This window comes from Bradyrhizobium sp. GCM10028915 (assembly GCF_042666195.1).
GTDB classification, from domain to species: Bacteria; Pseudomonadota; Alphaproteobacteria; order Rhizobiales; family Xanthobacteraceae; genus Bradyrhizobium; species Bradyrhizobium canariense_D.
On sequence record NZ_JBHTFN010000071.1, the window covers coordinates 237,517 to 350,008 of the forward strand.

The 112,492-nt window shown below is 64.3% G+C and carries 109 protein-coding genes and 1 pseudogene (1 of these 110 cut by a window edge); 79 read left to right on the forward strand and 31 right to left on the reverse strand.

What is annotated here, in order from left to right; all coding sequences use genetic code 11:
- The 3 genes from ACFQX9_RS36765 to ACFQX9_RS36775 all read left to right on the forward strand — a co-directional run.
- Positions 1-328 (forward strand): SbmA/BacA-like family transporter (locus ACFQX9_RS36765; RefSeq protein ID WP_377791962.1); only part of this gene is annotated, 328 nt, incomplete at its 5' end.
- A gap of 954 nt (positions 329-1,282) precedes the next feature.
- Positions 1,283-1,537: a hypothetical protein gene (locus ACFQX9_RS36770; protein WP_377791963.1), complete on the forward strand. Its 255-nt coding sequence runs from the start codon at positions 1,283-1,285 to the stop codon at positions 1,535-1,537.
- A 967-nt stretch (positions 1,538-2,504) separates the two neighbouring features.
- Positions 2,505-2,660: a hypothetical protein gene (locus ACFQX9_RS36775; protein WP_377791964.1), complete on the forward strand. Its 156-nt coding sequence runs from the start codon at positions 2,505-2,507 to the stop codon at positions 2,658-2,660.
- Between the two features lie 215 nt (positions 2,661-2,875).
- Here ACFQX9_RS36775 and ACFQX9_RS36780 read toward each other — a convergent pair whose 3' ends face one another.
- Positions 2,876-3,616: an outer membrane protein gene (locus ACFQX9_RS36780; RefSeq protein WP_377791965.1), complete on the reverse strand. Its 741-nt coding sequence runs from the start codon at positions 3,614-3,616 to the stop codon at positions 2,876-2,878.
- A gap of 1,215 nt (positions 3,617-4,831) precedes the next feature.
- Between ACFQX9_RS36780 and ACFQX9_RS36785 the strand changes: the two genes are divergently transcribed.
- Positions 4,832-5,236, forward strand: coding sequence for a YbgC/FadM family acyl-CoA thioesterase (locus tag ACFQX9_RS36785; RefSeq protein WP_210350912.1), 405 nt, complete (start codon positions 4,832-4,834; stop codon positions 5,234-5,236).
- Between the two features lie 78 nt (positions 5,237-5,314).
- A complete protein-coding gene (locus ACFQX9_RS36790; protein ID WP_085348942.1) occupies positions 5,315-5,782 on the forward strand; it encodes a nuclear transport factor 2 family protein in 468 nt (155 codons plus the stop codon).
- Between the two features lie 120 nt (positions 5,783-5,902).
- Here ACFQX9_RS36790 and ACFQX9_RS36795 read toward each other — a convergent pair whose 3' ends face one another.
- A complete protein-coding gene (locus ACFQX9_RS36795; RefSeq protein WP_085359505.1) occupies positions 5,903-6,622 on the reverse strand; it encodes a type 1 glutamine amidotransferase in 720 nt (239 codons plus the stop codon).
- Positions 6,623-6,645: 23 nt separating this feature from the next.
- Positions 6,646-7,572 carry a LysR family transcriptional regulator gene (locus tag ACFQX9_RS36800; protein ID WP_018453740.1) on the reverse strand — a complete coding sequence of 309 codons (927 nt, stop codon included), beginning with the start codon at positions 7,570-7,572 and terminating at the stop codon, positions 6,646-6,648.
- A gap of 151 nt (positions 7,573-7,723) precedes the next feature.
- On the opposite strand from ACFQX9_RS36800, the gene ACFQX9_RS36805 reads away from it, so the two are divergent.
- The 9 genes from ACFQX9_RS36805 to ACFQX9_RS36845 are packed head-to-tail and all read left to right on the forward strand — an operon-like array spanning position 7,724 to position 16,491.
- On the forward strand, positions 7,724-8,680 hold the full coding sequence (locus tag ACFQX9_RS36805; protein ID WP_083926347.1) for an N-carbamoyl-D-amino-acid hydrolase: 957 nt from the start codon (positions 7,724-7,726) through the stop codon (positions 8,678-8,680).
- 35 nt (positions 8,681-8,715) lie between these two features.
- Complete coding sequence (locus tag ACFQX9_RS36810) at positions 8,716-9,540, forward strand: ABC transporter substrate-binding protein (RefSeq protein WP_085348939.1); 825 nt, start codon at positions 8,716-8,718, stop codon at positions 9,538-9,540.
- Positions 9,537-10,394, forward strand: a complete 858-nt coding sequence (locus ACFQX9_RS36815; protein ID WP_018453743.1) for an amino acid ABC transporter permease — start codon at positions 9,537-9,539, stop codon at positions 10,392-10,394. The genes ACFQX9_RS36810 and ACFQX9_RS36815 overlap by 4 nt, the downstream gene beginning before the upstream one ends.
- On the forward strand, positions 10,391-11,155 hold the full coding sequence (locus tag ACFQX9_RS36820; RefSeq protein WP_377791966.1) for an amino acid ABC transporter ATP-binding protein: 765 nt from the start codon (positions 10,391-10,393) through the stop codon (positions 11,153-11,155). Before ACFQX9_RS36815 ends, ACFQX9_RS36820 begins: the two co-directional genes overlap by 4 nt.
- 14 nt (positions 11,156-11,169) lie before the next feature.
- Positions 11,170-11,985: an ABC transporter substrate-binding protein gene (locus ACFQX9_RS36825; RefSeq protein WP_085348936.1), complete on the forward strand. Its 816-nt coding sequence runs from the start codon at positions 11,170-11,172 to the stop codon at positions 11,983-11,985.
- Positions 11,972-12,856 carry a polysaccharide deacetylase gene (locus tag ACFQX9_RS36830; protein WP_085348935.1) on the forward strand — a complete coding sequence of 295 codons (885 nt, stop codon included), beginning with the start codon at positions 11,972-11,974 and terminating at the stop codon, positions 12,854-12,856. The genes ACFQX9_RS36825 and ACFQX9_RS36830 overlap by 14 nt, the downstream gene beginning before the upstream one ends.
- An 8-nt stretch (positions 12,857-12,864) precedes the next feature.
- Positions 12,865-13,515 carry an aspartate/glutamate racemase family protein gene (locus tag ACFQX9_RS36835; protein WP_247294022.1) on the forward strand — a complete coding sequence of 217 codons (651 nt, stop codon included), beginning with the start codon at positions 12,865-12,867 and terminating at the stop codon, positions 13,513-13,515.
- Positions 13,516-13,537: 22 nt separating this feature from the next.
- Positions 13,538-15,121, forward strand: coding sequence for an ABC transporter substrate-binding protein (locus ACFQX9_RS36840; protein WP_085348933.1), 1,584 nt, complete (start codon positions 13,538-13,540; stop codon positions 15,119-15,121).
- Positions 15,118-16,491: an amidohydrolase family protein gene (locus ACFQX9_RS36845; RefSeq protein WP_377791967.1), complete on the forward strand. Its 1,374-nt coding sequence runs from the start codon at positions 15,118-15,120 to the stop codon at positions 16,489-16,491. Before ACFQX9_RS36840 ends, ACFQX9_RS36845 begins: the two co-directional genes overlap by 4 nt.
- On the opposite strand, the gene ACFQX9_RS36850 is transcribed toward ACFQX9_RS36845, so the two are convergent.
- Positions 16,481-17,398, reverse strand: coding sequence for a LysR substrate-binding domain-containing protein (locus tag ACFQX9_RS36850; protein ID WP_247820759.1), 918 nt, complete (start codon positions 17,396-17,398; stop codon positions 16,481-16,483). The genes ACFQX9_RS36845 and ACFQX9_RS36850 overlap by 11 nt on opposite strands.
- A 269-nt stretch (positions 17,399-17,667) precedes the next feature.
- On the opposite strand from ACFQX9_RS36850, the gene ACFQX9_RS36855 reads away from it, so the two are divergent.
- From ACFQX9_RS36855 to ACFQX9_RS36900, 10 genes are all read left to right on the forward strand, one after another.
- Entirely contained in the window at positions 17,668-18,702 is a 1,035-nt protein-coding gene (locus ACFQX9_RS36855; protein ID WP_377791970.1) for an ABC transporter substrate-binding protein, read from the forward strand.
- 23 nt (positions 18,703-18,725) lie between these two features.
- Positions 18,726-19,760: an ABC transporter ATP-binding protein gene (locus ACFQX9_RS36860; protein WP_377791971.1), complete on the forward strand. Its 1,035-nt coding sequence runs from the start codon at positions 18,726-18,728 to the stop codon at positions 19,758-19,760.
- Positions 19,757-20,632 (forward strand): ABC transporter permease, encoded by an 876-nt coding sequence (locus ACFQX9_RS36865; protein WP_018453753.1) that lies wholly within the window; start codon positions 19,757-19,759, stop codon positions 20,630-20,632. Before ACFQX9_RS36860 ends, ACFQX9_RS36865 begins: the two co-directional genes overlap by 4 nt.
- Positions 20,629-21,435, forward strand: a complete 807-nt coding sequence (locus ACFQX9_RS36870) for an ABC transporter permease (RefSeq protein ID WP_085348927.1) — start codon at positions 20,629-20,631, stop codon at positions 21,433-21,435. Before ACFQX9_RS36865 ends, ACFQX9_RS36870 begins: the two co-directional genes overlap by 4 nt.
- 8 nt (positions 21,436-21,443) lie before the next feature.
- Positions 21,444-22,580 carry an FAD-binding oxidoreductase gene (locus ACFQX9_RS36875; protein ID WP_085348926.1) on the forward strand — a complete coding sequence of 379 codons (1,137 nt, stop codon included), beginning with the start codon at positions 21,444-21,446 and terminating at the stop codon, positions 22,578-22,580.
- A 19-nt stretch (positions 22,581-22,599) separates the two neighbouring features.
- Positions 22,600-22,896 (forward strand): (2Fe-2S)-binding protein, encoded by a 297-nt coding sequence (locus ACFQX9_RS36880; RefSeq protein ID WP_018453756.1) that lies wholly within the window; start codon positions 22,600-22,602, stop codon positions 22,894-22,896.
- On the forward strand, positions 22,893-24,311 hold the full coding sequence (locus ACFQX9_RS36885; protein WP_085348925.1) for an NAD(P)/FAD-dependent oxidoreductase: 1,419 nt from the start codon (positions 22,893-22,895) through the stop codon (positions 24,309-24,311). Before ACFQX9_RS36880 ends, ACFQX9_RS36885 begins: the two co-directional genes overlap by 4 nt.
- The gene (locus ACFQX9_RS36890) at positions 24,308-25,429 is read left to right on the forward strand and encodes an FAD-binding oxidoreductase (RefSeq protein ID WP_018453758.1); all 1,122 of its coding nucleotides are present in this window, start codon (positions 24,308-24,310) and stop codon (positions 25,427-25,429) included. The genes ACFQX9_RS36885 and ACFQX9_RS36890 overlap by 4 nt, the downstream gene beginning before the upstream one ends.
- Positions 25,430-25,443: 14 nt before the next feature.
- Entirely contained in the window at positions 25,444-25,791 is a 348-nt protein-coding gene (locus tag ACFQX9_RS36895; protein ID WP_007596366.1) for a RidA family protein, read from the forward strand.
- Between the two features lie 171 nt (positions 25,792-25,962).
- Positions 25,963-27,576: an ABC-F family ATP-binding cassette domain-containing protein gene (locus ACFQX9_RS36900; protein WP_377791974.1), complete on the forward strand. Its 1,614-nt coding sequence runs from the start codon at positions 25,963-25,965 to the stop codon at positions 27,574-27,576.
- Between the two features lie 187 nt (positions 27,577-27,763).
- Here the strand turns inward: ACFQX9_RS36900 and ACFQX9_RS36905 are convergent, their stop codons facing one another.
- Complete coding sequence (locus ACFQX9_RS36905; protein WP_085359486.1) at positions 27,764-29,098, reverse strand: dicarboxylate/amino acid:cation symporter; 1,335 nt, start codon at positions 29,096-29,098, stop codon at positions 27,764-27,766.
- 124 nt (positions 29,099-29,222) lie between these two features.
- Between ACFQX9_RS36905 and ACFQX9_RS36910 the strand changes: the two genes are divergently transcribed.
- From ACFQX9_RS36910 to ACFQX9_RS36945, 8 genes are all read left to right on the forward strand, one after another.
- Positions 29,223-30,536 (forward strand): solute carrier family 23 protein, encoded by a 1,314-nt coding sequence (locus ACFQX9_RS36910; RefSeq protein ID WP_377791975.1) that lies wholly within the window; start codon positions 29,223-29,225, stop codon positions 30,534-30,536.
- Between the two features lie 80 nt (positions 30,537-30,616).
- A complete protein-coding gene (locus ACFQX9_RS36915) occupies positions 30,617-31,453 on the forward strand; it encodes an SDR family oxidoreductase (protein WP_377791976.1) in 837 nt (278 codons plus the stop codon).
- A 52-nt stretch (positions 31,454-31,505) separates the two neighbouring features.
- Positions 31,506-32,312 (forward strand): NAD-dependent protein deacetylase, encoded by an 807-nt coding sequence (locus tag ACFQX9_RS36920; protein WP_377791977.1) that lies wholly within the window; start codon positions 31,506-31,508, stop codon positions 32,310-32,312.
- 141 nt (positions 32,313-32,453) lie between these two features.
- Positions 32,454-34,538 carry a hydantoinase/oxoprolinase family protein gene (locus ACFQX9_RS36925; protein WP_204512226.1) on the forward strand — a complete coding sequence of 695 codons (2,085 nt, stop codon included), beginning with the start codon at positions 32,454-32,456 and terminating at the stop codon, positions 34,536-34,538.
- A gap of 2 nt (positions 34,539-34,540) precedes the next feature.
- Positions 34,541-36,199: a hydantoinase B/oxoprolinase family protein gene (locus ACFQX9_RS36930; RefSeq protein ID WP_085359478.1), complete on the forward strand. Its 1,659-nt coding sequence runs from the start codon at positions 34,541-34,543 to the stop codon at positions 36,197-36,199.
- 39 nt (positions 36,200-36,238) lie between these two features.
- Entirely contained in the window at positions 36,239-37,237 is a 999-nt protein-coding gene (locus ACFQX9_RS36935; RefSeq protein WP_018453766.1) for a TRAP transporter substrate-binding protein, read from the forward strand.
- A gap of 9 nt (positions 37,238-37,246) precedes the next feature.
- Positions 37,247-37,840 (forward strand): TRAP transporter small permease subunit, encoded by a 594-nt coding sequence (locus tag ACFQX9_RS36940; RefSeq protein WP_085394693.1) that lies wholly within the window; start codon positions 37,247-37,249, stop codon positions 37,838-37,840.
- A gap of 34 nt (positions 37,841-37,874) precedes the next feature.
- A complete protein-coding gene (locus ACFQX9_RS36945; RefSeq protein WP_085348915.1) occupies positions 37,875-39,179 on the forward strand; it encodes a TRAP transporter large permease in 1,305 nt (434 codons plus the stop codon).
- Between the two features lie 52 nt (positions 39,180-39,231).
- Here the strand turns inward: ACFQX9_RS36945 and ACFQX9_RS36950 are convergent, their stop codons facing one another.
- Positions 39,232-39,876: a glutathione binding-like protein gene (locus tag ACFQX9_RS36950; protein ID WP_085348914.1), complete on the reverse strand. Its 645-nt coding sequence runs from the start codon at positions 39,874-39,876 to the stop codon at positions 39,232-39,234.
- 116 nt (positions 39,877-39,992) lie between these two features.
- Between ACFQX9_RS36950 and ACFQX9_RS36955 the strand changes: the two genes are divergently transcribed.
- Positions 39,993-40,637 (forward strand): TetR/AcrR family transcriptional regulator, encoded by a 645-nt coding sequence (locus tag ACFQX9_RS36955; protein ID WP_018453770.1) that lies wholly within the window; start codon positions 39,993-39,995, stop codon positions 40,635-40,637.
- Between the two features lie 121 nt (positions 40,638-40,758).
- Here ACFQX9_RS36955 and ACFQX9_RS36960 read toward each other — a convergent pair whose 3' ends face one another.
- Positions 40,759-42,726, reverse strand: a complete 1,968-nt coding sequence (locus tag ACFQX9_RS36960; RefSeq protein WP_377791979.1) for a cache domain-containing protein — start codon at positions 42,724-42,726, stop codon at positions 40,759-40,761.
- A gap of 190 nt (positions 42,727-42,916) precedes the next feature.
- Positions 42,917-43,882, reverse strand: a complete 966-nt coding sequence (locus ACFQX9_RS36965; protein ID WP_018453772.1) for a glyoxylate/hydroxypyruvate reductase A — start codon at positions 43,880-43,882, stop codon at positions 42,917-42,919.
- 144 nt (positions 43,883-44,026) lie between these two features.
- On the opposite strand from ACFQX9_RS36965, the gene ACFQX9_RS36970 reads away from it, so the two are divergent.
- The 4 genes from ACFQX9_RS36970 to ACFQX9_RS36985 all read left to right on the forward strand — a co-directional run bounded on the left by ACFQX9_RS36970 (position 44,027) and on the right by ACFQX9_RS36985 (position 46,792).
- Positions 44,027-44,395 (forward strand): YciI family protein, encoded by a 369-nt coding sequence (locus ACFQX9_RS36970; protein ID WP_377791980.1) that lies wholly within the window; start codon positions 44,027-44,029, stop codon positions 44,393-44,395.
- Positions 44,392-45,708: an RNA polymerase sigma factor gene (locus ACFQX9_RS36975; protein ID WP_018453774.1), complete on the forward strand. Its 1,317-nt coding sequence runs from the start codon at positions 44,392-44,394 to the stop codon at positions 45,706-45,708. Before ACFQX9_RS36970 ends, ACFQX9_RS36975 begins: the two co-directional genes overlap by 4 nt.
- 95 nt (positions 45,709-45,803) lie before the next feature.
- Complete coding sequence (locus ACFQX9_RS36980; RefSeq protein ID WP_018453775.1) at positions 45,804-46,340, forward strand: SRPBCC family protein; 537 nt, start codon at positions 45,804-45,806, stop codon at positions 46,338-46,340.
- Positions 46,341-46,378: 38 nt separating this feature from the next.
- A complete protein-coding gene (locus tag ACFQX9_RS36985) occupies positions 46,379-46,792 on the forward strand; it encodes a VOC family protein (protein ID WP_377791981.1) in 414 nt (137 codons plus the stop codon).
- A gap of 96 nt (positions 46,793-46,888) precedes the next feature.
- Here ACFQX9_RS36985 and ACFQX9_RS36990 read toward each other — a convergent pair whose 3' ends face one another.
- The 3 genes from ACFQX9_RS36990 to ACFQX9_RS37000 all read right to left on the reverse strand — a co-directional run bounded on the left by ACFQX9_RS36990 (position 46,889) and on the right by ACFQX9_RS37000 (position 48,984).
- A complete protein-coding gene (locus tag ACFQX9_RS36990) occupies positions 46,889-47,242 on the reverse strand; it encodes a hypothetical protein (RefSeq protein WP_085348911.1) in 354 nt (117 codons plus the stop codon).
- A gap of 434 nt (positions 47,243-47,676) precedes the next feature.
- Positions 47,677-48,114, reverse strand: a complete 438-nt coding sequence (locus ACFQX9_RS36995) for a hypothetical protein (RefSeq protein ID WP_247475628.1) — start codon at positions 48,112-48,114, stop codon at positions 47,677-47,679.
- Between the two features lie 81 nt (positions 48,115-48,195).
- A complete protein-coding gene (locus ACFQX9_RS37000; protein WP_377791982.1) occupies positions 48,196-48,984 on the reverse strand; it encodes an SDR family NAD(P)-dependent oxidoreductase in 789 nt (262 codons plus the stop codon).
- A 156-nt stretch (positions 48,985-49,140) separates the two neighbouring features.
- On the opposite strand from ACFQX9_RS37000, the gene ACFQX9_RS37005 reads away from it, so the two are divergent.
- The 5 genes from ACFQX9_RS37005 (at position 49,141) to ACFQX9_RS37025 (ending at position 51,911) form a co-directional block, all read left to right on the forward strand.
- On the forward strand, positions 49,141-49,503 hold the full coding sequence (locus ACFQX9_RS37005; protein WP_018453781.1) for a nuclear transport factor 2 family protein: 363 nt from the start codon (positions 49,141-49,143) through the stop codon (positions 49,501-49,503).
- Positions 49,504-49,662: 159 nt separating this feature from the next.
- Positions 49,663-50,067 carry a YciI family protein gene (locus ACFQX9_RS37010; protein ID WP_204512221.1) on the forward strand — a complete coding sequence of 135 codons (405 nt, stop codon included), beginning with the start codon at positions 49,663-49,665 and terminating at the stop codon, positions 50,065-50,067.
- Between the two features lie 38 nt (positions 50,068-50,105).
- Positions 50,106-50,468, forward strand: coding sequence for a hypothetical protein (locus tag ACFQX9_RS37015; RefSeq protein WP_368507135.1), 363 nt, complete (start codon positions 50,106-50,108; stop codon positions 50,466-50,468).
- Positions 50,469-50,564: 96 nt separating this feature from the next.
- Complete coding sequence (locus tag ACFQX9_RS37020) at positions 50,565-51,305, forward strand: TetR/AcrR family transcriptional regulator (RefSeq protein ID WP_085348908.1); 741 nt, start codon at positions 50,565-50,567, stop codon at positions 51,303-51,305.
- 120 nt (positions 51,306-51,425) lie between these two features.
- A complete protein-coding gene (locus ACFQX9_RS37025) occupies positions 51,426-51,911 on the forward strand; it encodes a DUF2852 domain-containing protein (RefSeq protein ID WP_007596323.1) in 486 nt (161 codons plus the stop codon).
- A 188-nt stretch (positions 51,912-52,099) separates the two neighbouring features.
- On the opposite strand, the gene ACFQX9_RS37030 is transcribed toward ACFQX9_RS37025, so the two are convergent.
- A complete protein-coding gene (locus tag ACFQX9_RS37030; protein WP_377791983.1) occupies positions 52,100-53,263 on the reverse strand; it encodes an acyl-CoA desaturase in 1,164 nt (387 codons plus the stop codon).
- Positions 53,264-53,577: 314 nt separating this feature from the next.
- On the opposite strand from ACFQX9_RS37030, the gene ACFQX9_RS37035 reads away from it, so the two are divergent.
- Positions 53,578-54,345: a serine acetyltransferase gene (locus tag ACFQX9_RS37035; protein WP_247294056.1), complete on the forward strand. Its 768-nt coding sequence runs from the start codon at positions 53,578-53,580 to the stop codon at positions 54,343-54,345.
- A gap of 35 nt (positions 54,346-54,380) precedes the next feature.
- On the opposite strand, the gene ACFQX9_RS37040 is transcribed toward ACFQX9_RS37035, so the two are convergent.
- Complete coding sequence (locus tag ACFQX9_RS37040) at positions 54,381-54,899, reverse strand: DUF2231 domain-containing protein (protein WP_018453788.1); 519 nt, start codon at positions 54,897-54,899, stop codon at positions 54,381-54,383.
- A gap of 496 nt (positions 54,900-55,395) precedes the next feature.
- On the opposite strand from ACFQX9_RS37040, the gene tolQ reads away from it, so the two are divergent.
- The 10 genes from tolQ to ftsH all read left to right on the forward strand — a co-directional run bounded on the left by tolQ (position 55,396) and on the right by ftsH (position 67,757).
- The gene (gene tolQ, locus ACFQX9_RS37045) at positions 55,396-56,112 is read left to right on the forward strand and encodes a protein TolQ (RefSeq protein WP_007596319.1); all 717 of its coding nucleotides are present in this window, start codon (positions 55,396-55,398) and stop codon (positions 56,110-56,112) included.
- A 43-nt stretch (positions 56,113-56,155) separates the two neighbouring features.
- On the forward strand, positions 56,156-56,605 hold the full coding sequence (tolR, locus tag ACFQX9_RS37050; protein ID WP_018453789.1) for a protein TolR: 450 nt from the start codon (positions 56,156-56,158) through the stop codon (positions 56,603-56,605).
- 3 nt (positions 56,606-56,608) lie between these two features.
- Entirely contained in the window at positions 56,609-57,571 is a 963-nt protein-coding gene (locus ACFQX9_RS37055; protein WP_018453790.1) for a hypothetical protein, read from the forward strand.
- 41 nt (positions 57,572-57,612) lie between these two features.
- Entirely contained in the window at positions 57,613-58,959 is a 1,347-nt protein-coding gene (tolB, locus tag ACFQX9_RS37060) for a Tol-Pal system beta propeller repeat protein TolB (RefSeq protein ID WP_026232593.1), read from the forward strand.
- Between the two features lie 242 nt (positions 58,960-59,201).
- Positions 59,202-61,532: a bifunctional diguanylate cyclase/phosphodiesterase gene (locus ACFQX9_RS37065; protein ID WP_018453792.1), complete on the forward strand. Its 2,331-nt coding sequence runs from the start codon at positions 59,202-59,204 to the stop codon at positions 61,530-61,532.
- Positions 61,533-61,694: 162 nt separating this feature from the next.
- On the forward strand, positions 61,695-62,459 hold the full coding sequence (locus ACFQX9_RS37070) for a hypothetical protein (RefSeq protein ID WP_026232594.1): 765 nt from the start codon (positions 61,695-61,697) through the stop codon (positions 62,457-62,459).
- A gap of 236 nt (positions 62,460-62,695) precedes the next feature.
- Positions 62,696-63,184: a peptidoglycan-associated lipoprotein Pal gene (gene pal, locus ACFQX9_RS37075; RefSeq protein WP_026232595.1), complete on the forward strand. Its 489-nt coding sequence runs from the start codon at positions 62,696-62,698 to the stop codon at positions 63,182-63,184.
- 187 nt (positions 63,185-63,371) lie between these two features.
- On the forward strand, positions 63,372-64,430 hold the full coding sequence (gene ybgF / locus ACFQX9_RS37080; RefSeq protein WP_018453795.1) for a tol-pal system protein YbgF: 1,059 nt from the start codon (positions 63,372-63,374) through the stop codon (positions 64,428-64,430).
- A 74-nt stretch (positions 64,431-64,504) separates the two neighbouring features.
- On the forward strand, positions 64,505-65,620 hold the full coding sequence (gene tilS, locus ACFQX9_RS37085; RefSeq protein ID WP_377791984.1) for a tRNA lysidine(34) synthetase TilS: 1,116 nt from the start codon (positions 64,505-64,507) through the stop codon (positions 65,618-65,620).
- A gap of 214 nt (positions 65,621-65,834) precedes the next feature.
- Positions 65,835-67,757, forward strand: a complete 1,923-nt coding sequence (gene ftsH / locus ACFQX9_RS37090; protein ID WP_007596301.1) for an ATP-dependent zinc metalloprotease FtsH — start codon at positions 65,835-65,837, stop codon at positions 67,755-67,757.
- A gap of 330 nt (positions 67,758-68,087) precedes the next feature.
- On the opposite strand, the gene ACFQX9_RS37095 is transcribed toward ftsH, so the two are convergent.
- Together ACFQX9_RS37095 and ACFQX9_RS37100 are read right to left on the reverse strand one after the other, a co-directional pair.
- Complete coding sequence (locus ACFQX9_RS37095) at positions 68,088-69,272, reverse strand: glycosyltransferase family 87 protein (RefSeq protein ID WP_085359465.1); 1,185 nt, start codon at positions 69,270-69,272, stop codon at positions 68,088-68,090.
- 62 nt (positions 69,273-69,334) lie between these two features.
- On the reverse strand, positions 69,335-70,849 hold the full coding sequence (locus ACFQX9_RS37100) for a hypothetical protein (RefSeq protein WP_377791985.1): 1,515 nt from the start codon (positions 70,847-70,849) through the stop codon (positions 69,335-69,337).
- Between the two features lie 298 nt (positions 70,850-71,147).
- On the opposite strand from ACFQX9_RS37100, the gene ACFQX9_RS37105 reads away from it, so the two are divergent.
- Positions 71,148-71,312, forward strand: coding sequence for a Flp family type IVb pilin (locus ACFQX9_RS37105; protein WP_007614256.1), 165 nt, complete (start codon positions 71,148-71,150; stop codon positions 71,310-71,312).
- A 229-nt stretch (positions 71,313-71,541) separates the two neighbouring features.
- On the opposite strand, the gene ACFQX9_RS37110 is transcribed toward ACFQX9_RS37105, so the two are convergent.
- Positions 71,542-72,525, reverse strand: a complete 984-nt coding sequence (locus tag ACFQX9_RS37110) for a phosphatase PAP2 family protein (protein ID WP_247475620.1) — start codon at positions 72,523-72,525, stop codon at positions 71,542-71,544.
- 268 nt (positions 72,526-72,793) lie between these two features.
- On the opposite strand from ACFQX9_RS37110, the gene ACFQX9_RS37115 reads away from it, so the two are divergent.
- On the forward strand, positions 72,794-73,474 hold the full coding sequence (locus ACFQX9_RS37115; RefSeq protein ID WP_026232596.1) for a helix-turn-helix domain-containing protein: 681 nt from the start codon (positions 72,794-72,796) through the stop codon (positions 73,472-73,474).
- A 151-nt stretch (positions 73,475-73,625) separates the two neighbouring features.
- Here the strand turns inward: ACFQX9_RS37115 and pyk are convergent, their stop codons facing one another.
- Together pyk and ACFQX9_RS37125 are read right to left on the reverse strand one after the other, a co-directional pair.
- Positions 73,626-75,062 carry a pyruvate kinase gene (gene pyk / locus ACFQX9_RS37120; protein ID WP_027570348.1) on the reverse strand — a complete coding sequence of 479 codons (1,437 nt, stop codon included), beginning with the start codon at positions 75,060-75,062 and terminating at the stop codon, positions 73,626-73,628.
- Complete coding sequence (locus ACFQX9_RS37125) at positions 75,059-75,652, reverse strand: DUF1036 domain-containing protein (protein WP_377791986.1); 594 nt, start codon at positions 75,650-75,652, stop codon at positions 75,059-75,061. The genes pyk and ACFQX9_RS37125 overlap by 4 nt, the downstream gene beginning before the upstream one ends.
- A gap of 177 nt (positions 75,653-75,829) precedes the next feature.
- Between ACFQX9_RS37125 and ACFQX9_RS37130 the strand changes: the two genes are divergently transcribed.
- From ACFQX9_RS37130 to ACFQX9_RS37140, 3 genes are all read left to right on the forward strand, one after another.
- Positions 75,830-76,132: a DUF1244 domain-containing protein gene (locus ACFQX9_RS37130; protein ID WP_007596287.1), complete on the forward strand. Its 303-nt coding sequence runs from the start codon at positions 75,830-75,832 to the stop codon at positions 76,130-76,132.
- A gap of 209 nt (positions 76,133-76,341) precedes the next feature.
- Positions 76,342-76,614, forward strand: a complete 273-nt coding sequence (locus ACFQX9_RS37135; RefSeq protein WP_007596286.1) for a DUF2312 domain-containing protein — start codon at positions 76,342-76,344, stop codon at positions 76,612-76,614.
- A gap of 60 nt (positions 76,615-76,674) precedes the next feature.
- The gene (locus ACFQX9_RS37140) at positions 76,675-77,094 is read left to right on the forward strand and encodes a hypothetical protein (protein ID WP_085359457.1); all 420 of its coding nucleotides are present in this window, start codon (positions 76,675-76,677) and stop codon (positions 77,092-77,094) included.
- 15 nt (positions 77,095-77,109) lie between these two features.
- Here the strand turns inward: ACFQX9_RS37140 and ACFQX9_RS37145 are convergent, their stop codons facing one another.
- The 3 genes from ACFQX9_RS37145 to ACFQX9_RS37155 form a co-directional block, all read right to left on the reverse strand.
- Entirely contained in the window at positions 77,110-78,732 is a 1,623-nt protein-coding gene (locus ACFQX9_RS37145) for a DUF882 domain-containing protein (protein WP_377791987.1), read from the reverse strand.
- A gap of 287 nt (positions 78,733-79,019) precedes the next feature.
- Positions 79,020-81,200 (reverse strand): L,D-transpeptidase family protein, encoded by a 2,181-nt coding sequence (locus ACFQX9_RS37150; RefSeq protein WP_085349146.1) that lies wholly within the window; start codon positions 81,198-81,200, stop codon positions 79,020-79,022.
- Between the two features lie 362 nt (positions 81,201-81,562).
- On the reverse strand, positions 81,563-83,056 hold the full coding sequence (locus tag ACFQX9_RS37155; protein ID WP_018453808.1) for a sigma-54 dependent transcriptional regulator: 1,494 nt from the start codon (positions 83,054-83,056) through the stop codon (positions 81,563-81,565).
- A gap of 127 nt (positions 83,057-83,183) precedes the next feature.
- Between ACFQX9_RS37155 and ACFQX9_RS37160 the strand changes: the two genes are divergently transcribed.
- From ACFQX9_RS37160 to ACFQX9_RS37210, 11 genes and pseudogenes are all read left to right on the forward strand, one after another.
- Positions 83,184-85,091, forward strand: coding sequence for a M3 family oligoendopeptidase (locus ACFQX9_RS37160; protein ID WP_018453809.1), 1,908 nt, complete (start codon positions 83,184-83,186; stop codon positions 85,089-85,091).
- Between the two features lie 210 nt (positions 85,092-85,301).
- Complete coding sequence (locus ACFQX9_RS37165) at positions 85,302-88,187, forward strand: cell division protein (protein WP_026232600.1); 2,886 nt, start codon at positions 85,302-85,304, stop codon at positions 88,185-88,187.
- Positions 88,188-88,372: 185 nt separating this feature from the next.
- A complete protein-coding gene (locus tag ACFQX9_RS37170) occupies positions 88,373-88,525 on the forward strand; it encodes an aa3-type cytochrome c oxidase subunit IV (protein ID WP_007596280.1) in 153 nt (50 codons plus the stop codon).
- Between the two features lie 136 nt (positions 88,526-88,661).
- On the forward strand, positions 88,662-89,789 hold the full coding sequence (locus tag ACFQX9_RS37175) for a Re/Si-specific NAD(P)(+) transhydrogenase subunit alpha (protein WP_007596279.1): 1,128 nt from the start codon (positions 88,662-88,664) through the stop codon (positions 89,787-89,789).
- A gap of 11 nt (positions 89,790-89,800) precedes the next feature.
- The gene (locus tag ACFQX9_RS37180; protein WP_018453812.1) at positions 89,801-90,118 is read left to right on the forward strand and encodes a proton-translocating transhydrogenase family protein; all 318 of its coding nucleotides are present in this window, start codon (positions 89,801-89,803) and stop codon (positions 90,116-90,118) included.
- A gap of 42 nt (positions 90,119-90,160) precedes the next feature.
- Positions 90,161-91,558 (forward strand): NAD(P)(+) transhydrogenase (Re/Si-specific) subunit beta, encoded by a 1,398-nt coding sequence (locus tag ACFQX9_RS37185; RefSeq protein ID WP_085349147.1) that lies wholly within the window; start codon positions 90,161-90,163, stop codon positions 91,556-91,558.
- A gap of 170 nt (positions 91,559-91,728) precedes the next feature.
- Positions 91,729-92,526, forward strand: a complete 798-nt coding sequence (locus ACFQX9_RS37190; RefSeq protein ID WP_018453814.1) for an alpha/beta hydrolase — start codon at positions 91,729-91,731, stop codon at positions 92,524-92,526.
- Entirely contained in the window at positions 92,480-93,961 is a 1,482-nt protein-coding gene (locus ACFQX9_RS37195) for a sodium:proton antiporter (protein WP_204512213.1), read from the forward strand. Before ACFQX9_RS37190 ends, ACFQX9_RS37195 begins: the two co-directional genes overlap by 47 nt.
- Positions 93,962-94,071: 110 nt before the next feature.
- Positions 94,072-94,327, forward strand: a pseudogene (locus ACFQX9_RS37200) (ionic transporter y4hA); the annotation flags it as partial.
- 34 nt (positions 94,328-94,361) lie between these two features.
- Positions 94,362-94,646 (forward strand): cupin domain-containing protein, encoded by a 285-nt coding sequence (locus ACFQX9_RS37205; RefSeq protein WP_018453817.1) that lies wholly within the window; start codon positions 94,362-94,364, stop codon positions 94,644-94,646.
- Positions 94,647-94,738: 92 nt separating this feature from the next.
- The gene (locus ACFQX9_RS37210) at positions 94,739-95,701 is read left to right on the forward strand and encodes a hypothetical protein (RefSeq protein WP_377791990.1); all 963 of its coding nucleotides are present in this window, start codon (positions 94,739-94,741) and stop codon (positions 95,699-95,701) included.
- Between the two features lie 27 nt (positions 95,702-95,728).
- Here the strand turns inward: ACFQX9_RS37210 and ACFQX9_RS37215 are convergent, their stop codons facing one another.
- The gene (locus ACFQX9_RS37215) at positions 95,729-96,379 is read right to left on the reverse strand and encodes a tetratricopeptide repeat protein (RefSeq protein ID WP_085349151.1); all 651 of its coding nucleotides are present in this window, start codon (positions 96,377-96,379) and stop codon (positions 95,729-95,731) included.
- A 125-nt stretch (positions 96,380-96,504) separates the two neighbouring features.
- Complete coding sequence (gene rpsU / locus ACFQX9_RS37220; protein WP_007614218.1) at positions 96,505-96,819, reverse strand: 30S ribosomal protein S21; 315 nt, start codon at positions 96,817-96,819, stop codon at positions 96,505-96,507.
- Between the two features lie 260 nt (positions 96,820-97,079).
- Between rpsU and aqpZ the strand changes: the two genes are divergently transcribed.
- On the forward strand, positions 97,080-97,802 hold the full coding sequence (gene aqpZ / locus ACFQX9_RS37225) for an aquaporin Z (protein WP_018453820.1): 723 nt from the start codon (positions 97,080-97,082) through the stop codon (positions 97,800-97,802).
- 36 nt (positions 97,803-97,838) lie between these two features.
- Here aqpZ and ACFQX9_RS37230 read toward each other — a convergent pair whose 3' ends face one another.
- Together ACFQX9_RS37230 and purE are read right to left on the reverse strand one after the other, a co-directional pair.
- Positions 97,839-98,945 carry a 5-(carboxyamino)imidazole ribonucleotide synthase gene (locus ACFQX9_RS37230; RefSeq protein ID WP_377791991.1) on the reverse strand — a complete coding sequence of 369 codons (1,107 nt, stop codon included), beginning with the start codon at positions 98,943-98,945 and terminating at the stop codon, positions 97,839-97,841.
- A complete protein-coding gene (gene purE, locus ACFQX9_RS37235; protein ID WP_007614214.1) occupies positions 98,942-99,430 on the reverse strand; it encodes a 5-(carboxyamino)imidazole ribonucleotide mutase in 489 nt (162 codons plus the stop codon). Before purE ends, ACFQX9_RS37230 begins: the two co-directional genes overlap by 4 nt.
- Before the next feature lie 141 nt (positions 99,431-99,571).
- On the opposite strand from purE, the gene ACFQX9_RS37240 reads away from it, so the two are divergent.
- On the forward strand, positions 99,572-100,333 hold the full coding sequence (locus tag ACFQX9_RS37240; protein ID WP_085384897.1) for a GGDEF domain-containing protein: 762 nt from the start codon (positions 99,572-99,574) through the stop codon (positions 100,331-100,333).
- Here the strand turns inward: ACFQX9_RS37240 and ACFQX9_RS37245 are convergent, their stop codons facing one another.
- The 3 genes from ACFQX9_RS37245 to ACFQX9_RS37255 form a co-directional block, all read right to left on the reverse strand.
- A complete protein-coding gene (locus tag ACFQX9_RS37245) occupies positions 100,334-100,585 on the reverse strand; it encodes a hypothetical protein (RefSeq protein ID WP_007614211.1) in 252 nt (83 codons plus the stop codon).
- Positions 100,586-100,607: 22 nt separating this feature from the next.
- Positions 100,608-100,826, reverse strand: coding sequence for a hypothetical protein (locus ACFQX9_RS37250; protein WP_007614210.1), 219 nt, complete (start codon positions 100,824-100,826; stop codon positions 100,608-100,610).
- Positions 100,827-100,945: 119 nt separating this feature from the next.
- A complete protein-coding gene (locus ACFQX9_RS37255) occupies positions 100,946-101,152 on the reverse strand; it encodes a YdcH family protein (protein WP_007596255.1) in 207 nt (68 codons plus the stop codon).
- A gap of 69 nt (positions 101,153-101,221) precedes the next feature.
- Here ACFQX9_RS37255 and ACFQX9_RS37260 point away from each other — a divergent pair, with 69 nt between their 5' ends.
- Entirely contained in the window at positions 101,222-101,368 is a 147-nt protein-coding gene (locus ACFQX9_RS37260) for a hypothetical protein (RefSeq protein WP_240543946.1), read from the forward strand.
- Between the two features lie 111 nt (positions 101,369-101,479).
- Complete coding sequence (locus ACFQX9_RS37265; RefSeq protein ID WP_007596254.1) at positions 101,480-101,659, forward strand: YdcH family protein; 180 nt, start codon at positions 101,480-101,482, stop codon at positions 101,657-101,659.
- 167 nt (positions 101,660-101,826) lie between these two features.
- On the opposite strand, the gene ACFQX9_RS37270 is transcribed toward ACFQX9_RS37265, so the two are convergent.
- Positions 101,827-102,930 carry an NAD(P)/FAD-dependent oxidoreductase gene (locus ACFQX9_RS37270; protein WP_018453826.1) on the reverse strand — a complete coding sequence of 368 codons (1,104 nt, stop codon included), beginning with the start codon at positions 102,928-102,930 and terminating at the stop codon, positions 101,827-101,829.
- Positions 102,931-103,132: 202 nt separating this feature from the next.
- On the opposite strand from ACFQX9_RS37270, the gene ACFQX9_RS37275 reads away from it, so the two are divergent.
- The 6 genes from ACFQX9_RS37275 to ACFQX9_RS37300 all read left to right on the forward strand — a co-directional run bounded on the left by ACFQX9_RS37275 (position 103,133) and on the right by ACFQX9_RS37300 (position 110,920).
- Positions 103,133-105,820 carry an EAL domain-containing protein gene (locus ACFQX9_RS37275; RefSeq protein WP_018453827.1) on the forward strand — a complete coding sequence of 896 codons (2,688 nt, stop codon included), beginning with the start codon at positions 103,133-103,135 and terminating at the stop codon, positions 105,818-105,820.
- Between the two features lie 137 nt (positions 105,821-105,957).
- Complete coding sequence (locus ACFQX9_RS37280; RefSeq protein ID WP_377792040.1) at positions 105,958-107,415, forward strand: glycerol-3-phosphate dehydrogenase; 1,458 nt, start codon at positions 105,958-105,960, stop codon at positions 107,413-107,415.
- A gap of 73 nt (positions 107,416-107,488) precedes the next feature.
- Positions 107,489-108,658, forward strand: coding sequence for an ABC transporter ATP-binding protein (locus tag ACFQX9_RS37285; protein WP_377791993.1), 1,170 nt, complete (start codon positions 107,489-107,491; stop codon positions 108,656-108,658).
- Positions 108,655-109,569: an ABC transporter permease gene (locus ACFQX9_RS37290; protein ID WP_377791994.1), complete on the forward strand. Its 915-nt coding sequence runs from the start codon at positions 108,655-108,657 to the stop codon at positions 109,567-109,569. The genes ACFQX9_RS37285 and ACFQX9_RS37290 overlap by 4 nt, the downstream gene beginning before the upstream one ends.
- A gap of 4 nt (positions 109,570-109,573) precedes the next feature.
- Positions 109,574-110,386: an ABC transporter permease gene (locus ACFQX9_RS37295; RefSeq protein WP_085349158.1), complete on the forward strand. Its 813-nt coding sequence runs from the start codon at positions 109,574-109,576 to the stop codon at positions 110,384-110,386.
- Between the two features lie 12 nt (positions 110,387-110,398).
- Positions 110,399-110,920 (forward strand): DUF6622 family protein, encoded by a 522-nt coding sequence (locus ACFQX9_RS37300; protein WP_085349159.1) that lies wholly within the window; start codon positions 110,399-110,401, stop codon positions 110,918-110,920.
- On the opposite strand, the gene ACFQX9_RS37305 is transcribed toward ACFQX9_RS37300, so the two are convergent.
- Positions 110,895-111,746, reverse strand: coding sequence for a carbohydrate ABC transporter permease (locus tag ACFQX9_RS37305; protein WP_018453833.1), 852 nt, complete (start codon positions 111,744-111,746; stop codon positions 110,895-110,897). The two genes, ACFQX9_RS37300 and ACFQX9_RS37305, sit on opposite strands and share 26 nt — an antisense overlap.
- Positions 111,743-112,492, reverse strand: partial view of a carbohydrate ABC transporter permease gene (locus tag ACFQX9_RS37310; RefSeq protein WP_018453834.1) — the 3' portion only. The gene runs 123 nt beyond the window's last position; only the last 750 of its 873 coding nucleotides appear in the window; its start codon lies beyond the right edge, outside the window — the gene reads right to left on this strand; its stop codon occupies positions 111,743-111,745. The genes ACFQX9_RS37305 and ACFQX9_RS37310 overlap by 4 nt, the downstream gene beginning before the upstream one ends.

The window sequence follows — 112,492 nt, forward strand, 5'->3', positions numbered from 1 at the left end:
ACTGTTTAGAGACATTCGCAGGAATTACTTCCGGCTCTATGTGAACTTCATGTACTTCAATATCGGCCGGATCGTCTATCTGCAGACTGACGTCATCTTTCCTTATCTGCTGCTTGCGCCCACAATCATCGCGGGCAGGATCACCCTCGGCGCGATGAACCAGATCCTCAACGCGTTCAAGCAAGTGCGAACCTCGTTTCAGTATCTCGTCAACTCCTGGAGCACGATCGTCGAACTGATCTCGATTTATCAGCGCCTGCGGAGCTTTGAGGCAAAGATCCACGGTGGGCTACTGCCGTCGATCGAGATAAGGAAGCAAGCCACATGATTCCTATAGCTGTAGGGAGTTGACGGACACCTGACCTTCCGTTCCGCGTCAATCGGTCGCAACGCTGCTGAATTGCTTAAGTTGTGAGAAGGGCATTCGAGAGAATGGCGCTCGGCGTGGAGAAACTTAGCAGCTGCATATCGGAACCCCCGTGACGTGTTGTTGTGGATGACGGCTAGCGCTCTGTTGCAGCGCGCGGACTGAGGCAAAGGGGCGGCGGATGGCTGTAGGGGCCATTACAGCCGCCGCGGGTAAGCTACAAAGCAGCCGCGTCGCGTTCGACCTCCGGTCGAGCCAGGGGTTCATGACACCGAAGACTTGCTCCGAGAAAACAGCCATGAATCTGATTTTCTCCTTTTCTCCTGGAAATGGGTTCTCAGAGTCCACACCGCCAGCTCTACAAATAGGTACCACCGTGTCGTAAGTTCGACAGTGTGAGTCAGACACGCCTCAACGGTGTTGTCCCGGGAGCAATCATAATTGTGTCACACATGGCACCGGACAGTGACTGACTAGCCAGAACGACCATGCGGGATGTTTCAAACTTGATCCGCTCCATGGAATACGGTGCTAAACAGGGAGGTAGGCATTACGTGGGGCGGCGAGCCCTGGCGACCGCCGGATGTGTTGGTGTCCATTCTGGTTCTGGCGGAACGGTAATCGAGCCCAGTGGCACCCAAGCACGTTCTAGCGTCACTGGATCGCGCAGCTGGGCGAAAGTTTCGGTGCGAATATCGAGCCACTCGAACCAGCGATCCTGGACGGCGACTAGCTGGGCTGGCCGGAGCACGCCGAAATGATCTGGAAGAGAAATTCTTATCACCGTAAGCTCAACTGTGAACCGTGCCAGAAGAGTTCAAGATGATGTTGCGTCGTGTTTCAACTACCAGAACCGGGATTTGACAACTCTGAGCCTGCGGACCAATCCGTTTCCGCCGAGCCGGAGCTCTGGCCGTGAACATGACCGCCAGATTGAGCAGCGTGGATTCACAAGCGTGGCTCGCCGACTATAGCAACCGCGCCGTACATCCGGCTCAAAAGGCGCGACGAGCTCCTAAGCTGGAATTGGCGCGATCGGAACAGCAATCCACTAAGGCTGCCCAATCACGGCGCGGCGATCCTCACCAAATGCTTTACGAACTTTTATTGATAGCGTCAGCAAGCGTTGAACTGAAAACCAAAGGACCTATCCGCAGGATGCTTTCTTAAGCCGTTATGCATCCAGAATGAGCGGAGCACGAACTGTCACATTACCGAAACCTAGCTCTTGTACTTGTAGGCTCGGCCCTCCCTTATTCCCCCAGCTCCCTGGAGCGAAGAAGGTTTATTCCGCATGGCTTGCCGGTGGCCGCCGGCCAGGCGGGCCGGAGCCGAGGTCGGCCAGATCTCCGTTGGTTTTGGATTAGCGCCATGACACCGAAAATCAAACTATGCGCTTTGTTGCGAGGTGTTCTGGACGATGCGATCGGGATGGTGCCCGAAGCAAACCGGACGTCTTCGTTGAAGGCGTGCCTCGCCGAAAAGATATTAGCTCTGGCCGCAAAAGGTCACTTGGATCCAACTGTCTTGACGCGTCTCGCGCTACGGACTCTGCAGGAATCCTGTTGTGGTTGCTACGGGTGCGAACTGCAGAACCCCCTTCGAGGTGTGAAGGACCGAGAATGAACTCCAAACTATTCCCCGCGCTCCGGCGTGGCTGACCGCCTGGGTTTCGGCGGGTTGCAAGGCGACGCGAGATTAGAGGTCTGCCCGGCCATGGAGCTTGCGCCCGGCAGCGATGCCATCTGAGCGCGAGGGTTATGGCGTCCTGGCCGGAGAAACTCGGGTCAGTCCTGCTGTGGATGCCGCCTTGCTTCATCATGAGGTCGCCCGTGTCCGCGGCTGTCACTGACGTCATTGCGCCCCGCCCGCGGCACAGATGATTTCTCCTCGGTCCGCATCGGCGCTTGGCGCGCGATGTCGGCGATGTCGGAGGGCAGGGTGCTCGCCTGCTCGGTTGCCGCTAGTAGCCGAAGCAGGCGAGGCCGAGTGATCCGAAAGATCGGACGGGCCGGTGAGATGTTGGAAAGCCGAGCTGCCTATCGTCCGGGTTCGCGACAGATGCGGATGAGCCAATCTATTATGTCCTCAACGCTTGCAGGCGGATCTTGCCGTGGCCGCCTCAGCGGAGGCAGCTGTGTTCGACGATCTCGTCTGCCTCGATTGCGACGGCGATGCGCCGCTTACCCTGGCAAGGCGGCAGCCGCAAGCTAAGCAGTATCATTCCCGCGGCATCGACGCAGGTTCCGAGCTCGTCGCCCTTGCGACTACCCCTGTCCACGATTACGGCTGACTTTCGGTGTCGAGTGTGCTCAGCGCTGAGCCGGTGGTTCCCCGCGAAGTGCTGAGCTTGCCGTCCGGAGAAGGAGGGGTCGCAGGCCAGCGAAAGGGGCCGGGATCGCGCAGGCGGCGCTTGAATCTCACGTCGGAATTGCCTGAATGGCCGGGCTCTGAGCGGGCCATGCTTCCCTTCAAATGGCCCCGGCTAGGCCGGGGCCATCGACGCAACTAGGGATCAATATTCAGGAGAATCGGACCGCCGAACTTATAGTTGACCCGTACCGTGATAAGATCGAGATCCTCGCGGATGCGATCGGCCCCACCAATGTTCCCGCTGAATTTCACCGTGCGGGGCTGGAAGAACAGGTGGTCGTACTCGAAGCCCACCGTCCAGTTCGGTGCGATGCCGTGCTCGAATCCGACCCCCAACACACCGCCCCAAAGAACGTCACTTTTCCTAGCGGCTCCTGCCACGGTCGAGCTGATCTGATGGATGTTGCTCGTGACTGCGGCGCCGCCTTTGCCGTAAAGTACGTTATTCCCAAAGGCATAACCAATCTGCCCCGTCATGAGACCGAACGCGTCAATCTTAGTCTGGTTGGTAGTATCGGAAAACGGGATGCTGTGATTGGACCCGGTCAAATCAGCCCAGTTGCCCTGGCCCTCAACACCCAGCACGATCTGGCCCATCTGCCATCGATAGCCGATCTGGAGGCCCACGCTACCGCCTGTCGGATGATGACAGCCCTCGGGCTTGCTGCCAAGGTACTCCCAACAACTCTCGCCTGAGCTCAGACCACCGTTCACGCCGAAATAGTAAGCACTCCAATCGTAGATTGCAGCCGCGACAGGTCCCGGAGCGGTGGTGTAGAGAGGCCTGATGGGTTGCGCAGGCAGATCAGCACTGAATGCGGGGGCCACCGCAGCAAGCGCCACCGTACTGACTGTCATAAGCAACAAGTTCTTCATTTCTATTCCCATGTCTTGAGTGCCCCCGAGCCTGCTGCGTCTTAACAACGTGCACGCAAATTGCTGTAACTGCATCGCAACATTGGCGCTGGAAGAAATGCGTGAAACAAACGCCGCGTCAGGTTGCGGCGTTGCAGATATCTCCAACTCCTTGACATGCCCCTTCGCTTGCGAGCGTAGATCAGCGCGGTGTCCTGCCTCTCGCGCACCCGACAGCTTGACGGCATGCTCCACCTCGCGACGTAGTAGCGTGGTAGGTCGACGGGGCGCCCGGTAATTGCGTGTTCCAGCCGTTCGTGATCACGGAGTCCAAGCCATCGTGATCGCCCATTCCAGAGCATCGTGATCACCGTTTCCAGCCGATCGTGATCGCTATTTCAGCGATTGCGATCGGGGTAACGCAGGAGGCGCGCACCGCTGACAGTCTGCAACCCGGCTACCTTGGTCTTTTGCCTAACTCCGACTGCTTCAGCTATGCGAACGCTACAAGCAATGGGCCGGCCCCCTCAAGCCCATCCTGTCCCCAGGTCCATGTCGCCGGCGAGAAGCTGTTCGTCGACTATTCCGGCCAGACCATGGAGCTGGGTTGACGGAGTACGATACACGCCAGTCCTGCTCCGGCTCCGCGGATGAAACCGTCAATGCAGGAGCGATCGGTTGGGCTTTCGGTCAGGGGCGGCGCCGACGGAGCAACGAACCCGGAAACTCTCACGCAAATAACCGCACACGTTCTTAATGTGGGCCAGTGGTGTGAGGTCCGCGATAGGATCTCCCGAAATCAGGCTCATAAGTGCCGCGGTTTTCGCCCATGGCACAAGTACGGGTCCGATTAGGTTGTGGGCGCGTCCGCTCCGCGGACGGGGCTCTATGAGCCAGCTTGCCGAGCCATGCTGTCTCGGCCTTTCGGATCACGATGCCTCGCGCAAGCCATAAAGTGCTCCTCGCCGGGGGCACTCGGAAAACGGGCTCGCCTGTGGCGAGCGTTATTACGGCCCCGTTCCCGCGTGCCGCTCAAACACCGGTGTTGTCGCTGCACTCGTCCCGCATGCCCCTTCGGGCCGCTATGCTCGCGGCCGGGCTGACATTTCTCTCGAGGCGAGTTAGGTGAACACTGAAGCTGATCCCGAAGGCGCTGCGGCTCGCCATGAAAGGGACGTAGAAAAATCTGCGCTTGTTCACGCTACCGCCCTCCAGCGCCCCAACGAAATCAAGCAGTTGGTATTCTGTTGCGATATCGTCAAATCCGAGTTTTCCGGCATCGTCTATCACGCCAACTATCTGCGCTTCATGGAGCGCGGGCGGACCAATCATCTGCGGCTGATGGGCGCCGAGCAGCAGGCATTGTTCGAGCAGGCCGAGGCGGAAGACGCAAGCTTCGCCTTCGTGGTGCGCTCGATGCATCTCGATTTCCTCAAGCCTGCCCGGATGGATGACGTGCTCGATGTCGTGACCTGGCCGGTCGCCGTGAAGGGCGCCTCCATCATGCTGGCGCAGGAGGTGCGGCGCGGCGAAGTCGTGCTGGTCAAAGCCGAGGTGCGGGTCGCCTTCATCAGCGGCGGACGTGCCCAGCCGATCCCGAAATCGATCCGCGCCTTGATGAAGGCTGATCCGATTTCGTGATCGGGCGATAGCGGACGGCCCTCTCGACTCCCCCGCGCGCGGCGATAGATTGCACTCCCGCCAACCGATGAGGCCCTCATGTCGCGCCCGCCGCTCCCGCCCTTTACCCGTGAGACCGCAGCGCAAAAGGCCCGCATGGCCGAGGATGCCTGGAATTCGCGCGACCCGGTGCGCGTCTCGCTCGCCTATACCGAGGACAGCCGCTGGCGCAATCGCTCCGAGGTTTTTCAGGGGCGCGAGGCCATCGTCACGTTCCTCACCCGCAAATGGGAGAAGGAGCACGACTACCGCCTGATCAAGGACCTCTGGGCGTTCGACGAAAACCGCATCGCGGTTCGCTTCCAATACGAATGGCACGATGCGAGCGGCCAGTGGTATCGCTCCTACGGCAACGAGCAGTGGGAGTTCGACGAGCACGGCCTGATGCGGCGCCGCGAAGCCTCGATCAACGACATCGCGATTGCGGAGAAGGACCGGCGGTTTCACTGGCCGGCACCGGGGCCGAGGCCTGCGGATGTGGTGGGGCTGGGGACGGATCCGTTCTGAGGCTTGCAAACAACTCTCTCCCCTCATGGTGAGGAGCCGCGAAGCGGCGTCTCGAACCATGCAGGCCCGGTTGCTGCATTTGGGCCTCTATCCTTCGAGACGCGCGCGGGAGCGCGCTCGTCAGGATGAGGAGGTGGACCTGCGCGCTAGAAATCTCGTAATCGCGCCACCAAGCTTGGCGTGATCCATCGGCTGCGCCAGTGATTCCCTCGCGGTGGCAACGACATCCTCCGGCGCCTTGCCGATGCGCAGCTCGCAGCACACTTGCGCAAACTCCACGTCGAACTCCGGATGCGGCTGCAGGGTGAGCGTCGCGCCGTTGGCGTAGAGCAGGCCGGCATGCGGGGTGAAATCGGAGGAGAGGATCGTCAGCGCATCGTTGGGCGGCTCCATCACCTGGTCCTGATGCGAGCAGGCGATGGCGACCGCTTCGTCGTCGATGACGCCGTTGTCCGGCAGCACCTGATAGACGTGCCGGCCGATGCCCCAGCCCTTCTCCGACTTGCGCACAGTGCCGCCGAGCGCCTGCGCGATCAGCTGATGGCCGAAGCAGACGCCGACCATTGGTGTCCTGTTGGCGTAGGCGGTGCGCACGAAATCTTCCAGCGGCGCGATCCAGTCGAGCCCGTCATAGACGCCGGCGGCGGCGCCGGTGATCAGCACCGCCTCCAAATTGCGCGGGTCGGGAAGCGCATCGCCGTTCGGGATGCTGACGATGTCGACCGTAGCTGTCGGGTCCTCGGCGCGGACCATGCGCTCGAACATGTCGGGGAACGAACCGTGGCGCTCGCGATATTTTTGTGGGACCTGTCCGGTCTCGATGATGGTGATGCGTGCCATGTGCCCTCCGGTAAAGGTCAAGCTCAGTCGCTTCCTGCCCCATGTTGTTGGTGTGGCGCTGTGCGCTCCAGCAGCGCACTCTCTTTCCGGACCTCGTTGAGAAACGCCTTGGCCAGGCGCGACAGCGGCTCGGCTTCCGACCATAGCATATAGGCCACGGCGTGCGTCGTCGGCGCGAACGGCCGTACGGCGAGGCCGGTCCCGCCGTTCTGCCGTGGCGAGAAGGGATCGACCACCGCGGCGCCGACGCCAGCGGCGGCGAGCACGCAGGCCGTGTTGCAGTAGCGCACCTCGACGGTCGGCTGGAACGGCGCGCCGGCGCGTGCGAAACTGTCGCGCACGGCCTCGCCAAGCCGCGTGCCGCGCTCGAGCCCGATGAAGGGCAGGCCGGACAGGTCGGCTGCCGAGATCACCGGCCGGTCGGCGAGCGGGTGCTGCGGCGGCAGCACGCAGACCATCTCGCCGGTGTGCACCACCTCATGGGCGATGCCCGGATGATGTGTCAGCCCGAGCGCGAAGCCGAGCTCGGCGACGCGGTTGAGCACGCCTTCGATGATGCCCTCATAGCGCCGCACGTCGAAGAACACCCGCGTCTCCGGGCGGCGGCGCAGGAAGCCTGACAGCGCCGCGGGGATGATGCTGTAGGCGAGCGGCGGCGTCGCGACCAGCGCGAGATGCCCGGAGCGGTTCTCGCGCAGATCGCGCACGCGGTTCTCGAGCTTTGCGTGCAGCGCGAAGATCGCCTCGCTCTCCTTGTAGAGCGCCATCGCTTCCGTGGTCGGAAACAGCCGGTTGTTGACGCGCTCGAACAGCGCAAAACCCGCCTGCGCCTCCATCGTCTTCAGCGCATTGCTGACTGCAGGCTGCGACAGCGCTAGTTCGTCGGCGGCCGCAACCGTGGTGCGGTGGCGGATGACGGCGCGGAGAATCTCGAGCTGGCGCAGGTTCATATCACTGCCGATTATACTCTGGGCCAAAACATCATAGCAGAACGAATTGATTTTGCAGCCCCGCTTCCGCGTAATGGCCGCGGATTTGCACGTCGCATCAAAGGGTTCATCCGCCCATTGAGGCGCCACTGCGCACAGATTGGAGGCAATCTTGGTTCGTGTCCTTCGCGCTGCCGCCGCACAGATGGGGCCGACGCAAAAAGCCGATCCGCGCGAGCATACGCTGTCGCGGATGCTTGCGCTGCTGGAAGAGGCGGCCGGCCGCGGCGCCAGCCTCGTGGTGTTTCCCGAGCTTGCCTTCACCACATTCTTTCCGCGCTGGTTGCTCGAAGGCGACGCGCTCGACCATTATTTCGAACGCGGAATGCCGAACCCGAACGTCGCCGCCTTGTTTGACCGTGCGCGTGCGCTGCGCGTCGGCTTCTATGTTGGCTATGCCGAGCTGACGCCGGATGGACGCCGCTACAATTGCGCCATCCTGGTTGACCGCGACGGCGAGCTGCTCGGCCGCTATCGCAAGGTGCACCTGCCGGGCTCGGTCGAGCCGCGACAAGGTGCGCGCTACCAGCAGCTTGAGAAACGCTATTTCGACTATGGCGACCTCGGCTTTCCGGCCTTCCGCGCCGGCTCGGCCTGGGCCCACGCCATTATGGGCATGATGATCTGCAACGATCGCCGCTGGCCGGAATCCTGGCGCGTGCTTGGCCTGCAGGGCGTCGAGCTTGTCTGCATCGGCTACAATTCGGCGGCCTATGATCCCAATGGCGGTAGCACGGAAGATGCCTCCTTGCGCACCTTCCACTCCACGCTGGTGACGCAGGCCAACGCCTATATGAACGCGACCTGGGCGATCTCGGTGGCGAAGGCGGGCGAGGAGGACGGCTCCGGGCTGATCGGCGGCTCCTGCATCGTCGATCCCAATGGCCGCATCGTCGCGCAGGCCGCAACGCTGACCGACGAGGTGATCGTCGCCGATATCGATCTGGACCTCTGCCGCCAGGGCAAGGACAAGATGTTCAACTTCGCCGCGCACCGGCGGCCGGAGCAATACAGGGTGATCACCGAACGCGCCGGCGTCATCGAACCCGCGGTTCTCGACGCGGACTGACAGGACGTTCCAACAACGTTGGCAAAGGAGCCGATATGACGCGCCTCTCGTATTTCCTCGGCATCGCAGCGCTGACGGCCGCCACGTCCGCGCAGGCGGCGGAGCTTCCGGCCGAGATCAAGCAAGCGGGCGCGTTGAAGCTCACGGTCAACTCGACATACGCGCCGATGGAATATCGCGATCCCGCAACGAATGAGCTCGTCGGGCTCGACGTCGATCTGGCGAACGAGCTCGCCAAGCGCCTCGGCGTGAAGATCGTCTGGAGCGAGACGCCGTTCGCCGAATTGATCCCGTCGCTCCAGACCAGGCGCGCCGACTTCATCATCTCCGGCATCTCCGATCGCGCCTCGCGGCGCGAGACCGCAGATTTCGTCGATTATCTCGGGACCGGCCCGCAGTTCTTCGTGATGGCGGAGAACGAAGCCAAGGCTGCGACCGATCTCTGCGGCAAGAAGGTCGGGACCACCCGCAGCACCAGCTTCCCGGTCGAGATCGAGAAGTGGAGCAAGCAGAATTGCGAGGCGGCCGGCAAGCCGGCGATCCAGTACGTGCCGGGCGAGAACTCGATCGACGTCCGCAACCAGCTCAAGCAGGGCCGCATCGACGCCGCCGTACAGGGCAGCGAGACGCTGCCTTATGCGCAGACGCAGGAACCCGGCAAATACCGCGTGATCGGCGAGCCCTTTGCCAAAGGCTATCAGGGCATCATGTTCCGCAAGGACGATGCGGCGCTTCGTGAAGTGGTGACCGAGAAGCTCATCGCGATGATCGCCGACGGTTCCTACAAGGCTGTCCTCGACAAATGGAGCCTTGGCGGCAACGCGGTCGCCCAGCCCATGCTGAACGCGGCGCCGCAATGAAGCCGGCACCGGCACTCGCGGAGGGTTTTCCCGATCTGTCGGGAATGCGGGTCGCGCGCGAGCCGCACTGGTTTCGCTGGCTCAGCGCGGCGCTGATCGTCCTCGTGCTTGCATTGATCGGGCGCGCTTTTGCGGGCGGCCAGATCGAATGGTCTTATGTCGGCCGCTTCCTGACCGCAAAGGTGATCATAGAGGGCATCGTCAACACCATGGTGATGGCGGTGCTGGCGATGGCGCTCGGTATCTTCCTTGGCGTCGTCGTCGCGATCATGCGGCTGTCGCCCAACCCGGTACTGAAGACCGTTGCCGCCGGCTACACTTGGTTGTTCCGCGGTACGCCGCTGATCCTGCAACTGCTGCTGTGGTTCAATCTCGCGCTGGTGTTTCCGACCATCGGCATTCCCGGCCTGTGGAGTGCGCGCGCCGTCGACGTCATGACGCCGTTCCTTGCCGCGCTGCTCGGGCTCGGCATCAACCAGGGTGCCTATACCTCGGAAGTGATGCGCGCCGGCATGCTGTCAGTCGATATCGGGCAATATGAGGCCGCGCAGGCGATTGGCATGGGACGCCTGCGTGCGCTGCGCCGGATCGTGCTGCCGCAGGCGATGCGGGTGGTGATCCCGCCGCTCGGCAACGAGTTCATCGGCATGGTGAAGGCGACCTCGCTCGCCAGCGTCATCCAGTATCCGGAACTGCTGCACAACGCCGAAAACATCTACTACGCCAATTCGCGCGTGATCGAGCTCCTGATCGTGGCCGGGCTCTGGTACCTGCTCGTCGTCTCAATCCTGACGCCGCTCCAGATGCTGCTCGAACGCCGTTTTGCGCGCGGCACATTGCGGCTCGCGCGATGACAAGACCCCTCGTCGCGATTCGCTCCGTCGCCAAGAATTTCGGCGAGTTCCAGGCTCTCAAGAGCGTCACGCTCGACGTCTGGCCCGGCGAGGTGATGTGTCTGATCGGCGCCTCCGGCTCGGGCAAGACCACACTGCTCCGCTGCATCAACCAGCTCGCGGCGATCGACAGCGGCGGCATCTGGCTCGACGGCGAGCTCCTGGGCGTGCGCGAGCAGGGCGGACAACTGCATCGGCTCAGCGAGCGCGAAATCGGGCGGCAACGGCTGAAAACCGGCATGGTGTTCCAGCGCTTCAACCTGTTTCCGCACAAGACCGCGCTCGAAAACATCACCGAGGGTCCGCTCCAGGTTCAAGGCCGAAAATCCGACGAGGTGCGCGCTGAGGCGATCGAGCTGCTGCGGCGCGTCGGATTGTCGGCCAAAGCGGACGCGTATCCCGCCCAGCTCTCCGGCGGCCAGCAGCAGCGGGTCGCGATTGCCCGCGCGCTTGCCATGAAGCCGATGCTGATGCTGTTCGACGAGCCGACCAGCGCGCTCGATCCCGAGCTCGTCGGCGAGGTCTTGGCGGTCATGAAGGAGCTGGCGCGGAGCGGCATGAGCATGATGGTCGTGACGCACGAACTCGGCTTCGCGCGCGAGGTCGCCGACCGCGTCGTCTACATGGACCAGGGCGCGATCATCGAGCACGGGCGCGCATCCGATGTCTTGGGCGCGCCGCGCGAGGAGCGTACCAAGGCATTTCTTTCGGCAGTGATCTGAATGGGGGCGTATCGATGAAGAGACTTCTGGTTACGGCGGCACTCGTTGGCGCCATGAGCGCTCCGGTCATGGCAGTCGAGCTGCCGGCGGAGATCGCCAAGCGCGGCAGCATCAAGGTCGCGCTGGTGCCGAACTATCCGCCGATGGAGTTCCGCGATCCCGCCACCAACGCGTTGTCCGGCTTCGACATCGATCTCGGCGAGGCCATCGGCCGCAAGCTCGGCGTCAAGATCGAGTGGCAGGAGACCAGCTTTGCCGAGTTCATGCCGTCGATCTCGACCGGGCGGGTGGACGCCATCCTGTCCGGCTTCACGGACTATGCCAGCCGGCACGAGATCGCGTCCTTCGTCGATTATTTGCGCAGCGGCCCGCAGTTCTTCGTGCAGCAGTCGCGCAAGGCGGAGTTCAAGGACGCAGCCGCGCTCTGTGGCAAGAAGGTCGGCGCCAGCCGCCGCACCATGTTCCCGGCGCAGATCGCGGCCTGGAGCGAGAAGAATTGCGGCACCAATCCGATCCAGTTCGTCGGCACCGACGGCTCGGCCGACGCCCGCACCCAGCTCAGGCAGGGCCGCATCGATGCCGCCGCCCAGGGCAACGAGACGCTGCCCTACATCATGGACCTCGAGCCCGGCACCTATGCGACCGTGGGCGAGCCCATCGCGCAGCAATTCACCGGCATCGCTCTGCCGGTCAAGGAAAAGGCGCTGCAGCAAGCCATGCTGGAGGCGGTCGATGCGCTGATCACGGACGGCACCTATCGCACGCTGCTTGCCAAGTGGAAACTGACCGACAACGCACTCGAAAAGGCGACCCTCAATGCTGGACAGTAAGGCACTCCAGAGCATTCCGCTCACCCCAGCCAACACCGCGGATCCTGCGCCGGAATACCCCTGGCCGAAGCCGTACAATTCGGCGATGTTCCTGTCGTTCGACGTGGACGCGGAGAGCGCCTGGACCAGCAAGGACGCGGTGCATGCGCAGCGGCTCATCACCATGAGCTATGGCGGCTATGAGGCACGCGTCGGCACGCCGAAGCTCCTGGAGCTGCTCGAACAGCTCGATCTCAAGGCGACCTTCTTCGTCACGGGATGGTCGGTCGACGCGCATCCGGCGATGGCCGAGGCCATTCTCAAGGCCGGTCACGAGATCGGCCACCACGGCTATCACCATCTGTTGCCCGATCCCGGCGATCCCTGGATCGAGGAGGAGCTCGAGCGCGGGTTCGAGGCGCTCAAGCGCCGGCTTGGCGTCAGGCCGACCGGCTACCGCGCGCCCTACGGCGAGTTCACCGAGGAGCTGCGGGTGGCCTTGGTGCGCCACGGCATCGTCTACACCTCCTCGTTCCGCGACGACGTGCGGCCCTATCGGCATCGTCTCGCCGACGGCAAGCCGGGCACGATCGAGCTGCCGGTGACCGCCAGCTATGACGACTGGATGCACGGCCTGTCCGCGCGCTTCAGCCCCCGCTCGATCTTCCCCAAGGAGCATGTGCTCTCGATCTGGAAGGACGAGCTCGACGAAACCAGAGACTGGGGCGCGATGGTGACGACCGTGCTGCATCCACAATGCAGCGGTCGACCGATGCGGCTGCGCCTGCTGCGCGAATTCCTGACCTACGCAAAGTCGTGCCCGGATGTCTGGATCACGACCGGTGAGAAGATCGCGGCCAACTTCCTGCGCCACGAGGCCGGAAAAAGTTGAGCCACGCCATGACCCGTATCCTCGTCATCAACCCCAACTCCTCCGCATCGGTGACGGCGGCGATCGACGACGCCGTCGCGCCGCTACGCATCGCCGGCGGACCCGCAATCGAGGTCGTCGGCCTTGCCGGGGGGCCGCCGGGCATCAGCTCGCAACGCGACGCCGACAGCATGGTGATGCCGCTGGTCAACCGTGTGTCGCGCGCCGATGCGGATGCCTTCGTGCTCGCCTGCTTCAGTGATCCCGGCCTGCATGCGGTGCGCGAGGCGGCCGGCGGGCGCCCGGTGATGGGCATCGCCGAGTGCGGCATCTTTCGCGCAATGATGCTGGGCGAGCGATTTGGCGTCATCGCGCTGTCGCCGTCGAGCATTCGCCGCCAGCAGCGGATGGTGCGGCTGATGGGCATCGACAGCCGCTATGCCGGAAGCTGGTCGGTCGGCGCGAGCGCGGCGGAGACGGCAGGCGCGGACATCCGGGGACGGTTGATTGAAGCCGGCCGCGCGCTGGTCTCGCAATGCCGTGCCGATGTCGTGGTGATGGGCTGCGCCGGCATGGCCTCGCACCGCGCGGCGATTGCGGATGCCATCGGTGTGCCCGTGGTCGAGCCGGCGCAGCAGGCGGTGGCCGCTGCGATCGGCGCGGTCTTGTTGAACACGTAAGATCCTTCAGGAGCCTCTTGCAATGCCCGTCTCCCGCCGTTCGCTCCTCAAGGCCGTAGCCGCGGTGCCGGCGCTGTCATTTCCGGGCATCCTGCGCGCCGAATCCCAGACCACGCTACGCTTCATTCCGGTGATCGACCTCGCCTTCGTCGATCCCATCTATTCGACGGCACAAGTGTCGCGAAACCACGGCTTCATGGTCTACGACACGCTCTACGGCATGAGCTCTTCGCTCCAGGTCTCGCCTCAGATGCTGTCGGGCCATGTCGTCTCCGGCGACCGGCTGCAATGGGACCTCAGCTTGCGCGACGGTCTGTTCTGGCACGATGGCGAGCGCGTGCTCGCCCGCGACTGCGTCGCGAGCATCCGCCGCTGGGCCGCGCGCGACGGCTTTGGCGGCGAGCTGATGGAGGCGACTGACAAGCTGTCGGCCACTGACGACCGCACCATCCGCTTCCGCCTCAAACGTCCATTCCCGCTGTTGCCGCAAGCGCTGGGCAAGGCCGCGATCAACGCGTGCTTCATGATGCCGGAGCGGCTGGCGGGCCAGGATCCGTTCAAGCCGCTCACCGAAGTGATCGGCAGCGGCCCGTTCCGCTATCTCGCCGACGAGCGCGTGCAGGGTGCGCGCAACGCGTATGCCAGGTTCGAGCGCTATCAGCCGCGCACGGACGGCAAGCCGGATTGGACAGCGGGCCCGAAGATCGTGCACTACGATCGGGTGGTCTGGACCACCACGCCCGATGCCGGCACCGGCGTCGCCGCGCTGCAGACCGGGGAGCAGGACTGGCAAGAGACCACGCCACACGACCTGCTGCCGATCATCAAGGCGGCCGGCGACATCGAGACGCGGATCCTCGATCCCCGCGGTTACGCCTGCATGCTGCGCCTCAATCATCTTCAGCCACCGTTCGACAATCCTGCCGTTCGCCGCGCGCTCCTGGGGGCCATCGATCAATCCGCCTTCATGACCGCGGTGGCCGGTACCGATCCGAACTTCCAGGTCTCACCGATCGGCTATTTCGCGCCGAATACGCCGATGGCCAGCGATGTCGGCCTCGATGTCTTCCGCGGCCCGCGTGACTACGCCAAAGTGAAGGCCGATCTCAAGGCCGCGGGGTATAATGGCGAGAAGGTCGTGGTGCTCGTGCCCACCAATTCACTGGCGCAGAAGCCGCTTGGCGAGATCGCCGTCGACTCCTTGCGCAAGGCCGGCATGAACGTCGAATATGCCGGGCTCGATTTCGCCGTGGTGCTGCAACGCCAACTCAAGAAGGACCCGATCGGGCAGGGCGGCTGGAGCGCGGCGGTCGGCAACTGGCAGGGCATCGACTGGCTCAATCCGGCCGGCAACACCAATATCCGTGGTGAGGGCAAGGTCGCCGGCTGGTATGCGAGCGAGAAGATGGCCGGCCTGCGCAGCCAGTGGCTGGCGGCCTCCGAGCTCGCGGAGCAGCAGCGCATCTGCCGTGAGATCCAGGCGGTGGCTTTCCAGGAAATCCCCTATATTCCGATTGGCCTGTACAAGCAGCCGACTGCCTATCGCAAAGCCATCACCGGCATTCTCGACGGCACCGCCGTTTTCTGGAACGTACGCCCCGCATGAGCACGATCGCAATCTTCGGCAGCTATGTGCTGTCACGCAAGGACGGTGCGCAGGACGTGTTGCGCGACCATTGGGTTCTGGTCGAAGGCAAGAAGATTGCCGCGGTCACGCGCGACAAGCCGCGGGCGGACGAGGTGCATGACCGTCCCGGCCGCTTCGTTCTGCCGGGCCTCCTCAACCTGCATAATCACTGCTTCTCGGAAGCGGTGGCGCGCAGCCACACCGAGGACGGCAACGGCCGCAAGAACAACCAGAGCATCGTTTACACGGTGCTTTTGCCGCTGACCAAGCGCGGTGCAGATATCTTGTCGGCGGAAGAGCGCATGGCGGTCGCGCGGCTCGGCATCCTCCAACTCCTGAAGGGCGGCGCCACCACGGTGATGGAGCCGTTCCGCAATTCGATCCCGGAAATGTTCGACGCTGCGGAGGAGATGGGCATCCGCTTCTACGGTGCGCCCTATCTGTTCTCCACCTCTGACGCCAAGGCTGGCCCCGACGGCGTGGTCCATTATGCGGGCGATGACGGCACAGCCGACATGGCGACCTGGGATGCGCTCTACCAGCGCTGGAATAATCGCGGCGACGGCCGCATCGGCCTTGCGATGAGTCCGCATGCCACCGACACCTGCGGGCCTGATCTGTTGAGGGCCTGTGCCGCGCGGGCACGCGAGCTCGGCGTGCCCGTCACGACGCATATGGCGCAGAGCCGCGCCGAGGTCGAAACCATCGGCAAGCGCTATGGCGGCCGCACGCCGGCGCAATATCTCGACTGGCTCGGCCTGCTGGCGCCCGACCTGATGGCGGCGCACTGCATGTTCAGCACCGATGACGATCTCAAGCTGATGGCCGCGCGCGGTATGACGGTTCTCAACTGCCCGCGCGTGTTCGCGCGCGCCGGCGTCACCGCGGCCTTCAGCCAGTTCGCGGAGCACGGCGTGCGCACGGTGGTCGGCACCGACGGCTACAACATGGACCTGCTCGGCGAGCTCAATGCGGCGTCGCTGATCTCCAAGATCACCTCGGCGCGTGCCGATGTCGCGAACGCGCCCGAGTTGATCGAGGCGAACACGGCAATCGCGGCCGATGTCATCAAGCGGCCCGATCTCGGCCGTATCGAGCCGGGCGCGACCGCCGACCTCACGATCGTCGATCTCACCCATCCGCATCTTCAGCCGCTGTTCGACCCGCGCCGCGCGCTGATCGCGCTCGCCAATCGCGCCAATATCGATCAGGTCATGGTCGACGGCCGCATGCTGGTCGATGCCGGCCGCTATCTCGGCGCCGACGAGGCGGCGATCACGGCGGCAGGGACGGCCGCGATCGGCAAGATCTGGGACTTGCCGGAGGCACAGGCTGCATTCAACGGCTGAGCGTCGCTTCGTCTTCGAATTCGGCGAGCGATTTGCGCATGGTCTCGACGAGATCCAGCGCCACCGGCGAGGGGCTGCGCTGTGCGGGGAAAACGGCTGAGAACTCGAAGTCGATGCGCGGCAGGAAGCGGCGTGCGATGACGCCGCGGGTGGAAAATTCCTGGGCGGTGAAGGGATCGCAGATGGCGACGCCAAGTCCTGACGACACCATGCCGCACATGATCTCCGATAGCGTGGTCTCCACCCGCAGCACGCGGCGGACATCGTGGCGATGGAAGACCTGGTCGACGAGATGGCGGCTCGACGAGCCCGCCGACAGCGAGATGAAAGTCTCGCCCTCGAAATCCCACGGCTCCAGCACTTCCTTTTCCGCGAGGCGGTGACCGGTGGGCAGTACAGCCACGCGCGCGGGCGCCGGCAGCTTCTGGCTCGGCAAGCCTGAATGCGCGATCGGCACCTCGGCAAAGCCGACGTCGCATTGGTTGTTCAGCACCCAGTCGACCACGATCGGCGAGATCACACCGAAGAAAGCGAGGTTGAGGTTGGGCCGCTCCTTCAGGAAGTGCCCGGTGAGCCGCGGCAAATAGCCATTCGACAATGCTGGAAGTGCCGCGATGCGCAGTGAACCGGTGCGGCGGCCCCGGATTTCCTCGGCTGCCGCGGTGATGCGTTCGAGGCCGACGAAGGAGCGCTCCACCTCGGTGTAGAGTGCCATTGCCGCGGCGGTCGGCACCAGGCCGGTGCCGCGCCGCTCGAACAGCTCCATCTTCAGCAGCGCCTGGAGGTCGCGGAGCAACCGGCTGACCGCCGGCTGCGTCACTTTCATCAGCGCCGCCGCCTCCGTCACGCTGCCGGTCAGCATCGTCGCCCGGAAGGCTTCCACCTGCCGCGAATTGATGCGCGCCATCCGAATTCCATTCATAACATTTAGGCATGCAGAAGCTGCCATTATTCATTGGACGATGGAAGCCGGAGTTTGCGAGTTTTTCATCAGAGCTGGAGACGGCCCGCTTTTTCGGCAGATTGGAGGGGTTCGAACCTCCGGATCGCGCCAAAACCAGCCGCGTAGGGGCCGGAGCCCTGTCGGGGAGGGATTTGCGCGGAAGGAAATGCGGAAGGTTCAGCCAACGCGACTCGTCGGCACGTCACCTCATCCCGGTATGGAGATCGGACCACATGAAGACTTTTCGCCTTCTGACAGCGGTCAGCGTCGCGGCGCTCATTGCCGCCTCGTCGGTGGCCTCGGCCCAGCAGAAAACGCTCTATGTCGCCGGCTATGGCGGCTCGTTCGAGAAGACCATCCGCGACGAGGTGATCCCGGCCTTCGAGAAGCAGAACGGCGTCAAGGTCGAGTACGTCGCCGGCAACTCCACCGACACGCTGGCCAAGCTGCAGGCGCAGAAGGGCAACCAGCAGATCGACGTCGCCATCGTGGACGACGGCCCGATGTACCAGGCGATCCAGCTCGGCTTCTGCGGCAAGCTTGATGGCCTGCCGACCGATCTCTACGACACGGCGCGCTTCAAGGACGATCGTGCGGTCGCCATCGGCATCGTCGCGACCGGCCTGATGTACAACACCAAGGTGTTTGCGGAGAAGGGCTGGGCGCCGCCGACCTCCTGGAACGATTTGAAGGATACGAAATACGCCAAGCAGCTCGTGATCCCGCCGATCAACAACACCTATGGCCTCGAAGCGCTGGTGATGCTGTCGAAGATGAACGGTGGCGGCGAAACCAACGTCGATTCCGGCTTCAAGATCTTCAAGGAGCAGATCAACCCGAACGTACTCGCCTATGAGCCGTCGCCGGGCAAGATGACCGAGCTGTTCCAGTCCGGCCAGGCCGTTATCGCGGTGTGGGGCACCGGCCGCGTGCAGAGCTTTGCCAATACCGGCTTCCCCGTCGATTTCGTCTATCCGAAGGAGGGCGCCGCGACGTTGCTGACGACCGCCTGTCCGATCACCAAGCCGAACGCCTCGCCGCTTGCGTCCAGCTTCGTCAAGATGCTGCTCGAACCCAAGATCCAGCTCGTGATGCTGAAGGATTACGGCTACGGCCCGGTGCTGAAATCGCTGGTGATCCCGCCCGAGCTCGGCAAGATGGCGCCGATCGGTGAGCGCGCGGCAAAGCTCTATAATCCGGACTGGACCGTCATCAACGAGAAGCGCGAGGAATGGACCAAGCGCTGGAATCGCGAGGTCGAGCGCTGATCGGTCATCCCGGAGACAGTGCGATGGCCTATCTCGAGCTCGAAGGGGTCGCCAAGCAATTCGGAGCGCAGACTGTCGTCGACGACTTCAGTCTCGCGGTCGGGAAGGGGGAGTTCGTCTCCTTTCTCGGCCCCTCCGGCTGCGGCAAGACCACGACCCTGCAGATGATCGCGGGCTTCCTCGATCCCACCCGCGGCGCGATCCGGCTGCAAGGCAAGGATCTGACCGCGATCCATCCGGCCAAACGCGGGCTCGGGATCGTGTTCCAGAGCTACGCGCTGTTTCCGCACATGACCGCGGCCGAGAATGTCGCCTTCGGGCTCGAGATGCGCAATGTGCCGCGCGGCGAACGGACCGAGCGCGTTCGCGCAGCGCTCGCGATGGTCGGGCTTGCCGGCTACGAGGATCGCCATCCGCGTCGCATGTCCGGCGGCCAGCAGCAGCGCGTGGCGCTGGCGCGCGCGCTGGTGATCAAGCCGAGCGTGCTGTTGCTCGACGAGCCGCTATCGAATCTCGACGCCAAGCTGCGCGAGGAGATGCAGATCGAGCTGCGCCAGATCCAGCGTACCATCGGCACCACCACGATCCTCGTCACCCACGACCAGAACGAGGCGATGTCGTTGTCCGACCGCATCGTGGTGATGAGCCAGGGCCGGATCGAGCAGATCGGCACGCCGCAAGAGACTTATGAGAAGCCGGCCTCGGCCTTCGTCTCGCAGTTTTTGGGAAAGACCAACGACTTTGCCGCGACGATCGATCGGACCAGTGCGCCTGGGCGATTGATTGTCGGCTCGTGGAGCGCGCCTGCGCATGTCGGGCGCAGCGGTCCCGTCACCATTAGCATTCGCCCCGAGCGGATCGACTTTGTCGACGCGGGCCTCAGCGCAAAGATCGTCACACGCATCTTCCAGGGCAATCACTGGCTGTTCCAGTGCGAGAGCGAATGCGGCCCGGCGACCGTGATCCGCCAGAATGACGGCCGGTCGCAGCCGGTCGAAGGCGAGGCCGTTCACCTCACCTGGCGGCCCGAGGACATGAGCGTGAGGGGCGTCGCATGAGCGCTTCCGCCGAGGAACGAAACGCACGCACGCCCTGGGCGCTGACGGCGCCCGCTTTGATGCTGTTCGTCGGCGTGCTCCTGATTCCGCTGGCAATGACCGTGATGCTGTCCTTCCATGATTGGGGCCAGTACAAGGGCATCGAGCCGGTCTTCATCCTCAAGAACTGGCATGAGATCGTAACCGATCCCTATTACGCCGAGATGTTCGGGCGGACGTTTCGCATCGCGATCCTGACTACGCTGCTCACCGCCGTGCTCGGTGCACCCGAAGCCTACATCCTCAACCGCATGAGCGGACGCTGGAAGAGCGTTTTTCTCCTGGTCATCCTGGGGCCGTTGCTGATTTCCGTGGTGGCGCGGACGCTCGGCTGGGCGCTGCTGTTCGGCGGCAACAACGGCCTCGTCAATAAGCTGCTGATGTCGGCCGGGCTGATCCGCGCGCCTATCCCCTTCATGTTCACCGAAACCGGCATGGTGGTCGCACTCGCGCACGTGATGATGCCGTTCATGGTGCTGTCGGTGTGGGCGGCGCTGCAGCGGCTCGATCCGCAGATCGAGAATGCCGCGATGTCGCTCGGCGCCGGCCCTGCGACCATCATCCACCGCATCATCATGCCGCAGATCATGCCGGGCGTGCTGTCTGGGGCGATCATCGTGTTCTCGCTCTCGGCCAGCGCGTTTGCGACGCCCGCCATCATCGGCGGCCGTCGACTCAAGGTCGCGGCGACGCTGGCCTATGACGAGTTCCTCAACACGCTGAACTGGCCGCTGGGGGCGGCGGTCGCCACGCTGCTGCTGGCCGCGCTGGTCTTGATCGTCGTCGGCAGCAACGCACTGATCGAGCGCCGTTACGCGGAGGTGTTCCGATGAGCCGGAATGGCCCGCTCGCGCTGATCTTCCACACCATCTTTGTCATCGTCATGGTGGCGCCGATCCTCGTCGTCTGCCTCGTCGCGTTCACGCCTGAAGGCTTCCTGTCGTTGCCGACAAACGGCTTTTCGCTGCGCTGGTTCAGGGCGATCGCCAACTATCCCGAATTCGTCCACGCTTTCTGGGTCAGTCTTGGCCTTGGCGCACTGTCCTCCCTCGTGGCGCTGCTATTCGCGGTGCCTGCGGCGCTGGCGATCGCGCGCTATCGGTTCCGCGGTCGAGACGCACTGGCGGCGCTGTTTCTGTCGCCGCTGATGATCCCGCATGTCGTGCTCGGCATCGCGTTCCTGCGCTTCTTCACTTCGGCTGGCCTCGGCGGCAGCTTCGCCGCGCTGATCATCGCGCATGTCATCATCGTGTTTCCGTTCGCGCTACGGCTGACCCTGGCGGCGGCGACCGGCATGGACCTTTCGGTCGAGATGGCGGCGGTCTCGCTCGGTGCCGGCGGCTGGACGCTATTCCGCCGCGTGACGCTGCCGTTGATCCTGCCCGGCGTCATCAGCGGCTGGGCGCTCGCCTTCATCCAGTCCTTCGACGATCTCACCATGACCGTCTTCCTCGCGGCACCCGGCACCGAAACACTGCCGGTGCGCATGTTCCTCTACATCCAGGACAACATCGATCCGCTGGTGACGTCCGTCTCGGCCTGCGTGATCGCGATCACCATGACCGCCCTCATTCTGCTCGATCGCTTCTACGGGCTCGACCGCGTGCTCGCCGGCAAGGGCGATACAGGGCGATAGGAGAATCCATGCGAACAGATTACGATGTCGCCGTCGTCGGCGGCGGATTGCTCGGCTCCGCCATCGCCTGGGGCCTGGGAAGACTCGGCAAGAAGGTGGCCGTGCTCGACGAAGGCGACATCACCAAGCGCGCCTCACGCGCGAACTTTGCGCTGGTTTGGGTCCAGAGCAAGGGGCTCGGCATGCCAGCCTATACCGTCTGGACGGTGCAGGCGTCACAGGCGTGGAGCAGGCTCGCCTCGGAGCTGAAGCAGCAGACCGGCCTCGATGTCTCGCTTCAGCAGAACGGCGGTTTTCATCTGACGCTTGGCGAGGACGAGTTCGGTCAGCGCGCCGAGCTGGTCAAGCGCATGCACAACCAGACGGGTGCCGCCGATTACAAGATGGAGATGCTGCCGGCATCCGAGGTGAAGAAGGCACTGCCGCTGATCGGGCCCGAGGTCTCCGGCGGCAGTTATTGTCCACTCGACGGTCACGTCAATTCGCTGCGCACGTTTCGTGCGTTCCACACCGGCTTCAAGGCATTCGGCATCGACTATCTTCCGGAGCGCCCGGTTTCGGCGATCAGCAGGAGCAGCGGCGAATTCTGCCTGACGACGCCGCCGGGCGAGCTCCGTGCCGCCAAGATCGTGCTCGCCGCCGGCAATGCTAACCAGACCCTGGCGCCGATGGTCGGTCTCCACGCCCCGATGGGCCCGACCCGCGGCCAGATCGTGGTGACCGAGCGCACCATGCCCTTTCTGCCGCATCCGCTGACCACGATCCGCCAGACCGACGAGGGCACGGTGATGATCGGCGACAGCAAGGAAGACGAGCTCGACGATCGCGCGCTGAAGCACTCGATCAGCGCCGTGATGACGGATCGCGCCCAGCGCATGTTTCCGCATCTCGCGCGGCTCAACGTGGTCCGGAGCTGGGCCGGCATCCGCGTCATGCCGCAGGACGGCTTTCCGATCTACGACCAGTCGGAGACGCATCCCGGTGCCTTCGTCGCCTGCTGCCACTCCGGGGTGACACTCGCCTCCAACCACGCCTTCGAGATCGCGCGGATGGTTGCGCAAGGCGCGCTCGAGCCCGAGCTGGTCGGCGCGTTCTCGGCCAGCCGTTTTGGCGCCGCCGGTGCCGCGAACAACAGCGGCTACTAGGGACATTGAAGGAGCCAGGATGTTCAAACGATCCGAGCAGGACAAGCGGCCAGCGGTGCAAATCTTCGTCGATGGCGTTGCCGTCGCGGCGCGGCAGGGCGACACCGTCTCCGCCGCGCTGCTGGCCTCGAGCTGCGATGCACGCCGTTCGACCGCAGTCAGCGGGGCGCTGCGTTTGCCCTATTGCATGATGGGCGTGTGCTTCGATTGCCTCGTCACCATCGATGGCGTCGGCAACCGACAGGGCTGCCTGGTGCCGGTCACCGACGGCATGCAGATTGAGATTCAGAAGGGCAAGCGGGAGATCGGGAAATGACTGTGGCTCCCAAGCGCGAAGAATATGACGTCGTGGTGATCGGGGCCGGGCCTGCCGGCCTTGCCGCCGCCGCGACGGCCGCCGAAGCCGGCCTGTCCACGCTGCTGCTCGACGAGAATATCGGCCCCGGAGGCCAGGTGTTTCGTGCCATCGCCTCGACGCCGGTGACCGACCGCAGCCAGCTCGGTGAGGACTATTGGGTCGGTACCGATCTCGTGCAGGCGCTACGCGCAGGCAACGCGGAGGTCATTCAGCGCGCAACGGTCTGGAGCCTCGATCGCAATCTCGATATCGCCGTCTCGGTCGGCGGCGCGTCCGCCTTCGTCAAGGCCAGGCGCGTGATCCTCGCGACCGGCGCGCTGGAGCGGCCGTTTCCGATTCCCGGGTGGACGCTTCCGGGCGTGATGACCGCGGGCGCCGCGCAGACCATGTTGAAATCATCGGCCCTGGTGCCGGATGGCCGCACGGTGATCGCGGGGCAGGGGCCGCTGCTCTGGCTGCTCGCCGCGCAGATCTTGCGTCTCGGCGGTCGCATCGATCGCATTCTCGACACCACCGAGCGCGGAAACTATTTCGCCGCACTCCCCCACGCTTTCGCTTTCCTGACCTCGCCGTATTTCGCCAAGGGCTTGTCGATGATGCGCGAGGTGAAGGCGAAGGTGCAGGTCGTCTCAGGTGTCAGCGAGCTTGCTGCCGCTGGTGACGGCCAACTCGCGAACGTCAGCTATGTCGCCGGCGGCAAACGCGAGACCGTCCTTGCGGATCTCTTGCTGCTGCACCAGGGCGTCGTGCCCAACGTCAATCTGGCGATGGCGGCCGGAATCGAGCATCGCTGGGATGATTTGCAATTGTGCTGGTCTCCGGTGCTGGATGCCAGCGGCAATTCGTCGGTCGCCGGCATTGCGATTGCTGGCGACGGCGCCGGCATCGGCGGGGCGAACGCAGCCGTAGTGCGCGGCCGCATCGCGGCACGCGCGGCAGTGGAGGCGTTGGCGCCTGCGGCTGCAAAAAAATTTGCGCCGATGGCGAGCCTCCGCGCCGATCTCGCCAAGGCCGAACGTGGTCGCGTTTTTCTCGACACGCTGTTCCGGCCGGCGCCGCAGTTTCGCATTCCCGCAGGCGACACCATCGTCTGTCGCTGTGAGGAGGTCACCGCAAAGGATATTCTCGACGCCGTCGCGATCGGCGCGACCGGGCCGAACCAGCTCAAGGCCTACCGCCGCACCGGCATGGGGCCGTGCCAGGGCCGGCTCTGCGGCCTCACCGTCACCGAGCTGATGGCGCAGGCACGGGGCAAGAGCCCGCAGGACATCGGCTATTACCGGCTGCGCGCGCCGGTCAAGCCGATCACGCTCGCCGAGCTCGCCGCCGTTCCGAAGAGCGCAGACGACATCAAGGCGGTGGTGCGCGGATGACGAAAAACGTGGATGCGATCGTCGTCGGCGGCGGCATCCACGGGTGCTCGACCGCGCTATATCTGTGTCTCGCCGGCCTCAAGCCGGTGCTGATCGAGAAGGACTATGCCGGCCGGCACGCTTCCGGTGTCAACGCCGGCGGCGTGCGCCAGCTTGCGCGGCACATCCCCGAAATCCCGCTTTCGATCCGCTCGATGGGTATCTGGGAGAAGATCACCGATCTCCTCGACGACGATTGCAGCTTTGAGAGCTATGGCCAGGTCCTCGTCGCCGAGAACGAAGAGGAACTCGCGGTCTGCCGCGCACGTGTGGCCGAGCTCAACGCGCTCGGCTTCACCCACGAAGAGCTGATCGATGCCGCAGAGCTGCGGCGCCTCGTGCCGGCGGTGGCCGAGACCTGTCCCGGCGGCGTGGTCTCGCGCCGCGACGGTGCGGCCAATCCCGCGCAGGCGACGACGGCGTTCCGTCGCAAGGCGGAGCAACTAGGTGCGACCGTGCGCGAGGGCATTGCCGCCACGAATATCCGGCACACCGATGGTCTCTGGCATGTCGATGTCGGCGCCGAGAGTTTTGCCGCGCCGGTGCTCGTCAATGCCGCCGGCGCCTGGGCCGGGACCATCGCAGCCGCGCTCGGTGAGCCCGTTCCGGTCGAGACGGTGGCGCCGATGTTGATGATCACCTCGCGCGTGCCGCATTTCATCGATCCGGTCGTGATCCTGCGCGGCCGCAAGCTGTCCTTCAAGCAATTCAAGAACGGCACGGTGCTGATCGGCGGCGGCCATTTGGCTACGCCCCATCAGGATCGTAACGAGACGGTGTTGGACTGGAAAAGCCTCGCGACCAGCGCCCGCACCGTGTTCGAGCTGTTCCCGGTCATGCGCGACGCGACGATCATGCGGGCCTGGGCCGGCATCGAGGCCAAGACCAAGGACGATCTGCCCGTGTTTGGACCGAGCAGCCGGCACAAGGGCCTCTATCACCAATTCGGTTTTTCGCTGCACGGTTTCCAGCTCGGCCCCGGCGCGGGCGCCGTCATGGCGGAGCTGATCGTCAACGGCGGCACCCAGACCCGCATCGGCGATCTCGGCATCGACCGTTTCCACCCCTCCACGCTCTAGCAAAAGAGGACATCATGAGCATTACCCGCAGCATCCGCACGCCCATCATGCACCGCGCCGTCGAAGCCAACGGCTTCGTCTTCATTGGCGGCACCATCGCCGACGACACCTCTGTGTCGATGGGCGAGCAGACCCGCAACATCCTCGGCAAGATCGCCGGCTATCTGAAGGAAGCGGGCACCGACAAGTCGCGCGTCGTGAGCACCTCGATCTTCGTCACGGACCTTTCCAAGAAGAAGGAGATGGACGCGGTCTGGACCGAGTTCTTCGGCGACAATCTGCCGACCCGCGCCACCGTCGGCGTCGCCGATCTCGGCGGCAGCGCGCTGATCGAGGTCGTGGTCACCGCGCTCAAGGGTTGATCGCGCGGGCCTGCGGCGGACGTCGGCGCTCCGCGCGCCGTCGTTCCTCAGAGCCTCGCCTTGATCTCGCCCTTCGATGGGATTAGTTAGAGAGCCCTCAAACAGGATATTCGAGATCCATGGATTTGACCCCGACCGCAAAGCCGACCTGCCTTGCTCACGGGGAATTCCATGCCTGCTTCCATCATCCTGTCCAACCTGTCGCTGTCCTCGCCTGACGGCCGCTCTCTTTTTTCCAATATCGATCTGACGTTCGGCGCCGAGCGGACCGGCCTCGTCGGCCGCAACGGCGTCGGGAAGACGACGCTGCTTGCGTCGATTTCGCGAGAGCACATTCCTCAATCGGGGCGCGTTGCTATCAACGGAACCGTTGGTCTGTTGCGCCAGGACGTCCAGCCCCTTGCGGGCGCGAAGGTGATCGACCTGTTCGGTGCGCGAGCCGCGCTCGATCTGCTTCGCCGTGCCGAGCGCGGGGATGCCTTGGCCGAGGAGGTTTCCGAGGTCGATTGGACCCTCGAAACACGGCTTACGTCCGCCCTTGCGCGTGTCGGGTTCGACGTCGCTCCGGAGATCGAGCTCGACCGCCTGTCGGGCGGGCAGGTCACGCGGGTTCGTCTGGCCGCGCTGATCTTTGCGGAGCCAGACTTCCTGCTGCTCGACGAGCCCACCAACAATCTCGATCGGGAGGGGCGCAAGGCGGTGATCGATTTCCTTGCGTCTTGGCGCGGTGGGGCGATCGTCGTCAGCCACGATCGGAGCCTGCTCGAAACCATGGATGCGATCGTCGAGCTGACGTCGCTCGGAGCTACGCGATACGGCGGCAATTGGAGCAGTTATTGCGAGCAGAAAGCCGTTGCGCTCGCGGCTGTCAGGCACGACCTCGCGCATGCCCAGAGGCGCCTGTCCGAGATCGACGGGAAAGCGCAGGAGGCCGCGGAGAGGAAAGCGCGCAAGGACGGCGGGGGTAAGAAGAAGCGCGCCAAGGGCGACATGCCGCGCATCCTGGCCGGCGCACGCAAGGACCGTAGCGAAGACACCGGCGGCAAGACCGCGCAGATCGCCGAGCGGCGGCGTGCGGATGCGCTTGAGGCCCTTGATACGGCGCGCCGGCGCATCGAGATTCTTCAGCCGCTGTCGGTGAAGCTGCCCTCGACCCGGCTGCCAGCGGGCAGGGAGGTGGTTTGGCTCGATTGCGTCAGCGCCGGCTATCGGCCGGACCGGGAAGTCTTGCGCGATCTATCGCTCGCGATCGTTGGTCCGGAGCGCCTGGCAATTGTCGGACCCAACGGTTCCGGCAAGACGACGCTGCTGAAACTCGTCGCCGGCGAACTACGTCCGCTCTCCGGCACCATGCGGGTCAGGCCGGATCTTGCGCTGTTCGATCAGAAGGCCAGCCTGCTCGATCCCGCGGTCTCCATCCTGGATAACTTCAGGCGCTTCCATCCGAAGGCGGGTGCAAATGAATGCCATGCGGCGCTGGCCCGGTTCATGTTTCGAGCCGATGCCGCCTTGCAGATTGCGGGACATTTGAGCGGCGGGCAGATGTTTCGTGCAGGCCTTGCCTGCGTGCTGGGCGGAGCGATGCCGCCGTCGCTGCTGATCCTCGACGAGCCGACCAATCATCTGGACATCGAATCCATCGAAGCCGTCGAAGCGGGCTTGAGGGCCTATGACGGCGCGCTGCTCGTCGTCAGTCATGATGAGGCGTTTTTGCAGGCGATCGGGATTACCCGACGGCTCGATCTTGCTGCCCCGAGGCAGCGCGCCGGTTGCAGGATCATTTGATCCCGCTTTGCGGTTCGGCACGACGACAATTTTCAAAAAACCCGACGCCCTGCCCCCAGCGCGTCGGGTGGAAAAAGATGAGTATCAATCCGTGATCCCAACGCAGCAGTTGTGACTCGCGTCGCTCCAATTTACCACTCCGGGAAACTACCGCGTTGGAACCGGACGCCGCCCAACCTGCGCCCGCCTAGGAGGCGGCGCTGCCGCCCGGTTCGAGCGCCTCACCCATCTCCAGCGGATGGGCCATGGTCTCGTGCAGCGCATCGCGGTCGAGCTCGCCTTCGGAGATGCTGATGACGACACAGGCGACGCCGTTGCCGATCAGATTGGTCAGCGCGCGGCACTCGCTCATGAACTTGTCGATGCCGACCAGGATCGCAATCGACTGGATCGGGATGTCGGGCACGATCGAGAGCGTCGCCGCCAGCGTGATGAAGCCCGCCCCCGTCACGCCAGAGGCGCCCTTCGAGGTGATCATGGCGATGCCGAGAATGCCGAGCTCCTGCCAGATGGTCAGATGGGTATTGGTCGCCTGCGCCAGGAACAGCGTTGCCAGCGTCATGTAGATGTTGGTGCCGTCGAGGTTGAAGCTGTAACCGGTCGGAATGACGAGGCCGACCACCGAACGCGAGGCGCCGAGATGCTCCATCTTCTGGATCATCTGCGGCAGCACCGTTTCTGATGACGAGGTGCCGAGCACGATCAGCAGCTCGTCCTTGATGTAGGCGATGAAACGCAAGATCGAGAAGCCGGCGAGCCGCGCGATTGCGCCGAGCACGACCACCACGAACAGGATGCTGGTGAGATAGAACGTGCCGATCAGGGCCGCGAGGTTGAGCAGCGAACCGAGGCCGTAGGCACCGACGGTGAACGCCATCGCGCCGAACGCTCCGATCGGGGCGACGCGCACGATGATGCGGATGATGCCGAAGAACATCTTTGCGGCCTTGTCGATCGCCTCCGCAATGGGCTCGCCGGCCTTGCCGAGGAACGCGATGGCGAAGCCCGACAGGATCGAGATCAGCAGCACCTGCAACAGATCGCCGCGTGCGATGGCGCCCAGATAGCTGTCGGGGATGATCGCCATCAGATGGGCGACGATGCCTTCTTCCTTGGCCTTGGTGACGTAGGTCGCCACCGATTTCGGGTCGATCGTGGCGGGATCGATGTTGAAGCCGTGCCCGGGCTGGAGCACCTCGCCGACCAGCAGGCCGACCGCGAGCGCCACGGTCGAGACCGTCTCGAAATAGATCAGCGACTTCAGCCCGACCCGACCGACGCGCTTGAGGTCGCCCATCGAGGAGATGCCGTGCACCACGGTGCAGAAGATCACCGGCGCGATCATCATCTTGATCAGCGCGATGAAACCGTCGCCGAGCGGCTTCAGGGCCTTGCCGAGATCGGGATAGAAATAGCCGACGAGCACCCCGAGTGCGATCGCGATCAGCACCTGAATGTAGAGGATCTTGTACCAGGGCTGGTGCCGGCGGTGGACGGCTGGCTGGATCGCAATCTGTGTCATAGAATAGGCCCCGGACGTATTGATCTTGTTTGATTTGCATCATGTGATGGCCGCTGCAGAAGCGACAATCACATTTTTGTCTGTTCGCACGAAGATCGGTCGCTGCACCGCAACTGGGGGGAACATGCCGATTGCAACGGGCTCCGATGGGCGAGCGCAAGGCTATTTTCCGCGTTGGATTCTGAAGTCCTCCGGCGTGATCATGCCCGAGCAGCGGCTGCCGCTTGGCCAGACCGTCGTCTCCGGTCTCCAGCATTGCGTCGCAATGTCGGGCTCGACGATCATCGCGCCGCTGCTGATGGGGTTCGATCCCAATGTTGCGGTGCTGTTTTCCGGCATCGGCACGCTGATCTTCTTCGTCATCGTCGCGGGGCGCGTGCCGAGCTATCTCGGCTCGAGCTTCGCGTTCATCGCGGTCGTGATCGCCGCCACAGGCTATGCCGGGCACGGGCCGAACCCGAACCTGTCGGTTGCGCTTGGCGGCATCGTAGGAGCCGGCGTCCTCTACGGCCTGATCGCGCTGGTCGTGATGTGGTCGGGGGTTGGCTGGATCGAGAAGCTGTTGCCGCCGGTCGTCACCGGCGCTGTGGTCGCCGCGATCGGCCTCAACCTCGCGCCGGTGGCGGTCAAGGCAGTGAGCGCCAATGCGTTCGACACAGGAATCGGGCTCGCGACCGTTCTGATCATCGGCGTGGTTGCCGTTGGCGCGCCTGGCCTGTGGCGCCGCCTGCCGATCATTCTCGGCGCGATCGGCGGATATCTTTTGTACCTGCTGTTCGCGAACGGCCTCGGCTTCGGCAGGCCGATCGACTTCACGCAAGTTTCGGCTGCGTCGTGGATCGGCCTGCCGAGTTTTACCACGCCGACCTTCCAGGCCGATGCAATCGTCCTGATCGCGCCGGTCGCGATCATTCTCGTCGCCGAGAACCTCGGTCACATCAAGGCCGTCGGCGCCATGACGGGCCGGAGCCTCGATGACTATCTCGGCCGCGCCTTGCTTGCCGACAGCCTCGCGACCATCGTGGCCGCCTGCGGCGGCGGCACCGGCGTCACCACCTATGCCGAAAACATCGGCGTCATGGCGGCGACGAAGGTCTATTCGACCTTGCTGTTTGCCTTCGCGGCGATGGTGTCGATCGTGCTCGGCTTCTCGCCGAAATTCGGCGCGCTGGTCCTGTCGATCCCGGGTCCCGTCATCGGTGGGCTCTCGATCGTGCTGTTCGGGTTGATCGCCGCAATGGCCGGCCGGATCTGGGTCGAGAACAAGGTCGACTTCTCAAGTCCGGCAAACCTGATCACCGTCGCGGTCGCGCTCACCGCAGGCGCCGGCGACCTCACGCTCAAATTCGGCGCCTTCACGATCGGCGGGATCGGCACCGCAACCTTTGGCGCCATCATTCTGTACCAGATCCTGACTTCGCGACTGGCTCGCCGCTAGGAGTGAATCCCAGCGGTGCGCCGACGGATGGAACAAAACGCCGGTTCCCTCCATGTTGATGTGTCCCCCGGAGAAGAACGATGCCACATATCGACCGCTCGACCACCTTTTCTTCGCGCCTCGTCGGCCAATACGCGCTGGTGACGGGCGCCTCGCAAGGCATCGGCCGCGCCGTCGCCATTCGGCTTGCCCAGGAAGGCGCGACCGTTGCCATCAACTATGTCGATCATCCGGAAAAGGCAGAGGAGGTGCTCGCGTACGCGCGTACGGCATCGAGCGATCGCGGCCACGGCAAGCTCGACCATGTCGTCGTCAGGGCCGACGTCAGCAACGAGCAGGGCGTAGCCGCGATGTTCGAGACGATCCTGGCGCGCTGGAAGCGTCTCGACTGCCTGGTCAACAATGCGGGCTTCCAGCGGGAATCGCCGAGCGAGGCGCTCGACATCGACACCTATCGCCGCATCATCGACGTCAATCTCAACGGCGCCGTGCTCTGCGCCCAGAAGGCGCTCGCGCATTTCGTTGCGCGCGGCGCAGGCGGCAGCATCATCAATTGCTCCAGCGTCCACCAGATCATCCCGAAACCCGGCTACCTCGCCTATTCCATCAGCAAGGGCGGCATGGCCAATCTGACACGCACGCTGGCACTCGAATTCGCCGGCCGCGGCATTCGCGTCAATGCGGTCGGTCCAGGCGCGATCGACACCCCAATCAACGCGGCCTGGACCGGCGATCCGGAAAAGCGCGGTGTGGTCACCAGCCACATTCCGCTCGGCCGTGTCGGCACGCCGGAGGAGATCGCCGGCGTGTTCGCCTTCCTCGCCTCGGATGAGGCCAGCTACATCACGGGGCAGACCATCTATGCGTGCGGAGGTCTGACGCTGTTTCCCGAATTCCGCGAGAACTGGGCAAGCTAGCGGGCTTCCTCGCCATCTGGCAAAACCGGCCTGCGCAGACTACATCTGCGTCATGGCAAATCATCCGCTCCGCGATTTCGTCGGCCGGCACGAAAATCTGTTCGTGCTGACCGGCGCTGGCTGCAGCACCAATTCGGGCATCCCCGATTATCGCGACAGTCACGGCGACTGGAAGCGGACCCAGCCGGTGAACTTCCAGGCTTTCATGTCGGAAGAGCATACGCGTCGGCGCTATTGGGCGCGCAGCCTGATCGGCTGGCGGCGGTTCGGCCAGGCGAGGCCGAACGATGCGCATCACGCGCTCGCCCGGCTCGAGGCGAGCGGGCGTTGCGGAATGCTGCTGACCCAGAACGTCGACCGGCTGCATCAATCCGCCGGCCACCGCCAGGTGATCGACCTGCACGGCCGGCTCGATCTGGTCCGCTGCATGGGCTGCGGTCAAAAGACCCCGCGGAGCGAATTCCAGGAGACGCTCGGCCACGCCAATGCGGAATGGTTGACGCTCGACGCGGCCGATGCGCCCGACGGCGATGCGGACCTGGAGCATGCGGATTTTTCGTCGTTCAAGGTGCCGGCCTGCGAATCCTGCGGCGGCATCCTCAAGCCCGACGTCGTGTTCTTCGGCGAGACCGTCCCGCGCGACGTGGTCGTGACCGCGCAGGATCATCTGGCGCAGGCGGACGCCATGCTCATCGTCGGCTCGTCACTGATGGTCTATTCCGGTTTCCGCTTCGTGCAGGCGGCCGCGCAACGGCAAATCCCGATCGCTGCGGTCAATCTCGGACGCACCCGCGCCGATGATCTCCTCACGCTGAAGGTCGAGGAGCGCTGCGAAGCGGCGCTTGCATTCCTGCTCTGATCGCGCGGCCTGCGAACACGCCTTGCCTATTGCATGGGTGCCAAGCAGAATAGCTGGACGGCAGCATGTTCCTGTCATCCATGGCATGGAAATTGCTGCGCTTTTGTCCTCGGTCTTGACGATCAGCACGGAGAGTTTGGAATGCTTGAGGGAGCCGAGGTGCGGCTTGCCGTCGATATCGGTGGCACGTTCACCGACATCGTGCTGGACGTGGGCGAGGTGCGCAAGACGCGCAAATTGCTGACGACGCCGCAGCGGCCGGAAGAGGCGGTGCTGGACGGCATGCGGCTCATTCTCGCTGATGCGCGCGCCTATATCAGCGACATCGACGTCTTCATTCACGGCACGACGCTCGCGACCAACGCCATCATCGAGCGTCGCGGCGCCAAGACGGCGTTGATCGCGACCGAGGGCTTTCGCGACGTGCTCGATATCGGCACCGAGAGCCGCTACGACCAGTATGACCTCTCCATCGACAAGCCGAAGCCGCTGGCGCCGCGATCTTTGCGCTTCACCGTGCCCGAGCGCATCGACGCGCATGGCGCCGTCCGCCTCCCGTTGGACGAAGCGGCGGTGCGCGCGCTCGCGCCAAGATTGCGCGCGCTGAACGTCGAGAGCGTCGCAATCGCGTTCCTGCACTCCTACGCCAATCCCGAGCACGAGCGCCGCACGGCCGCGATCATCAGTGAGGAGATGCCCGGCATTTCCGTGACCGTATCGTCCGCGGTGTGCCCGGAGATCCGCGAATATGAGCGCACATCGACTGCAGTGGCCAACGCCTATGTGCAGCCGCTAATCGATGGTTATCTCGCTCGCATGTCCGACGCCTTGCAGGTCGAGCAGTACCGCGGCGCGATCTATCTCGTCACCTCCGGCGGCGGTGTCACCTCGATCGAGACGGCGCGGCGCTTTCCGGTGCGCCTCGTCGAATCCGGTCCTGCCGGCGGCGCCATTTTCGCGGCGCAGATCGCGGCGCGTCTCGGCGAGAGCAAGGTGCTGTCCTTCGATATGGGCGGTACCACGGCAAAGATCTGTCTGATCGAAAAATACCAGCCCGAGACCTCGCGCGTGTTCGAGGTCGATCGCGCAGCGCGCTTCCTGAAAGGTTCGGGTCTGCCGGTGCGGATTCCCGTGATCGAGATGGTCGAGATCGGCGCCGGCGGCGGCTCGATCGCCCATGTCGATGCGATGAAGCGCGTCACGGTCGGTCCTGAGAGTGCCTCGTCGGAGCCCGGGCCCGCCTGCTACGGCCGCGGCGGCCTGCGCCCGGCCGTGACGGATGCCGACGTCGCGCTCGGCATGATCGATCCGGACGACTTCGCGGGTGGCACGATCAAGCTCGACCCTGAACTCTCGAAGCAGGCGCTGCTGCGCAGCGTCGGCGAGCCGCTGGGTCTGTCGGCAGAGACTGCGGCCTATGCCGTGCACGAGGTCGTCTGCGAGAACATGGCGAGCGCGGCGCGCGTGCATGCGGTCGAGCGCGGTGAGATTGTCGGTCAGCACACGCTGATCGCCTTCGGCGGCGCGGCGCCTCTGCATGCGGCGCGCGTCGCCGAGAAGATCGGTGTCTCCCGCGTGATCGTTCCTTCCAATGCCGGCGTCGGCTCGGCCGTTGGCTTCCTCGCGGCTCCGATCGCCTACGAGCTGGTGCGCAGCCGTCATGTGCGGCTCGACGATTTCGACACCGAAGGGGTCTCCGATCTGCTCCAGGAGATGGTGACCGAAGCGCGTGCGCTGGTCGAGACGGGTGCGGCAGGCGCGCCGGTCCGCGAGCGCCGCGCGGCCTTCATGCGCTATGTCGGTCAAGGCCATGAGATCTCGATCGAACTGCCGAACCGGCGGCTGGCGACGGCCGATCTGGCCGGCCTGCGTCAGAAGTTCGAGGCGGATTATGCGGTGATGTTCGAGCGGCCGATCCCGGGTGCGGCGATCGAGGTCTTGAGCTGGTCGGTGCTTGCGACGACCGAGGCGCGCAATCCGCCTATTGTCGCAACCGTTACGCGCAAGCCCGCCGGGAAGGCGACCGGCAGCCGCAAGTTCTTCGATGGCCGGGTCGGGGAGGTGATCGAGATCCCGCTCTATCGCCGCGAGGACATGGCGCCAGGCGCGACGATTGCAGGTCCCGCCGTGATCGCGGAGGACGAGACCTCGACGTTCGTCTCCAACAGTTTTGATGCCCATATCGACGGTGCCGGCAGCATCGTCATGGAACGGAAGGCGGCCTGATCATGAGCAAGGCAAGCGGCGCGAGCCTGATCGACCTTCAGATCATGTGGCACCGGCTGATCGCCGTGGTCGAGGAGCAGGCGCAGGTGCTGCTCCGCACGGCCTTCAGCCCGATCGTGCGCGAATGCGGCGACCTCTCGGCCGGCGTGTTCGACCTCAAGGGACGGATGCTGGCGCAGGCGGTGACCGGCACGCCCGGCCACGTCAACTCGATGGCGGAATCGGTCAAGCACTTCATCGCCCACTTTCCGATCGAGACGATGAAGGAGGGCGACGCCTACATCACCAACGATCCCTGGATGGGCACCGGCCATCTCAACGATTTCGTCGTCACCACGCCCTGCTTCAAGGACGGCAAGCCGGTCGCGCTGTTTTCCTGCACCAGCCATCTCATGGACATCGGCGGCATCGGCTTCGGACCCGACGCCACCGACGTGTTCATGGAGGGGCTCTACATCCCCATGCTGAAGCTGATCGACCAGGGCGTCGTCAACGAGACGCTGATGGCGATGATCCGCACCAACACGCGGCTGCCGATCGACACCGAGGGCGATACCTATTCGCTCGCCGGCTGCAACGACGTCGGCTGCGAGCGCCTGGTCGAGATGATGACCGAGTTCGGCATCGACTCGCTCGATGCGCTCGGCGACTACATCTGCGACCGCTCGCGCGAGGCCGTGCTGGCCGAGATCGCCAAACTGCCGAAAGGCAGCTGGCGCAACACCATGGTGGTCGACGGCTATGATGAGCCGGTCACGCTGGCCGCCGTGCTGACGATCTCGGACGAAGGCATCCACGTCGACTTCGACGGCACCTCGGCCGCGTCCAGGTTCGGCATCAACGTGCCTCTGTCCTACACCATCGCTTACACCGTGTTCGGTCTCGGCTGCGTCGTCGCCTCCCAGATTCCGAACAATGCCGGTTCGCTCTCGCCACTGACGGTGTCGGCTCCCAAAGGCGCGATCCTCAATGCGCCAAAGCCGGCGCCGGTCGCCTCGCGCCACATCATCGGCCAGATGCTGCCCGATGTCGTGTTCGGCTGCCTGCGCCAGATCATTCCCGAGCGCGTGCCCGCGGAAGGCACCTCGTGCCTGTGGAATCTCAACGTGCGTGGCCAGACCCGCTCGGGCGCCGGCGGCAATTACGGATTTTCGATGGCGGTGACCTCCAATGGCGGGACCGGCGCGCGCTTCGCGAAGGACGGGCTGTCGGCGACCGCCTATCCCAGCGGCGTGCGCGGCACGCCGGTTGAGATCGCCGAGACGCAGACGCCGCTGATCTTCTGGCGCAAGGAACTGCGTCCGGATTCCGGCGGGGCAGGGCGAACCCGCGGGGGCCTCGGCCAGATCATCGAGGTCGGCAGCGGTGTCGATGCGCCGTTCGACATCCTGGCGGCATTCGATCGCATCGATCATCCGCCACGCGGACGTGATGGCGGCAAGAACGGCGAGGCCGGCTATGTCGGCCTGAAGTCCGGCAAGAAGCTGCGTGGAAAAGGCTTTCAGCAGGTGCCGCCGGACGACCGGCTGGTGGTGCTGACACCAGGCGGCGCCGGCATCGGCGATCCCCGGGAGCGCGCGCCGACAGCCGTCAACGACGACATCGAAAGCGGCCTCGTGTCTGCCGACAATGCGGTTGAAATTTATGGGCACACGCGATGACGCTTCAGGCGTCGTGCGCGTAGCAAACGGAGGGGCTCAATGATCACGCGACGGACTTTTACCGCGGGCGCAGCGACGCTGCTCGCAGCCGGCCACATCTCGACCCGCGCGCGAGCGGCGACGGTAAGCTGGGACATGTCGACGGTATGGCCCGACGGCAATTTCCACACCCAGAACGCGTTTGCCTTCGCGGAAGAGGTGAAGAAGCAGACTGCTGGCTCGGTCGCGATCACCGTGAAGGCCGGTGGACAGCTCGGCTTCAAGGGCCCCGAGCATCTGCGCGCCGTCCGCGACGGTCTGGTGCCGCTCGCCGACGTCCTCAATATTCAGCAGGTCGGCGACGAACCCTTCATGGGCGTCGAAAGCATTCCCTTTCTCTGCGGCTCCATGGACGAATTGAAGGTGCTGCACAAATACGTGCGGCCCGAATACGAGAAGGTCGCCGCGCGCAACAACCAGAAGATCCTCTACATCGTGCCCTGGCCGACGCAATATCTGCATCTCAAGGTCAAGGTCGCCGATGTCGACGGCTTGAAGAACATCAAGATCCGCGTGCCCGACAAGAACGCCGTCGACATGCTGGCCGTGGTCGGCATGGCGCCGGTGATGATTCCGTGGGGCGAGACCATCCCGGCGCTGGCGTCGGGCGCGGTCTCCGGCGTATCCACCTCGTCGGTGTCGGGCGTCGACGGAAAATTCTGGGAATTCCTGAAATACATCTACCCGACCAACCACGTCTGGTCGTCGCAGATGCTCACCGTCAACCTCGATTCCTGGAAGGCGCTGAGTGCCGATCAGCAGCAGCTCGTCGCCGGCATTGCCGCGAAGATGGAGCCGGGCTTCTGGGCGAACTCGCTCAAGGCGGATGTCGACAGCCTCAACCGGCTCAAGGAAGGCGGCATGGAGGTGGTGCCGGTCTCGGATGCCATGATCACGGACATTCGCGCCAAGACGGCGCCGCAGCTCGACGCTTTCGTCAAGCGCGTGCCGGCGGCCGACAAGCCGGTGCGGGCCTATCTCGCGGAAATGAAGCGCTGAGGACTTGCAGTGGCAGATGTTTTGCCTGCGTCGTCCCATAGTCTCAACGCGGCGGCGCCGGCGCCGCTGCGCATCCTGCTCGACGGCATCGACCGTCTTGGCCGGCTGGACGGCTGGATCGGTGGCGGCTGCCTCTTGATGCTGACGCTGCTGATGCTGTGCGAGGTCGCAACGCGCTTCCTCTCGAACTTCCTGCCGTTCTTTCCGCCCACAATCTCGATCGCGTGGGAGTATTCCTCCTATCTGATGGCGGCGTCCTTCACCTTCGGCGCCGCCATGACCCTGCGCGTCGGCGGCCATATCCGTGTCGTGCTGCTGCTGAAGAACGTCTCCGCTCCGTTTCAGCGCGCGATCGAAATCCTGTCGGCCGCCGCCGGCTTCGCCTTCATGGCCTTCCTGACATCATCGATGGCGAAGTTCGCCTTCGGCGCCTATGTGCGCGGCCAGGTCTCGACCTCGAGCGACACCCCGCTGTGGTTTCCACAGGCCGTCGTCACCTTCGGCATGCTGCTGCTGACGCTGCAGTTCCTGGCGCGCGTGATCCAGGCCGTGCTCGGCCTGCCGCTGGAGGACCACCGCATGAAGGCCTCGCCCGTCGAATGATCGCCCACGCGCCAGCCAGCAGACACCGGATACCATGACCATCGAAGTCGTTGCTCTCTTCGGGATCCTGTTTGCGCTTCTGGCATGCGGCGTATGGATCGGCCTGACGCTTGCGCTCACCGCAACGCTGCTGCTGGCGATGTTCCGCTCAATCCCGCTCGACAAGCTGCTGCCGCAATACGCCTGGAACATCTTGACGACGCAGGAACTGCTGGCGCTGCCGCTGTTCATCCTGATGGGCGAGTTGCTGTTTCGCACCCGTCTGTCACGTTCTCTGTTCCAGGGGCTCGCGCCCTGGGCGGGGCTTTTGCCGGGTCGTCTTCTGCATGTGAACGTGATCGGCTGCACCATCTTCGCCGCAATCTCCGGCTCGTCGGCGGCGACGACGCAGGTGATCGGCCGCATGTCCCTGAACGAACTGCTGCGCCGCGGCTATTCCCGCGACATCGCGATCGGCTCGCTCGCCGGCGCCGGCACGCTCGGCTTTTTGATCCCGCCATCCAACATCATGATCATCTACGGCGTGCTCGGCGACGTCTCGATCCTGAAACTGTTCACGGCCGGGGTGCTGCCCGGACTGCTGCTGGCCGCCACCTTCATGGGGTGGGTGATGCTGCACACGACCCTTAACCCCGGCATGGTGCCGGAGGCGGAAGCCAAGCTCTCGCAAGTGCCATGGCGCGAACGGTTTGCGGCGCTCAAGGACCTCGCGCCGGCGCTGTTCCTGATCGCCTGCGTGCTCGGCTCGATGTATGGCGGGCTGGCGACGCCGTCGGAGGCCGCCGCGGTCGGCGTGTTCGGCGCGGCGCTGGTCGCCTGGGCGCAGGGCTCGATGTCGCAGCAGGTGATGCGTGACGTGCTGATCGGCTCGGTCGTGACCTGTTCGATGATCGCGCTGATCGTGCTCGGCGCCTCGATCCTCGGCAACGCCGCGGCCTTCCTCGGCATCCCGCAGGCAGTCGCCGCCTTCGTGAAGGGCTTGGGGCTATCGCCGTTCATGCTGATCGTGGTGCTGATTATCTTTTATCTGATCCTCGGCTGTTTCCTCGATGGCTTCTCGATGATCGTGATGACGCTGCCGATCGTGCTGCCGATCGTGAAGGGCGCGGGCTTCGACGAGATCTGGTTCGGCATCTTCCTCGTGCTTGCGGTCGAGATGGCCCAGATCACGCCGCCGGTCGGCTTCAACCTGTTCGTGATCCAAGGCCTGACCGACGACGGCCTCGGCTACATCGCGCGCGTCACGATGCCCTATCTCCTCATCATGGTCGGATTCGTGCTGCTGCTGACGCTCTGGCCCGGCATCGTCACGATCCTGCCGAGGGTGTTGTACGGATAGATTGCGCCGTCCCGGCCGCTCAGCCGGGACGGCGCGCCTCAATCGTCAAAGCTTACGCCGCGGCCTTCTTCCGCGCCTGCTCGGCCTTGTACAGCTCGAACTCTTCCGCGATCGCCTTGGCGATCGAGGGCCGTTGACGCAGGCGTTCGTAATAGGCCTTCACGTTCGGCCATTTGGCGAGCTCGATCAGCGGCGTCGCCATGGTCCAGTTGATGACCGTGACGAGATAGGCGTCGGCGACGCTGAATTGGTCGAGCAGGAAGTCGCGCCCCTTCAGGTAATTGTCGAGATAGTCCAGCCGCGACAGGTTCTTCTCCAGCGCGTAGGCTTTCGTCTCCTGCGGCGCCTTGCGGTCGAGCACCGGGATGAACAGGCCCTTGTGCAGCTCGGTGCCGATGAAGCAGAGCCATTGATGCAGTCGCGTGCGCTCGATGCCCGCTGCGGCTCCGAGACCCGATTGCGGGAAGCGGTCGGCGATATATTGCAGGATCGCGGCGTTCTCGGTCAGCACCACGCCGTCGTCCGTCCGCAGTGTCGGCACCAGGCCGATCGGGTTCACGGTTCGAAAGTCGGTGCCGTCGCTCAGCACCGTCTTGGTCGGCGGATCGACTTCGAGATAATTGGCTTCGGCGCCGGCTTCATACAGCGCGACGCGGCTCGCCATCGAACAGGCGAGCGGCGAGAAATAAAGATCCATCTTGAGCCTCCTTGGGCAATTCTTCGATGTGACTTTTGGAGTGGCGCTCAACCTGGCCAGATTGATTTTTGTACTGTCCTGCATATTATGGCATTGGTCAAGGATTAAATTGCGAAATGGTACAAAAATCGAAGCCGCCAGCTGCTGCCACTGAGCCCAAGCGCCGCGGCCGTCCGCGCGCCTACGAACCCGAGGTCGCGCTCGGCAAGGCGCTCGACCTGTTCCGCACGCAGGGTTTCGCCGCGACCTCGCTCGACGATCTCAGCGAAGCCACCGGCATGAATCGCCCGAGCCTCTATGGCGCCTTCGGCGACAAGCGCGAGCTCTACATCAAGAGCTATCAGCGCTACCGTGAGGACGCGCGCGCATCCATGGTGGAGATCTTTCGACAGGAGATGCCCGTGCGCCAGCGGCTGGAGCGTATCTTCGCCTCCGCGCTGAACATCTATCTGTCCGGCGCAACCGGCCCGCGCGGCTGCTTCACCGTGGTCACGGCGGCCTCCGAAGCGGTCGGCGATCCCGACATCCGCGCCATGGTGCTCGATGGCCTTAACGAACTCGACAAGGCGTTTGCGAGTTGCTTCCGCCGCGCCAAGGAGAAAGGCGAATTGCCCGAAAGCGCCGATCCCGCCGTGCTGGCGCAGCTCGCTTCAGCGACCGTGCACTCAATTGCCATTCGTTCGCGCGCGCGCGTGTCGCGGAAGGATCTCGAGGCGATCGTGAAGGGAGCGATCGACGTGATGGTGGGACGAAAGAGCTAGGCGGTTGCGTGGCGCGAGCTAACGTCGTCCTGGCGAAAGCCAGGACCCCTAGCCACCGAATCTGGTTTGGCGAAGATTCGGAGTTGCCGCCGTCGCGCCGCAGCTCCTCCCTGTAGCCCGCCTACGCCGCGCGAATATGCGCGAGGAAGCGGTCCACCTCGTCCCGCAGCCGCTGCGATTGCTTTGACAGCTCGATCGCGGAGCCCAGCACCTCCTCCGCTGCTGTTCCCGTCGCGGCGATGCCGGCGGTGACGCCTGCGATGTTTTGCGAGACCTCGCCGGTGCGGGCGGCTGCCTGCTGCACGTTCTGGGCGATCTCCTGCGTTGCGGTGCCCTGCTGGCCGACGGCGGCGGCGATCGCGGCGGAGATCTCGTCGACCTCCTGGATCGTTGCGCAGATCGACTGGATGCCGTCCACTGCGCCGGTGGTCTCGCCTTGTACCGCCGTGACCTGGGCGCCGATCTCCTCGGTCGCTTTGGCGGTCTGGGTTGCCAGCGCCTTCACCTCGGAGGCGACCACCGCAAAGCCGCGGCCGGCTTCGCCCGCGCGCGCCGCCTCGATCGTCGCGTTGAGTGCCAGCAGATTGGTCTGCTCGGCGATGCCGCTGATGAAGGAGACGACGTCGCCGATTTTTTGCGCGGCGTCGGCCAGACTTTGCACGCGCTCGTTCGACCGTCGTCCGTCGCTCGCGGCTTTGCCGACCACCGCGGTCGCGTGCGCAAGGCGCCGGCTGATCTCGGTCATGGACGACGACAGCTCTTCCGCGGCGGCAGCGACCGTCTGCACATTTTCCGAGGCGAGCGCCGAGGCCGACGACACCGTGCCGGTCTGCTGCCGCGACCGCTCGACGATATCAGACATCGAGCGCGCCGTGTTCTCCATCTCGACCGCGGCCGAGGAGACCGTGGTGACGACCTCGCGGATGCTGGCTTCGAAATTGTCGGCGAGCGCGGCGAACGCGCGTCGCTTCTCCGCTTCGGATTGCGCCTTAGTGTCGGCCTGTTCGGCCTGGAGCCGGTTGAAGTTGACGGCGTTGTCGCGGAACACCGCGACAGCCTTGACCATCGCGCCGACCTCGTCATTCGCCTTGCTGACGGGGACGGTGACATCGAGGTGTCCGTCGGCCAGCTCGCGCATCACGCTGGTGATGGAAATGATCGGGCGCGAGATGCTGCGGGCGATGAGATAGCCGACGATGGCGGCGAGCACGAGCCCGAGCGCGGCGATGCCGAATGCCAGCAGCCAGGCACGGTCGGCGGAGGCCACATAGTCGGCATTGTCCATCACCAGTTCGACGGCGCCGAGCGGCTTGCCGGAAAAATCCCTGATCGGTCCGAGCAGCGCCGCTACCGGCGTCGTGTCGAGCTTGGCCTGCCGTACCGTGAAGTCGCCGCCGGCGGCGCGGCCGTAATCGGCCGCATCGAAGAAGCTCTTCCCCTTCAGCGTGCCGCCGAACAGCTTGAAGCCGCCGCCGTCCGCGAGATGGAAGGCGATGTCGACATGGCGGTCGGTCTTGAAATCGTCGAGGAAGGACTGGCCGAAGGTCAGGCCAAACTCCACTGAGCCGAGATGCTTGCCGCCTTGCGCGATCGGCACGACGCCGCGGATGCCGAGCCCAGCCAAGCCGCCCTCGAGGCCGACCACGACCTTGCGCTCCTGGTTGGCCATGATCACGGTTTTGCGGAAGCCCGAGAGGTCGTCGCCAAATTTAGCAGGCTGGTGCACGCGCAGGAACGAGGTCGCGGGCGCCACGTGGAACTGGAACTGTTCGACGCCGTACTCCGATTTGGTCGCAGCAAACACCGGCCCGAACAGGCTGATCAGGGCATTGCGATCCTGTTTGGCCATCGCGTCCTGCGTTGCCGGCATCGCGGCGACGACGGCGCTCATGGCGGCGGCGCGCTGGGATTCCTCGGCAATTCGCGACTGGAGCGCGTCGTAATGACTGCGAAGCTCGCGCTGGTCGGCCCGGTCGATGATGCCGGAAATGATCCACATCGCCCCGAGCACGGCGAACAGGGCGGTCGCCGCCGCCGTCACCGCCAGCGCAACCGTGATCCGCATCCTGAGGCCGAGCGTGAAGCGCATGTCCGACTCGTTCGTTGAGCGTTGATTAAGGAGACCTATCAACTTCTCGCTAAGAGAGGGTGAACGGGATGCCGGCCGAGCGGGTGCCTTCGGGGGTGACGGAGTGACCAAAGAAGTCTGGTGTCGTCCTGGCTTTCGCCAGGACGACACGGAGGGTAGGGAGCGGTCGTGCCTTTTTCAGGCGTGCGGCCTAATACCCCCGCGTCCGGTCCACCACGTTCTCCAGCACACCACACGCCTCGAACCGCGCGATCTGCTCGGCGACATAGGCCGAGATCGCGTCGGCGTCGGTGTCGGCGGCGTTGTGCGGGGTCAGCAAAACCTTGGGATGGGTCCAGAACCGGCTGTCCGCCGGCTGCGGCTCCTGTACGAAGACGTCGAGCGAGGCGGCGCCCAGCGTGCCGTCGTCGAGGCAGGCCAGGATGTCGGCTTCATTCTGGAGGCCGCCGCGGCCGGCGTTGATCAGCACGGGCGCACCGAGCGGGCTCTTGCGGTTGAGCTTGGTGAAGACGTCGCGGTTGAGGATGCCGTGTGTATCAGGCGTCAGCGGCAATAGGCTGACGAGAATATCGGTCGTGCGCAGGAACGCGTCGATTTGCCCGGCGCCATGGAAACATTCGACACCCGCGATGATACGCGGGCTGCGGCTCCAGCCGGCGACGCGGAAACCAAGCCGCCGCAGCACATCGGCCGCATCAGTACCGAGCGTGCCCAGGCCCATGATACCCACCGTGACGGCGCTCGCTGGCCATTGATAGGTCGGCTCCCAGCGCTTTTCGCGCTGCGACTGGCGCAGATAAAGCTCCTGGCGGTGGTGCATCAGCACGTGCTGCACGACGTATTCGGTCATGCGGCCGGTCAGATCAGGCACGGCCACGCGCACCAGCGGCACGTTCGGAAGGCTCTTGTCCGCCATCAGCGCGTCGACGCCGGCGCCCAGATTGAAGATCGCACGCAGATTGGGGAAAGAGCCGAGGTCGCCCGGCACCGGCTTCCACACCGCGGCATAATGCACCTCGGCCGGATCGAGCCCGGCATCGGGCAGCAGCACCACGCGGCGGCCGCCGCAGACGGCGTCGAACCGGGCCTTCCAGCGCTCAGGCAGCCAGTTCTGCTGCGTGCTGTTGATCAGGACGGCCAGGGTGCCAACGGTCATTCGAAGTGCCTCTTTAAGTTCCGCTTTTGAAGGCCCTCCTTGGCACGATCTGCCGGATTTTTCTTGCAATTTTTTTCCGCAGCCATGTCGGGGCAAGGCATACTGGATCGTCTTCAAAACAAGCGCTCAGAGAAGGTACTGCCCATGCTTTATGCGATCCTTTGCTATCACGACGAGGACTTCGTCGGCTCATGGAGCAAGGACCAGGACGAGACCGTGATGAAGAAGCTCGCCGTGGTGCAGGAAGGTCTCGCGAAGCAGGGCAGGCTCGGCCCGGTGGCGCGGCTGCTGCCGACCACTGCGGCAGCGACGCTGCGCAAGGTGGACCCGCCACTGGTGCTCGACGGCCCCTACGCTGAGACCAAGGAGCAGTTGCTCGGCTTCTATATCGTGGATTGCAAGAATCTCGATGACGCACTCGATGTCGCCCGCGACCTCGGTGCCGCCAATCCCGGCGGCGCCTACGAGGTGCGCCCCGTCGGCGTGTTCAGTCCCGGAGGGAATCTGAAATGAGCGAAGCCGATACCGCCTGGATCGAGACCGCGCTGACCTCGGCGCGCCCCCAGGCGGTCGGCGCGCTGCTGCGCTATTTCCGCGATCTCGACACCGCCGAGGAGGCCTTCCAGAACGCCTGCCTGCGCGCGCTGAAGACCTGGCCGCAGAACGGACCGCCGCGCGATCCCGCCGCCTGGCTGATCATGGTCGGCCGCAACGTTGCCATCGACGAGGTGCGCCGCACCCGCAAGCAGCAGCCGCTGCCGGAGGACGACCAGGCGATCTCCGATCTCGACGACGCCGAGGGCGCGCTCGCCGAGCGGCTCGACGGCTCGCACTACCGCGACGACATCTTGCGGCTGATGTTCATCTGCTGCCATCCAGGGCTGCCGGCAACGCAGCAGATCGCGCTGGCGCTCCGCATCGTCTGCGGCCTGACGGTGAAGCAGATCGCGCGCGCCTTCCTGGTGTCGGAAGCGGCGATGGAGCAGCGCATCACGCGTGCCAAGGCCAAGGTCGCGGAGGCCGGGACGCCGTTTGAAACGCCGGGCGCGGTCGAGCGCTCGGAGCGGCTCGCCGTTGTCGCGGCGATGATCTATTTGATCTTCAACGAGGGCTATTCGGCGAGCGGCGACACCGCCGAAATCAGAAAGCCGCTGTGCGAGGAAGCGATCCGGCTGGCGCGGCTGCTGCTGCGGCTGTTCCAGAGCGAGCCGGAGATCATGGGACTCACGGCGCTCATCTTGTTGCAGCATGCGCGCAGTGCCTCGCGCTTTGCCGCGGATGGCTCGCTGATCCTGCTGGACGACCAGGATCGTTCGCTGTGGAACGGCACGATGATCGCGGAAGGCCTCGCGCTGATCGACAAGGCGATACGCCATCGCCGCAGCGGGCCCTACCAGATCCAGGCCGCGATTGCTGCGCTGCATGCCCGCGCCTCCACGCCTGAGGAGACCGACTGGGCGCAGATCGACCTGCTCTATGGTGCGCTGGAGGTGGTGCAGCCCTCGCCGGTGGTGACGCTCAACCGCGCGGTCGCGGTTTCCAAGGTGCGCGGACCGCAAGCCGCGCTCGACCTGATCGAGCCGCTGGCGCCAAAGCTTGCCAACTACTTCCATTTCTATGGCGTGCGCGGCGCCTTCCTGATGCAGCTCGGCCGCAACGACGAAGCCCGCATCGCCTTCGACCGCGCCATCGCCCTCGCCAACACGTCCGCAGAAGCCGCTCACATCCGCATGCATCTCGATCGCCTGATCCGGGACAGCCAGCCCAAGGGCGCCAATGGCGGCGCCAGGCAAGACGCTAAGGTCGAAGGCGCAAAGGTGAAGTAGGGAGCGCCTGCCTGGGGCATAACAAATTTTTCCGCTTCGCCTTGTCGGGCCCGGTCCCCTCCCTTCGTCCTAGGAGCGTATCCAGGGAGCCATTCATGCTGAAAGCCATTGCCGTCATCGCCATCCTGCTCGCGGTCGGAATCGTGGGCGTGCTCGGCTTTGCCCTGACGAAGCCCGACACATTCCGCGTCGAGCGCAGCCTCGCCGTGAAAGCGCCGGCCAATGCAGTCTATCCCTTGGTTGCCGATTTCCATCGCTGGACGGCCTGGTCCCCCTACGAGAACCGCGATCCTGCGATGAAGCGGGCGTTTGGCGGCACCGCGCAAGGCAAGGGCGCGACCTATGCCTGGGACGGCAACAACAATGTCGGCGCCGGCCATATGGAGATCCTCGAGGCGAGTGCGTCGTCAAAACTACGCATCAAGCTCGATTTCGAGCGGCCTTTCGAAGGCCACAACACCGCCGAGTTCACCTTTGTGCCGCAAGGCGATGCCACACTGGTCACGTGGGCGATGTCCGGTCCGGCCCCGTTCCTGTCCAAAGTCATGCAGGTGTTCGTCAACATGGACAACATGATCGGCAAGGATTTCGAGGCGGGCTTGGCCAGCCTGAAGAAGCTCACCGAGAAGTAGCGCCGTCACCCCGAACCAAAGCAAAAAGGAGAGAAACGATGCTCAATGCCTATCTATTCTATCAGGACACCTGCGAAGCGGCGTTCAATTATTACGCCAAGGTTCTCGGCGGCAAGATCGACGCCATGATGCGTTCTTCGGACGCACCGCCGGACATGGCTGCGGCGCCCGGCCGCGAGAAGACGATCATGCATGCGCGGATGTCGCTGCCCGACGGCAGCGTGCTGATGGCCTCCGACGCACCAAGCGAACATTTTCACAAGCCGCAGGGCTTTTCGATCTCGCTCACGGTCGCGGACCCGGCGGAGGGCGAGCGCAAGTTCAACGCGCTCGCCGATGGGGGCAACGTCACCATGCCCTTCAGCAAGACGTTCTGGGCCAAGGGTTTTGGCATGTGCGTCGACAAGTTCGGCATTCCCTGGATGGTGAACTGCCCGGCCGAGGGAATGTGACAGGCGCGATCGCCTGACGCGCTGAACGGCGATCCCCTCTCCCCTACGATGCGGGAGAGGGGCGCCCATGAGGACGTCGCGTCGACCGCGTGCCCCTCAGCGGATCGATCCGGTCACGTCATTGCTCGGTGGCTGGGAGGAGGGAACGCAGCGCGGACAGATCACGAGCTTTGTCCCGAGCTGCCTGTCATTCTCCGCTTCGATTTCGTCGTGGATTGCCCACCAAGCCGCGGAGTACGGGCGCAAGGTGCCGAGGACTCTCTCCCGCTCCTGATTCGGATCACTCGCCGCGGGAGCTTGGGTCGCCACGCGACGCTTGATGACGGAGGGACGGTTCGGATCCTGACCGAGGCCGTCCCATGCGATCGGACGGCGATCCTGCGCAGGCGCGACCACGCATCCCATGAGCGTTGCGCAAAAAGTGAGCAAGACGAAGCCGTGTCGCATCATGCCGGACCCTTGGGTGTTGTATGCGACGCGCCAAGTCCGCTTACCGAAGCTTGCGTCGCACCGCTCAAATGGAACCTAAGGGAAACGCGTGGCCGACATGGCCGAATATGAATTCTGCTGTCGCACCACATTGCGAGAGCAGTGAGGCCGCTTCGTGAAATGATGCGGACCGCATCGCACAACAACTGGCGCAAGATTAGGCTGTGAACTCCGGGACAGAATCGTTATTTATTTCGTCATAAATTCTAAAAACTGGGGCGGGCGGACTTGGAAGGGGAGCGACCGATGGCGGCGGCGCTGCAGATCAACTTTGCACTTTGGGGTATGCTCATCTGCGCGAGCATGGAATTGACCGAGTTGATCCAGAGTTTTTACTAGACCTCTCGAAGCAGGTGACCGGCGCAATTTTGGCGGGCGATTGCGTCCGCCGATCATCACCGGCAACGCGGATAGATCGCGGCGAGGTCGCGTCCCTTCAGCAGAAGCAACCGCGACGAGAGGCCGCCGCGGCGGCTGATCCAGTCACGCACCGGGCCGGGATAGGCCGCAAGCACCGCATCTGATGCTTCCGGCTCGGCGTAGAAGCGTCCGCGCCGATCGACCGATCGCGCCGCGTGGAAGCCGAGCACGGCGCGTTTCGTCACGCAAATCCGCTCGCCCGGCACGATGCTCAGTACCAGTGTGCAGGCGGACAGGCAGGGACCATCGATCACCACGCGCTCGCCGCTCTCGCGCACCTTCTCGAACAAATCGAGGAACGGCCCGACCTGTCCACCGGGCGACTGGATGATGCGGATTTCGGCCGAGGCAGGCGTGGCGGCGAGCAGCGCGGATGCGAGCATCAAGGCCCTGAGCAAGGTGACGCGTCGCATGAAGCCTCCGCGAATTCGAGTCCGTAGGATAGGCCGACGAGAAGAGGTGGTAATGCTTCGCTAGGTCAACCTGCGCGGTGCCTACCCGTTCCTCCGCTCGCCGCGCAGCGTCGGCAGGCCGATGCCCGCCGCATCGAAGCCGCCATCGACGGCCAAAATTTGTCCGGTGATGTAGCTCGATCGTTCCGAGCACAGGAAGTAGATGGCTTCGGCGAGTTCCCCTTCCAGGCCGTAGCGGTTGAGCGGAATGGCGTCGTGATAATCGGCGCGGATCTCGCTGGTGTGCACCTGCTTCGCCATCGCGGTGTCGACCGGTCCCGGCGCGACCGCGTTGACGCGGATGTTGAGGGACGCGAGCTCAACCGCGAGCTGCTTGGTAAGGTGCGCGAGGCCGGCCTTGCTGGTGCCGTAGGCCGAGCGCAGCGTCGAGGCGCGCACTGCCGAGATCGAGGTGATGTTGACGATGGCGCCGCCATTGCCGTCGCGCATCAGCGGCACCGCCGCCTTGGTGCAGAGGAACGGGCCGGTGAGGTTGACCTCGAGCACGCGCCGCCAATCGGTCTCCGACGTCTCCATCAGCGGCGCGAACACGGCAATGCCGGCATTATTGACAAGCGCATCGAGCCGGCCAAACCGCTGTTCGACCGTCGTCATCGCGGCGGCAACCGCGGCTGCGTCCGAGACGTCGCAGGTCAACGCCAGCGTGGCCTCGTCCCGGCCGATCTCGGCGACCGCGCGGCCGAGCAACTCGCCCTCGATGTCGAGCAACGCCACCCGCCAGCCCTCGGTCAAAAACTTCTTCGCGGTCGCAAGCCCGATGCCACGCGCGGCTCCGGTGACGAGGGCAACGCGGTGCGGGGTAGGGGGCATTGGCTGATCGGTCCTTATGAAAGATTGGGTCGCGCAAACGCGAGCCTCTTTTACTTCGCTTTCGTCCCGACGAGGAAGGCCTTAACTCGAAGGCACGATGTCGGGACGGTCCTCGATGGATCGTCTTCCAGGGGATCATTGCCAGGGAGATCCGCAATGTCCAACCACGAGCGCCAGATTCGAGACCTTTTCGCCGCTTATCTCGGCAACGACCGGCAACGGGTCGCCGACGCGTTGGCGGACGATTTCCGCTTCACCAGCCCGTTCGACGACGATCTCGACAAGGCGGCTTATTTCGAGCGTTGCTGGAGGGACACCGGCTGGATTGCGCGGCACGACATCGAGCGGATTTTCGTCCAAGGCGACGAGGCCTTCGTCACCTATCTCTGCCTGGCGACAGATGGCAGGAGCTTTCGCAACACCGAGTTCTTCACCTTCGCCGGCGGCAAGATTCGCTGCATCGACGTCTATTTCGGCGCTGCCCGGCAGGACGGGCGTTTCCTGCCGCAGGCGCGCTAGGGCCAGCCAATAATCGCCAGAATAATTTTCGTCACCTGTCGGTTTCGTCAAGGTTCCTTCGTCTTGGAGGTGAGGGTGGGCGGCCCGGGCCGTCGCTCCGCCCATCCGGAGTGGCGCCTCGGCGCGCAACCCGAACGAAAAAGCACGCAAGGAGTGCTCATGCGATTCATGATGCTGATGATCCCGCTCGGCTACGAGACCGCGGCGCCCGACGTTCAACTCGATCCCGAGCGGGTCGCTGCGATGATGCGCTACAACGAGGCGCTGAAGGACGCCGGCGTGCTGATCACGCTCGACGGCCTGCACCCGCCCTCGATGGGCGCGCGCGTCTCGTTTGCGGCCGGCAAGCCCATCGTGACCGATGGTCCGTTCGCCGAGGCCAAGGAGGTCCTGGGCGGCTACTGGATGATCGAGGTTGCCTCGCGTGCCGAGGCGATCGCCTGGGCCAGGCGGTGTCCGGCCGCACCGAACGAAATCATCGAGATCCGTCAGGTGCAGGAGATGAGCGACTTCCCGCCAGACGTGCAGGAGGCCGCCGCCGGTTTCGGCGACCTGAAGAAATAGCCGCAGCTTCGTCTATCCATCACCAAAGGAGAGAACCGATGAGCACCGACACCTATCTCGCCGTTTTCCTCGGCAGCAAGACCAGCTCCAAATGGACCGCATGGAATGCGATGCCCGAGGCCGAGCGCAAGGCGAAAGAGCAGGCGGGCATGGCGGCGTGGAAAGGCTGGGTCGAAAAGCACCAGGGCGCGATCGAGGCCATGGGCGGCCCGCTCGGCAAGACCAAGAAGGTCGACGGCAAGGGCATCGCCGACATCGCCAACGAGATGGGCGCCTTCACCGTGGTGCGCGCAGCGTCCCATGAAGCCGCGGCGAAGATGTTCGAGAACCACCCGCACTTCACGATCTTCCCCGGCGAACGCGTCGAGATCATGCCGGTGCTGCCGATCCCTGGCGGCTAGGATCTCGGGCCGCCTCGCCGGACCGGGAAGAATACGGGCTGATCAACCCGTCGCCGCTAGTGACCTTCACCGCCAGCTCATGTAAAGGTCGTTCACATGAGCTGGCGCAAGGAGACGCGCCGCGCCGAGCGCGGCTATCACCACGGTAATCTGAAGGAAGCCCTGTTGCAGGCCGCCCTCGGATTGATCGCCGAGAAGGGCGCGGCCGGCTTCACCTTTGCCGATGCCGCACGCATGGCCGGCGTCAGTGCGGCGGCGCCGTACCGGCATTTTCGCGACCGTGAAGAACTGCTGTCCTCGATCGCGCAGCGCGGCTTCGAGCAGTTTGAATCGCGCCTGACCGCGGCTTGGGACGACGGACGGCCCGACACCGTCACGGCGTTCGAGCGTGTCGGCAGGGCCTATCTCGCCTTCGCCCGCGAGGAGCCCGCGTTCTACAACGCGATGTTCGAATCTGGCCTCCCGGTGGATGCCAATCCGGCGCTCCAGGCGGCCAGCGAGCGTGCTTTCAACATCATTCGTGCCGCGGCGGAGCGGCTTGCCGCGCTGGCGCCGCCGGGCACGCCGCGGCCGCCGGCGATGATGATGGCGCTGCACATCTGGTCCATGGCGCATGGCGTGGCCTCGCTGTTCTCCCGCGGTGACGCCGCGCGTCGAAAGCTGCCGATGTCGCCGGACGAGCTGCTCGAAGCTGAGGTGCTGATCTATCTGCGCGGTCTCGGCTTCCCGACCGATCGCCGTCCCCCGGCGAAAAGCGCCGAGCCGCCGCCGGTGCCGCCGGAGGCATCCTCCGGTTCAGGCGTGCCGCCCGGTGGTCCCTGGGGCAAGCCGAAATAAAGTTACCCAAATAATTGCCCCGCCCTGTCAGGCGGTCGGCTTGACAAAACCGCGGGATGATTTACCTATGTAAATGTTATTTACATTCACAACGGCGCTGATGCCGTCATGGAGAGGGAAATGGCCTACACCGCTGATGTCAATCGATGGCGCGGCCCTTCGGACCAACACTACGAGCGCCCCCACATGCTCAATACGCCCTGGCATCCCGGCTGGATCGCCGTGACCATCCTCGGCTTCATCATCTGGTGGCCGATCGGACTTGCCCTTCTCTTTTTCACACTCGGGAGCAGAAGAATGTCGTGCTGGAGCAACCAGGATCGCTGGCAGAACAAGATGGAGCGGATGCAGTACAAGATGGATCGTATGCGCGGCCGCATGGAGCGCCACGGTTTCGGCTTTGGCTTCGGTCCGCCCTCGAGCGGCAACCGCGCCTTTGACGAGTACCGCACCGAGACATTGCAGCGGCTCGAGGAGGAGCAGGTCGAGTTCAAGAACTTCCTCGACCGTCTGCGTCACGCCAAGGACAAGGAAGAGTTCGACCAGTTCATGGCGCAACACAAGACACGCCCGACCCCGCCGCCGACCGACCAGCAGCAAGGTTGATCTCAAGCTTGATCTCGGGACTGACGCCTCTCAAAGCCGTCAGGCGCATGCCCCCAAAGTCCTGATGGCCCCGAGCCGCTCGCCTGCGCAACCCGCAGGCGGGCGGTTTGATTTTGGCAATGCGCGGCAGGCCGCCGCGACCTTCTGGAAATGTCCTGGCTGGAAAGTCTTGGCCTGGAGAGACTTGGTCAGCGCGCCGTGGCGAGCTGCGCGCGAACCGACTCCAGGAAGTGTTCGTAGGCATAGTCCACGATCTCGTTCAGTGATCGCGTTCGCGCAAACATCGCCTTGGCCTCGGCGAGAAACTCCTCGCGGGTCGGAATCTTCGGCAAGTGCAGATGCGTCAGTGCATCGACACCTTCGTGCGCGCGACTCAGGATGTCGTGCAGCGTCGGCAGTTGCAACTGGGCCAAATCGGCTCGGCGGAGCGCCGACGAAATCGCATGCGCCAGGGTCTGCGCATCGAACCGTCCGGCAAGCTCGCGGGCCGCCCGGTTGATGACGCGTGCGCCAAGCGGCTGCTCGTTGCGCAGCACCTGCTCGGGCGGCGACTTCATGTTCCAGACGATGCCGAACCAGGACAGCACCTTCAGGATGTAATAGGTGACGTCGATTTCCCACCAGCGAAAACCCTGCCGCACGCTGCTCTGGTAGGCGTGGTGATTGTTGTGCCAGCCCTCACCGAGAGTGAACAAGGCCAGCAGCCAATTGTTGCGTGAATCATCGCCGGTCACGTACCGCTTGCGTCCATGCACGTGGGCGAGGGAATTGATGCAGAAGGTCGCGTGATAGACCAGCACGGTGCTCCACAGGAAGCCGACGACGAGACCGGACCATCCGCCAACCAGGAAGCAGAGCGCAGCCAGCGTGACGGCTGGCAGGAGTTCCAGGCGATGCAGCCACATCAACTCCGGATAGGCGGCGAAATCTCCGACTTTCACGAGGTCGGTGCCATCGTGCTCGCTGTAAAAAATCCAGCCGAGATGACTGTAGAGGAAGCCTCGATGACGCGGCGAATGCACGTCGTCTTCGGTATCGGAATGCAGATGATGATGTCGATGCTTGGCCGCCCACCACAAAACGCTTTTCTGCGCGGTGCTTTGCGCAAGCCAGGCCAGGATGAACTGAAACACTCGACCGGTCGCAAAAGCCCGATGGGAGAAATAGCGGTGGTAGCCTGCTCCGATCGCAAACATACGGACGACATAGAGTGAGGCGCAGATCGCGATGGCCTGCCAGGTAACGCCGGTCCAGATCGCAGCAATGCAGCCGAGATGGACCAGCAGGAACGGCAGGGCGGAGGGATACATGATGTCGTCGTGTTGGTCGTCAGCGGGGGCGTTGGGCGACATGTATTGGCGTGACCTTGGAGGACGGGGATTCGGGATTCGCTTCGGCAGCACTGAGGGCCGCTGTGTGCGACAATCCCGGGGATGGCGGACCACTGCGGGGCTTTGAACGAGATGCTTTGCCTGAGCAACCCGGGCCAGCGCGGCAGCACGAACCTGAGACCATAGCTACGGGCGGAACTCGGCTGCCTCCATATATATGATCCCGACTGCTTGGCATGCAAGCTCGTAGCCTCACGGGGTGCGTGGCGCGCGGGCTGCCGACGGCCTATAGCCGACAGTGAAAAGGAAGCGTCAAAATACCGCAGGCAGCAACGATGGCGGAAGCGGCGATGATGGCGAGCGAAACCCTCTGGCAGAAGATCCGCGACGAGGCGCAGCGCACCGCGGCAGCCGACGCCATATTCGGCAAGGCTCTTGTCGGACTCATCCTCGTCCATGACGATTTTACCGCCGCACTGTCCGACCTGATCGGACGCCGGCTTGGCGACAGCGAGGTCGAACGCGCGCGCTTCACGACATTTTCCCGCGACGCCTTCAATGGTCAGCCGGATCTGATCGAGGCGGCCGGCCGCGACTTGCAGGCCATCGTGCTTGGCGATCCCGCCATCAGCGGAGTGTTGGCGCCGCTGCTGCACTTGAAGGGCTACGTCGCCTTGCAGGCGTGGCGCGTCTCGAACTGGCTCTGGCATCACGACCATGGTGACGCGGCGCTGCTGTTTCAGAACGAGGCGTCGAACGTCCTGCAGGTCAGCATTCATCCGGCGGCGAGCTTGGGATCGTCGGTGTATCTCGACCACGCCACCGGCATCGTGATCGGTGCCGATGTGGTGATCGGCGACGAGGCCACCATCCTTCAGAACGTCAGCATCGGTCGTGGCACGGAACTGCCGGCGCGCTCGCCTCGCATTGGTCGCGGCGTGTTCATCGGCTCCGGCGCGACAATTCTCGGCAACGTCAGAATCGGCGATTTTGCAAAGATCGGCGCCGACACCGTCGTGACGAGCGACGTGCCCCGGGGCTGCACCGCAATCGGCAATCCGGCGCGGCTGACCAATTGCCCAGAGCCCGCTTCCGCGGCCTGACTCGCCGTCACGTCATCAGGCGACGTGCTCCTCGTTCACGCGGCGCGGCGGCGGCTCTCGCCGCCATGACGCGGGCTGACCGGCTCCGAACTGGTCTGGCCCGGCGCGTCCAGCACCGCGACGTGATGCCGGTAGACCAACTCCCAGCCCTTCCAGCCCGTGAAAAGCAGAATGCCGACCACGACCAGGGACAGCGCCACGCCCCACGGCTTGATTGCAGCTTCCGCGCCTTGCGCGTAGCGGAGGTAGAAATTGATCAGGGCCAGCACGACGGCTACGAGATTGCCGATCATGTGATACCAGGCGTCATTGAGGCTGCGGATGCGGGCGTCGCTGAAGAAGTCGGTGAAGCCGGCCACGGCCGCAACGAGCGCCATCACAATACCGGCGCCGATCAGCCAGATCGCGGCTCTGGCCCAAAAGCCGTCACCGGTGCCGATGAAGGCGAGATCGGCGATGGGCGCGCCGACCAGGAAGGCGACGGGGAACGGGATGATCATGGGGTGGAGCGGATGATCGCCGACCGCGGCGGTCGTCTTGGGGTTGATGCTCATGGCAAAACCTCGCGAGAAGTGATTTTCCAGACAATTTTTCGGACGGAGGCTGGTTCCTCTGACCGGGATAGCGGGCTCCGCTCCTGATGCGCACGGGAAAGCGGAACTCTGCTGTCCCGGGCGCAGCGCACCGTCCCGTCGGGAACACGGCCCGCCCGCCGCGCCTCCCATCCCCCTGTGCGACCTCCCTTTCCCGCACTCAAATTCGTCTGCGGTAACCCAGCATTAACCATCGCCGGGCTCTGGTAATTGCGGACAATCGCGCGCCCAAAGCCTGAAGTCTGAGCCTTGGGGTCGGGCCCATAGTTTTGACATCTTGGCAGGGAATGCAGGCGGCCGGCTTTGGACGAGCCCTGCACCCCAGAAAGACAAGGCTTTGAGCGGGCTTGCCGGCCGCGCCGGTTCTAGCGCGGCTATTGGGGAACCGGCGGCCATTTGCTGGCCGGGACATTAGGTCGGGACATCAGGTAACGATCGCCTTGAGAGGATACTGCTTATGAATCCGGCCGACGTGGCTCAGTCAGCCCTTCCGGTTGCCGCTTCCGCGGACGTGTCGCTGATCGCGCTGTTCTGGCAGGCTCACTGGATCGTGAAAGCGGTGATGCTGGGGCTTCTCGCCTGCTCGGTCTGGGTCTGGGCGATCGCCATCGACAAGATCTTCCTGTTTGCCCGCACCCGCCGCTCGATGGACCGTTTCGAGCAGGCTTTCTGGTCCGGCGAGTCGATCGAGGACCTCTATCGCACGCTCTCGGCCAAGCCGACACATTCCATGGCGGCCTGCTTCGTCGCCGCGATGCGCGAGTGGAAGCGTTCGTTCGAGAGCCAGGCCCGCTCGGTCGCAGGCCTTCAGATGCGCATCGACAAGGTCATGAATGTCTCGATCGCCCGCGAGGTCGAGCGGCTGGAACGCCGGCTGCTGGTGCTCGCCACCGTCGGCTCCGCAGGCCCCTTCGTCGGCCTGTTCGGCACCGTCTGGGGCATCATGTCGAGCTTCCAGTCGATCGCGGCGTCGAAAAACACCTCTTTGGCGGTGGTGGCCCCTGGCATCGCGGAGGCGCTGTTTGCGACCGCCGTCGGCCTTATCGCCGCCATTCCTGCCACTATTTTCTACAATAAGTTCACCTCCGAGGTGAACCGGCAGGCCCAGCGGCTCGAAGGCTTCGCCGATGAATTTTCAGCCATCCTGTCGCGCCAGATCGACGAGCGGGGCTGACGGACGGCATGTATAGTGTGAAGGGCAATTTGGGCACCAGACCATGGGCATGAACGTTGCGAGTTCGTCCGGAGGCGGTGGGCGCCGTGGCCGGCGCAAGCCGGTCGTGGCCGAAATCAACGTCACGCCGATGGTGGACGTGATGCTGGTGCTGCTCATCATCTTCATGGTCTCGGCGCCGATGTTGACGGTCGGCGTGCCGCTCGACCTGCCGCAGACCCAGGCCAAGAGCCTCGAAAACAACGACCAGAAGCCGATCCAGATGTCGGTGGACATCAAGGGCAAGGTGTTCATCAACGACGCCGAGATCGCGATCAACGAACTGATCCCCAAGCTGAAGGCGATCACGGACGCGCGCGGCGGGCTCGAGGAACGCATCTATTTGCGTGCCGACAAGAAGGCGGATTACGGGACGGTGGCCAAGGTCATGGGCCAGTTGTCCGGCGCAGGCTTCAAGAAGCTGGCGCTCGTCACGGAAGCGGATCAGGGGTAAACCGTGAAGGTGAAGGTCGACAAGACACTCGTTGCGTCGATTGCCCTCCACGTCCTCGTGCTGGGATGGGGGCTCGTCACCTTTAGCAGCAGGGCTTTTGTGCCGGCGGAAGAGTCGCTGCCGATCGACATCATCTCCACCGATCAACTCGCGCAGATGATGTCGGGGCAGAAGACCGGCGACAAGAAAGAGCCGAAGCCGAAGGTCGAGAAGATCGCGGAAGCCAAGCCCGAGGAAGACGCTGTCGGCAAGGTCACCGAGAAGAAAGAGCTGATCAAGACCAACTCGACGCCGGAGCCGCCGCCAAAACCCGTGGAGAAGCCGGTCGAGAAGAAGCCCGAGCCGCCCAAGCCCGTCGCTGAGGCGAAGCCCAAGGAAGAACCGAAGCCGCCGGAAAAAAAGCCTGACCCGGCCAAGGAAGATCCGATCGCCGAGCTGCAGAAAAAGCTCGAAACCAAGAAGCCGCCGCCCAAGCCGCCGGAGCAAAAGGTCGCGGCGGTGCAGCCGCAACAGCAGCTGCCGAAGCCCAAGGAGCGCAGCTTCGATCCCGCGCAGATCCAGCGCGATCTCGACAAGCGCGCCGCGACCCGGCACGAACTCGCCGGCTCGACGCTGAATGCGTCGGCCTCGCTGGGATCGACGACCGGAACGGCCGCCAACAACATTGCGACCTGGCGGGGCGCGTTCCAGGGGGCGGTGAAGCGCTGCTTCACGCCGACCTATAACGGCCAGGATGCGGATCAATACGAAGCCGACATCGACATTCCCATGAAGATCGACGGATCGCTCGCGTCCGAGCCGATCGTCGTCGCGGTGAGGGGACCGTCGCGATCGATCGCACAGGCGGTGGCGGAGAGTGCCAGACGCGCCATCGTGCAGTGTCAGGTCTATTCGTTCATGCCGAAGCAGCAATACGAGAGCTGGAAGCTCATTCCGATGACTTTCGGCCTGAAAGACATGTTGTGACATCCGAACAAAAGAATTTTGCGATGAATGACGTTCGATCGATGAACCGCCGCCGCTTCATGACCCTGACCGGATCGACGCTCGCGATGCTGGGGGGCGGACAAGCCTTGGCCCAGCAGCCGCAGGGACGGCTCCGCATCGATCCCACCGAGTTTCGGCCGATTCCGATTGCGATCACCAATTTTGTGCCGGGCTCGCCGGCCGACGGTGACGTCGGCAACGGCGTCACCCAGGTCATCACCAACAATCTGAAGCGCTCGGGCCTGTTTGCGCCGGTCGACCAGGCCGCCTTCATCGAGCGCATCAGCAACATCGACGTCGCGCCGCAGTTCGAGAACTGGAAGACCCTGAACGCGCAGGCCCTCGTCACCGGCCGCATGACGCGGCAGCCGGACGGCCGCCTCAAGGCTGAATTCCGCTTGTGGGACGTCGTCACCGGCCAGCAGCTCGCCGGCCAACAATATTTCACCTCGCCGGAATATTGGCGTCGCATCGCCCACATCATCTCCGACCAGATCTATGAGAAGCTGACCGGCGAGAAGGGCTATTTCGACAGCCGCGTGGTGTTCGTTGACGAGACCGGGCCGAAAGAGCGCCGCGTCAAGCGGCTCGCGATGATGGACCAGGACGGCGCCAATGTGCGCTATCTGACCCGCGGCTCCGACCTCGTGCTGACGCCGCGCTTCTCGCCGAACTCGCAAGAGATCACCTACATGGAATTTGGCCAGGGCGATCCGAAGGTCTACCTGTTCAACATCGAGACCGGCCAGCGCGAGATCGTCGGCAACTTCCCCGGCATGACCTTTGCGCCGAGGTTCTCGCCGGACGGCCAGCGCGTCATCATGAGCCTGCAGCAGGGCGGCAATTCCAACCTGTTCGTGATGGATCTGCGCTCGCGCTCGACCACGCGCCTCACCGACACGCCCGCGATCGACACCTCGCCTTCCTACTCCCCGGACGGCACCCGCATCTGCTTCGAGTCCGATCGCGGCGGCAGATCGCAGATTTATGTCATGGCCGCGGGCGGCGGAGCGGCGCAGCGCATCTCTTTCTCCAAGGACGACAACAACGCCACCTATTCGACGCCGGTGTGGTCGCCGCGGGGCGATTACATCGCCTTCACCAGGCAAGGTGGCGGGCAGTTTTCGATCGGCGTGATGAAGCCGGACGGCTCCGGCGAACGGCTTCTCACCTCCGGCTATCATAACGAAGGTCCGACCTTCTCGCCGAACGGCCGCGTGCTGATGTTCTTCCGCGATCCGGGCGGCAGCGGCGGGCCGTCGCTGTTCTCCGTCGACATCTCGGGGCGCAACGAGCTGAAAGTGCCGACGCCGGGCTTCGCCTCCGACCCGGCATGGTCGCCGCTCTTGTCCTCGACATCGGGCTAGCCGCCGCCCCCGGCGCGCGATGATTTGACCGCGCGCCTTTTCCGAAAACTTGGCGAGATGTTTCCCCGCGATAATTGTTCTTTAAGGTTGCACTAGGCAAACTTTTCCCATGGGTTTGTTTCTATTGATGTATTCCGACTATTGGTCATTCAAAACAACTCGACTTTAACGATGTTCCCTCAGAAAGACTTCATACCGGATCGGTAAAACTGCGCTCCAGACAGGACGCGCGTAAACACCAGATGCAGTTTGCAAGTCAGAGCGGAGAGCCGGAACAGCGGCCGCCGAAAACTTCGGCGGCGCAAATCGATTCGCTGTTCGAAGCGCCTGGCCCGTTGCTGGCGGGACTCATTTTCGTGTCGATTGGTGCGGCCCTCACCGCGCTGAGGACGGGCGAGCCGCTGATCTGGGCGTGCGTCGCACTTCTGATCCTGGCCGGGACCGCGCGGGCGATCGACCTGCGCCTCTATCAGGCACGTCACGCGGTCATGACCGTCGAGGCGGCCGCACGCTGGCAGAAGCGCTATCAGATCGGAGCAAAGATCCAGGCGGCTGCGATCGGCATCTGGTGCGCCACCACCCTGTTGGCCACGGACGACGCCGTGGCCCACATGATCGCCTTGTCGGTCACGACCGGAATCGCGGCAGGCGGCGCGGGCAGGGCATATGGCCGGCCTGCGATCTTCCACCTCCAGGCCGTGCTGATCTTCGGCCCGGCCGTGCTTGCCTTGGCGCTGCGTGGAACACCCTACTACATCGCGATGGCGCTGGTCAGCGCCGCGTTCCTGATGGCGATCATGCAGCTCTCGGTGAATCTGCATCGAATCTTCATGGGAGCGGTCGTGGCACGTGAGCGTGAAGCCGCGCTCGCCGGCCAGTTCGATACGGCTCTGAACAACATGCCGCACGGCCTCTGCATGTTCCGCGTCGACGGACAGCTGGCGGTCATGAACCACCGCTTCGGCGCAATGATGAATCTGCCGGAAGGTCTCGCGCAGCGCGGGGTCAACGCGCGTGACATCGTCGCGGCGTGCGTGAGCGCGGGATCCATCTCGGCTGGGAGCGGCGAGCGAATCGTCGCGGACATCGAGAGTTCGCAAGCCAAGGAGATCATCACCGCCGATCCCGATACGCAGCGAAACCGGTCGTTGTCCTGGACTGTCCAGCCGATGGCTGACGGTGGCGCGGTGGTGCTGCTCGAGGACATTACCGAGCGACGTAGCGCCGAGGCCAAGATCACGCATCTGGCGCGCTACGACGACCTCACCGCGCTGCCCAACCGCGTTCATTTCCGCGATGAGATCGAAAGGCTGCTGGCGATCTCGCACGGCGCCGAGCGCCTGTCCGCGCTGCTGTTCGTCGACCTCGACCAGTTCAAGCAGGTCAACGACACGCTCGGCCATCCCTGCGGCGACCAGCTCCTGTGCGCGGTCGCCAACCGTCTGCGCGAGATGCTGCGCCCCGAGGATTTCGTCGCCCGCTTCGGCGGTGACGAATTCGTCGTGTTCCAGGAGAACATCTCCTCGCCCGAGGACGCCGCTGCGCTGGCGCGCCGGATCGTCGAACGGCTGAGCGAGCGTTACCGCATCGACAATCATCTGGTCGAGATCGGCGCCAGCGTCGGCATCGCATTGACCTTGCCGGAGGGCATCAGCGCAGACACGCTGCTCAAGAATGCCGACATGGCGCTGTACCGGGCCAAGGCCGACGGCCGCGGCACCTTCTGCTTCTTCCGCGACGAGATGGCGGCGACCGTCGAAGCGCGCCGCATCCTCGAGCTCGATCTGCGCAAGGCGCTCGCCAACGAGGAGTTCGAGCTGTTCTATCAGCCGCTGGTCAATCTGAAATCCGGCAAGATCACGACGTGCGAGGCGCTGCTGCGCTGGAATCATCCGGTGCGCGGCACGGTCTCGCCGATCGACATCATCCCGGTCGCCGAGGACATGGGGCTGATCGTCGATCTCGGCCGCTGGATCCTGCGCCGCGCTTGCATGGAATGCATGAAATGGCCGGAGGGCGTCAGCGTCGCCGTCAACTTCTCGCCGCAGCAATTCCACCAGCGCGACGTCTTGAGCGAAATCCGCTACGCGCTCGAGGTTTCGGGGCTCCCGGCGCATCGGCTGGAGATCGAGATCACCGAATCCTCGCTGTTGCGCAACACCCAGCTCACGCACGACATCCTGTCGCAATTGCATGCGATCGGCGTGCGCATTTCGCTGGATGATTTCGGCACCGGATATTCGAGCCTCAGCTACCTGCACAATTTCCCGATGCAGAAGGTGAAGATCGACCGCTCCTTCCTCGAGGGCATCGATGCCGACCGGCCGCTGACGCTGCTGCGCGGCGTAGCGCGGCTGTCGGCCGATCTCGGCATGGCGGTCGTGGTCGAGGGCATCGAGACCAATGATCAGCTCGAGTTGATCAGCGCCGACGGCACCGTGACCGAAGGGCAGGGCTATCTGTTCAGCCGGCCGGTGCCGGCAGTCCGGATTCGCCAATTGCTCAATGCCTCGCATGGCCGCCGCGGGGCTGAGGACCACATCGTCATGGTGTCCTCGCGATCGATCGCCTGATCTTTCTCCGCCTCACTCCTTCAACGCATTTAGCTCTCGTTCGCCCGTGTTTTTGCGGGCTGCAAAGGTTAACCCTAACGTTTCTAAGCCTTTGCAATTCCGTTAATGAACCATTAATCTCCTCACACTCGCAGAAGTTGCTTTGGAGTGTAGGGGTACTGGATGACGTCTGGAGCTGAACCGCAAACGGTGCTCCTTCCGCGGGGAGCCGCTCTGTTTGACCGCATCGATTACCGCCTGATCGAAACTCCCGAGGACCGAGACAACCTCTATTTGATGCGGTACCGGGCCTATCTGCACGCCGGTCTGATCGAGCCGTCGGAGTCGCGGCGCGTAACCGATCGCTTCGACGATGCGCCCAACACCTGGAATTTCGGGGTCTATGTCGATGGAGAGCTCTGCAGCTCCGTTCGCATTCACGTCCTGACGTCGGACTGGCGGATGTCCTACACGACCGAAGTGTTTGGCGACGTGCTGCATCCCCGCCTCGACCGCGGCGAAGTTCTCATCGATCCATGCCGGTTTGTTGCCGATCCCGAAAAGCACCAGCGTTTTCCGGAGCTGCCCTATCTGACCGTGCGGCTGGCCTTTGTGGCCTGCGATCATTTCAACGCCGATACCGGGCTGGCCATGATCCGGACCGACCACCAGGCGTTTTATCGTCGCATCTTCCTGCACGAGACCATTTCACCGGAGCCACGCGGGTTTCCGGGCTGGCCCACCAAGAAGGCCGTGCTGATGGCGTCCGATTTCCGGAACCAGCGGGAAAAGGTCCTGACGCGCTTTCCGATCATGCGCTCCAGCGCGTTTGAGCGGCGCATGCTGTTTCAACGCAGCAGCCCCCGCCAGGCTGCCGCGCGCCCGGTGTCGCTGGCCACGCAGCGGCCCCCGGACGTAGCCGTCTCGGCAACGGGTTCTGCCCGCTAGGCCCCACGCGACGAGCCTAAAATTCCAGCAAAGGCCGCGGTTTTTGCCGGTCGTTGCGGCTTGCCTTCACCGTCGCGCCACATTTACAACCCATTAACCATGACGGTTGCTTTTCGCTGGTTGGGGGCATTTGACCGGCTGTGGCAAGGTTCCATCAAGGTTGACGGAACGTTCGCTTAACCAACCCCCTGTAGACCGGACAGCAGTGGACGAAACGTGAGCGTGGAGGCTCCGGAATGAAACATCCTATGCGCATCCTCCAGGGATTGAAGCTGGCCGCGGTGCTTGCCGTCGCGTTGTCGATGGGTGCCTGCGCCAACAAGAACTCTGCCACGGATGCGATGGCCAACGCGGCGACGCCGGGCAGCCAGCAAGACTTCGTCGTCAATGTCGGCGACCGCGTGTTCTTCGAAAGCGACCAGACCGATCTGACCCCGCAGGCGATCGTGACCCTGGAGAAGCAGGCGCAGTGGCTCCAGAGCTATCCGCGCTACAGCTTCACCGTCGAAGGTCATGCCGACGAACGCGGCACCCGCGAATACAACATCGCGCTCGGCGCTCGCCGCGCCCAATCGGTGCGTTCGTTCCTCGCCTCGCGCGGCATCGATCCGAACCGCATGCGCACGATCTCGTACGGCAAGGAGCGGCCGGTGGCCGTTTGCAACGACATCTCCTGCTGGTCGCAGAACCGCCGCGCCGTCACCGTGCTGAACGCGAGCTCCTGACGATCGGTCAGGCGCCGTTCATCTTCAGATAGCGATTATGCCGGCGCCCTCTCGGGCGCCGGTTTCGTTTCAGCGATCTGTGACAGAAACCCGTTTGTTACAGTCACAGTTTTGGCGTACTCCCCTTCAATGTGTGGCGCGTCGAATGTTCGGTCGCAGGCCATTTCGCTTTCGTCGTCAGGGCAAGATGTCATCCAGATTTAAGGTCTTCACCGGCACCGTGGCGATCGCCGCGCTGCTTTCGTTGTGCTCGCCCGCCCTCGCACAATCGGACGATGCAGATCCCGAGATGCGGATCGAGCGGCTGGAGAACCAGCTGCGCCAGCTCACCGGTCAGAACGAAGAGCTGCAATATCGCAACCGCCAGCTCGAAGAGCGGCTAAGAGCGCTCGAGGGCGGCGCGCAAGCTTCGCCCGGCCAGACGCCGGTCCAGCCCAATGTCGCGGCCATGCCGCCCGCACAAGCCGCGCCGGCCTATCGCCAGCAGCCGCCGCACCAGCAAGCGGCCCAGCCGAATTACGAGCAGCCGCAGATCGCCTCTCCGGCACCGATCGTTCAGGAGCAGCCTGCGCCCGGCGCGCCGGGCACGCGCCGCCGCGGCGATGCCTTCGACCCGAACCAGAGTCCGAATGCGCCGGGTGCGCCGCGCGCGCTCGGCGGCGGGCAGCAACCGATGCCTGCAGGTGCCCCGAGCGGCGCGCCCGGCGGCCGTGGCGCCGGCGAACCGCTTGATCTCGCCAACAGCGGCCCCCGCTATCCGCAGGCGGTCGGGCCTCAGGCTGCGCAGCCCGGCTATCCGCCGGTCTCATCCGGCTCTCCCGCGCCATCAGGCGGCACGGGCCTTGCGACCCTGCCGCCCTCGGCAACGCCGCGCGACGAATTCGACCTCGGAATCGGCTACATGCAGCGCAAGGACTATGCGCTGGCCGAGCAGACCATGAAGAATTTCTCGCAGAAATATCCGAGCGACCCGCTGCTCGGTGACGCGCAATACTGGCTCGGCGAGAGCTATTTCCAGCGCCAGCAATATCGCGACTCCGCGGAAGCCTTCCTCGCCGTCACCACGAAATACGACAAATCCGCCAAGGCACCGGATGCCCTGCTGCGGCTCGGCCAGTCGCTGGCGGCGCTGAAGGAGAAGGAGGCGGCGTGTGCGGCCTTCGGTGAAGTCGGGCGCAAATATCCGCGCGCTTCCGCCGGCGTCAAAGCTGCGGTCGACCGCGAGCAGAAGCGGGTGAAGTGCTGAGGCGCGGCGATTGATCCTGACAAGACGGATGGCGCTGCGCTAAACAGTGTCCATCCGCGGACGATTGCAGTGTCATGTCAGAGGACAATTCACCGATCTCGGCGCGTGAGGCCAAGCGCCTCTTCGCAGGCCTGAAAGGCGCGCAAGGACTGCTGCTCGCGGTCTCCGGCGGGCCCGACTCGGTGGCGCTGATGTGGCTTGCGGCGCGCTGGCATCGCAGCCTTTCGCGGGGCCCGCGTCTCACCGTAGTCACCATCGACCACGGCTTGCGGCCGGAGGCGGCGCGCGAGGCGCGCGAGGTCAAGCGTCTCGCAACCGGGCTTGGCCTGCCGCACCGGACCGTGCGCTGGCGCGGGGCAAAGCCGAAAACGGGACTGCCGGCCGCCGCGCGCGAAGCTCGCTACCGCCTGCTTGTGCAGGCCGCGCGCCTCGCCCGTGCGAGCCACGTGCTGACCGCCCACACCCGCGACGACCAGGCCGAGACCCTGTTGATGCGGCTTGTGCGCGGCAGCGGATTAGCCGGGCTGTCGGCGATGGCCCGTCTCACCGAGCGCGACGGCGTCGTTCTAGCGCGTCCACTGCTCGATGTTCCGAAGTCGCAGCTGATCGCGACCTTGAAGCGGGCGAAGATCGGCTTTGCCGACGATCCCACCAACCACGACGCTGCCTTTACCCGGCCGCGGCTGCGTGCGCTGCTGCCGCAGCTCGCGGCGGAGGGCGGTGATGCCCGCAGCCTGGCTCGGCTCGCGGCAAGGCTGGCGCGCGCCAATTTGGCCGTCGAGGTGCTGACCGATGGAGCCGAGCGCTTCCTCCGTTTGCGGGATCGCGGCGATGCGCCGCAGGCCGGCGTTCGAAGCTTCGAGGCCTCCGGGTTTGCCGCCCTGCCGGAGGAGGTCCGGCTGCGGATCCTGCTGCGGGCCATCAACGCGTTCGGGCATGAGGGGCCGGCGGAACTCGGCAAGGTCGAATCCCTCCTGGCCGTGCTCGATCAGGCCATTGCCGCAAGTGCCCGCGCACCCGCAAATGGCCGGCCGGCCCTGAAGCAGACGCTTGCGGGAGCCTTGATCAGCCTTGCCGGGGGACGTATCCGCATCGCCCCGGCGCCGGCCCGGCGCAAGGGTGGATCAAGGGTAGATAAGGGCGGATCATGGCACCGGCCGTTTCGAGACCGCGCCGTGAGGACACCTTAACCAGACAGGAAAAACCCGGATCCGGGCGCCATTATTTCAGCGGGAATCGGACTAAGATGGGCTAAATAGTCCCATCTCGTTCCCTTGGCAGCGACCGGAGCGACACCTAGATTGTATGCGTCTAACCGAGAGGATTCCTTGGGGATTTCCTCGCGCTGCCCAAATAACTGCCCAAGGCTCAGGCCGCGATCCGCGCGACCACGAAGGAAGATCGATGAACGCCAATCTGCGCAATTTCGCCCTCTGGGTCATCATTGTCCTGCTGCTGTTGGCGTTGTTCACGCTCTTCCAGAATCCGGGTCAGCGCGCCTCCTCGCAGGACATCGCCTTCTCCCAGCTCCTGAGCGAGGTTGACCGCGGCAATGTGCGCGACGTCGTAATCCAGGGACCGGACATTCACGGCACCTTCACCAACGGCTCGAGCTTCCAGACCTATGCGCCGAGCGATCCGACGCTCGTGAAGCGCCTCTATGACAGCAAGGTGCAGATCACCGCGAAGCCGCCCGGCGACAACGTGCCGTGGTTCGTCTCGCTCTTGGTCTCCTGGCTGCCCTTCATCGCGCTGATCGGCGTGTGGATCTTCCTGTCGCGGCAGATGCAGGGGGGCGCCGGCAAGGCGATGGGCTTCGGCAAGTCGCGCGCAAAAATGCTGACTGAAGCGCATGGCCGCGTCACCTTCGAGGACGTCGCGGGCGTCGACGAGGCCAAGCAGGACCTGCAGGAGATCGTCGAATTCCTGCGCGACCCCGGCAAATTCCAGCGCCTCGGCGGCCGAATTCCGCGCGGCGTGCTGCTGGTCGGCCCTCCCGGCACCGGCAAGACCCTGATCGCGCGTGCGGTCGCGGGCGAAGCCAACGTGCCGTTCTTCACCATTTCGGGTTCTGACTTCGTCGAGATGTTCGTCGGCGTCGGCGCCAGCCGCGTCCGCGACATGTTCGAGCAGGCCAAGAAGAACGCGCCCTGCATCATCTTCATCGACGAAATCGACGCCGTCGGTCGTCACCGTGGCGCCGGCCTCGGCGGCGGCAATGACGAGCGCGAGCAGACGCTGAACCAGTTGCTGGTCGAGATGGACGGCTTCGAGGCCAACGAGGGCGTGATCCTGATCGCCGCGACCAACCGTCCCGACGTGCTCGATCCCGCGCTGCTGCGTCCCGGCCGCTTCGACCGTCAGGTCGTGGTGCCCAACCCGGACGTCGTCGGCCGCGAGCAGATCCTCAAGGTCCACGTCCGCAAGGTGCCGCTGGCGCCGGATATCAACCTCAAGACCATCGCGCGCGGCACCCCGGGTTTCTCCGGCGCCGACCTGATGAACCTCGTCAACGAAGCCGCGCTCACCGCCGCCCGCCGCAACAAGCGGATGGTGACCCAGGCCGAGTTCGAGGAAGCCAAGGACAAGGTGATGATGGGCGCCGAGCGCAAGTCGCTCGTCATGACCGAGGAAGAGAAGCTGCTGACGGCCTATCACGAGGGCGGCCACGCCATCGTCGGCCTCAACGTCGTCGCGACCGATCCGATCCACAAGGCGACCATCATTCCGCGCGGGCGTGCGCTGGGTATGGTCATGCAGTTGCCCGAGCGTGACAAGCTGTCGATGTCGCTGGAGCAGATGACCTCGCGCCTTGCCATCATGATGGGTGGCCGCGTCGCCGAAGAGCTGATCTTCGGTCGCGAGAAGGTAACCTCGGGTGCGTCGTCCGACATCGAACAGGCGACGCGTCTGGCGCGCATGATGGTGACGCGCTGGGGCCTGTCCGAGGCGCTCGGTACCGTGTCCTACGGCGAGAATCAGGACGAGGTTTTCCTGGGCATGTCGGTGTCGCGCACCCAGAACGCATCGGAAGCGACGGTTCAGAAGATCGATACCGAGATCCGGCGCTTCGTCGAAGAAGGCTATAACGAGGCAACGCGTATTCTCACCGAGAAGCGCGCCGATCTCGAAGCTCTCGCCAAGGGCCTGCTCGAATTCGAGACGCTCTCCGGCGACGAGATCATCGACCTGCTCAAGGGCAAGAAGCCGAACCGCGAATCCGTGCTCGAGCCGACCACACCGCGCGCCTCGGCCGTGCCGCCGGCCGGCAAGTCGCGCCCGCGACCCGATCCGGATCCCGGCCTGGAGCCGCAGCCGCAGGCGTAATCGCGTACGGCAGATCGAATTGAAAAACGCGGCGGAAACGCCGCGTTTTTTGTTGGTGATGGTGATTTGCGGGTGGTGCCAACTCAGCGCCCGTCATTGCGAGCGCAGCGAAGAAATCCAGAATAGATCCGCGGTGACAGTCTGGATTTGCTTCACTGCGCTCGCATTTACGATTTTGATGCAGTTGCACTGGAAGCTCAGAAGTACGGCAGGCAAAGGTGCCTAAGCGCCGCGCCCACCATCTCTCGCCAATCACGCTAGAAGTGGTGGCACACGCTCTGGAGTTTGCGTCATCACTTCGGCGCCCGCATCGCCAGCCGCAGATTGGATTCAGGAATGCGGCGACATTGCCGGCTCGCCAGACCCTGCCGGACTGCGCAACGCGCCGAACACGACGCCGATGAGAGCGACGATGAGGAGCGGCGATAGTCGTCCCGCCGGAATATACACCGCCGGGCTGAGCAACGGCACCATCCAGATGCCGAGCCCGATCAGCCAGTCGCGAAAGCGTGGAGCATCGATCGATGCGGCAAGCCACAGCACGACGGCGACCGTCAGCAGCGTCGCGTCATAAGGGCCCGAATGCGGGGCTGCCAGCACGGTTGCCGCAAGCAGTACGATCAGCTTGTTGTTGGTACTGAGCGAGGAGCGAAAGACCGCGAACGTTGCCGCCGCGCTCGAAAGGATCGCGGCCAGCTGCAGGATGGAGGCCAGCCGCTCCGGCAGGCCTAGCAGCATCGCGCAGGCCCACACGCTGTGACCCCAGATGCGGCCATAGGCCAGCCATTTCGCGTCGGGGCTGACCAGATTGTTGTACGCCTGCGGTATCCACCAGAGCCACAATTCGACGCCAAAAATCATGGCACTTGCAGCCGCCAATGCGAATGCCGAGCATGCAGCAGCGCACAGGCTGCCATAGCGGCGCGCCCCCATTAGCGCGAGCGGGACGAGCAGGAAGAATTGCGGCTTGAAACTCAGCAGCCCGAGGATTGCCCCGGCCAGGAGCGGTCGCGGTCCGAGCAGCCTGACGCCCGCGACCAGCAGTGCGGCAACGAGAAAGGCGCATTGTCCATCGGCCAGGTTGAGAGATGCCGATGGCGAGACCAGCACGGCCGCGATGATGTAGGGCGTCAGTTGCGGCTGATCGGACCGGTTGCGAAGCGCCCAGGCCAGGAAGCCTGCGGTCGCGGCCTGGAATGCGACATAGGAGCCGATGAAGCCAAGCGGCGCGAATGGCAGCAGCAGAACGAGGAAGCCGGGCGGATAGAACCATGGACGGAACTCCAGAGGCACCGTGAGCCATGATGCGAACGACTGGTTGAGATAGGCCGTGAACGCGTCACCATCGGTGACCAGCGCAAGATTGCCGGCGAGCAACGATCTGACGGCGCCGTAAAACACCATCCAGTCGGTGCCGGGAGCGACGTGGTTCAGCCCGATCCAACCGGGATGGGTGAAGGTGGAGATCAGGACGCCCCAGGCGAAGAGCGTTGCGATCGAAAACGCTGGCAGCATCACGAGAGGAATTCCGATCCAGCGGCGCGATGGACCGGATATCGGCTGCTGAGCTGACGCGCTCACTTGACGGCTTCCCTCGAGGACTCCGCTTCCGGCATCGCGCCGGCCTCTGTGCCGCCGGTTCGCACGTGGATCACGGCGATGTTGTCCGCGTAGAGCCGCTTCCAGCCCTTGATGTGGTCCAGCACCTGGGCGGCCGGTGCGTCCGCGACCATGAGCGTGGCGTCGATCTGGTACGCGTCGAGCAGCCGCGTCAGACTGTCGAGCTTCTTGAGCTCCACGGCCTTGAAGACGTCCATGGCGAAGGTTTCGCCGTAGAGCTCGGCGCGGCCGTCGATGAAGACCGGGATGTCACGCGAGATCAGATAGCCGCCGAACTGGTAGGCGTTGAAGATGCGTTGCGCCTTGCGTTTCTCGAGCAGATCGACGGCGGCGACCGGTGTCTGATCCATCGTGAAGGTGAAGCGGTGATGCGCCATGTAGAGTGAGGTCGAGGTCCAGCCTGCGGCCACGATCATCAGCGCGCCTGTCGCGGTGACGTAACGGGCAGCCCAACTCTCGCCGCCCTGCGTGCCAGGCTGCGGCAGCGCAGACCGTTCGCCGAGGGGCTTGGCCAGCACCAGCGGCACCAGGAAGGCGAAGGCCTCGATGCTCCTGACGTGGGTGAGCGCCATCCAGGTCAGAAGCAGGATCAGAAGAATACGCGGGGGCGAGAGCGTCAGGCCGCGATACAGCCCGATCGCAATCAGGCCGAACAGCGCGCCTTCGAATGCGTTGAAGGAGGCGAAGTTCGCGGGCGCCCACTCGGAGATGATCGTCAGCAGCTCGCCCAGATTGAGGATGTTGATCGCGCCGAGCAATGTGCGCCAGCCATAAGGCGTGACGCAGCTTGCGGCGAGTGCCGCAACACCGAACAGGAACCAGCGCGACAGCAGTCGGACCTGCTTGCCGGACTCCATGCCCCAGAGCGCCACAAATGACATCGGGCCGATCAGCGCCAGGCCCAGCACGAAGCCGCCATGCAGGTTCGACCACAGGGACATTAGCGGCAGCCAGTACCATGACGGGGCGCCCTTGCGGTCGGCTGCGGCCATCAATACGCCGACCCACGCGATCATCACGGGCAGCGCCAGCATGTGTGGCCGCGCCAGAACGTGGTGCAGCGACAGCAACAGCGCGAACATCGCGAACAGGACCGCTCGCGGAATTTCCAGATGGGCCTCGAGCAGGCCGACCAGCATCGCCGCCGACAATGCGACCGCAAGCGCGGTGAGGATCACCGGGCCGGCCCAATCCCATTGCGCATAGGAGAGGGCGAACAGGACCTGCGACAGCCATGAGGTCGAAACCCAGGGCGCCCCCGGACGGGTGAAGGAATATAAGTCCGTGTAGGGAAGCGCCTGGTGATCGAGGATCCATTGTCCGATCTTGATCTGCCAGAGCGAGTCGGAGTCCTGAAGCAGCGTGTCGCCGACATACACGAAGAAGAGATAGGCGCTCGCACCGACGCACAGCGGCACCAGGGCTCGCGCACGACCCTGCACCGTGATGCTGTTGGCAAAGGAAAGGGACATGCCGCCTCGTCGTCCTGGTGTTTTTGTCGTTGTGCCGAGCGATCGACATTGGACCACGGCGGTCATAATTCCGGGTAAACCGGTGAGGCGGGGCCGGCTTGATGTCTCGACAATTTAACGGATCGTTTTAGATTTCGGTTTACCATCGACGCATACACGCAAACCGCTCTGTGTTTCCGCAGTCGAATTAACTGCGGCGCAATTCTTTGCCTCTACGTTCGGTTCCATGGTCAAGCGGCGCTGGGAAGCCCAAAAGACCAGATCAGTTGTAGCCTCGTGTACTCATTTGGAGCTCTTTATGAAGAACCTCGTTGCGCGTTTTGCGAAAGATGAATCCGGCGCCACCGCTATTGAATACGGTCTGATCGCCGCCGGCATTGCGCTGGCGATCATCACTGTCGTCAATAACCTGGGCACCACGTTGAACGCCAAGTTCACCTCGATCTCGAGCAGCCTCAAGTAACGCTGTACGAATCGCGAATTCAAAGAGCCCCGTCCTTGACGGGGCTCTTTTCTTTTGGCGGACGATTTCCGGATCTGGGAAGTCGTGAAGCTGTAGCAAGCTTGTAGGGCGGCAAAGCGTCTGCCGCGGCTCCGAAAGCGCAGGCGTTCCCACCGTCGAGAACATTGAACATTGAAAGTTGCCGGCGGGCACGCCGCTACGCGCGGACCCTAGGGCAACTTGTCGGCTGTCATTCCGCGAGGCCGGGCTGCCAGACCGCCGACGGCGCAGGCGCGGCAGACGTCTGCTGCGCGCGGCGGTGCCATTCGAGATAGAATTTCGCCGCCCAGATCGACGCTGCGGCGACTGCGATTCCGCCGGCGACGTCGATGACGTAATGCGCGCCGATTACCGGTGTTGCCGCAATCATCAGCAGATTGAGCGCAGCCGCGATGCCGCCGAGGCCGCGCACCGGCCACAGCGCCCACATGTAGAGCACGGCGGATGCGGCGTGGAAGCTCGGAAACGAGACAATGCCGGCGAGGAAGAACAACTGGAGCTCGTGCAGGCTACCGTCGCGAAGCGCGAGGATGTCGCGCAACTGCCCGGCATAGACCGCGGTGTTGATTTCGGGAAAATGCGCGGCGGACAGCTGCAGCCCCCAATAGGTGCCGATCGCGGGCACGACGGCGGAGATCGCGATGGTGACCGCGAGCGCGAGGCTCATCGCGAGCATGAACAATTGCAGCCGCATATAGTGCGCCGTCAGTGCCAGCACGACGGGAATGCCGAGCAGCGGCAATTTGATCAGCCCATATCCGCGAGCCAGGCAGTCCGCGAGCCAGGGATGGTCGTTGACGTATCGCGCGATCGGTTCGGGATCGAGGCCGAGTGCACGGTCGATCGCAAGCAGCGCCTGGTCCTGCAGCGGCCAGTTCAGCTTGGCCGCGACATAGCTGAGCGGTCCGACGATGGCGCAGGTGAGAATAATCTGTCCGATCGTTCCGAGCGAAAACAGCAGCTTCGGGTCGGCAAGCTCGCCTTTGACGATGCGGTGGCCATAGGCCAGCGCGAGCAAGACTGCAGCAACTGCCAGCGTCACCCAATAGGCGACTGGTTCGAGGCTCAGGCCGGTGAAGGGGAGGCCCAGCGCCAGCAGGCCGCCCATGGCTGAGATGGGAAGCCAGTTCAGGTGGAAGAGCTGCCAGGCGGTCCGGGCGTCCGTGTCGACCATGCTGCACCGAGGTGGGATCGCGATACCGCAGCACAGTCGCGGAGCAGGTTTAAGATGGCGGTAACGATCGTGGTTACCCCTTCACCAAAGCAGTTCGTGACGTTTTTAGCTGTTTGAGCTCGCGTTTTTTTTGCGTGACGCTTCATGCATTTGCACCTTGTCATCCACTCTGAATAGTTGTTCAGTCCTTGCGGGGCGATTTGCGATATCAGTGACGAAGCGTTCGGCCGCAGGGCGTGCGACCGGCGTGTGGGACAGGAAGCGCGCCATGGTTTATCGGCGGACGCATCAAGTGGTGAAGCGCCTTGCGGCCCGGCGCAGTGCGATACTGGCGGCGGCGCGGGAGGCGGCGGCGGAAGGCGGGATGGCGGCGGTGCAGATTGCGCCAGTCGCGGTTCGCGCCGGCGTCGCTGCGGGTACGGTCTACCGCTACTTCCCCTCCAAGGCCGATTTGATCTCCGAGTTGATTGCCGAAGTCTCCCGCGACGAGCTCACGGCGATCCGGCGAGCCGCCGATGCCGCGCCGGGGCCGTCCTCGGCGCTGGCGGCGGCGGTCACCACCGTGGCTGTCCATACCCTGTCACAGCGCAGGCTCGCCTGGGGCATCCTGGCCGAGCCGGTCGATGTCGATGTCAGCGCTTCACGTCTCGCCAGTCGGCGCGAGATCGCGGGCGAGATGGCCTCGCGGATCGACGCCGCCGTGCGCGCCGGCCACCTGCCGGCGCAGGACACGGCCCTTGCTGCCACCGCGCTGCTCGGCGCGCTGCACGAGGCCCTGGTCGGACCGCTCGCGCCGGACAATCTCGACGATCCCGCCAGGATGCGCGATGCCGTGCAGACCGTGACGCTGCTGGCGCTCCGCGCGGTCGGCGTCATGGACGCCCGCGCCAGGGGGCTCGTCGTGCAGCAGACGCTGCTGCCGACGGCGAAAGCGCTGGTTGGGGCCTAAAACGTCATCCTGATCGACCGGCGGACCTGATCGCGCCCAGGCCGTTGCTCGAGCTCGCCTTTTCAAAAAACCTCAGCACATCCGCCGGACTCGCCGGCTACTGTGCATGGGGTTGTTTTCGACATTTTTTGTTTGCCGGGTGCCGGCGGAGCTAGATATTCGCTTCGCCCTCGGGGCCGACCGAGGCGATGCGCACCATGTTGGTGGTGCCGGGGATGCCGAGCGGCACGCCGGCGACGATGATCACGCGCTGGCCCGCCCGGACGAAGCCGTCGCGGAACGCGATCTGGCCGGCGCGGCTCACCATGTCGTCCTGGTCGCGCGCATCTTCTGCCACCACGCAATGTATGCCCCAGACGACCGACAGCCGGCGTCCCGCCGCGACGTTCGGCGTGATCGCCACGATCGGCGGCTTCGGCCGCTCGCGCGCCACGCGCACGGCGGTCGATCCCGAACTGGTCCAGCAGATCAGGGCCGGCAGGTCGAGCGTCTCGGCGATCTGCCGCGCAGCGTCCGCGATGGCATCGCCGGCGGTGGCTTCCGGTGCCGGGCGCTGTGCGGTGATGACGGAGCGATAGATCGGGTCGCGCTCGACCTCCTCGCCGATGCGATTCATGGTCGAGACGGCCTCGACCGGGAATTTGCCGGCCGCCGATTCCGCCGACAGCATGATGGCGTCGGCGCCTTCGTAGACGGCGGTGGCGACGTCGGAGACCTCGGCGCGGGTCGGCACCGGCGACTGGATCATCGATTCCAGCATCTGGGTCGCGATCACCACCGGCTTGCCGGCGCGCCGCGCCATGCGCGTCATCTGCTTCTGTAGGCTCGGCACGCGTTCCAGCGGCAGCTCGACGCCGAGGTCGCCGCGCGCCACCATCAGGGCGTCGGAGGCGTCGATGATGTCGGCGAGGCGATCGATCGCCTGGGGCTTCTCGATCTTGGCCATCACCGCCGCACGGCCGCGGATCATCTTCTTGGCCTCGAGCACGTCGTCGGCGCGCTGCACGAAGGACAGCGCGATCCAGTCGACGCCGGTGACCAGCGCCGCTTCGAGATCGGCGCGGTCCTTCGGCGTCATCGCCGAGACCGGCAGGTCGGTGTCGGGCAGGCTGACGCCTTTGCGGTCGGACATCCGGCCGCCGACCACGACGCGCGTCACCGCGTGCTCCTTCGAGGTCTCCTCGGCGATCAGCCGCACCTTGCCGTCGTCGAGCAGCAGCGAATGGCCCGGCCGCAGCGCGGCCAGGATCTCCGGATGCGGGAGCTGGACGCGGGTGGTGTCGCCCGGCGCCTTGTCGGAATCGAGCGTGAAGGTCTGGCCATTCTGGAGCTGGACCGCGCCTTCGGCGAAGGCGCCGAGCCGGAGCTTTGGCCCCTGGAGATCGACCAGAATCCCGATCGGCCTTCCATAGCTGCTCTCGACGTTGCGGATCGTCGCGACCAGCTCCCGCATCTTGTCATGCGGAGTGTGGCTCATGTTGATGCGGAACAGGTCGGCGCCGGCCTCGAACAGGCGGCGGATCATCGCGAGGTCCGAAGAAGCGGGTCCAAGCGTCGCGAGAATCTTGATACGGCGAAGACGCCTCATGGCTTATTTCCAGACGGGGGCGAGGGAGCTGGCGGGAGGCCAGGCGCGGCGGGGGGCGTACCACCGGGCGGGCCATTGGGCAAACCCGGGACCCCCGGGCCAACAGGGCCGGGGAGGCCTGGCACGCGCTGCTGCTTTGACGGCTGTTCGGTGGCATCGGTGAGCTGCACCGTCCAGGCCCGCTGCTCGCCGGTATCGACCTCGAAATAGCCGGTCCGGTCATAGCCGCGCGCAAGGCAATCCTCGGTGCCGCGGATGGTGAACTCCTTATCGCGCGAGCACATGAAAGCCTGGCCCGACCATTCGCCGCCGCGGTCATAGTCGATGGCGTAGATGTAATAGAAGCGGGCCACCAGAGTTCCGCGCAGCAGGGTCTCGCAGGAGCGCGACGAGATGTTCCACCAGCCTTCGGTGGTCCAGCCCTCGGCATCCTTGTAGCCGAGCGCGATGCCGACCCGGCTCGATGTGTTGTTGCAGAGCCGGAAATCGGCGGAAGCCGGGCTGGCCCAGAGGTACAGCAGGCCAACCACCAGCACCGGGACCAACCGGGCGAGCAGGCGAAGGCGGGAGCGGGGAGATTCGGCGATCATTGTCGCGGAAGCTATATCAGATCATTGACGATTTGGCGTAGGGCCCGGGAACTGCCTGAAGCCGGCTTCGCGCCCGTTTGCGCCGCGATATGGCAAAATCTGTGACAGGCCCCACCTGATCTCGTAAGGGTGACCCATCCAGGTCACAGCCAATTCGCAAAGCCGAGGGATCCAGCCATGGCAATTGACGACAAAACCAGAACGGAACTCGAGGCTGCCGCTTTCCGGCGCCTGGTCGATCATTTGAAGACGCGGACGGACGTCCAGAACATCGACCTGATGAACCTCGCAGGCTTCTGCCGCAACTGCCTGTCCAACTGGCTCAAGGACGCCGCCGACGCCCAAGGCGTCGCCTTGAGCAAGGATGAGAGCCGGGAAGCCGTCTATGGCATGCCCTATGAGGCCTGGAAGTCGAAATACCAGGGCGCGGCCACGCCTGAGCAGCTCGATGCCATGAAGAAGGTTCATCCGGGGCACTGAACGGCCTCGCCGGCAGCCTGATCTGCGGTGCCTTTGAGTCGCATCACACAACCGCTTTCTTCGACACGCCGCAGGAAGGTGTGGGCGCGCTGTGGACGAGCGCGATGCTGCCTTGAACGCGAGAGGTCCCAACCCTAAGGGTCTAACCAGCACGCGCGGTGAGGATGCCGGCGTCACCTCGTTTTGCCAGTTCCATTGGGAGTACCAAGATGGCCACCTCCGCCGCCGTCCGCGACGACGAGCCCGCGACGAAATTTGCCAAGGACCAGCTCAAGTCCATCATCGAGCGCATCGAGCGGTTGGAGGAAGAGAAGAAGGCGATCTCCGACGACATCCGCGACGTATTCGCCGAGGCCAAGGGCAACGGCTACGACGTCAAGGCGCTGCGCACCATCGTGCGCATGCGCAAGCAGGACCCGAACGAGCGCGCCGAGGCCGAGACGATCCTCGAGACCTACATGCAAGCACTGGGGATGATCTGAGCTATCGGTGTCGTCTTGGCTTTCGCCAGGGCGACACTATGCCGATCGAAGGAGACCGCGGTGACTGCGCCGCCGCTGCCGCGCGAGGTAAGCCGTGCCTACGATGCTTTTCCGGCGTCGATCGGCAAGCGGCTGCTTTGGGTACGCGAACTGATCTTCGCGGCCGCCGCGGCGCATGAAGGCATCGGCCGTCTTACCGAAACGTTGAAATGGGGCGAGCCTGCTTATCTGACCGAAGAGACCGGCAGTGGCAGCACGATCCGGCTCGGCCGCCTGAAGGACTCCGCGCACGCCGCGATTCTGTTCAACTGCAAGACGACGCTGGTCGATACCTTTCGCGAACGCTTTCCCGATCAGTTCGAATATCGGCAGACCAGGGCGTTGCTGTTGCCGGTGTCGGGCAAGCTGCCGAAGCAGGACCTATCGGTCTGCCTGTCGCTGGCGTTGACGTATCATCTGGATCGACGGAGGAAGCGTTAGCGGCGCGCGAAGACGTCAGCGCAGCGAAGCCGTCCGCACGACGAAGGACGTCGTCTCGAGCTTGGCGGTGGCTGTACCCGAGAAACTGTCGCAGGACAGGCCCTGCATCGGATCGTCGGCAAAACCCATGGCGATCACGGACTGCGGCTTGACGAAGTAGGCGCGCATTGCGGCGGTGTCGAGCTCACCCATCAGCGTGACCGACATCGCGCGGCTGGCGCTCGGCGACAGCATCACGATCTTGAGCCAGATGCTTTCGCCCTTGGCTGCGGAGAGCCGGGTCGCGGTTGCGACCATGCCGTCGACGCGCTTACCGACTACCGTGTTGATCTCGGTCGCCGGCGCAAGGTTACGCGACGCGGAGGCGGCACGGGCGGAGCGCGGGATCGGCGCGGAGGCGGCGACGACGTTGGCGCGGTCGACCGGTGAGGCGGACGCCGGCGCGTAGGCCAGGGCCTGATAGGCGGCGCTGGACACGCTCGCGGTCGGCTGCGGATCGGTGGCGGCGGCAAGCGCCTGCCGTGCCTTCAGCGCAGCAATTTGGGCCGGCGTCGCCTGCTGCGGCGCAGTCGGGGTATCCCAGAAGCCGCGGGCATTGATGATGTCGGCGGGGGTCTCGGGCTTGGCGTCAGCAGATTTGCCGGCGGCCGGCTTGTCAGCCACAGGCGCCGGTTTCGGTTTGGGCGGCGCGACGATCTGCATATCGGCCGAGGCGAGCTGGATCGTCGCCGCGACTGACGGCTTGGCGCGCGGCGTCGGCACCGGATCGGCCGGCTTGGTCGCGGCGGCCACCACGCTCGGCGCGACAGGTTTCGCGGCCGGAGCGGGCGCGCCCTCGTCATCCTCGTCGTTGCTTGTGGCGGCCGGAGCCGGCTTACCCTTGAACAGGGCGGCAAAGAAATTCGACTTGCTGCCGGAATCCTCGCCGCTGCCGCGCCGCTCGATCTCGGCCTTGGCGAGCTCATAGCCCTTCAGCGGCGTGCCGTCGGTCGGGAGGTGGACGGTGCGTCCGTCCGGGAAGACCCGGGCGAGCTGGTCATGCGTCATGCGCGGCCAATGCCGGATGCTGCCGGTGTCGAGATGTACGAACGGCGAGCCGGAGGTCGGGTAGAAGCCGACGCCGCCGCGCTGGAGGCGCAGGCCGGCGAAGCGGATCTGCTCCAGCGGCACGTTCGGGATGTAGAAGTCCATCGCATGCCCCAGCATGTGCTGGCTGAAGCGCGCCACGCCGGAGGAGCGGCGGCGGAGCATGGAGTTGGTCGCGGGCGAGCGGTAGGCGGAGATGATCTGGATCGGCTGCTTGCCGTCGACGTCGCGGTAGACTTCCCAGAGGATGTCGAAGAGGTGACGGTCCATGACCGTCTCGTCCTGGCTGCGCCAGTCGCGCAGGAAGTGGTTGAGCTGCTTCAGCGCCGCTTCGTCGTAGCGTCCGTCGCGCTTGAAGGTGACGGTGAGGTCTTCGCCGGAATGGGTGTGGTGGAAGGAGAGCGTCTTGGTCTCGTTGAGCGCGGCGGCGTTGTGAACTGAACCCGCGGCAGCAAGCAGCAATACGGCAGCGAGGCCGATTCTGGATCCGGCCTTCACTCCCGCATGGGACAACGACAGCACAGCGAATTGGCGTGCGATTCCAGTCAGCACGTTAGAGCCCACCCAGTCGACGAGCGTTCAAAATGGACTCTCCCGCTAACCCCGTTAGCGCGCGAAAGAGGATGAACGCTTTGTTAAAGCGAGAAGGTTAATTCGAGGTTGACCTTCCCGCCCCCAAACCAAGTCAGATCGCGAACCTAACCGGGTGAGTGTGGCAAAAAAACGCCCGCTGCCTGAGGTCAGGTGGAGAATGGTTAACGTTAAGCGACCCCATCCAGAGGATGAGGTCGCTGATTTTACTGCAGAATTTCAGGAAATCAGGCGCCGGGCGGCCTGGCTCAGCGGGTGAATACCCGCTGCTGCTGCGGCCGGCGGCCGACCGGGGCCGGCGGCGGGGTGGGCGCTCCGAACAGCCGCTCGAAGAAATTCGGCCCGGACGAGCCGCCGTTGTTGGCCGCCAACACCCCGTTCGGCAGTGTCGTCGCCGGGCGTGAATAGCTCGGCTGGGAGTGCGCGACGACGTTCTCGAGATCCTTGCCGCGACCGTTCTTCAGGATGTTGATCATGGTCGCGTCGCGGCCATAGACGTCCTTGCGGAATTGCAGCTTGCCGCCATCGTCCACGAATGCGGTCTGATAGGTGATGTTGACCGGGATCGGGGTCGGGAATTTCAGGTCGATCTCGCTCTTGCCGTACATGCTGCGGATGCGTTCCGGCGTGTACTTCTCGTTCGGCATCGCGATGTTGAGCAGGACCGAGGCGTACTGATCCGGGTTCTGCACGCGCATGCAGCCGTGGCTGAAGGCGCGTTCGTCCCGGGCGAACAGGTTCTTGTCCGGCGTGTCGTGCTGATAGACCAGGAACTTGTTGGGGAAATTGAAGCGGATGCGGCCGAGCGCGTTGGCTTCACCGGGCGGCTGCGAGATGTGCACCGAACCATCGCGGTTCTGTTCGAGCTTGAGACCCATGCGCTGGAGCACGGTCGGGTCCTGCTGAAGCGCCGGCAGATATTCGTTGTAGACGATCGACGGCGGCACGTTCCAGGTCGGATTGACCGTGATGTACTTCATCGTCTCGGTGAGCAGCGGGGTCGCATGCGTGCCGGGCTTGCCGGTGACGACGCGGGTGGTCCAGACCTGTTGGCCGCGCTGCATCACCTTCAACGTGTAGTCGGGAATGTTGAGGATGACATAAGCATCGCCCAGCGAGGGCGCGCCCAGGTCGCGCGGCAGCCAGCGCCAGCGCTCCATGTTCACCAGCACCACGTCGATCTGCTTGTCGCGCTTCGGGGCGTTGATCGCCCTGACCGTCTTGTCGTCGAGGATGCCGGTCGCCTTGAGCTCGGCGCTGTTCTGGAATTTGCGCACGGCTTCGGCGACCGCCGCGTCATAGCGGGTGTCGCTGGCGTTCTCGGTGATGCCGAGCTTGGCGCGCAGCTGCGGCACGCGCGGATCTTCAACGACGATTTCAGCCTGCTTCTTGCCGGCCGGGGTGTATTTCAGCGCCGGACCATCGGCGATCTCGATCACCGGGCCGTTGCCCTGGCCGCGGAGCTCCGCGAGCTTCGCCTTCAGCTCCTTGTAAAGTTTTTGCGGCGGATTGTAGCTGTCGAGCGCCGCGGAGGCGTCCGCCGCGGTCGTGACCTTGGCGAGCACCTCGTTCGGATCGACCGGATGCTCGGGATAGAGGATGTCGCCGCTGACCTGCGACCAGTGCATGCGGCCGCTCTGGGCCTGGCGCGCATAGTCGAACATGCTGGCGGTGAGCTTGAGCTCGGCATCGGCGAGCGTATCGGGTGTCGTGGCGGCCGCGAAGTCCGGCACCGGGTAATCGGCGGGATTGAGACCGTCGGACGCCGCGTCCTTCAGCCGTGCGATCACGCCCTTGGCCGCAGCGGTCAGGCTGCCGCCCTGGCTCCAGACCGGCGCGAAGTCGCGTGCACCGTAGAACTTCTCGATCGCAGCGCGTTCGTTCTTACGGTCGAAATAGCGCGAGGCCTTTGCGCCAATGATGTCCTTGAGCTTGTCGGCGACCGGCTGGTCGGCCGCGGGAACGTTGCTCGCGGCCCTCACCGGCTCCGAGGCCGGAGCCGCAGCGGTGGCGGGCGCGGCCGGCGTTGGGATCGCCGTGTCGGCCTTGGCAGGTTCGGTCTTGGCAGGTTCAGTCTTCGCCGTCTCGCTCTTCGTCGCCTCGGCGGCGGGCGTGGTGGCGACGTCGGAAGGCTTGGTCTCGACCTTGTCCGGCGCGGGGGCGGATTCGGCCTTCAGGGGTTCCTTGGCGGGCTCCTTAGCAGGGTCCACCACCGTGGCGGTGGTGTCGAGCTTGATGTCTGATGCGGTCGGGGGCGGGACGTTTGCGGGTTCGGGGCGCGGGATGGCGGCTTCGATCGCGAGCTCGGCAGCGCTGCTGCGCGCCTGATCCTGCGCCAGGGCTGAGCTGGCCGATACCGTGAGGAAGGTCGCCGCGACCGTGATCAAGACACGGTCAAAGCCTGCACGGTGGTTCAAACAGTCACGCATTGTGTCGCACCCCTCGGGTGAACTGTCCCCCGTGGAACAGCTTCGTTATCGCCTATTGAGCTTCGGCTAAACCGCGCCGGCCTCTCGGAAAGTTGCACGCCTGCACGCAACGATTCCTACGCAGACGAATCTTACGCGGACGATATACAGGCCCCGATTTCGCAGCCAGCGCTACCCGGGACAACTCACGACAAACTGACTTCAAGCACGCCTCTTGGCAACGGATTGTGCGCTTCTGCCACGCGCTTTTCCCTGTGTCTGTCACTTCCAAGTCACGGTTCAAATCGCAGTCGAATTCCGTCGTCATACGAACGGCTTACAGTCGTATCGCTCCGCCCGGACGAACCTCCGTTCGCTCAGGCTCAGTGCGTCTCCTCACCGCTTTTGCCGCCATGGCCGGGAACCCCGGCCTCATCGAGTTTGCGGTAGAGGGTGGACCGGCCGATTTTGAGGCGGCGGGCGACCTCCGACATCTGCCCGCGGTAATGCGAGATCGCGAAACGGATGATCTCGTTCTCGATGTCCTCCAGCGGCCGGACGTCGCCGGTCGCGGTCAGCATTGAGAGGGCACCCGCCATGGGCAGCGGCGCGATCGGTATTTCATTACCTGACACCACGGAGGGGGCCGCGATCGGCTCCAGCATCAGCGGCGCGGTCGGAATGTCTGTTCCCGGATGCGGCTGCGAGGCGATCAGAGGGAAGTCGTCGAGGCCAAGCTGGTCGCCCTCGCTCATCACCACGGCGCGATAGACCGCGTTTTCGAGCTGGCGAATGTTGCCGGGCCAATCGAGTTGGGCAAGGTGCGCAACGGCCTCGCCGCTGATGCCGGTGATGGGGCGGTTCTCCTCGGCGGCAAAGCGCGCCAGGAAATGCCTGAGCAGATGCGGAATGTCCTCGCGCCGGGCGCGCAGCGATGGGATCGTCAGCGGCAGCACGTGCAGGCGATAGAACAAGTCTTCCCGGAAGTGGCCCTGCTTGACCCGCTCGAGCAGCCTGCGGTTGGTCGCCGAGATGATGCGGACGTCGACCTTCACGGGTTTGCGGCCGCCGACCGCCTCGACCGCGCCTTCCTGGAGCGCGCGAAGCAGCTTGACCTGCGCGCTCAGCGGCAGTTCGCTGACCTCGTCCAGGAACAGCGTGCCGCCATGAGCTTCGACGAACTTGCCGGTGTGGCGTTCGGTGGCGCCGGTGAAGGCACCCTTCTCGTGACCGAACAGAATGGATTCGACGAGGTTGTCGGGGATCGCGCCGCAATTGACCGCGACGAACGGCTTGGCCTTGCGCTCGCCGCTGCCATGAATGGCACGCGCGAACATCTCCTTGCCGACGCCGGACTCGCCCTCGATCAGCACCGGGATCGAGGAGTTTGTTGCTTTCTGCGCCGCGCGCATCACGCCCGCCATCGCCTCGGCGCGTGTGATGATGTCGGAGAAGGTCAGCCGGCCTTCGCGGCTGTGACGGATGCGCTGCAGTTCGCCCTTGAGCGCGGACGAATTGAGCGCGTTGCGAAGCGAGACCTGGAGCCGCTCCAGGCCGACCGGCTTGACCACGAAGTCGGCCGCACCCGCGCGCATCGCCGAGATCACATTGTCGATGCCGCCATGGGCCGTCTGCACGATGACGGGGATGCTGAGACCCGCTTCGCGGATTTTCGCCAGCACGCCCATGCCGTCGAGGCCGGGCATCACGAGATCGAGGATGACGCCGTCGATGGCCGCGTCGGGGGCGGTGAGGGCGGCGATCGCCGCATCGCCGGAGTCCACCACGATCGTCTCATAGCCGCATTTCTGCACCATGTTTTCGACCAGCCGGCGGGCTACAGCGTCGTCGTCGGCGATCAAAATACTGGCAGCCATGGTGTTCCCCGCACGCTACTACTATCTGTCTCGAATCGGGGCACTCTGGCCGAAGCCGATTAACGCACTGTTAAATCCTGATGCCCCCGCCCGCCGTCGCGATTGTTGAACACAGGTTTCCCACACAATGAATTCGAGCTCCAAGCTTGCACTCAAAAAGTCTGCTCTCAAAAAGTCTGCTCTCCGCAAACCAGGCACCAAGCAATCGGTCATCAAGGCAAAGTCCTCCAGACCTTCACCCGCAAAGCCTGCGAGCAAGACCGGCAAGCTTCCGGAGTGGAACCTCGCCGACCTCTATTCCGGGATCGATGCGCCGGAAGTGGCGCGCGATCTCGCAAAGATGGATGCCGATTGCGTCGCGTTCGAGACGGACTACAAGGGCAAGCTCGCAACAGGAACAGCAAAGGAAGATGGCGGAAAATGGCTCGCAGAAGCCGTGCGACGCTATGAGGCGATCGACGACCTCGCCGGCCGGCTCGGCTCGTACGCTGGCCTCGTTCATGCCGGCGACAGCGTGGACCCCAAGATTTCAAAGTTTTACGGCGACGTTTCCGAGCGCCTGACGGCGGCATCGACGCATCTGCTGTTCTTCGCGCTCGAGCTCAACCGGATCGATGACGATATTTTGAACCGCGCGATGCAGGCCACCGAGCTCGCGCACTACCGTCCCTGGATCGAGGATCTACGCAAGGAGAAACCGTACCAGCTCGAGGACAAGCTCGAGCAGCTCTTCCTGGAGAAGGCGCAGACCGGCTATTCCGCCTTCAATCGGCTGTTCGACCAGACCATTTCGAGCCTGCGCTTCAAGGTCGGGCCCAAGGAGCTCGCGATCGAGCCGACGCTCAATCTGTTGCAGGACCGCGACGGCGCCAAGCGCAAGGCCGCGGCAGAGGCGCTCGCAAAGACCTTCAAGGCCAATGAGCGCACCTTTGCGCTGATCACCAACACTTTGGCCAAAGACAAGGACATCTCCGATAGCTGGCGCGGCTTCAAGGACGTCGCAGATTCCCGGCACCTGAACAACCGCGTCGAGCGCGAGGTGGTGGATGCGCTGGTCGCCTCGGTGCGCGCGGCCTATCCAAAATTGTCGCATCGCTACTACGCGCTGAAGGCACGCTGGTTCGGCAGGAAGCGCCTGGCCTATTGGGACCGCAACGCGCCGCTGCCTTTTGCTGCGACCGACGTGATCGGCTGGGGCGATGCGCGAAACATGGTGCTCTCCGCCTATCGCGGCTTCTCGCCCAAGATGGCTGATATCGCCGAGCGCTTCTTTGCCGACCGCTGGATCGACGCGCCGGTACGTCCGGGCAAGGCGCCGGGGGCCTTCTCGCATCCGACCACGCCGTCCGCGCACCCCTACGTGCTGATGAACTACCAGGGCAAGCCGCGCGACGTGATGACGCTCGCCCATGAGCTCGGCCATGGCGTGCACCAGGTGCTGGCGGCCAGGAACGGCGCTTTGATGGCGCCGACGCCGCTGACGCTGGCGGAGACCGCGAGCGTGTTCGGCGAGATGCTGACCTTCCGTCGGCTGCTGGCTCAGACCAGGAGCGCAAGGCAGCGCCAGGCGCTGCTCGCCGGCAAGGTCGAGGACATGATCAACACCGTGGTGCGGCAGATCGCGTTCTATTCCTTCGAGCGCGCGGTCCACACCGAACGCAAGAACGGCGAGCTCACCGCGACGCGGCTCGGCGAGATCTGGCTCTCGGTGCAGGGCGAGAGCCTTGGTCCGGCAATCGAGATCAAAGCGGGCTACGAGAACTACTGGATGTACATCCCGCATTTCATCCATTCGCCGTTCTACGTTTACGCCTATGCGTTCGGCGATTGTCTGGTGAACTCGCTCTACGCCGTCTACGAGAACGCGGCCGAAGGCTTTGCCGAGCGCTATCTCGACATGCTCGCCGCCGGCGGCACCAAGCATTATTCCGAACTGCTGCGGCCGTTCGGGCTCGATGCCAAGGATCCAAAGTTCTGGGACGGCGGCCTGAGCGTCATCGCCGGCATGATCGACGAACTGGAAGCGATGGGCTGAGCCGAACCGCCTTCAGCGCTGCAGCGAGCAGGTCGGGTCGGCCGTCCGAGTGTCCCGTTGTTCCGACAACGGGGGAGGCGGGTTGTAAAGATCCCGCCATGCACATTGAACGTTTGTGCCCGGGACCGGACTAATTCTTGCAGGCGGGTTCGACCTGCAATGCAATCTGTGATCGTTGATCGTCGCGTGTGCTCGGCCAGGGAGGCGAACATGGCCAGGATCAGTGCCCCAGACCCCAAGGTGGAGCCGCCACGGGCTGTGGGGGAACAGCAGCTGTGGGGGACGCAGCACCGGAAGATCGTCAAGCGCGAGCTCGCAGCCATCAACAACCGCCGCCTAGCCCAGGGTATGGATCCCGTTGCATACCCTGGCGACGAAAAGGCGATCGACACGGTCGGCCTTGCGCTGTCAGGCGGCGGGATCCGATCCTCCGCAATCTGCCTCGGCGTCTTGCAGGCTTTCAATCACCACGGGCTCATCAAGCACATCGACTATCTGTCGACCGTATCGGGCGGCGGTTACACCGGCTGTTCGTTTACGGCGACCATGACGCGGGCGCAGAATTTCGTCTTCGGAAGCACGCCGACACCTGGAGCCGAGAGCGCAAATGAGATCAGTGACACGCCTGCGGTGGGCCATATCCGGAATTACTCGAACTATCTCGTTCCGGCCGGCGCGCGCGACCTGATCACCGGCGTCGCAATCGTCGTGCGTGGACTCGTTGCCAATCTGAGCCTGACGCTGCCGGTCGTACTGCTCGTTGCAGTGATCACGATCCTGTCCAACGCCGCACGCTCGTCACTCTATACGACCAATTTCTTCGGCCTGAGCGTCGACGACACCCACAATCTTGGTCCCCTCTCCAGCCTGGGATTGATGCCTGCCTTCTTTCTTGTCGGCCTTGTTGTCGCCTTGCTGCTTTTGTTGGTCGGGCGCCTTTTCAAAGTCGGGCGGCGCGAGCTGTTTCGGTACCTGGCCGGTCTTGCGTTTGCGATGGGTCTCATCTGTGCGATCGCCAGCTGCCTGAATGTCGATCACTTTGGCCTTTCGCTTGCAGCGGTCCTGCTCGGCCTTGCGCTTTTCTTTGGCTGGGCAGTGCTGCGATCGATTTCGTCGACCAAGGGAGGTGAATTCCGCGGCTATCCGTCGACGGTCGGCGCGACCTATCTCGTTCTGCTTGCCGCCATCTGCTTCTTCGAATTTCAGCCCTTCATGATCGCCCAGATGTTCGATGTCGCCGACGCTAACACGACTCAGTCCGGCGGCATCATTGGCGGCGTTGCAATCAAGTGGGTCCAATCGCTTGCGGCCATCACTGCGCCGGTTGCGGCGGCTGTCACGCTGTTCCGGCAGCAATTCGCCGACCTGCTGAAGGGCGCCGGCGCCTCGGACCTGGGATCACGCCTGCTCGCCCATGCGGCGAAAGCAGCCGTGCTTGTCGCGGGACTGGCGCTGCCCTTGCTGATCTGGGTCGGATATCTCTATCTTTGCTATTGGGGCATCGCGAACGACAAGACGCTCGACGCCGCCTACCGTCAATACCCCATGATCGAGGAGTGGGGAGCGGCTGGCGTGCAACCCGTGCCGCCCGCGGCCGGTGTCGATGTCAAGGGAAATGTCCAGTTTGACTCGGCGACCCGCAAGCTCTCGGCCGAAATCACCAATCGCGAAGCGAAGGTCGTCGTCTCCAAGCCGGTGGGGCCGATCTCGCACATTCCCGCATGGCTGTTTTCCGTTGCGTCATTGCAGTCCCCGGACAAATTCACTTGGTCGAAGTACCAGTTCGGCAACAGTGTCAGCTGGCGGATGATGCTGCTCTACTTCTTGTCGGGCTCGGCCATGTTCGGCCTGTCGTGGGTTCTCGGGCCGAATGCCAATTCGTTGCACCGGCTCTATCGTGATCGCCTCAGCAAGGCCTTCTTGTTCAATCCGCTCTATTACGCCGACGGGGAGCCGTCGCGGAACATGCCGAGTCTGGACCAGGGGAGGGATTTCCTTCCGCTCGACGAGGAGAAGCTGAGCGGTCTGTTACATCAGATGGTCTACGGGGTCGATCCAGCGGGAGCGATGACGGTCGCGACATCGAAAAAATGCAGCCTGGCCTCGCCATATCCCATCATCAACGCCGCGCTGAACATCCAAGGATCCGACTTCGCCAATCGGCGGGGACGGAACGCGGATTTCTTCATATTCTCGCCGCTGCACGTCGGCAGCGAGGCCACTGGCTATGCGAATACACCGGCATTCGAGAAGGTCGCGCCGGGCCTCGATCTTGCGACCGCGATGGCAATCTCCGGGGCCGCCGCTTCGTCGAACATGGGCTCGGGGTCGATCCGCTCGCTGACCCCGACCCTGGCGCTCCTCAACGTGCGCCTGGGGTACTGGTTGAAGAACCCGCGCTGGGTCTCGACAAAGGACAAGCCGCAGCACCACTCGACCCCTTTGTTTCTATGGTCTGAGATCTCGGGCCGGCTTTACGAGAATGCCGATGCGGTCTACCTGACGGACGGCGGACACATCGAGAATCTCGGTGTCTACGAGTTGTTGCGACGACGCTGCAAGGTGATCATCGCGGTTGACGCCGAAGCCGATGCACCCATGAATTTCTCATCCCTGGTGACGCTGCAGCGCTATGCGCGCATCGATCTCGGGATCATCATCGATCTGCCGTGGACGCCGATCCGCAACACCACGCTCGAGTGGATGAAGTGCAACGCAACCAAATCCCCGGCCCGGCGCACGGCGGGCGGACCGCACGTGGCGGTCGGCACCATCGACTACGGCTCGGGGGAAAAGGGGTACCTCGTGTACATCAAGTCGTCCCTGACCGGAGACGAGAACGACTACATCCGCGACTATGCACGCCGCAACGACACCTTCCCGCATGAAACCACCGGTGACCAGTTCTTCTCGGAGGAGCAGTTCGAGGTCTACCGCGCGCTGGGTTTCCACATGAGCCACGGTTTTCTCACCGAGGATGCCGGCGCGGATGCAATCGTCGTCAACGTTCCGGGAGAACGCTGCGCAAAGCGAAACTTCTGCGACAGCAAGGTGGAGCCGATCGGCGCAGTCCGCCGTGCGCTCGGCCTGCGCTGAGAGGCCTCGGCTCGTGGCATCGGAGACCGCCTCTGACGGGCGGATCACCGGTCTGAGCCGAATTCCCGCCCATTGGAATTCCAAATGACCTGATTTGCCGGGAAACCGCGCCTCCGTGCCGTTGCCCTGCCCGGAAGTTTGCGGTATCCCAGCCACGAAATTCGACTTTCGACTGGGGACAATTCATGGCTGACCATAGCGAAGTGGCGTACAGCACCGCCGACGGCAACGACTACGTTGCCCACGAGCAGACCTACGAGGGCTTCATCAAGCTGGTGAAGTACGGCACGGTCTCGGTCGCGCTTATCGTGATCCTGATGGCGATCTTCCTGACCTGATCCATCCCTGCAGCACCGCCAGTGTCGTCGGTGCCTATAAAATTTGCAATCAAGCCGGACTGAAAACCGGTATCCCACGTTGCGGGAGTAACGCTAAGTTCGCGTGCGCGCTTCTTCCCGCGTCGCCGGAGGGCCTATGAAGATCGCCGTTGCCAAGGAAATCGATCCGTCGGAGCCGCGGGTCGCCGCTTCGCCGGATACGGTGAAGAAGTTCAAGGCGTTGGGCGCCGAGATCGCCGTCGAGCCGGGCGCCGGCCTCAAGTCGGGCCTGCCGGACTCCGAATTCACCGCCGTGGGCGCCACCGTCAGCGCCGACGCGCTGAAGGACGCCGACATCATCATCAAGGTGAAGCGCCCTGAAGCCTCCGAGTTGGCGCAGTACAAGCGCGGCGCGCTCGTCATCGCCATCATGGACCCCTACGGCAACGAGGCCGCGCTGAAGACGATCGCCGATGCCGGTGTCTCCGCCTTCGCGATGGAATTGATGCCGCGCATCACGCGCGCGCAGGTGATGGACGTGCTGTCCTCGCAGGCCAACCTCGCCGGCTACCGCGCCGTGATCGAGGGCGCGGAGGCCTTCGGACGCGCCTTCCCGATGATGATGACCGCGGCCGGCACGGTGCCCGCCGCCAAAGTGTTCGTGATGGGCGTCGGCGTCGCCGGCCTCCAGGCGATCGCGACCGCACGCCGTCTCGGCGCCGTCGTCACCGCGACCGACGTCCGGCCCGCCACCAAGGAGCAGGTCGAATCGCTCGGTGCAAAATTCCTCGCCGTCGAGGACGAGGAATTCAAGAACGCACAGACCGCCGGCGGCTACGCCAAGGAAATGTCCAAGGAGTATCAGGCCAAGCAGGCCGCGCTCACCGCCGAGCACATCAAGAAGCAGGACATCGTGATCACGACCGCGCTGATTCCGGGCCGGCCGGCGCCGAGGCTCGTCACCGCCGACATGGTCAAGTCGATGAAGCCGGGCTCGGTGCTGGTCGATCTCGCCGTCGAGCGCGGCGGCAATGTCGAAGGCGTCAAAGCGGGCGAGGTCGCCGAGGTCGATGGCATCAAGATCGTCGGCTACACCAACGTCGCCGGCCGCGTCGCGGCGTCGGCCTCCAGCCTCTACGCGCGCAATTTGTTCAACTTCATCGAAACGATGGTCGACAAGACCAGCAAGGCGCTGGCCGTGAACTGGGACGACGAACTCGTCAAAGCGACAGCACTGACCCGAGACGGCGCCGTCATCCACCCGAACTTCCAGCCGAAAGCGTAAGGAGAGCCGCCATGGAGCATGTTGCACAGGTCGTCGACCCCTTCGTCTTCCGGCTGTCGATCTTCGTTCTCGCCGTCTTCGTCGGCTATTTCGTGGTGTGGTCGGTGACCCCGGCGCTGCATACGCCGCTGATGAGCGTGACCAATGCGATCTCCTCGGTGATCGTGGTCGGTGCGCTGCTCGCGGTCGGGGTCGGCATGATCTCGAGCGGCTCGGGCTGGGCGCGCGGCTTCGGCTTCATCGCGCTCATCTTCGCCTGCGTGAATATCTTCGGCGGCTTCCTTGTCACCCAGCGCATGCTGGCGATGTACAAGAAGAAGGTGAAGTGAGCGGCGTGCACCTCGGGGTGACAAAGACAAAGGGGACCTGAGATGAACGCCAATCTGGCTGCAGTTCTGTATCTCGTGGCGGGTGTGCTGTTCATCCTGTCACTGCGCGGGCTGTCCAGCCCCGCCTCATCGCGGCAGGGTAATTTCTTCGGCATGATCGGCATGGCGATCGCGGTCGCCACCACGCTGGCCAGCCATCCGCCGGCGGACGGCCTCGCCTGGATCCTCGTGATCCTTGGCATCGCGATCGGCGGCAGCGTCGGTGCGGTGATCGCCCGCCGGGTGCCGATGACCTCGATGCCGGAACTGGTCGCCGCGTTCCATTCGCTGGTCGGTATGGCCGCGGTGCTGGTCGCCGCCGGTGCGTTCTACGCGCCGGAGGCCTTCGACATCGGCAGCCCCGGCAACATCCATCCGCAGAGCCTGGTCGAGATGTCGCTCGGCGTCGCCATCGGCGCGCTGACCTTCACCGGCTCGGTGATCGCGTTCCTGAAGCTGTCCGCGCGCATGAGCGGTGCGCCGATCATCCTGCCGTTCCGCCACATCATCAACATTGCGCTCGCGATCGCGCTGGTCGTCTTCATCGTCGGGCTGGTCATGACGGGCAGCGCGCTCGACTTCTGGCTGATCGTCATCATCGCGCTGGCGCTCGGCGTCCTCATGATCATCCCGATCGGCGGCGCCGACATGCCGGTCGTGATTTCGATGCTTAACTCGTACTCGGGCTGGGCCGCGGCCGGCATCGGCTTCACCCTCGGCAATTCCGCGCTGATCATCACCGGCGCGCTGGTGGGATCAAGCGGCGCGATCCTGTCCTACATCATGTGCCACGCGATGAACCGCTCCTTCATCTCGGTCATTCTCGGCGGCTTCGGCGGCGAGACCGCGGCGGCCGGCGGTGGCGGCGGCGAGCAGAAGCCGGCCAAGCTCGGCTCGGCCGACGACGCCGCCTTCATCATGAAGAACGCGCAGAAGGTCATCATCGTGCCCGGCTATGGCATGGCGGTGGCACAGGCTCAGCATGCGCTGCGTGAAATGGGCGACATCCTGAAGAAAGAAGGCGTCGAGGTGAAATACGCCATTCACCCGGTCGCCGGCCGCATGCCCGGCCACATGAACGTGCTGCTGGCCGAGGCCAACGTGCCCTATGACGAGGTGTTCGAGCTCGAGGACATCAACTCCGAATTCGCGCAGGCCGATATCGCCTTCGTGATCGGCGCCAACGACGTCACCAATCCGGCGGCCGAAGAGGACAAGACCTCGCCGATCTACGGCATGCCGGTGCTCCAGGTCTGGAAGGCCGGCACCGTGATGTTCATCAAGCGCTCGCTCGCTTCCGGCTATGCCGGCATCGACAATCCGCTGTTCTATCGCGACAACACCATGATGCTGCTCGGCGACGCCAAGAAGGTCACCGAGAACATCGTCAAGGCGATGTAGCGCGGAGGCAAGCGGGCCATTGCCAATGCGACGCGCGAGCAGCGCGTCGCGTGGCACACCGCTCACCAGGCGGCGTGCGGCTGCCGTGACGTTCCGGCCCGCCTCGGGCGATGTCATGAAATTGCTGCCGAGCCGGTGCAAACCCTGAACAGGGGCCGGGTCGCGTCATCATGACCATCGTCAAATGGATCGCCATCCTGCTCGTGACCGTCTATTGCGCCGGTCTCCTCGTGCTGTATGTCAGGCAGCGCGAGATGCTGTTTCCGATCCCGCCCGTCGGTCGCACCACGCCGGACGCCGCAGGCTTCCCCGAGGCCGAAGAGCACGTCCTGACTACCTCCGATGGCGAGAATGTCATCGTCTGGCACGTGCCGGCGAAGCCAGGCCGCCCCGTGATCCTGTATTTTCCGGGCAATGGCGATTATCTCGCTGGTCGCGTCAGCCGCCTCAAGGCCATGACGGCGGACGGCACCGGCCTGGTCGCGCTGTCCTATCGCGGCTATGCCGGCTCGAGCGGGGCGCCGAGCGAGGCGGGCCTGCTGCGCGATGCCGCGGCCGCCTACGCCTTCACCACCGCGCGCTACGCGGCGGAGCGAATCGTCGCGTGGGGCTTTTCGCTCGGGACCGGCGTGGCGGTCGCGATCGCCTCGGAGCATCGTGTTGGAAAACTCATCCTGGAAGCGCCCTATACATCGACGGCCGATATTGCAGCTTCATCGTTCTGGTACGTTCCGGTCCGCCTGCTGATGCGAGATCCATTTCATTCCGACGAGCGCATCCCGCGCGTCACTGTGCCGCTATTGGTGATGCATGGCACCGATGACCTTGCCATTTCCATCGTGTTCGGAGAGCGTCTGTTCGCGCTTGCGCACGAACCGAAGGAGTTCGTTCGCTTTGCGGGCGGTGGACACGACAATCTCGATGCGTTCGGTGCGATTGAAACGGCGAGGCACTTCATTGCTTTCTAGACGGCTTGTCGTTCGGCGCGCGAGCGGGTTCATCGCCGCGATCCTCGTCGTGTTGTTGCCACAGCACGCATGGGCGGCGACCGGGCTCGACGGCGCGGCGATGCGCTGGCCGTATGCGCTGCCCTTTGCCGGCCTCCTGCTGTCGATCGCTCTCGGGCCGCTGCTGTTTGCAAAAGTCTGGCACCATCATTACGGCAAGATCGCCGCGGCCTGGTCGCTGCTGGCACTCGCCTCGCTCGTCATCCTGGCCGGGAGCATGGCGACGTTGGCGGCGCTCGTTCACGCCATGCTCGCCGAATATCTCGGCTTCATCGTGCTGCTGTTCTCGCTCTATGTCGTGGCTGGCGGCATTCTCGTGACGGGCGACATCAAGGCGACGCCGGCATCAAATGCCGGCATCCTCGCGCTCGGTACGGTGATGGCGAGTGTCGTCGGCACCACGGGGGCGGCCATGATCCTGATCCGCCCTCTGATCCGCGCCAACCGACCGCGGCGCTACAACGCCCATGTCGTCATCTTCTTCATCATCCTGGTCGCCAATGTCGGTGGCGCGCTGAGCCCGCTCGGCGATCCCCCGCTGTTCGTCGGCTTCCTGCATGGTGTCGACTTCTTCTGGACCACGCGGACCATCTGGCTGCAGACGGCGATCGTTGCCGGACTGCTGCTCGCGATCTTCGTCGTCATCGACGTCTGGCGCTTCCGCAGCGAACCCTTGCTCGGCGCCGCCGGCGCCGCGAAGCCGGTCCGCATCCGCGGCCTCGTCAACCTGGTGCTGATTGCAGCCATCGTCGCGAGCCTGCTGGCCTCGGCGATGTGGAAGCCCGGCATCGCTTTCGACATTCTCGGAACCAGGCTGGAGCTGGAAGATATCGCCCGCAACGCGGCGCTGCTGGCCATAGCGGGCCTGTCGGTGTGGTTGACGCCGGACGAGCACCGGCAGGCCAACGGCTTCACCTGGGAGCCGATCCGCGAAGTCGCAAAGCTGTTCGCCGGCATTTTCATCGCGATCATCCCGGTCATCGCCATGCTCGATGCCGGCCATCACGGCGCGTTCGCCTGGCTGTTGTCGGCCGTGACCGCTCCGGACGGCACGCCGCGCGAGGTTGCCTATTTCTGGTTCACCGGTCTGATGTCGGCGTTCCTCGACAATGCGCCGACCTATCTGTTGTTCTTCGAGCTCGCCGGCGGCGACCCGCAGATGCTGATGCACGAACTCTCGGGCACGCTCGCCTCCATCTCCATGGGCGCAGTCTACATGGGCGCGCTTACCTATATCGGCAATGCGCCGAATTTCATGGTGAGCAGCATCGCCAGCGAGAACGGCATCGAGATGCCGAGCTTCTTCGGTTATTTCCTGCGCGCCAGCGCGGTGCTGATCCCGCTGTTCGTGCTGCTGACGCTGCTGCCGTTCGCTCCGATCCTGCGCTGGCATTGAATCTGCCGCGCGATTGCTACTGCTCGGCTGAGACAATTGGAGCCGATGGATGAGCGCGCACAATCCGACGCCTCGATCGGCCTGGATCTTTCCGGCGCTGGCCGTGCGAGGCGCATCTGTCGGGCCGGGCCTTGGTGCTCCGCGTCGTGCTGCTGCTGATTGCGCTGCTGGCGGTCGTGTTGCTGTCCAAGAAATTCTCGCTGGTGGTCGATGCCGTCGCGGCCAGGATCGGCGCGCCGCCTGCCTTTGCTCCTGACCTTCTTCCTGAGCATGCTGACCTTCGGTACGGGCAGGACCAATGTCCTGTTCGGGCTGGTCCATAAGGTGGTATTTGCCGTCTACGTGTTCGTGGTTTTCGTGCCCTGAACCGGTTTTCCGGATATGCCCCAGGAGAGTTCCGATGCTTGCCGCCGAGTCCGAGGTTCAGGTCGACAATGAGCAGGTTCGGGTGACCGAGTGGCGGCTCGCGCCAAACAGCGCCACCGGGCATCACACCCATGGCATGGACTACGTCATTGTTCCCGTGGTCGGAGGGGAAATGACCATCGTGGCGCCCGATGGCGAGCGGTCCAAAGCACAGCTTGCGGCCGGGAAATCCTATTTTCGCAAGGCCGGCGTCCAGCACGACGTGCTTAACGAAACCGCAACCGAGATCGTGTTCCTTGAGGTTGAGCTGAAGTCGTAAGTCCGGCGTACCCCTTTGCCATTGATCCGTCGCAGTTGATCCCTCACTATGCCTCAAAGTTCCCGCATCAGATCGCGCGGGGAGTGGCCGGAATGCTGAAATACATCGCTAAAATCTCGATGGACATCTTCCCCTCGGTGCTCGCAACGATCATCGGGGCGTATATCGTTAATCATTACATCAACGCCAAGCCGGCGGCGGATGCGCCCGCGGCCGTGACGGCGCCCGCCGAGGCCGGCAAGAACGGCAAGCCCGCCGATGTGGCCAACCTCCCCGCGCCGGGCGTCAAGGCCAAGGGCATTTCCGAGAAGAACGTGACGGACAAGCCGGCGGCCGAGAAGGCTGCCGATCATCCGGGCGCGGAGTCGAAGACCTCGACGGCGGACGTGGCACCGGCCGAGGCCGCCCCGCGCGGCAAGCCGTCCGGTCGCGAGAAGGCAGTCGCCAAGTCCACGCCGGCCGTCAGTGCAGCCGCTCCCGCCACCCCGGTGGTGGAGGCCAATTCGGCGCCCGCTGCTGCCGCGCCGGCCGCAACCCCCGACGCCAACGATCTCGTGCGCGCCGCGATCGAGCGCCTGCGCAAGTCGCCTGAGAGCAAAGCGGCTGAGGCCAAAGCTTCCGACACAAAGGCTGCCGACACAAAGGCTTCCGACAATAAGTCTTCCGAGACCAAGGCGCCCGAGAAGACTCAGGAGCCTGCGGTGCGTGAAGCCGCCCGCACTCCGGAGGCCCCGCGTATCATTCCCGTGGATACGTCATCGGTGCGTCCGTTGCCGCCGCCGATCACGGTCTCGACACCCGCAGCCGAGGCCTATGGCAATGGCGGCTCGTTGCAGCCGAGCCCGCCCTACACGGCGTCGATCGGCAACGAGAACCCGAATCGGCTGACGCCGCCGGCTGATATTCCGGTCCCGATGATTGCGCCCCCGCTCGATCTGCGCGCCGATGCCGGCGCGTCGATGCCGCGGCCGAAGACCAATGTCGCCGACGACATGCTGTCGGGCGTTAAGTCCATGTTCCACTCCGTTCTGCCGAAGAGCGTCACCCCGGATTAAGACGGCGCCTGCGCTGCGCCAGACTTGTCAGCCGCCGACGCGGGCGAGGCCGCTGCGGGCGGCGTCGTCGCGTGGGCGAAGCGAGACCGCCTTGGTGTAGGACGCCGCCGCCTTGGTCCTGTCGCCCAGCCGTTCATAGGCTTGCCCGCGTATGGTCCAGACTTGGGCATTGTGGGGATCGGCCTCGGAAGCCTCATCCAGATCGGCCGCGGCCTCCTTGACCTTGCCGAGGGCGAGATAACTGGTGGCGCGGCCGAGCAGCGGCTCGACCTTCTGCGGGTTAAGGCCGCTCGCGGCACTGAAATCGGCGATGGCGAAGTCGTGCTGGTTCTTGCCCTGGTAGATCAGGGCGCGGCCATAGAGCGCCTGCGCATTGTAGGGATCGAGTCCGACCGCGTGATTGAATTCATCGAGCGCGGCCGCCGTCTCGCCGGACTTTGCCAGAGCCTGGGCCTTTGCCGTATGGGCCTGGGCTTCGCTGACATTGCCGGCGCTGACCACGTTCTCAGCGGTCGTGGCCGCCTTGGGTGCCTCCTGCGGCTTCTCCTTCTCCGGCGTCAGCGACCCCAGGTCGAAGGAGCAGCCGCATAGCGAAATCCCCATCAAGGCCAGCGCAAACGGCTGCTGCAAGATCTGCCGTAGCCGCGCCAAGCCGCGCTTGGGGAGAGGGGAGGCCATCTACGGTTCGCTCGCGCTAGTGCCGCATCGGTAGTGCCCCATCCCAGCAAGGCACCGCTCACAAAACAATAACGCGGGCCAGGGGCCCGCGTCATCGAAAAATGAAATCTCTCAAGTCGGGTAAATCAGCGCGGTCCGCGCGGACCAGCACTTGCACCTGCGCCTGCACCCGGGCCGCCGCGACCGCCACGATCACCGCCGGGGCCAGCACCGAACACCGGCTTCGGCTTCATCGGCAGCAGGCCTTCGCGCTGCAGCTTCTTGCGGGCCAGCTTGCGTGCGCGACGCACGGCTTCGGCCTTTTCACGGGCCTTCTTCTCGGAGGGCTTTTCGTAGTGACCGCGGAGCTTCATCTCGCGGAAAATACCCTCGCGCTGCATCTTCTTCTTCAGCGCCTTGAGGGCTTGATCGACATTGTTATCGCGAACGAGAACCTGCACGCGGCATCCTCTTCAGTGGATCGGATTTGAATTCTGGTAAATCAAAGGGGATGGCGAAACGCACAAGCCCTTAACCTTGAGGGCGCGGATGTATCAGACAAAACTTGGGATGTCCACCGGCCAAGCGGGTCTTCGGGCCAAGTTCAGCCATTAAATGAGGCAAAATACCTCTGTGCGGCCCTGATTTGGGAGATTTGACGCCAAGGGTGGGGCCGTTTCCGGAGCTTTGTTCCGGAATCTTTGAAAGCAGGGGACGACACATGGATATGAAGAAATACGCGGCCGAAGCTATCGGTACCTTTTGGCTCACATTCGCAGGTTGCGGAAGTGCGGTGATCGCAGCCGGCTTTCCGCAGGTTGGCATCGGTCTGGTCGGTGTCTCCCTCGCGTTCGGACTGAGCGTGGTCACCATGGCCTATGCGATCGGCCACATCTCAGGCTGTCATCTCAATCCGGCCGTCACTGTCGGTCTTGCCGCCGGCGGACGTTTTCCGGCCGGACAGATCCTGCCTTATGTGATTGCGCAGGTCGCCGGCGCGATCGTGGCCGCGTGGCTGCTCTACGTCATCGCAAGCGGAGCTCCCGGCTTCGACGTCAGCAAGGGGTTCGCGTCCAACGGGTACGATGCCCATTCTCCCGGCCAGTACAGCATGATCGTGTGCTTCCTCACCGAGGTGGTCATGACCATGATGTTCCTGTTCATCATCATGGGCGCGACTCACGGCCGCGCGCCCGCCGGCTTTGCGCCGCTGGCGATCGGGCTCGCGCTGGTGATGATCCATCTCGTCAGCATCCCCGTCACCAACACCTCCGTGAACCCGGCGCGTAGCACGGGGCCCGCGCTGTTCGTCGGCGGCTGGGCGCTGTCGCAGCTCTGGTTGTTCTGGGTTGCGCCACTGATCGGCGGCGCGCTGGGCGGGGTGATCTATCGTTGGCTCAGCGAAGAGCCCACTGGCGTCGTCGCGGGCGCGAAGACGGCATAACTGCAAAGCGGGATCGCGGCATGCGCCGCGGTCCCGTTATTTGCCGGTCGTGGGTCGCACTTCGGTGACATGTCCCATCTTGCGGCCCGGACGCGGCGCGCCCTTGCCGTAGATGTGCACCGTTGCGCCCGCGACGCTCAACCACTTGTCATATTCGTTGATCTCGTCGCCGATCAGATTGGTCATGGTGACGACTTCGCCGTGGCGCACGGGCTTGCCGAGGGGCCAGCCGGCAATGGCGCGGATGTGCTGCTCGAACTGCGAGACGGACGCACCGTCGAGCGTCCAATGTCCGGAATTGTGCACGCGCGGAGCGATCTCGTTGACCAGCACCTTGGGTCCGGTGCCGTTGGCGAGCACGAACATCTCGACGGCAAGCACGCCGACATAATCGAGCGCGCCCGCGATCTTGCCGGCGATACTGCGCGCTTCCTCGGCGAGCACGTCCGGGACCCGGGCGGGCGCACGGGAGATCTTCAGGATGTGGTCGCGGTGCTCGTTTTCGGTGACGTCGAAACACTCGACCTGGCCTGTGGCCGAGCGGGCGGCGATCACGGAAATCTCACGCTCGTACGGCACGAAGGCTTCCAGGATGGCCGATTTGGTGGCGAGACTGGTCCACACTTTCGCGACGTCGTCGCCCTCGCGGATGATGGCCTGGCCCTTGCCGTCATAGCCGAAGCGACGGGTCTTCAGCACCGCCGGAAGGCCGATCCTGGCGATCGCCTCGCGCAATGACGGGACCGAGGTGACGTCGGCGTAGGCTGCGGTGCCGATGCCCAGCCGCGTCACGAAATCCTTCTCGGCGAGCCGGTCCTGGGTGGTCTCGAGGATCTTGCGGTTGGGCAGCACCGGGCGGCGCGCATCCAGCACCATCGCGGCCGCGGACGGCACGTTCTCAAATTCGTAGGTGATGACGTCGACGTCGTTGGCGAACAGCTCGAGTGCTTCGACATCGGCATATTCGGCGCAGGTCGCATTCAGGACGACGTCGAAGGCCGGTGAGTCCGGATCGGGCGAGAACACCTGGCAGCGCAGGCCAAGCCGGGCCGCCGCCATGGCCAGCATCCGCCCCAATTGTCCGCCGCCGAGGATGCCAATGGTGTCGCCGGGCTTCAGCTTCACCTGCTTTGCGTCAGTCACGCCTTGTCCTCCGGGCGCTCGGCCACGGCCTCGGTCTGCGCCTTGCGCCAGGCGGCGAGGCGATCGGACAAGGCCGGGTCGGACAAGGCCAGCACGGCCGCCGCCAGCAACGCCGCATTGATGGCGCCCGCCTTGCCGATGGCGAGGGTGCCGACCGGGATGCCTGCGGGCATCTGGACGATCGAATAGAGCGAATCGATGCCCTTGAGCGTCCTGGATTCGATGGGGACGCCGAACACGGGCAATTCCGTCAGAGCCGCCGCCATGCCGGGCAGGTGGGCTGCGCCACCCGCGCCGGCGATGATGACCTTGTAACCAGCCGTCTTGGCGCCTTTGGCGAACGTAAACAGCCGGTCGGGGGTGCGGTGGGCCGAAACGATGCGGGTGTCGGCGGCAACGCCGAGCCCTGCGAGCGTGTCGGCGGCATGCCGCATCGTGTCCCAGTCCGACTGGCTTCCCATGATGATGGCGATCGGCGCGGTCATGACGTGAATTGTTCTCGAAAAACAGAAAGATAGGCCAGACTAAAGGTTCCGGCCGGTGGCTCGCAAGGCGGTGGCAAGGAGAAGGGAATGAACTATCCTGTCTTGGTGAATCCCCGCAAGCCTTCATTGAGCAGGATGCCCATGAAGAAACCAAAAAGGGCAAGCGCTGCGAAGGCCAAAAAGGGCCCGAAGGCCAGTGCCGGCCGCTCCAAAGTTGCTCTCAAGCGTCCGGCCAAGCGTCGGATCAAGGGTCCGGCGCGGCGTCCGACCAGGCCGTCGCAGCGGGCAGCGTCTGCCGATGACGGGGCCAAAGCGGCCATCGAGCCGGCCATCAACGCGACCATCCGCGAGCTCCGGAGCAAGCTCAGGGGGGCGCTGCGGCGGGTCGCGGAGCTCGAGGCGGCTGCCGACACCGATTTCCTGCTCGAAATTCCGAACCGGCGCGGCTTCGAACGCGAGCTCGCCCGCGCCGTCGCCTACATGAAGCGCTACCGCGCCAGCGGGGCGCTGATCGTGCTCGACGTCGATCGGTTGAAGCCGATCAACGATTCCTTCGGCCATGCGGCCGGCGACGAGGTCCTGAAGGCGATTGCCACCACGCTGACGCGGCAGATCCGCGCTTCGGACGTGGTCGGCCGGCTCGGCGGCGACGAGTTCGCGCTGCTGCTCTGGAATCTCAGCGAGACCGACGCCAAGGCGAAGGCCGCGGCTTTCGAGCAGGCCATCGACGAATTGTCCTTTGTCTTTCGCGGCCAGCACGTGAGCGCGGGCGCTTCCGCCGGCGTCGCCCTGCTCGGAGTGCAATCCGACGCCACGCGCGCCCTGGAGGAGGCCGATGCCGCGATGTATGTGCGCAAGGCGCACCGGCGGCACGAGCCGCACATCAGGCTCGTCAGCAGCTAGTTAAAGCGTCCCGAGGTCTTTCGGTACGTCGCCGAAGCTGCGGAGCAGTTTTGCGTCCCCGAATTCGCCGGTCATGGGATCGCCGCTGCGGCTGAACGCGACCGCGCCGGTGTGGCCGGCGCCGTGCGACATAATCTCGGCGCGCCGTAGCGCGGCCGCCGCGCTCTGGCATTCCTCGGCCGCACCCGCGACCGGCGATCCGTCCTCGTCGGTCAGGAAAGGTAATGCAACGTAATAGGTGACATCGGACATGGTCGGCTCCGATAGCTGACAGTCAGGCGGCGCTGCTCTTGCTCCGCATCTTGCTGCGCGAGGTCTCCGGAATGCAGCCTGCGGAAACCGCCGCCTGCAATTCTTCCAGCTCGGCCTCCAGATATTCATTGGCCATGATCAGCGCCTTGATGGTGCTGCGCAGATTGCCGTCGCACATCGCGATCGCCTGATCGCAGGCTTGTTCATAATGGCTGTTGTCGAGAAGGGCGGTTGCCGACATCTGCATTTTCCTTAGACGGTTTCCCCGGGGGTGTTGGGTGCTCAAATGTTCTTATTTTGTTCCTTTCGAGTCAAGCGGATTTACGTGCGGCGGGGCCGCCGTAAAGTTCTACCCGTGGATCAGGCGATGATGTCGGGCGTGATCTGGTCTTCGATGAACGCGATACGGTCACGCAACAACAGCTTGCGTTTCTTCAACCGCTGTAACCGCAACAGGTCGGGGGCGGGCGATTGATGCAGTGCATCGATCGCCACATCGAGATCTCGGTGTTCCTGGTGCAACCGGGCGAGCTCGGATTCGAGTTCGCGCGCATCTTCATTGGTCATGTCTGCGGTGGCCGAAAAACCGATAGGCGTGAGATTAAGGCTGTGGATGCCCTGTGGAAACTATCGTCCTTGCGCGCCGTGATCGCAAGCGATCTCGGGCTGTCGCGCGCCGATCTCCCGCGAGATATTTCTGCGGTCGCTCCGGCGTTGCGCAAGCGCATTGATATCACGGATTTTTCCCGCGTGGTTCCCTTACTCACGCTTCGTTACATATGAATTTCTAAAAATGACAGCGCGACGACTGATATCCATCGACAGAACAAATCGGTGATGTACACTTCCTCGTCCGGTCGAATCCAAGGTTCACCCCTACCGAGGAGGTTTCGAATGACAATTCAGGCACATCTGGTTGAATTGGAACGGAAGCACAAAACTCTCGAAAACGAATTGCACGAAGCTCTCGTGCACCTTTCAACAGACGACCTGCAAATTGTTGAGTTGAAGCGCCGGAAGTTGATGGTCAAGGACCAGATCGAGCGTCTCAGGCACGGCGACACGCTCCACTAGTAACCCCGTAACAGCGTAGAGGTGATCGCACCCTTTCAGGCAGGGATGGGAGCCTTTGCGCTCATCCCTGCTGCAAGGCGCGCAGCGTGCAAGGATTTGCGCGGCTCCAGCGTCTTGTCTGGACGCAGTTCTTTACGCGCAACCGGAATCCAATTCGCTTTAAACCACTAGATGTTTGCGAGCTCGGCGACGTGATCCGCGATCGCGAGCGATGACGTCAATCCGGGCGACTCGATGCCGAACAGATTGATCAGGCCTTCGACGCCGTGATCGCGCGGGCCCTGCATCAAGAAATCCTGCGTGGCCACCGCCGGCGGCACGATCTTCGGGCGGATGCCCGAATAGCTCGGCATGAGAGCACCGTCAGGCAACGTCGGCCAGTATTTGCGGATCGCCGGGTAGAAGCGCTCGGCGCGTGACGGGTCGACCTCATAGTCGATCGTCTCGATCCACTCGACGTCAGGGCCGAAACGGGCCTGCCCGGCCATGTCCAGCGTCAGATGCACCCCTAGGCCACCGGGCTCGGGCACCGGATAGATCAGGCGCGAGAACGGCGCCCTGGCATTGCAGCTGAAGTAGTTTCCCTTGGCGAGGTAGGCCGTCGGGATCCGTTCCAGCGGCATGCCCTCGATGTTGCGCGCCACGGTGGTCGCCGAGAGCCCGGCGGCGTTGACGAGGAGGCTGCATTGCAGCGTCATCGGCGCTTCGCCGCCCGCCTCGATCTCGATGACGCCGGCGGTCGCCTTGGCACGGATCAGCGGGGTGTGAAACGCGAAGGCCGCGCCCGCGTCCTCGGCTTCGCCGCGCAGCGAGAGCATGTAGGCGTGGCTGTCGATGATGCCGGTCGACGGCGACAGCAGCGCGGCGTCACAGGCGAGCGCCGGCTCCAGCGCACGTGCCGCATCACCCGTGAGCAACTGCATGTCGAGCACGCCGTTGGCCTCGGCATGCGCCTTGATCGATTGCAGCTTCTCGGTCTCTTTCGGATTGGTCGCGACGATCAGCTTGCCGCAATTCCTGTGCGGGATGCCGCGCTCGGAACAGTAACGATAGAGCGCGTGCTTGCCGTCGACGCACATGCGCGCCATCCAGCTTCCGGCGCGGTAGTAGATGCCGGCATGGATCACCTCGCTGTTGCGCGAGGAGGTGATGGTGCCGATGGCCTCGGCTTGCTCGAGCACGATCACCTCGCGCCCGGCTTGCGCCAGCTTTCGAGCCACCGCGAGCCCGATCACGCCGGCTCCGATGACGACGCAGTCCACCCTATCCATGGTCGTGCAGGACGTCCGCTCGAAGCGACGATGGCCCCACGCCTGGGGAGGGCGGCGCGGGGGCTTTTTCCGTTAAGGAAGCATTTATCATGTCAGGGCAATTGCCGTATTTGATGCCACATTGTTCCGTTGCGCGTACAGGCGTTTACCCGATCCAAACTCGCGAGGCCAGACAATCCGACGTTGAAATCGCGGGTGGCTGATGGCTGAGAAGAACTGGCACGCGGGCAGCGCGCTTCCGATTGCGGTGCAGGCCGTCGTGTGCCTGGCCGCAGCGGTCGCGCCTGCGCGCGCCTTTGCCCTCTCAGACAGCTTCACCCCTCCGAGCTATCTCGGCGAGCTTGATCCCAACGTGATCTGGGAAGCCCTGATCGCGGGAATTGTGATCTGTTCGTTCTTCGCCGCGATCGCGCTGTGGATCCATTCCTCGCTGCGCCGGACCAGGCGTCTGCAGCTGCGGCGCAATGCCTTCGTCTCCTCCGCCATGAACAATCTCAACCAGGGCGTGGTGATGACGGATGCGCAGCGGCGCGTCATCTTCTGCAACGACCGCTATATCGAGATTTACGGCCTGGCGCGGTCGGATCTCTGGGCCAACATGAACGGCTACGAACTCCTTGAGCTGCGACGCAAGCGCGGGGTGCTCGGCGCCGCCTCCAACGACGAGTTCTACGAGAAGGCGGCAAGCACCAACGGCTTGATCACCGAACTGCCGGACGGGCGGGCCATCCTGGTGAAATATTTCGTGCTGCCCAACGGCGGCTCGGTGACGACGCATCTGGACGTCAGCGAGCAGCGCAGGCTGTCGCGGCAGCTCGCCTCCACCAAGCAGTTCCTGGAAACGGTGCTGGACAACGTGCCGGCCTGCGTGGCCGCAAAGAACATCGAGGATGGTCGCTACATCTTCGCCAACAGCGCCTATGAGCGGTTCTGGGGCTTCTCGCGCGACCATGTCGTCGGCAAGAACGCGCGCGAGCTGTTTGCGCCGATCTCGGCGGACAGCATCGAGGCGACCGACCGCACGGCACTCGATTCGCCGGACGGCCAGTTTCGCAACGAATTCGAGGTCGACCGCGCCGGTGAGCGACGCATGGTTGCCTCGATCCGGATCGTTGTCCGCAACGAGAGCAACAAGCCCGAATTCCTGATGCTCGTGTTCGAGGACATCACCGATCGCCGCTCGCTGTCGAAGGAGCTGGAGAGCACGAAGAAGTTCCTCGAGCTCGTGGTCGACAACATCCCGGTGGCCCTGATCGTCGAGCAGGTCAAGGACGGCCGCTACCTGCTCGCCAACCGCAGCGCCGAGACGATCCTCAACCGCAGGCGCGAGGAAGCCACAGGCCTGACCGCGTCCGACATCTTCAATCCCAAGGAAGCCAAGCTGATCATCGCGCGCGACGAAGCCGCGATCAAGAAGCGTGGGATGATCACCGAAGAGCACCCGATCTCCACAAAGGACGGGCTGCGGCTGTTCCTCACCCGCCGCGCCACCGTGCTGAGCGACACCGGCGAGCCGCAATATCTGATCAAGACCCACGAGGACGTCACCGATCGCCGGCAGACCGAGTCGCGCATGGCGCACATGGCCTATCACGACGGCCTCACCGATTTGCCGAACCGTGCCGCTTTCCTGCAGGCGTTGACCCAGATGATCGAGGCCTGCGAGGGCACCGGCGAGGAGTTCGCGGTTCTGTGCGTCGATCTCGACGGTCTCAAGGAGGTCAACGACGTCTTCGGTCATGCGCACGGCGACAAGCTCCTGGTCGAGGTGGCCCAGCGGCTCCAGGACTCCGCGCGCGGCGGCGTGGTGGCGCGCCTGTCCGGCGACGAGTTCGGCCTGATCATCGACGGTAAGCAGCCGGATGCAGGTCTCGCGCTGGCGCAGCAGATCGGTGATGCCGTCGCTAAGGAATTCCAGATCGACGGCCGCCCGGTCCGCGCCGGCGTCACCACCGGCATGTCGATCTTCCCGCACAACGGCGCCGACGCCGCCTCGTTGCTCGCCAATGCCGGCGCGGCGCTGTTCCGCGCCAAGCAGAAGTCGCGCGGCACGATCAGCCTGTTCCAGCCGGAGATGGACCAGCAGATCCGCGATCGCCGCGTGCTGCACCAGGATCTCTCGATGGCGATCAAGAACGGCGAGCTCTCGCTCGCCTTCCAGCCGCAGGGAGCAGCGGGCCATAGCGTCGCCGAGAGCGAGATCATCGGCTTCGAGGCGCTGGCGCGCTGGCAGCATCCGGTGCGCGGCCAAGTCTCCCCGGCCGAATTCATCCCGATCGCGGAGGAAAGCGGCCTGATCGTCGAGATGGGCGAGTGGATCCTGCGCGAAGCCTGCCGCGAGGCCGCGTCCTGGCCGAAGCCGCTTCAGATCGCGGTCAACCTGTCGCCGGCGCAGTTCATGCACGGCGACGTGGTCGGGCTCGTGCATTCCATCCTGCTCGAGACGGGTCTCGCACCCGGTCGGCTCGAACTCGAGATCACCGAGGGCGTGCTGATCGAGGACTTCGATCGCGGTCTGGCGCTGCTGCGCCGGCTCAAGGCGCTCGGCGTGCGCATCTCCATGGACGATTTCGGCAGCGGTTATTCCTCGCTGAGCTATCTCCAGGCATTCCCGTTCGACAAGATCAAGATCGACCGCGCCTTCATCATCAATCTCGGCCGCAACCCGCAATCGGCGGCGATCGTGCGCGCGGTGATCGATCTCGGCCATGGCCTGGAAATGTCGATCGTCGCCGAGGGCGTCGAGACGCTGGAACAACTCGCCTTCCTCGCCGCGGAAGGCTGTGACGGCGTGCAGGGCTATCTGCTCGGCAAGCCACTGCCGATCGGGAAATATGCCGGCCTCGTCGGTCGTGCCGAAGTCATGGAGCTTGCGCTCAAGACCGGCTAGAGCGTTTTTCGAGCGCAGCGGATGCGGGTTCGCGTCAAGAAAACGCGCCAAATCAGAATCTAGAGCCCCGTTCCGATTTCATCGGAAGGGAAATGGCTCTAGAGATGGCGAGCGTTTCGCTCCCATTCGACGGCTTCATGGCGGATTACGATTTTGCGATCATCGGCGGCGGCCTGAACGGCGTCAGCCTCGCCCGCGATGCCGCCGGCCGCGGCCTGCGGGTCATCCTGTTGGAGCAGGGCGATCTGGGCGGCGCGGCGTCGTCGGCAACGCCGCGGCTGATCCATGGCGATCTCTCGGTTCTGGAACGGCGCGGCTTCCGCCGGGTGCGCCGGGCGCTCGCCGAGCGCCGGATCTGGCTCCGGATCGCGCCGCATCTGGTTCGGCCGATGCGCTTCGTGATCCCGGCGCATTCCGACGAGCGCCCACCATGGCTGCTGCGCGTCGGCCTGCTCCTCTACGACAGCCTCACCAGCCGGTGCGGCCTGCCTGCAACGGCGACCCTCGACATCACGCATCATTCGGTCGGCAACGCGCTGAAACGACCATTCGGCACGGCCTTCGAATATTCGGATTGCGTTGTCGACGATTCCCGACTGGTGGTGCTCACGGCACTGGATGCGGCCGAGCGCGGCGCCGTGATTCGGACTGGAGCGCGCTGTGTGCGCGCCGATCGAACCGACACATGGCGGCTCGCGGTGGTCGACCGCGGCCATCGTCGCACGATCACGGCCCGGGCGCTGGCCAACGCCACCGGCGGCTGGACGTCGATAGTCGCCGAGACCGTGCTGCGGCAGCCGCAACCCGCCATGGCGGCGATGCAGATGAGCCAGATCATCGTCCCGCGATTGTTCGATTCCGATAACGTCTACGTCTTCCAGAACAGCGATGGCCGGCTGATCTTCGCGAGTCCTATCGCGCGCGATTTCACCCTGATCGGAACAGTCACGCACGATTTCACCGGCGATCCTGCGATCGTCGCGATGCGGGGGGCCGACGTCAGCTATCTCTGCGAAGCGGCCAGTCGCTATTTCCGCGAGCGCGTTGCCCCGACCGACGTGGTGCGCGCGGTCTCCGGCGTCAACCTGACGCTGGCGTCCGCGCGCGGGCGTGATGGCACGACGCTGTTCGACGCGCGACGGCGCAAGGCGCCGCTGATCACGATGTTTGGCGGTGACGTCACCACCTCGCGCCTGCGGGCGGAGCGCGCGGTGACGAAGTTGACGCCGTTCTATCCGATGTCGCCGCCCTGGACCGCAGGCGCGGCGCTGCCGGGCGGAGATTTTGCCTGGGATCGTTTCGACACCGAGGTCGATCTTGCGCGTGACCGCTGGCGCTTTCTCTCGGAGGCGCAGGCCCAACGCCTCGTCGCGGCCTATGGCTCGCGGCTATCGGCTGTGCTTGCCGAGGCGAAGACCCGGGACGATCTCGGCCCCGCCTTCGGTCCCGAACTGACCGGGGCCGAGGTGCGCTATCTCATGACCCACGAATGGGCGCGTTTTCCCGAGGACATCCTGTGGCGCCGCTCCAAGCTCGGCCTGACGATGTCAGCGGGGGAATGCGATGCGCTGGCTGCGTTCATGGCGAATGCGTGAACGAACGGCCTCTAACGGTTGAGTGAGGGACGATCGGCCGCTAGCGTGCGGCTTGATTGGGGTTGGCAGGACCATGACTGACGAGTTGCCCAGAACAGACGCGGCTGCGGCTGCGGTCGGAGAGACGCAGTTCGCTGCCGGCGAGCCGTTGCTGCGCATCGAGGGCGTTGCCAAGACGTTCGGGACGTTCCGGGCCGTCGATGGCGTCTCGCTCGACATCAAGGCCGGCGAGTTCTTTGCGCTGCTCGGGCCCAGCGGCTGCGGCAAGACCACGCTTCTGCGCATGCTCGCCGGTTTCGAAGCGCCGGATCAAGGGCGCATTCTGCTCGGCGGCAAGGACATCGCGCAGGCGCTGCCGCATGAGCGGCCGATCAACATGATGTTCCAGAACTACGCGCTGTTTCCGCACCTGTCGGTGCGCGACAACATCGCCTTCGGCCTGAAGCGCGCCGGTATGGCGCGCGCAGATATCGCCACGCGTGTGGCGGAGATGGTTGCGCTGGTGAAGCTCGACGGACTCGAGAAGCGCAAGCCCGACCAGCTCTCCGGGGGACAGCGCCAGCGCGTGGCGTTGGCGCGTGCACTGGCGCGACGCCCGCAGCTCCTTCTGCTCGATGAGCCGCTCGCAGCGCTGGACAAGAAGCTGCGCGAAAGCACCCAAGGCGAACTGATGGAGCTTCAGCGCCGGCTCGGCATGACCTTCATCATCGTCACCCACGACCAGGAAGAGGCGATGACGATGGCGAGCCGGATCGGCGTGATGAGAGACGGCAAGCTCGCGCAGGTCGCGAGTCCCCGCGAACTCTACGAGGCGCCACGCTCGCGCTGGATCGCGGAGTTTGTCGGCGACATCAACCTGTTCGACGCCGAGTCCAAATTGCGCGACGGTCATCGTCTGATCATAGGCACGCGCGATGCAGGACCGCTGGTGGTGGCGGAGCCGCGCGAGCCGTTCGGTGAGGTCAGAATATCGGTTGCGATCCGCCCCGAGAAGGTCAAACTGTCGCGCCGTGGGCCGGCGAGGGAAGCCGGTCATGAAACGGCGATCAACCAGCTGGGCGGCGTGATCGCCGACATCTGCTATCTCGGCGGCACCACCACTTACAAGGTGAAGCTCGAGGCCGGAGGGATGGTGCAGGCTTCGGTCGCCAACAGTGCGCGCCTTGATGTCGACGCCTACAGTTTGAACCAGCCTGTCGTCGCCTGGTTCACGCCCGACGACTGCGTGGTGCTGCCGTCATGAGCGGGCGCCGCATTTTTGCGCGACCAGCTCGCCTTGCCGCGATCGCGCCCTATGTCTGGATGGTGCTGTTCTTTCTGGTGCCGTTCGGCTTCGTGCTGAAGATCAGCCTGTCGCAGACGGCGATCGCGCAGCCGCCTTACGAGCCGGTGTTCGACCTGATGGCGGGATGGGGGGCGCTGAAGGCCGCCTTTGCCGCGCTTTCGATCGACAATTTCAGGCTGCTCGTCTCCGACGATATCTACGTGTTCGCCTATGTGCGTAGCCTCACCGTCGCCGTCACCGCGACCGCGCTGTTGCTCCTGATCGGCTATCCCATCGCCTACGGCATGGCGCGGCTGCCGGCGCGCTGGCAGGCCGTGGCGATGGTGCTGGTGATCGTGCCGTTCTGGACCTCGTTCCTGATCCGGATCTATGCCTGGATCAACATCCTCCAGCACGACGGCCTGCTCAACCAGATCCTGCTGGCGCTGCATCTAGTTAGTCAGCCCGTGGTGTGGCTCTCCACCGACAGCGCGATGTATATCGGCATCGTCTATTCCTACCTGCCGTTCATGATCCTGCCGCTCTACGCCACGCTGGCCAAAATGGAGCCGGTGCTGGAGGAGGCGGCCTCCGATCTCGGCGCGCCGCGCTGGCAGGTGTTCTGGCTCGTCACCTTCCCGCTGTCGCTGCCCGGCGTCGGCGCCGGCGTGCTGCTGTGCTTCATCCCCATCGTCGGCGAGTTCGTCATTCCGGATCTCCTGGCCGGCTCCAATGCGCTGATGATCGGCCAGACCTTGTGGCTCGAATTCTTCACCAACAAGGACTGGCCGGTCGCCTCCGCCGCGGCCATCGTGTTGTTGGTGGTGCTGCTGGTCCCGCTGCTGCTGTACGAACGGCTGCAGAAGCGGCAGCTGGAACAGGGGCGGTGAGGCGATGCGCAAGGTCTCCCGTCTGTCCCGCTTCAACGTCGCCTCGCTCGCGCTGGGTCTGGCCTTCCTCTATCTGCCGATCCTGATCCTCGTGATCTATTCCTTCAATGCCTCGCGGCTGGTGACGGTGTGGGGTGGCTGGTCGCTGCGCTGGTATCACGAGTTCTTCAATGACCGCGCCATGATCGAGGCGGCCTGGATGAGCCTGCGCGTCGCGGTTTCGTCGGCGACTATTGCGACCCTGATCGGCACGCTCGCCGCCGTGGCGCTGTCGCGCGGCGAGCGGTTTCGCGGCCGCACCCTGTTCTCCGGCATGCTCTATGCGCCGCTGGTGATGCCGGAGGTGATCACCGGATTGTCGCTGCTGCTGCTGTTCGTGGCGCTAAACGCGGAGCGCGGCTTCTGGACGGTGACGATCGCCCATACCACGCTGACGATGTGCTTCGTCGCCGTCGTCGTGCAGTCCCGCCTCGGCTCGCTCGACCGCTCCTTGGAAGAGGCCGCGATGGATCTCGGCTGCGACCCCCTGCGCGCGTTCGTGGCCGTAACGCTGCCGCTGATCGCGCCTGCGATCGTCGCGGGCTGGATGCTCGCCTTCACGCTGTCGCTGGACGATCTCGTGATCGCGAGCTTCACCACCGGCCCCGGCTCGGCGACGCTGCCGATCCGGATCTATTCGGAGGTGCGGCTCGGAGTGAAGCCCGAGATCAACGCGATCTGCACGCTGGTGATCGCCTTGATTGCTGTTGTCATCGTCATCGCCTCGCTCGCCTCGAAACTGTCGAGTTCGCAGGGCGAGAGCGCGGCGCCGCTATAACGGGAGGCGATGATGACGTTTGCCTATCAGGTCCTGGTGCATACGCCGCTCTGGGTCTGGACCTTGCTCGCCTATCTGGTCTGGCAGGGCATCAAGGCGATGCAGCCGCGCAAGACGCCGGTCTGGCGTGCGCTGATCGTTCCGATCGTATTCATCGTCTGGGGCATTTCGCGGATTGGCTTCGGACATCAGGATAGCGCGTGGCCGCTGGTTGCCTGGGGCGGGGCCGCATTGGTGTTGTTGCCGATCGGCGTATTAACGTCGCGTCCGTTCGACGTCGATCACAAGACAGGCGAGATCATCCGCGCGGGTGGCGCCTTTGCGCTGATCCGCAACCTCGTCATATTCTCTCTGCAGTATGCGGTCGGCGTGATCTCGACGGTCGATGCGAGCGACCGTGCACTCGCACTCGTCGTCGGCCGCGCGATTTCGGGCGCGACCGCAGGCTATTTCATCGGCTCGACGATCGCGCTGCTGGTTGCCTACCAAAGAAAGCGCGCCGTGGATCTCAGGACTTCACCGCACCGGCCGTGAGCCCGCCCACCATGTAGCGCTTGAAGGCGTAATAGACCGCGGCCGGCGGCAGCGCGTAGATGAAGCCGGTGGTCATCAACAGCTCCCACGGCGAGTCGTCGGCGGCGAGGAAGTTGCCGAGCGCGACCGGCAGCGTGATATCGGTGTCCTTGGACAAGAGCAGGAACGCGTAGAGATATTCGTTCCAGGCCAGCAGCACGGCATAGGTGCCGATCGCGACCAGCGAGGGCATCATCAGCGGCACATAGACCAGGCGGAACAGCTGCAGCGTGGTCGCGCCGTCCATCACGGCGGCCTCGTCGAGCTCGACCGGCAGCTTGTCGGACGCCTGCTTCAGCACCCAGATCGCGTAAGGCGAAGCGATCGTCACCATCGCCAGGATCAGCGACCAGTGATTGTTGAGCAGGCCGTAGTTGCCCATGGTGCGGTACATCGGCACGGCGAGGAACGCCGCCGGGATGAAGTAGGTGAACAGCGCGAGATTCATCACCCAGCGGCCGCCCGGCGCCTTAAGCCGCGAGATCGAGAATGCGGCGGCGGTCGCGACGAACAAGGTCAGCGCGCCTGCGGCCAGCGCGATCACCGTCGAGTTCCAGAACTGGATCCAGAAGTCTCGCAGGAAATAGTGCTCCTGGTAGAACACGATGTGAAAGTTGTGCAGCGTCGGATGATCCGGCCACAGCTTGCCCGAGAACGCGTCCTCCTTGGGCGAGATCGCGAACAGGAACATGTGGTAGATCGGAATCATGGTCCAGATGAAGACCGGGATGCCGATCAGCAGGAGCTTGGCTTCGGTGCCAACTTCGCGGAGGGTGGGAAGCTTCATCGCGACAACCGTTTCATCATGAAGTATATCAGCGGCAGCACGAGCGGTATCGCGCAGACGATAGAGGCCATCGCAAGCGAGAGCTGGTCGAGCCGGAGATAGCGGATGCCGAGTGTCGACAGCACGTGCGTGAGGTCGGCCGGCCCGCCGCCAGTGAGCAGATAGACGCTGTTGAAGTCGCCGAGCGTCCAGATCATCGAGAGCAGCGTGCAGGTGACGTAGAGCATCTGCATCGACGGCCAGGTGATGAAGCGGAATTTCTGCCACGGACTGGCGCCGTCGACCTCGGACGCCTCGTACAGATCCTGCGGGATCGCGAGCCGCCCGGTCAGCAGGATCAGCGTCCAGAACGGCAGCGACTTCCAGATATGCACGGCGATCGCCATGGTCAGCGCGACCGTCGGATCGTTCAGCCAGTTCGGCCCGTCATCGCCGGTGAGAGAGAAGATGAAATGGTTGACCATGCCCCATTCGGGATTGAGCATGAAGCGGACCGACAGGATGGTCGGGATCGACGGCACCGCCCAGGGCAGGATGAAGATCACCGACAGCCATTTGATCCAGGGGCGCTGCTGGGCGAAGAAGCCGGACAGGAACAGCGCGATCAGCATCTTCACGTTGATGCCGATGACCAGGAAGATCAGCGTGTTGACCGCGGCGCGCGCGAAGATCGGGTCGTTGTACAGCGCGACATAGTTCGCCGGACTGCGCGCCAGCCACAGGCCGTAGCCGACGGGATAGACGAC

Bases quoted from the DNA above. Each gene is read 5' to 3' on its own strand.
- ybgF (WP_018453795.1), top strand. From the start codon at position 63,372: ATGTCATCCAGATTTAAGGTCTTCACCGGCACCGTGGCGATCGCCGCG.
- ACFQX9_RS37115 (WP_026232596.1), top strand. From the start codon at position 72,794: ATGGTTTATCGGCGGACGCATCAAGTGGTGAAGCGCCTTGCGGCCCGG.
- ACFQX9_RS37015 (WP_368507135.1), top strand. From the start codon at position 50,106: ATGAGCACCGACACCTATCTCGCCGTTTTCCTCGGCAGCAAGACCAGC.
- tolR (WP_018453789.1), top strand. From the start codon at position 56,156: ATGGGCATGAACGTTGCGAGTTCGTCCGGAGGCGGTGGGCGCCGTGGC.
- ACFQX9_RS37190 (WP_018453814.1), top strand. From the start codon at position 91,729: ATGACCATCGTCAAATGGATCGCCATCCTGCTCGTGACCGTCTATTGC.
- ACFQX9_RS36875 (WP_085348926.1), top strand. From the start codon at position 21,444: ATGCGAACAGATTACGATGTCGCCGTCGTCGGCGGCGGATTGCTCGGC.
- ACFQX9_RS36790 (WP_085348942.1), top strand. From the start codon at position 5,315: ATGTCGCGCCCGCCGCTCCCGCCCTTTACCCGTGAGACCGCAGCGCAA.
- ACFQX9_RS37270 (WP_018453826.1), bottom strand. From the start codon at position 102,930: ATGGATAGGGTGGACTGCGTCGTCATCGGAGCCGGCGTGATCGGGCTC.
- ACFQX9_RS37265 (WP_007596254.1), top strand. From the start codon at position 101,480: ATGACAATTCAGGCACATCTGGTTGAATTGGAACGGAAGCACAAAACT.
- ACFQX9_RS36865 (WP_018453753.1), top strand. From the start codon at position 19,757: ATGAGCGCTTCCGCCGAGGAACGAAACGCACGCACGCCCTGGGCGCTG.
- ACFQX9_RS36795 (WP_085359505.1), bottom strand. From the start codon at position 6,622: ATGGCACGCATCACCATCATCGAGACCGGACAGGTCCCACAAAAATAT.
- ACFQX9_RS36855 (WP_377791970.1), top strand. From the start codon at position 17,668: ATGAAGACTTTTCGCCTTCTGACAGCGGTCAGCGTCGCGGCGCTCATT.
- ACFQX9_RS37125 (WP_377791986.1), bottom strand. From the start codon at position 75,652: ATGATCGCCGAATCTCCCCGCTCCCGCCTTCGCCTGCTCGCCCGGTTG.
- ACFQX9_RS37065 (WP_018453792.1), top strand. From the start codon at position 59,202: ATGCAGTTTGCAAGTCAGAGCGGAGAGCCGGAACAGCGGCCGCCGAAA.
- pyk (WP_027570348.1), bottom strand. From the start codon at position 75,062: ATGAGGCGTCTTCGCCGTATCAAGATTCTCGCGACGCTTGGACCCGCT.
- ACFQX9_RS36890 (WP_018453758.1), top strand. From the start codon at position 24,308: ATGACGAAAAACGTGGATGCGATCGTCGTCGGCGGCGGCATCCACGGG.
- ACFQX9_RS37165 (WP_026232600.1), top strand. From the start codon at position 85,302: ATGGCCAGGATCAGTGCCCCAGACCCCAAGGTGGAGCCGCCACGGGCT.
- ACFQX9_RS37020 (WP_085348908.1), top strand. From the start codon at position 50,565: ATGAGCTGGCGCAAGGAGACGCGCCGCGCCGAGCGCGGCTATCACCAC.
- ACFQX9_RS36810 (WP_085348939.1), top strand. From the start codon at position 8,716: ATGACGCGCCTCTCGTATTTCCTCGGCATCGCAGCGCTGACGGCCGCC.
- ACFQX9_RS37155 (WP_018453808.1), bottom strand. From the start codon at position 83,056: ATGGCTGCCAGTATTTTGATCGCCGACGACGACGCTGTAGCCCGCCGG.
- ACFQX9_RS36935 (WP_018453766.1), top strand. From the start codon at position 36,239: ATGATCACGCGACGGACTTTTACCGCGGGCGCAGCGACGCTGCTCGCA.
- ACFQX9_RS37130 (WP_007596287.1), top strand. From the start codon at position 75,830: ATGGCAATTGACGACAAAACCAGAACGGAACTCGAGGCTGCCGCTTTC.
- ACFQX9_RS37285 (WP_377791993.1), top strand. From the start codon at position 107,489: ATGACTGACGAGTTGCCCAGAACAGACGCGGCTGCGGCTGCGGTCGGA.
- ACFQX9_RS36835 (WP_247294022.1), top strand. From the start codon at position 12,865: ATGACCCGTATCCTCGTCATCAACCCCAACTCCTCCGCATCGGTGACG.
- ACFQX9_RS37275 (WP_018453827.1), top strand. From the start codon at position 103,133: ATGGCTGAGAAGAACTGGCACGCGGGCAGCGCGCTTCCGATTGCGGTG.
- ACFQX9_RS37250 (WP_007614210.1), bottom strand. From the start codon at position 100,826: ATGTCGGCAACCGCCCTTCTCGACAACAGCCATTATGAACAAGCCTGC.
- ACFQX9_RS37030 (WP_377791983.1), bottom strand. From the start codon at position 53,263: ATGTCGCCCAACGCCCCCGCTGACGACCAACACGACGACATCATGTAT.
- ACFQX9_RS37010 (WP_204512221.1), top strand. From the start codon at position 49,663: ATGCGATTCATGATGCTGATGATCCCGCTCGGCTACGAGACCGCGGCG.
- ACFQX9_RS36845 (WP_377791967.1), top strand. From the start codon at position 15,118: ATGAGCACGATCGCAATCTTCGGCAGCTATGTGCTGTCACGCAAGGAC.
- ACFQX9_RS36905 (WP_085359486.1), bottom strand. From the start codon at position 29,098: ATGACACAGATTGCGATCCAGCCAGCCGTCCACCGCCGGCACCAGCCC.
- ACFQX9_RS37185 (WP_085349147.1), top strand. From the start codon at position 90,161: ATGAACGCCAATCTGGCTGCAGTTCTGTATCTCGTGGCGGGTGTGCTG.
- ACFQX9_RS36920 (WP_377791977.1), top strand. From the start codon at position 31,506: ATGGCAAATCATCCGCTCCGCGATTTCGTCGGCCGGCACGAAAATCTG.
- ACFQX9_RS36965 (WP_018453772.1), bottom strand. From the start codon at position 43,882: ATGACCGTTGGCACCCTGGCCGTCCTGATCAACAGCACGCAGCAGAAC.
- ACFQX9_RS37210 (WP_377791990.1), top strand. From the start codon at position 94,739: ATGCTGAAATACATCGCTAAAATCTCGATGGACATCTTCCCCTCGGTG.
- ACFQX9_RS37215 (WP_085349151.1), bottom strand. From the start codon at position 96,379: ATGGCCTCCCCTCTCCCCAAGCGCGGCTTGGCGCGGCTACGGCAGATC.
- ACFQX9_RS36820 (WP_377791966.1), top strand. From the start codon at position 10,391: ATGACAAGACCCCTCGTCGCGATTCGCTCCGTCGCCAAGAATTTCGGC.
- ACFQX9_RS37100 (WP_377791985.1), bottom strand. From the start codon at position 70,849: ATGTCCCTTTCCTTTGCCAACAGCATCACGGTGCAGGGTCGTGCGCGA.
- ACFQX9_RS37175 (WP_007596279.1), top strand. From the start codon at position 88,662: ATGAAGATCGCCGTTGCCAAGGAAATCGATCCGTCGGAGCCGCGGGTC.
- tolB (WP_026232593.1), top strand. From the start codon at position 57,613: ATGAACCGCCGCCGCTTCATGACCCTGACCGGATCGACGCTCGCGATG.
- ACFQX9_RS36815 (WP_018453743.1), top strand. From the start codon at position 9,537: ATGAAGCCGGCACCGGCACTCGCGGAGGGTTTTCCCGATCTGTCGGGA.
- ACFQX9_RS36850 (WP_247820759.1), bottom strand. From the start codon at position 17,398: ATGGCGCGCATCAATTCGCGGCAGGTGGAAGCCTTCCGGGCGACGATG.
- ACFQX9_RS36985 (WP_377791981.1), top strand. From the start codon at position 46,379: ATGCTCAATGCCTATCTATTCTATCAGGACACCTGCGAAGCGGCGTTC.
- ACFQX9_RS37300 (WP_085349159.1), top strand. From the start codon at position 110,399: ATGACGTTTGCCTATCAGGTCCTGGTGCATACGCCGCTCTGGGTCTGG.
- ACFQX9_RS37240 (WP_085384897.1), top strand. From the start codon at position 99,572: ATGAAGAAACCAAAAAGGGCAAGCGCTGCGAAGGCCAAAAAGGGCCCG.
- ACFQX9_RS37110 (WP_247475620.1), bottom strand. From the start codon at position 72,525: ATGGTCGACACGGACGCCCGGACCGCCTGGCAGCTCTTCCACCTGAAC.
- ACFQX9_RS37005 (WP_018453781.1), top strand. From the start codon at position 49,141: ATGTCCAACCACGAGCGCCAGATTCGAGACCTTTTCGCCGCTTATCTC.
- ACFQX9_RS36930 (WP_085359478.1), top strand. From the start codon at position 34,541: ATGAGCAAGGCAAGCGGCGCGAGCCTGATCGACCTTCAGATCATGTGG.
- ACFQX9_RS36955 (WP_018453770.1), top strand. From the start codon at position 39,993: ATGGTACAAAAATCGAAGCCGCCAGCTGCTGCCACTGAGCCCAAGCGC.
- ACFQX9_RS36945 (WP_085348915.1), top strand. From the start codon at position 37,875: ATGACCATCGAAGTCGTTGCTCTCTTCGGGATCCTGTTTGCGCTTCTG.
- ACFQX9_RS37000 (WP_377791982.1), bottom strand. From the start codon at position 48,984: ATGCCCCCTACCCCGCACCGCGTTGCCCTCGTCACCGGAGCCGCGCGT.
- ACFQX9_RS37305 (WP_018453833.1), bottom strand. From the start codon at position 111,746: ATGAAGCTTCCCACCCTCCGCGAAGTTGGCACCGAAGCCAAGCTCCTG.
- ftsH (WP_007596301.1), top strand. From the start codon at position 65,835: ATGAACGCCAATCTGCGCAATTTCGCCCTCTGGGTCATCATTGTCCTG.
- ACFQX9_RS36900 (WP_377791974.1), top strand. From the start codon at position 25,963: ATGCCTGCTTCCATCATCCTGTCCAACCTGTCGCTGTCCTCGCCTGAC.
- ACFQX9_RS37135 (WP_007596286.1), top strand. From the start codon at position 76,342: ATGGCCACCTCCGCCGCCGTCCGCGACGACGAGCCCGCGACGAAATTT.
- ACFQX9_RS36910 (WP_377791975.1), top strand. From the start codon at position 29,223: ATGCCGATTGCAACGGGCTCCGATGGGCGAGCGCAAGGCTATTTTCCG.
- ACFQX9_RS36860 (WP_377791971.1), top strand. From the start codon at position 18,726: ATGGCCTATCTCGAGCTCGAAGGGGTCGCCAAGCAATTCGGAGCGCAG.
- ACFQX9_RS36990 (WP_085348911.1), bottom strand. From the start codon at position 47,242: ATGATGCGACACGGCTTCGTCTTGCTCACTTTTTGCGCAACGCTCATG.
- ACFQX9_RS37280 (WP_377792040.1), top strand. From the start codon at position 105,958: ATGGCGGATTACGATTTTGCGATCATCGGCGGCGGCCTGAACGGCGTC.
- ACFQX9_RS37290 (WP_377791994.1), top strand. From the start codon at position 108,655: ATGAGCGGGCGCCGCATTTTTGCGCGACCAGCTCGCCTTGCCGCGATC.
- aqpZ (WP_018453820.1), top strand. From the start codon at position 97,080: ATGGATATGAAGAAATACGCGGCCGAAGCTATCGGTACCTTTTGGCTC.
- ACFQX9_RS36960 (WP_377791979.1), bottom strand. From the start codon at position 42,726: ATGCGCTTCACGCTCGGCCTCAGGATGCGGATCACGGTTGCGCTGGCG.
- ACFQX9_RS36975 (WP_018453774.1), top strand. From the start codon at position 44,392: ATGAGCGAAGCCGATACCGCCTGGATCGAGACCGCGCTGACCTCGGCG.
- ACFQX9_RS37205 (WP_018453817.1), top strand. From the start codon at position 94,362: ATGCTTGCCGCCGAGTCCGAGGTTCAGGTCGACAATGAGCAGGTTCGG.
- ACFQX9_RS36825 (WP_085348936.1), top strand. From the start codon at position 11,170: ATGAAGAGACTTCTGGTTACGGCGGCACTCGTTGGCGCCATGAGCGCT.
- ACFQX9_RS37105 (WP_007614256.1), top strand. From the start codon at position 71,148: ATGAAGAACCTCGTTGCGCGTTTTGCGAAAGATGAATCCGGCGCCACC.
- ACFQX9_RS37025 (WP_007596323.1), top strand. From the start codon at position 51,426: ATGGCCTACACCGCTGATGTCAATCGATGGCGCGGCCCTTCGGACCAA.
- tilS (WP_377791984.1), top strand. From the start codon at position 64,505: ATGTCAGAGGACAATTCACCGATCTCGGCGCGTGAGGCCAAGCGCCTC.
- purE (WP_007614214.1), bottom strand. From the start codon at position 99,430: ATGACCGCGCCGATCGCCATCATCATGGGAAGCCAGTCGGACTGGGAC.
- ACFQX9_RS36950 (WP_085348914.1), bottom strand. From the start codon at position 39,876: ATGGATCTTTATTTCTCGCCGCTCGCCTGTTCGATGGCGAGCCGCGTC.
- ACFQX9_RS36780 (WP_377791965.1), bottom strand. From the start codon at position 3,616: ATGAAGAACTTGTTGCTTATGACAGTCAGTACGGTGGCGCTTGCTGCG.
- ACFQX9_RS36885 (WP_085348925.1), top strand. From the start codon at position 22,893: ATGACTGTGGCTCCCAAGCGCGAAGAATATGACGTCGTGGTGATCGGG.
- ACFQX9_RS36870 (WP_085348927.1), top strand. From the start codon at position 20,629: ATGAGCCGGAATGGCCCGCTCGCGCTGATCTTCCACACCATCTTTGTC.
- ACFQX9_RS37255 (WP_007596255.1), bottom strand. From the start codon at position 101,152: ATGACCAATGAAGATGCGCGCGAACTCGAATCCGAGCTCGCCCGGTTG.
- ACFQX9_RS36800 (WP_018453740.1), bottom strand. From the start codon at position 7,572: ATGAACCTGCGCCAGCTCGAGATTCTCCGCGCCGTCATCCGCCACCGC.
- ACFQX9_RS36830 (WP_085348935.1), top strand. From the start codon at position 11,972: ATGCTGGACAGTAAGGCACTCCAGAGCATTCCGCTCACCCCAGCCAAC.
- ACFQX9_RS36995 (WP_247475628.1), bottom strand. From the start codon at position 48,114: ATGCGACGCGTCACCTTGCTCAGGGCCTTGATGCTCGCATCCGCGCTG.
- ACFQX9_RS37035 (WP_247294056.1), top strand. From the start codon at position 53,578: ATGGCGGAAGCGGCGATGATGGCGAGCGAAACCCTCTGGCAGAAGATC.
- ACFQX9_RS36880 (WP_018453756.1), top strand. From the start codon at position 22,600: ATGTTCAAACGATCCGAGCAGGACAAGCGGCCAGCGGTGCAAATCTTC.
- ACFQX9_RS37180 (WP_018453812.1), top strand. From the start codon at position 89,801: ATGGAGCATGTTGCACAGGTCGTCGACCCCTTCGTCTTCCGGCTGTCG.
- pal (WP_026232595.1), top strand. From the start codon at position 62,696: ATGAAACATCCTATGCGCATCCTCCAGGGATTGAAGCTGGCCGCGGTG.
- ACFQX9_RS37195 (WP_204512213.1), top strand. From the start codon at position 92,480: ATGCGTTCGGTGCGATTGAAACGGCGAGGCACTTCATTGCTTTCTAGA.
- tolQ (WP_007596319.1), top strand. From the start codon at position 55,396: ATGAATCCGGCCGACGTGGCTCAGTCAGCCCTTCCGGTTGCCGCTTCC.
- ACFQX9_RS36980 (WP_018453775.1), top strand. From the start codon at position 45,804: ATGCTGAAAGCCATTGCCGTCATCGCCATCCTGCTCGCGGTCGGAATC.
- ACFQX9_RS37150 (WP_085349146.1), bottom strand. From the start codon at position 81,200: ATGCGTGACTGTTTGAACCACCGTGCAGGCTTTGACCGTGTCTTGATC.
- ACFQX9_RS37040 (WP_018453788.1), bottom strand. From the start codon at position 54,899: ATGAGCATCAACCCCAAGACGACCGCCGCGGTCGGCGATCATCCGCTC.
- ACFQX9_RS36840 (WP_085348933.1), top strand. From the start codon at position 13,538: ATGCCCGTCTCCCGCCGTTCGCTCCTCAAGGCCGTAGCCGCGGTGCCG.
- ACFQX9_RS37295 (WP_085349158.1), top strand. From the start codon at position 109,574: ATGCGCAAGGTCTCCCGTCTGTCCCGCTTCAACGTCGCCTCGCTCGCG.
- ACFQX9_RS36925 (WP_204512226.1), top strand. From the start codon at position 32,454: ATGCTTGAGGGAGCCGAGGTGCGGCTTGCCGTCGATATCGGTGGCACG.
- ACFQX9_RS37245 (WP_007614211.1), bottom strand. From the start codon at position 100,585: ATGTCCGATGTCACCTATTACGTTGCATTACCTTTCCTGACCGACGAG.
- ACFQX9_RS37095 (WP_085359465.1), bottom strand. From the start codon at position 69,272: ATGCTGCCAGCGTTTTCGATCGCAACGCTCTTCGCCTGGGGCGTCCTG.
- ACFQX9_RS37160 (WP_018453809.1), top strand. From the start codon at position 83,184: ATGAATTCGAGCTCCAAGCTTGCACTCAAAAAGTCTGCTCTCAAAAAG.
- ACFQX9_RS36895 (WP_007596366.1), top strand. From the start codon at position 25,444: ATGAGCATTACCCGCAGCATCCGCACGCCCATCATGCACCGCGCCGTC.
- ACFQX9_RS37170 (WP_007596280.1), top strand. From the start codon at position 88,373: ATGGCTGACCATAGCGAAGTGGCGTACAGCACCGCCGACGGCAACGAC.
- ACFQX9_RS36915 (WP_377791976.1), top strand. From the start codon at position 30,617: ATGCCACATATCGACCGCTCGACCACCTTTTCTTCGCGCCTCGTCGGC.
- ACFQX9_RS37070 (WP_026232594.1), top strand. From the start codon at position 61,695: ATGACGTCTGGAGCTGAACCGCAAACGGTGCTCCTTCCGCGGGGAGCC.
- ACFQX9_RS36970 (WP_377791980.1), top strand. From the start codon at position 44,027: ATGCTTTATGCGATCCTTTGCTATCACGACGAGGACTTCGTCGGCTCA.